Raw genomic sequence first — 115,343 nt, 5'->3', positions numbered from 1 at the left:
GGAAAGTAGACGCCTACCTCGGGGGCGTAGCTGTGAACCGCCTGGATGAGGGCGAGATGGGCTTCCTGCAGGGCGTCCTCCCAATCGGTATTTGACCAGGTCGTCTTTTTGACTAAGCTTAAAAGCAGGGGCCTGTAGGTACTGGCCAGCTTTTCCAAGGCGGCGGCATCCCCTTCTTTTCCACGCTGTACGAATGCGTCAATGCGTTTTTGTCGGTTTTTCATTTCCTTTGTCATTTTAACTCCTTCCACTTCTGTTGAAGATTCAGTATGATTCATAAACGGGGAGTTCAAATCATGGCTTTATTATAATTCTTTTTATGGATATAATCAATAGTATATTTTATTATATTACCTTCGCAGGCTCTAAAAATCCCCTTGGCGGATATTGTGCCAAGGGGATTTTCGATATTCTTAGTTTCTTATAATGATATGACCTTCTGCGGTTTCATAAAAGCTGCGGCCAGGCTCCTCGTCCATTAAATCCACATATTCCTGGGCATTGTTTAGAATACTCTGGATTTCTTCCTCGGTGAGGGTGCGCACTACTTTGGCGGGGCTGCCCAAAACCAGAGAGCCTTCTGGGATTTCTTTGTTCTGAGTGACCAGGGACCCGGCTCCGATAATGGTATTCCGGCCAATTTTAGCCCCATTTAAGACGGTGGTTCCCATGCCGACCAAAACATCATCTTCGATGGTACAACCATGGATGGTGCAATTATGGCCAATGGTCACACCACTTCCAATAACGGTATTGTAGCCATGGGCCACATGGACCACAGTGCCATCTTGAATATTGGAACGATCACCCACGGTGATGGGGGCTTCATCCCCCCGGAGTACGGCCTGGTACCAGACGCTGGTGTCATTGCCTAGGGCGACATTACCGACAATATCGGCACTCTTGGCAATAAAGATGTGCTTGCGATCCGTGGGAGCGGCGGTATGCTCTGACCGACGGCCAGGGGCTGCACTGCTCAGGGTTTGGGCCAAGGCTTCATTGATTTCCTCTTTTGCCATCTTGGGGGGTTCCTCCTGTTCGGAAATTTCTTCCCTGGGGGTAATGGGTTTCCAATTGCCTTTTATGGCAATGTCTTCCTCCCGGTGGTTAAAACGGGTATAGCTGTAGCCTTCTCCGTCATCAGTCAGGGGATTGATGACTTTGTTATGGTTTCCGCTGTAGCTAGCCACACTTTCTTCCCGGTCGGTCTTGGTGTAGCTGCCCAGGGGTTCTTCACTTTTATATTCCCCGGATACGGTGACTTTGTAGCCCTCCCGGGGGCGTTCTTCCTCATCGTCCAGGGGAAGGCGGGTCGGCTTTTTAATTTCCACCAGGCTTTCCTGGCTGAGTTGGCGTTTAACGGCCCGGTCAATGGCGGCACAGACACCGTCAAAATCAGTATCCAGCTCACGGTAGGTGAAAGCAGCGGCCTTCAGTCCCATTTCCCGCAGGGCATCCCCCTTCTTACCCGAAACCCCACCGGCGCTGTCTGAAAACCGGCGGAACTTTTCCAGTTCAACCACTAAATTAGCGGTTGGACAGACGAATAAAAAGCCGTCACTGCCTGCCATAATGCTGCGCTGAAATTTTTCGGGATAGTCCTTTAAATAACGCTCCCATAGCTTCTTTTCCTGGGGAGTTGCTTTCTGTTCAAAATCCTCAAGGGTCGGATTATTAAAATCTTCTTGTTTTCCGTAGGGCATAATCGTTCCTCCACTTAATGGTGTCTTCGCTTTAATTCATGATTAGTTCTATATTAACACCTTTACATCCCCCTGAGAAAGCAGTTTATTGGCGACTTACTATACTTTTGTGCAATTAAAAAGGATGCGGAAAGGCATCCTTTTTAATTCTAATCTTCTTTATTGGTCCGTCTCCAAATATTCATTTTTTCTGCTTCAGCTATGAGCTCATCCTGGAACTGCGGATGGGCCACCTTGATGATGGCTTCTGCCCGTTCCCAGGTGGATAACCCCTTGAGGTTTACAATACCGTATTCAGTGACGAGATAATGGATATTGGCCCGGGTATCGGTAACCACTGAGCCATTGGCCAGGGTGGGACGAATCCGGGAGTGCAGTTCCCCTTTTTTGTCCTTAAAGGCAGACGAGCAGCAGATAAAGCTCTTGCCCCCCTTGGATTTATAGGCCCCCAGTACGAAGTCCAACTGACCACCGGCGCCACTAATTTGTTTGGTTCCGGCGGTTTCTGCATTAACCTGCCCATAGAGGTCGATATCCACTGCGTTATTAATGGAAATGAAATTGTCAATGTTCCCAATGGTATCAATGTCATTGGCATAATTGACCGGTACTGCCATACACTCCGGATTGTCATCCAGGAAGTCATAGAGCTTTTTCGTACCCGCTGCAAAGGCATAAACCTGCTTGTAGCGATTAACGGTCTTGTGGGAGCCCGTGACTTTACCCGCCCGGCTTAAATCCACGAAGGCATCCACATACATTTCGGTATGTACCCCTAAGTCCTTTAAATCAGATTCGGCAATCATAGCACCAACGGTATTGGGCATTCCACCAATGCCGAGCTGAAGGCAAGCGCCATTGGGAATTTCTGGTACAATCAGGTTGGCCACGGCGATATCTACATCTGTGGCAGGGCCACCCGCACCCATTTCTGCCATGGCTGGGTTTTCCCCTTCAACAATAACATCGACTTTAGAGATATGGATGGCTTCTTCAAAGCCCCCCAGGCAACGGGGCATGTTTTCGTTCACTTCAACAATGACGACTTTAGCCGTTTCGCAGACAGCCATCATGTGTGATGCATTGGGACCGAAGTTGAAATACCCGTGCTTATCCATGGGTGCCACCTGGAACATGGCGACATCCGGCGGCGTGATATTTTCCCGGTAATAACGGGGTAGTTCAGAATAACGAATGGGATCATAAAAACTAAAGCCCTTGGCAACGGCTTTCCGTTCGATTCCGGACATATGCCAGGAATTCCAGGTGAAATGTTCTTTGGCATCGGGAAGTTTAAAAATCTCCGGTTCCCACATTAAGATCCCACCGCGGATTTTGAGGTCCTTCAGTTCTGGTTCTTTTTTAATCCGATCCGCCAGGGCTTCATCCAACGCCCGAACGGTTGCTGTCGTCCATCCATAATCCAGCCAATCCCCTGATTTAACAATGGCGACTGCTTCTTCAGCCGTCTTTAATTTGTCTGCATATTCTTTGATATAGCTCATGGTTACCCTCCTTGGTGCACTTGCTTGTGAATCCTTCTCAATGGTTTGATTTTATCATGCCTGCAGCCCCATGGTCAAGGGGTTTAATACGGGATGCCCTCCTTCGATAATCGCTGTTTCTTTTTTTAATTTTTTCTTAAAAATCAACCTAAAGGATGATGTTTTTTATTTCTTATCGTGTTATACTCAATTTAAAATATGAAAAAGGAGAATTTATTATGAGCTTTGAATTTGGAATGAAGGGCTTCACCTGTGGTATGATTGCCTTGATCTGTTGGGTGGTCTCAATTATCTTAAATTTAATGAATCTTTCAACGATTGGCTGGTTATTTGGCGTGGCTGTTCTGGTTTTTGGTATTATGGCTTTTGTCAACGGCAAAAAAGAATATGCCGCTGATCCGAACAACAGCAAGGCTAAAACGGGAAAGACCATTGGTCTGGTTATCATTATTCTAGAAATTGTTACCTTTGTGGTTCTTTTAGTTGCTGCTGGTACACTGGCCGCACTCATGATGTAAGCTTTCCAAAAAAAAAAAAACGGGTTTCCCCAGGGGGACCCGTTTTTTTATACCGATTCTGTCGCTTTAGATAAAGATATACTTACAAACAAACAGAACTGCAATGGCAACCATCACCCAACTGACCTTCTGCCGCTTTCCAGCAACCAGGTTTAATACCACATAAGAGATAACCCCAACGCCAATCCCTTCAGCAATACTGTAGAGCATGGGCATCCCTGCCAGGCATAAAAATGCCGGAATGCCTTCGGTGAGTTCATCCATGTCCAACTCCTTAACCTGCTGCATCATCAGGAAACCGACGATAATGAGGGCCGGTGCAGTGGCAAAGGATGGAATCGCCAGGAAAATGGGTGACAGCAGGAGGGACAGCGCAAAGAGGATGGCAACCACCAAGCCCGTCAGGCCGGTCCGTCCGCCTTCTCCGACGCCCAGGCTGCTTTCCACATAAGTGGTGGTGGTAGAGGTTCCAAAGACGGCGCCTACGGAGGTCGCCACAGCATCCGCCAATAAAGCCCCTTTGATCTTTGGCAGCTTGCCCTCTTCGGTGACGAAGCCTGCTTTCATCCCGCAGCCCATGAGGGTTCCCAAAGTATCAAAGAGATCCACAAAAAGGAATGCGAAGATGACGACAATGAAATCCAGGGACAATACCTTCGAGAAGTCAAACTTCATGAAGGTTGAAGAAATCCCCGATACGTGGATCCCATTTGAAAAATCAGGAATCAGTGAATAGAGCCCAAGCTCTGGTGCGGGAATATAGACACCCGCCAGCTGAAAGACAATCCCCAATAACCAGGTGATAATAATCCCCCAGAGTACGGCCCCTTTAATATTCTTAATCATCATAATGGCCGTTGTCAGAACGCCAAGGACTGCCAAACCGACGGTCAGGCCCATGGTGAAGGATTCCTGCCCCTTCCAGACATACATCGTAATTAATGTGGCATCACTGTTCACCACAATATTGGCGTTTTGAAAGCCAATCATCGCAATAAACAGCCCAATCCCACAGGTGATGGCGATCTTCAGGTTTTTCGGAATCGAATTGAAGAGGGCTTCCCGGACATTGGTCAAGCTGAGGACAATAAAAATGAGACCTTCGATAAATACAGCAGCCAGAGCCATTTCCCAGGTGTAGCCCATCTTAATGACGACGGTGTATGCAAAATAAGCATTCACCCCCATTCCCGGTGCCAATGCAAAGGGATAATTTGTGAATAGGGCCATTGCCAAAGTACCAAATACCGCAGCAAGTGCAGTCGCCGTAAAAACAGCACCTTTGTCCATACCGGTCGCACTGAGGATATCGGGGTTCACTGCGAGGATGTAAGCCATCCCCATAAAGGTGGTGAATCCGGCAATCAATTCAGTCTTCACGTTGGTGTTGTTTTTACTGAGGTGGAAAATTCTTTCCAAGAATTCGTTCATACCATACCTTCCTTTCATTAAACATAATTAAATTTTAACAGATTCTTAATATTATTTCAACAGAACTCCCAATCCCACACAAAAAAGCCCCCTCCAATAAAGAATTGGAAGGGGCTTTTGAACAAGCAGGTGCTTACGCCTGCTTTAATTCTTTAATTTCACTCTTCAGTGCTTTGATTTCTTTTAACAGTGCTTCAACGGGATTATAATACATACCATGCATTTCAGGTTCCTCCTTATGCTTGTTCTCTTTTTTCCACAGCGGCACTCTTTTTCAGAGCATCCACTTCTTTACGCAGGGTCTTGACTTCTTCTAACAGTGTATTTAATGGGCTGGCATAAACATTCATCATCATAACCTCTTCTATTTTAAATGGAAACTTCTATTGACCTGGGCTTAAATTAGTTAGCCTTGGATGCTTTTTCTAAAATTTTACGAATAGGATTGTAGTACATCATCACGATTACCTTCTTTCTGTTTTACTCGTTTTGTTTGTTTCTTGTTTTTTAACTTGTGTTTAGTATACCCCCTAAAGCCTACTCTAGTGCAAGGGATTTTTCAATTATTTTCACATTAGTTTATAATTACACTAAATTACATTTCGATAGGACGGTATACCTAACTTTCCAAGACTTCATGTCTTCTGGCTTCCCGGGGCATTCTTCGCCATTGACTTAAGCTCCGATTAAGTTTTATGCCCAATCCTAGAGTTTACTCTAGGATTGGGCACCCTGTTCCTCTCCTTTTCTCTTTTATTTAAGCTGTGTTTAACATTTCTCGCATAAACTAAAGGTGACTTTAGGATTTGCAAAAGGAGAACCCATGGACTATACCATTAAAGAAGCATCTGAACGAACGGGCCTGAGTATCCACACCCTGCGCTTTTATGACAAATCTGGATTACTCCCCATGGTGGGACGGACAGAAACGGGTAACCGCATCTTTACAGATTCAGATATTGAATGGATTCAAACCATTTGCTGCTTAAAGGATACGGGAATGCCCCTCAAGGAGATTAAATATTATATCGATTTATTTATGAAAGGAACATCCACCCTTTCTGAGCGGCGTCAGATTTTTATTGACCATCGGGTAGCCCTAATGAAAAAAATTGCTGAATTGGAAAAGAATTTAGAAATTGTAGAGCACCGGATTCAGTTTTACGATGAAGCTTGTGCTGTATATGCCATGCGGGATCAATTAGAATTGGAAAATGTAAAAGACCGTGCTTAAGGGGCACGGTCTTTTACGTTAGGTAATATTAATGAAAGCCCTACTTTATTATTTAGCAGCTCTTTCCTTTTTTAGCGCTTCCGTCAGAAGCGGTACGATTTTGCAGACATCGCCAACGACACCGTAATCGGCAGCGTTGAAGATGGGTGCGGTTTCGTCTTTATTGATCGCGACGATGATGTCGGATTCTTCCATCCCAGCTAAATGCTGGATTGCACCGGAGATCCCACAGGCAATGTACAGGTTGGGACGAACGGTTTTCCCGGTCTGTCCGACCTGAATGCCTTTTTCGACCCAGCCGGCGTCAACACAGGCACGGGAAGATGCCACGGTACCACCTAAAACATCCGCTAAATCTTCTAACATGCTGAAATTTTCGGGGCAGCCCATTCCACGACCACCAGATACCAAAATGTTCGCATCTGCGATATCCATTTTTTCGGATACGGTTTTAACAATATCCAGGATTTCAACGTTTTTGTGCGCAGCTAAATCAGCAATTTCTTCAACAATAACATCTGCTTTGGCGTTTTCGTCAAAGGGTGCTTTCTGCATAACCCCAGGACGGACAGTGGACATCTGCGGACGGTGTTCCGGGCAGAGGATGGTCGCCATGATGTTCCCACCAAAGGCGGGACGGGTCATCATGAGGCCCTTGTCTTCAGGGTTGATTTCCAGCTTTGTACAGTCTGCGGTTAAGCCGGTGTGGACGCGGGCAGAGACCCGGGGTGCCATGTCACGGCCGATGGCGGTTGCGCCAAAGAGGCAGATTTCTGGTTTGTATTTATTGATAATTTCCACAAAAGCATGAACATAAGGTTCTGTGGTATAGACATCCAGTGCAGGATCATCAACAACAATCACACGGTCTGCACCATGCTTTGCTAAATCATCAGCCATTGTGGTAACACCGGAGCCAAGGACAACAGCGGTCACTTCGGTTCCGAGATCAGCAGCCAGTTCTTTACCCTTTCCGATTAATTCATAGGAAACGGGGGTAATTTCATTATCTACTTGCTGTACGAAGGTGAATACACCTTTATAATCTTGAATACTCATCTATTCTCACCCTTTCCTATATAATGAATTTTTCTTTCAGTTTTTCCACGATGAAATCAGCGGATTCCTGTGGGTCAAGCTGAACAACGGTGCCAGGTTCTTTTAATGCCTTGGGGAAGGATTTAAAGACACGGGTTGGAGAGCCTTTCAGCCCGATGTTATCAACGTCGGCCTGGACGGTTTCCTGGGTCCAGATCTGGACTTCTTTTTCACGATAGGCATCAAATATTCCACCGGGGGTCATATAACGAGGGGTGTTCATTTCGCCTAAAGCGGTGATCAGGCAAGGCATTTTTACCTTGACACTGTGGTAGCGATCTTCATACTGGCGCTTAATGACCACAGAATCCCCATCCACCTGGATGTCTTCAGCATAGCTGACATTGGGTAGGTTCAAGTGCTCTGCAATCTGTGGACCAACCTGTGCGGTGTCTCCATCAATCGCCTGACGGCCAGTGATGATGAGGTCGTAGTCCAGTTTTGCAATGGCGGCAGCAATGGTGGTGGATGTCGCCCAGGTATCCGCACCACCAAAGGCACGGTCGGTTACCAGAATCGCTTCGTCTGCTCCCATAGCCAGGGCTTCACGGAGAACGTCATCGGCTTGGGGAGGTCCCATGGAGACCACAGTAATGTGGGCACCGGTGGCGTCTTTAATCTGAAGGGCAGCTTCCAGGCCGGCCTTATCATCGGGGTTCATGATGCTGGGGACGCCTTCACGGATCAATGTCCCTTTTACTGGATCCAGCTTGACTTCGTTGGTATCCGGTACTTGTTTGACACATACTACTATATTCACGTGTTTTTCCTCCTGTCTTCCTAGAGAATAGCGCCAGAGATGACCATACGCTGGACTTCGCTGGTACCTTCATAGATTTCGGTGATTTTGGCATCACGCATCATCCGTTCAACGGGATAATCACGGGTGTAGCCGTAGCCGCCGAAGAGCTGTACGCATTTGGTGGTGACTTCCATGGCAACTTCTGCGGCGAAGAGTTTTGCGGTTGCAGCTTCAACGGAGAAGATTTTCTGGGTGTCTTTTGCAATAGCAGCCTTGTAAACCAGGTTACGGGCGGCTTCGATTTTAGCGTACATATCAGCCAGTTGGAATTGGGTGTTCTGGAATTTAGCAATGGAACGACCAAATTGTTTCCGTTCTTTGACATAGGCGATGGTTTCGTCTAAGGCACCCTGTGCCAGGCCCAGTGCCTGTGCAGCGATACCGATCCGGCCGCCATCCAGGGTTTTCATAGCAAGACCGAAGCCCTTGCCTTCTTTGCCCAGCATGTAGTTTGCAGGAATGACCATATCTTCGAAGATCAGTTCGGTGGTGGAAGAACCACGAATCCCCATTTTCTTTTCTTTAGTCCCGATGGAGAAGCCAGGGGTTGTTGCAGGTACTAAGAATGCAGAAATCCCTTTGGTTCCCTTACTTTTGTCGGTCATGGCCATGATGACATAGGTGTCAGCCTTACCCCCATTGGTAATGAAGATTTTGGAACCATTGATGATGTAGTTATCACCATCTTTAATGGCTTTGGTCTGCTGACCGGCAGCATCAGTACCTGCGCCAGCTTCAGTTAAACCAAAAGCACCCAGGTATTCCCCGGAAGCAAGCTTTTTCCCAAATTCTTCAATGACTTCTGGCTTCCCATATTTGAGAACCGGATCGGTCCCCAGTGAAGTATGGGCAGAGACGATAACGCCTGTGGTCCCACATACCCGGGAAAGCTCTTCAACACACATAATGTATGCTAAGGTATCACAGCCCTGTCCCCCAACTTCTTTGGAGAAGGGAATACCCAACATACCGAATTTTTTCATTTTTTCAACCGTTTCGGCCGGGAAGCGTTCTGTTTCGTCGACTTCCTGGGCAAGGGGTTTGACTTCTGTTTCTGCAAAATCACGGTACATGGTCCGCAGCATCTCATGTTCTTTGCTCAGTTTGAAATCCATACTGTTCCTCCTAAATTTTTCTTTAACATCCCCAATTGGAGACAGATAAAGGCATCGGCTGTGCAGCCGGCATTGCCGCATCAGCCCATGCCTGTTAAAGACTTACTATTTACTGTAATCGTAGAAGCCTTTACCGGACTTCATACCTAAAGCACCACCACGGACCATCTTTCTGAGAAGCGGTTCGGGAGCATATTTGTCTAATCCAGTTTCAGCCTGGAGTACTTCCATAATGGCTAAAACAACATCTAATCCGATTAAGTCGCCCAGTGCCAGAGGTCCCATGGGGTGGTTACAACCCAATTTCATGGCCGTGTCGATATCTTCGACAGAGGCGGTGCCAGCAGCATAGACGCCAATGGCTTCGTTAATCATCGGAATGAGGATACGGTTAACAGCGAAGCCAGCAGCTTCTTTGATCTGTACAGGGGTTTTTCCAATTTCTTTGGAAATTTCAAAGATCTTATCAACGGTTTCCTGATCGGTGTTGTAGCCAGCGATGACTTCAACTAATTTCATTGCCGGTACGGGGTTGAAGAAGTGCATCCCAATAACAGCACGATCCAGGCCCTTGCTCATTTCGGTAAGGGATAAGGATGATGTGTTGGAAGCGAAGATACAGTCTGGTTTACAGATTTCCTGAAGCGCCCCAAAGAGTTCATGTTTCATTTCCATCTGTTCTAACACTGCTTCGACAACCAGATCACAGTCTGCTACCTTGTCTCTTAAGCCAGTGGTAATCTTACCTAAGATTTCATCTTTTTTAGCTTCTTCCATACGGCCCTTTGCGACCTGTTTGGTTAATGCTTTTTCGATTTTAGCCTTACCACCATCAGCAAATTCCTGTTTGATATCGCATAAGACGACTTCATAACCATCGGTTGCTGCAAAAACCTGGGCAATCCCAGAGCCCATTGTACCTGCGCCAATTACGCCAACTTTCATTGTTTAGTCCTCCTGATTTTTTTCTTTTAAAGAGGAAACCCCAATTGGGATTCCCTCTTTGTCATCACTTAATTTAATTCTCTGTCTTAGCAGTTTGTGAAGGGTTCGTGTTTCCTTTTTTCGAGGAAAGCAGCCATGCCTTCTTTTTGATCTGCGCTTTCAAAGCAATCGCCAAAGAGCTTTTCTTCGATAACAATGGCGTCATCCATCCCGACTTCTAAACCATCATTGATGGCTTTTTTGCAATTACGCACGGCGATGGGAGCGTTCTTTGCAATCTTGCCTGCCAGTTTAAGGGCAGCGGGCATCAGCTCTTCCTGGGGATAGACAGCATTAACCAATCCCAGGGCTTTGGCTTCCTCTGCCTTGATGTTGGTTCCGGCATAAACCATTTCCTTGGCTTTTCCCACTGGGATCAGGCGAGCTAAACGTTGGGTTCCGCCAAATCCAGGGGTAATCCCCAAGCCGGTTTCCGGCTGTCCAAAGAGTGCGTTATCGGCAGCTAAGCGGATGTCACAGCTCATGGAGAGCTCACAGCCACCGCCCAGTGCAAAGCCATTAACGGCTGCAATAACGGGAATAGGTAATACTTCGATTTTACGGAAAACATCATTTCCCTTCTTACCGAAAGCTTCCCCTTCTGCCTTTGTTAATGCGCTCATTTCTCCGATATCTGCACCAGCGACAAAGGATTTTGCGCCAGCACCGGTGATAACGACCGCACGGATAACGTCTAAATCGATGCCATCAATGACGGCTTCCAAGTCCCCAAGGACTTCGGAATTCAAGGCATTGAGTGCCTTTTCACGATCGATGGTGATGACAGCGACTGCGCCGTCTGCTTCATATTTTACAAAACCCATGGAGAATCTCCTTTGTTTTTGTGCTTATAATGCTTCTACAACAGTGGCAACACCCATACCACCACCAACACACAGTGTCGCTAAACCGGTTTTCTTACCAGTCCGCTGCAGGCCGTGGAGCAGGGTAACCAGGATACGGCAGCCAGAAGCCCCAACAGGATGGCCTAAAGCGATTGCGCCACCGGAGATGTTGAGTTTTTCTTCCGGGATTTCAAGATCTTTGCCAACAGCGCAGGACTGTGCGGCAAAAGCTTCGTTAGCTTCGACCAGGTCCATGTCATCCATGGTCAGGTCGGCCTTAGCGAAGGCTTTCTCGGTTGCGGCAATGGGGCCAACACCCATCACTTCGGGGCGAACGCCGGCGGAAGCACCTACGACCCATTTTGCCATGGGTTTTACACCTAATTCTTCTGCTTTTTCAGCGGACATAACGACGATAGCCGCAGCCCCATCATTAATCCCAGAAGCGGAGGCAGCGGTTACTGTACCGGTGCCATCAAATTTGAAGCAGGGTTTCAGTTTTCCTAAACCTTCTGCGGTCACGCCTTTTCTCGGGAATTCATCCACTTTAAATTCGACGATTTCTCTTTTTACTTTAACAGGGACAGGGACGATTTCTGCTTCAAACACGCCAGCTGCCTGAGCTGCTTCACATTTTTGCTGGCTCTTTGCTGCAAATTCATCCTGCATTTCACGGGTGATTCCCCATTCTTCAGCGACATTTTCTGCAGTGACACCCATGTGATAGTCATTAAAGGCATCCCACAGCGCATCTTTAATCATGGTATCCACTAATTTGCCATCGCCCATTCTGTAACCATAACGGGCATTGGGAACAGCGTAGGGTGCAGCGGACATGTTTTCCATCCCACCTGCGATCACGACATCAGCATCCCCTGCGATGATCATATCAGCAGCTAAGTTAACGGCTTTAAGGCCAGATCCACAAACGTTGTTCAGGGTCATTGCCGGAACTTCGATGGGCAGACCAGCTTTGATCGAGGCCTGGCGGGCAACGTTCTGTCCTAAACCAGCCTGGATGACACAGCCCATGAGGACTTCGTCGACATCTTCGGGTTTGATGCCAGCACGTTCGACAGCTTCCTTGATGACGATTGCTCCTAAATCAGCAGCGGGAACACCTTTCAGACTTCCGCCCATGCTACCCATTGCTGTACGGCAAGCGCCTACTAATACGACTTCTTTTGCCACTTTGATACCCTCCATTAAATCTCACATTACTTTGTGATTATTTTTTTATTTTGACAGACGAACCGAATGCTCGTGGGACCGTCTGTTAAATATATAACAATACTAGCACATTTTGGGAGTTTGTCAAGATAATAACAAGATAATTTTCTGTTGAAAAGGTTATACATTCTTCTTTTTTAGTGTTTACTTTAATTTTCCAGAATGCAATTTTACGCAGTCGCGCTTAAGGTTTTTCCTATAATTATTAATGACACTCTTAATAATAGATGTTCATGTATTCCCCATTCTCTTAAAAAAATCATATTGATTATTAATTGTCATTATATCTCTTTTTACCCGTAATAAAAAGAGTTTACACACACTTACACATTTACATGGATTACATCCGATTTTTTTATTATAACCATTCTTTTCCCGAAATACCATGGACGGTTTATCCAAATTGTCTGTTTTTTCATTTGAAGGAATCAGTTCATTTGCCCAAGAATTTCCACAGACGCCACTTTATGGCATGATAACTGATATAAATAAATCAAGCCCGGTTTTTATCCGGAGCTTGATTTACCCTGAGGGGATGTTCTCGTGTTAGATACTGAGTTGTTTTTTCCGATAGGCCTTCATATATTTGGCGCAGAATTTATCCCGCCCGGCCAAGGCTTCAGCACCTTTTATGGCGGTCATCATCTTATCGTCCAGGGGATCGATCAATAGGCCGTCCAGTCCCTTAGCAATGGCCATGACAGCGAAGGTCCGGTTTAAGAATTTCCGTTCCGGCAGGCCGTAGGAAATATTGGACAAGCCGCAGGCGGTGTGGATACCTGGATATTTTTCTTTTAGTCCTTCAATGGCGTCGATGAAGCCCATGCCGAAGGTGACATCCGTCGATACGGGCTGCACCAGAGGATCGACGAAGATATCTCCGATATCGACACCCTTTCCGATGAGGCCATCGACCAGGATATCTGCGATGCGCAGTCGGTCCTCCTTCGTTTCCGGCATCCGCTGGTCGTCCATGCAAAGCGCGACGACCTTCAGCTTCGTTCCTTCCACCAGGGAGAGGATGGATTCATAGCGTCCTTCTTCATAGGAAATGGAATTGATGAGGGCATCTTCACCCGTGAGCTTCAGAGCGCGCTCGATGACATGGTAGTCCGGACTGTCGATGGAGATGGGGGTGTTGGTCACTTCCTGGACATTCTTGATCAGCCATTCCATGTAGTCACCTTCCTGATCGACAAAGATGCCGGCATTGACATCGATGAAGGTGGCGCCTGCGTCGGCCTGGTCCTTTGCTAATTTCTTGATGAATTCCGCATCACCGGCTTTGATGGCTTCACCAACGCTTTTCCGGCTGGCGTTAATTAATTCTCCTACTATATACATGCTTTTCCTCCGTTTTTTATGCCATGAATTGGCGGGCAAGGATGACGGCACCACCAGCATCATTGGCATAAGCATCCGCATGGATTTCCGTTGCAAATTCTTCGGTAACCGGTGCGCCGCCGACCATAACCTTGGCTGCGATGCCATCGGCTTTGATGGCTTCCACAGTATCCCGCATATTGGCCATGGTGGTCGTCAAAAGGGCAGACAGGCAGATCATATCCGCTTTGTTTTCCTTGGCTGCTTCGATGAATTTTTCCTTGGGGACATCGATGCCTAAATCAATGACCGTGAAGCCAGAGCTTTCCATCATCATGGCCACGAGGTTCTTGCCGATATCGTGGAGGTCCTTTTCAACGGTTCCGATGACGATGGTGCCCTTACCTGCTACGCCAGCGCCCAGCACCGGTTTTAATTCTTCCAGACCTGCTTTCATGGCTGTTGCGGCCATGAGCATTTCCGGTACGAATAAATCGCCTTTTGAAAATAATACGCCGACTTCGTCCATGGCGGCAACTAACCCATCATTTAAAATGCTTTGGGGATCAACGCCTTCTGCCAAGGCATCCTGGACGGCTTCTACGATTTCTTCGTCTTCAAATTCCATTACTAAATCATAAATATTTTCTACGTTCATTTTAATCTCTCCTTCAATCTCTTTGTTTTTTTAGTTTGCAGTTTTCTTATTCTTCTTCAGCAGCGGCTTCCGCACATTCGACGTCTGCTCGTTTCAGGATTTCTTCCACTTCCTGTTCAATTTGATCAGAGAAGTTCTTCTTCGGCGGGGCAGCCAGGATTTCCCGGACCCGTGCCTTGGATGCTTCGACCATGTCTGCCGGATCTGCTTTATCATAGGGGCGGCGGATCAAATTCCTGGGCGAATAGTGTTCACCGTTCCGAAGCTGCTTAATGGTGCTCTTTTCATTCAGGAAGTTTCCGCCTGGGCCGACTTTCTTCACAACACCTGCCAGGGCCAGCTTTTCGTCATCCTGGATGCCCTGGGCGATCCGTCTTGAGATATTCATGACGTCTTCGCAATTGACTAATTCTTCTAAATACAGACACATGGCGGAGCTGCCCATGCCGACGCCGCAGATCATGTCCCCGTGGGCCAGAAATAAGGGCAGGTTGGATGAGCCGCGTTCGAATCCCATCTGGTAGTTGGGCTTATGGGCATCGGTGCCGTTGCAGCCCAGGGCCGGCATATTGTAGAAATGGCCCATTTCGATATTTGCCGCATTAACCAGCGCGCCTTCGGGAGAGCCGACGCAGCACAGGAGGGATTTCATATCCATGATGCCGTCAGCAGATCCAAAGATAATTTTACGTCCGGGAGTGAAGCTTTGAAGGATGGTGATTCCGGCCAGCACTTCAGCGGTGTTCTGGATGATGGTGCCCAATAGGGTCATGGGTGCCGTGGTTCCCGAAATAGGCATGGGCAGCAGGAGCACCGGGGTATTGATTTCACCCATGGCGATGGTACCTGTCAGCATGGGTGCTTCGAAGATCAGCGGGCTGACCGGGCAGCAGGTGATCGACAGCGGCGGCCGTTCAAGCAATACATCTTCTCTGAACAGCTTACGTAAGACCTCGATGTAATACTTCGCCTGAGCTTCGTTAAAGCAGTCCGTTTCCACATGCTTGGAGGATACCTTGAAGATTTCAACCATTTCCCGGATAGTCCGTGAGCCTTCGGGTACATCGCCGGCGATTACGATGGGGGCGAAGCAATGGATATAGTCCATGGCATCCGTCACCCGGGCCGCATCCAGCAGGTCCTTCATGGTGGAATTCCGGCGTTCCCCAGTTTTCAAATCGGACACAAAACAGCCTTGGGTATCCGTTAAAACGTAGGTATTTCCTTCGCCCAGGTACATATCGTATTCTTCCTGGACCCCGCCTAATACAAATTTGGAAGGGCAGCGTTTAATGGCTTCTTCCACCATGCCTTTGGAGAAACGCGCCTGGCAGTTTTCATAGTCGACTTCTGCACCAAACCCCTCCAGCTTTTCCAGTATTTCCTTGCTATCAATCTGAACCCCGGTTTCGGCCAGGATTTCCAATGCTTTTTTGTGGATAAGGAGCTTTGTCTCCTGGGATAAAAATTCGAAATTTGACATTTCTTAACCTCTTATTATAGTTTTAGATTCCCCAATTCTTCTCTGGCTGCTTCCATGATTTTCCCAAGGTCGGTGGCCAGGGTTTCATCCACATCAATTTCCGGGGCAGCATCGATGATTTTCTGACCCAGTTCCCTGGCCAGATGGCGATAGTCCTTTTCTTCTGTCACATCTTTGAAGATGAAGCTTTGGGTATGATCCTTCACGGTGAGCTGCTTACGGAAGTTTTTGACCGTGTGCTTGTTGGACAGGAATTCACCGCAGGGTCCGACCTGGTTGATGACATCCACTGCCAGGGTCTTCTTATTGACATCCGCCACCCGACAGAAGTCTTTGACGTAGTTCATGGCTTCATTATCCAGAACGATATCCCAGATGGATGTGGCCAGGGCGTTATCCGTACTCCCCATCCAGCAGGATGTATCACTTTCCGTCATCTGGCTGTAGCTGATTCGTTGGATGTTGTTCATAAATTCACCGGGGCTCGTGTAGGGCCGGTCTTCATTACAGCCCTGGGCCACGCAGCATGGCATGTCATAGAAACGAGCCATCTGACCGCAGCCGATGCTCAGCAGGTCATAATCCGCTCCGCTGTAGGCGATATCGCCGGTCCGCATATCTGCTGCTCCGGAATCGCAGGTGTAGAGCACCGGCGCATTGGGGTTATAGGCTTTGACGATGACGAGAGTGGCCAGTTGTTCAGCATTGGTCAGGACCATGGTGCCGGCCAGGGAAGCGGGTGCCGTCGTACCGGCCAGGGGTACATTCATGGGGCTGATGGGGATTTCTGCTTTTGCCAGTAGGGCCATGGCGTCGGCCGTGCAGTCTTCGAAGGCCAGGGGCGTCGTTGGCGAGGCAACCGCGGATAAAATGGGACGCTGCTTCAGGGCTTCACTGCCACCGGCCACGGCCTGGGCCATTTCGATCATATAGCGTACCGTTTCAGGATGGGAAACAGAGCATTCCAGATGCTTTCCGAGATGCAGGGTGGAATAATAGAACATTCCGATTTCTTCTAATGCTGCATTCTTTTCTTCTCCCGGTAAGATGATGGGCCAGAAGAAGTCGACGTTTTCCAGGCCGTTGCACAGCTTGGCAATGTTAACCAAATCCTTGGAGGTGGACCGGCGGCGGGGCTTTCCGATTTCATCATAATAAAAGGGGGAATACCCGCCGGTGGAGTTATGGGTCCTGTTGAAATCCGGAATGGTGAAATCGAAGGCAGCATCACGTCCGGCAAATAGTATTTCCTTATTCACCATGCTGATGGCTTCTTCTACCATCTTTCTCGGGAAGCGGACGTTATCTCCCGTCCGTACCGCTCCCTTTTGGGCCAAATGGCTGGCGACGGCATCGGAATGAATGTCAACTCCAGTGTTTTCCAGGACCTCCAGTGTCGCTTCATGGATCTGTTCGATCTCATTTTCACTAAGTAATGTTAATAACGCTCTCATAAAAACTCCTGCTTTCTCGATTTATTTTCCTAACCTATCGTACACGTCTTGTACTTTTTGAACGGGATTTCCCGATTCCACATAGAATTCATATTGGTTGTTGTAGATGTCCAGATCATCGACGATTAAATCACCATTCCCATCAACGAACTCACCGTATTCCTGGAAGGCGGATTCAGCGAAGGCCTGCTCATCCGCATAATTCTCAGACAGCACCACATCCCCGCTGAAATTCCCATCATAGACATAAATCTGTGCCTGGGTCTCTGCATGCGCCTTGTCTTCAAGAGCGATATAGAAGGTGTCATCCTCCATACTGTAATGGGGGGTGCCGACATTAAAGCGCTCTTCCAGGAGCGGGCGAATCTCCGAAAGGACTTCGGCAGTATTATTGGCCATATTACGATACATCACAATCCCGGTGGTCATACAGATTCCGATGATGACAATCAGGACGACAGTGGATATTAAATCGCTTTTCGCCAGCTTTTTGGAATGGTTCATGCCGCCGTACATCTTTTTAAAGATGACATAAGCGATGGGGCCAGTCAGTAATGCGATGCTCCCTAATATAAGGGAGTTGGCTCCATTGGTGAACATGGCGATGACGCAGAGGCACAGGGGGATGACGATGATGCCCACCATGACAGGCACGCCACCGGGAATCTTAAAGGGCCTGTCCAGGTCCGGTTCTTTAATCCGCAGGGCCACTCCAGAGATGAACCACACGACATAGCACATCATAAACAGGATGACATCAATGACGACGAGCGCTTCAAAGCCAAAGGGGACCAACGCGATATTGATAAGCGCCATGGCGAAGATGGCAATATGGGGGGTCCCGAATTTTTTATTGACCTTGCAGAAGAATTTCGGTGCCAGATTGTCCTCTGCGATGACGTACAGCCCCCGTGATGCGGATGCCAGGTAACTATTATAAAGGGATAAATTTGAAGCCGCCGCCCCCAGCATGATGAATAGGCCGAGAAATGGGACACCGTAGCTCATGGCGATGGTGACGAAACTGACGCCGCCTTCTGCAGCCCAATCCGCATAGTTGCCGTAGGATGCCAGGCCAAAGATAAGCGGGATCAAATAAATGAGTATCGTGGCGGGAATGGTTAACAGCGTGGCCTTGGGAATGATTTCCACATTTTCGACCTCGCCGGACATGGTACTCATGGATTCATACCCAGAGAATATCCACATCGCGACGGCAACCCCCAGACCGATGCTCTGGCCGATGCTCTGTCCCTTCGGTACAAAGGGGATGAAGGGGTTGTACTGCCAGTTGATGATCCCGAAAATCACAAAGGCTACCAAGGTAATGAGCATGAAGAACATCAACGCATTGGTAATCTTGCTGACTTCTTCGATCCCACGGAGATTGATGTAGGTGAAGAACAGAATGACGGCAACCTTTAATAGGATGGCCTGCCAATATGCCAGGGGCAGGAAGGAATCAATATAGGCGATTGCCAAGACAACATAAACCGTTGAATCGACGTAGCAGGACAAGGTTCGCCACCAGCCCACCTGGAATCCCCAAAACTCTCCGAATACCCGTTTTACCCAAACATAATAGCCCCCCTCATCCGGAATGGCCGAACCCATTTCACAGGCATACAGTGCCGCGGGCAGACTCCAGATTAATGGAAAGATGATGATGAGCAAAATCGCCAGGCCTGGCCCACTCGAGGAAATCATATCCTCCACACCAAAGTAGCCGCCGCTGACCAGGCAAAAGATCAAAAGGAACATCGACATCAAGGACATGCGATGCTTTTTTAAACCGGTGTTCTCCAGTCCATCCGGACCGAGCAGACCACTGTTTGAATCTTTATTATCCATCTAACCCTCCTCTTTTTTGAAAGAACCTGCAGGTGTTCTCTGTCTGGTTTATTAAGCAATCTTTATGCCAACATACGTATTTCGGCTTTTTTTATTTAAGAAACGCTTTTAAAAGCATCTGTAGGTTCAATAATTCTTTTTAATCACTTTTCTGTTTATTTTTGCTAAAATATACTTCTCTGTTTTGAGAAATTATGCAATTATTCATCCTTTCTGTTTCTTATTATTGAGAATTCCATGTTTAACCTTGTTTGAACCTCTGGCTTCTGGTAGTATATACATACAGTATAAACGCAATCATCCCATCACACCACATTTATTCCCGTTTTTGAGAATAATGTTGAAAGGAGAACCCTCTGATGAAAGGGACCATTGATCTGTTGAGCACGGAGGAAATAACAGAAATCCACCACGCCTCCCTGGAAATCCTGGAAACCGTCGGCATGGAAATCCAGGACGACGAAATCCGCCAGCTCCTGCATTTCCACGGGGCACGGCTTGAAGACAGCCGGGTCTATTTCCCCCGGGAGCTGGTGGAATGGGCTATTGACCACAGCCAGAAGGAACATATCATGTACGCCCGCAATCCAGATAAGACGGTTTATCCCGCCCGATCCGATGTGACACTGCTGACGAACAGCATCTTCTGCACCCATATCTATGACTGGAAGCTCCATCGCAAACGGCCTTCCACCATTGCCGATTCCATCGAATTCACACGCATCAGTAATTTTTATGATGAGATCGCCTTCTATGCCGCGACCCTGCTCCCCATGGATTGCCCGGCCAATCTAAGCGAGCTGTACGCCTTGTATAATGCCCTTTATTATTCCGATAAGCACTGCCATTGCTATTTCAGCTCCCCAGAATCTGCCCGATATGCCGTCAGTCTGGCTGAAGCGGTGGCTGGGGGCGAGGAGGCCCTGCGCCGGCGGCCCCTGTTCACGGCTAATCTGCCGGCCCTCACCGGGCTAAGCTTAAGTCGAAAGGAATGCGCCACCATTGGGATTTTCGCCAAGCATGGCATTCCGATCCTCACCTTTTGCTCCCTGATGACCTGCATTACCGCCCCCCAATCCATCGCCGGGACCCTGGCCCTGAGTAATGCCGCCATTCTCGGGGTGCTGACCATGATCAAGGCCATCAACCCCGAAGCCATCCTGCTCTATGCCACCGATACCTGTACGCCGAATCCCTATAATAACAGTGTGGATTACGACGCTTCGGAGTACGTGCTCTTTTCCAGCGCCAACCGGCAGCTTGCCGACCATTATGGCCTGGTCAGCGCCACCGCCCACGACTGTTCCGAGGTCGAACCGTCCAGCTTCCCGGTGGTCCAGGGCTACCGCCTCCGGCAGCTCCGCAACCTGATGGTCCGTTCGAATACCTGTTTTTGCGCTGGCGGTTATGATTTCTCCTTATTCGCCAGCCAGCTGGACCTGATTCTGGCTTATGAGATTTATTCGGATTTGAAGCCCCTCCAGGCGGATACGCCACTTTTCAGCCAGGGTGCCGGCGCCGATATGGTCGCTGCATACCTTGACGATGGCCTCTCCGACGTCACCCGGCGGGCCTGCTTCTCCGTGAAGAAGAATTATTATACCTTTATGCAGCAGGATTATCGGACTTTCATAAACGATAAAATCAATTGGATCCTCAGCCAGCCGCCGGATATCCCCGCCCCGGAGATCCAGGCCCGGATGGATGCGGTCATGGATGAAGCCAGGGAAGCCCTGGCGAAGGGAGGCAGCCTTGGATAACCACGCGCCATTCGATCAGATCATTGGGGATACCCCACCCATGCGCTTGTTAAAATCCCAGGCCAAACGCATCGCCCAGAGGAATTCGACCATCCTTATTTTAGGGGAAACCGGCAGCGGAAAGGGGCTTCTGGCCAAGTCCATCCACGAAGCCAGCCCCCGATGCGACGCGCCCTTCGTCTCGGTCAATTGTGGTTCCATTCCGGAGAACCTCATTGAATCCGAGCTGTTCGGCTATGTCCGCGGGGCATTCACCGGCGCCTTGAAGATGGGCAAGCAGGGTAAGTTCAGCCTGGCCAACCACGGCACCATCTTCCTGGATGAAATTGGCGAAATGCCCCTCCAGCTCCAGGTCTCCCTGCTCCATGTCCTCCAGTCCCGGATGGTGGAACCCATCGGCTCCAATAGCCCGGAGCCGGTGGATATCCGGGTCATCGCCGCCACCAATCGGGATTTGGAATCCATGGTCCAAAGCGGTTTCTTCCGAAAGGATCTCTACTTCCGCCTGGGCGTCATCCCCCTCCATATCCCTCCGCTGCGGGAACGTCGGGATGATATCCCCCTGCTCTCCCAGTATATCTTCGAGAAGCTCCTGGAGCGCGGGGATTTCTCCGCCCGGGAGATGAGTCCCGCCTTCCTCAGCTCCCTCCGGGATTATTCCTGGAATGGCAACATCCGGGAGCTGGAAAACGTCATTGAGTATGCCCTTAATCTCTGTGAGACGGATATCCTGGATGTCGGGGATCTGCCGGAGCACCTCCGCAGTAAAGCTGCCGCGGCAACGGGCGGAGCTGCCCTGGTTCAGCCTGGCGCCCAGGTCTCGGCTGGCAGCTACAAGGCGCAGCTCCAGGCCTGGGAGCACGCTCTCTTTTCCCATTATCTGGACACCTATGGGTCCTCGACCCAGGCGAAGAAGGAGATTGCCAAGGTTCTGGATATCGGGACATCCACCCTCTATCGCAAATTATCCCAGCTCGGCCTGGGATGAAAGGAAATGTTATGCAAGGAGTATTCCATTATTTTTCCGATGAAGAAGCACGCACAGTCCATGAGGAATCCCTGACCTTCTTATCTGAGAAGGGTTTGGTAATCACGGATGACGCGGCACGTCGCTATTTGATGAACTGGGGCTGTACCTGCCGGGACGGGCGGTTGTTCTTCCCGGTGGACCGCATCCAGGAAACCCTGGCGGCCTATCCCCTCAAGGTCAGCCAGGATGGTCGACCCCGGCACACCAACCGGGGGTTCTTCACTCATCTCGACAACCTCAGGGAGGACGGCATCACCACCATGTCCCTGACGGATTGCCGTCATTTCATCCAGCTGGCCAACGGGCTGGATGCCATGGACTGCACCCTCCTGCCCTTGTCTGACGATTCGCACCTCCAGGAGGCGATTTACCGCCTGGCGGAAAGGGAGAGCCGTAAGCCTACCATCTATCCGGTTTTCAGCCTGGAGGATGCCCATTTCCTCAAGGCGCATCCCCACCCCGAAAGCCTGCACGTCCTCCTTGGAGACCAGCTGTTATCCGTGGATTCGGTAATCACCCAGCAGCTGGAAATCCTCTTGCCCACCCAATGCCCCATTGCCATCACCTATCCGCTGCCCTTGGATTTCGCCGGGCTCCATGACGATTATTTCATCCTCATGGGGAATATCTATTTCCTCGTCCTGCTCATCCTGGCCCGGAGCATCCAACCCGATGCCCGGATATATTACAGCGGTTTCTTAAAAAACAACCGCCGTTCCCTCGGATTCCGAACCACCGAAGACCTGAATTGCCTTTACTTCCACACGGCCCAAAGCCAGATGGCCCATTTTTATCATTATCCGGCCATCCTCTGGCCCGATGACTTATCCGTGCTCAATGATGGCGATCCGGATTCCATTGAAAAGTGCATCACCTACTATTCCCTGATTGAGATGTGCGGCGCGGACCTCCTCGCCTGGATGGGGAAGGGCATCCACTGGCAGAGCAGCAGCTTTGAGCAATTGGTCCTGGATCATGAAATCGTCAAGGCCGTCAAGCCCTACAGCTACGTCTATTCCACGAAGCATCTGCCCGCTGTCCTCGAAACCATCCGGGAGGATGAACCCCAGAACAGCTATATCTTTAATGATCCCAAGGATACGGATTCCGTGGATTGCCTGTCCGCCCAGATGCCGGCCCCCCAAAGCTGGCTGTATTCCTCCCAGCTGAAGGTGGCCATCGACGAAATTCTCCATGGGTATTTCAAACATTGATTCAGGAGGCCGCCAGCATTCATGCAAAAACCACGAAAAAGGAGCCCCGGCATAATAAGCCGTGGCTCCTTTCTTTTCAATCCGGATTACCAGATCTGATATTCTTCTGCCTTCTGACGCAGTGCCTCCCGGAAATCGGGGTGGGCGATGTTAATGAGAGCTTCTGCCCGCTGGCCCACGTTCAAGCCGCGCAGCCAGGCGATGCCGTATTCCGTCACCACATAATCTGTATCGTTGCGGGAGGTGGTCACCGCGGCACCCTCGTGGAGGAAGGGCACGATTTTGGAATGGAGGACCGGATTGCCGTCTTCATCCTTGGTGGTGTAGGTGGAATGCATGGCGATGATGGATTTCCCGCCGGGGGACATCTGGGCACCCTGGACGGTTTCGGACTGACCACCGGTACCGGACCATTGGTCATAGCCCACGGTTTCCGAGGCACATTGGCCGGTTAAATCCACCTCCAGGGAGGCGTTGACGGACACGAATTTGTTATTCTTCCCGATGCTGTAGGGGTCATTGGTGAAGGTACAGGATTTGAAGAGCACCGCGGGATTATCATCAATGTAGTCATACAGCCGCTGGCTGCCCATGGTAAAGGAGCAGACGGAGTAGCCATCGTATTGGCCCTTGCAGGAGTTATCCACGGCCCCGCATTCAATAAGGTCTACCATAGATTCCGTAAACATTTCGGTGTGGATGCCCAGATGCTTCTTGGTCTTGAGTTCCGCGGCCACAGCATTAGGAATATTGCCGATGCCCAGCTGGATGGTGGAACCATCCTCTACCAAAGAAGCGACATGCTTTCCGATGGCGGCATCCACCTCCGTATAGGGGGCCGGATTACTTACCGGGATGGGCCGGTCGGATTCTACCAGGGCATCCACCTCGGAGATGTGGACCTGGGTATCCCCAAAGGTCCGGGGGTAATTGGGATTGACCTCCAGAATGGTCAGCGCCCCCTGATTAATGAGGTCCCGTTCGTAGATGGCGCTGATGGACAGGGACAGATAGCCATGGTCATCCATGGGGGACACGGTGGCTAACACCACCGGACGCCGGTTTTCATAGACCAGGCGGTCCAGGGTCTTGCGCAGGATGGAGGTGGAGCTTTGGGGGACGCAGCTCACCATCTTATGCTTGTGAGCATCCCGGAGGCCAGCGCTGAAGAACCAGCCGTTGTGATCCATGACCCCGCGCATTTCCGGATCCTTGAAGGCTTCATAATACTTCAGGGGCAGACAGGTGTTCAGGGTAGTGCCCTTGACCCCGGTTTCCTTTAAATGCTGAAGCTCGGATAGGATGGCTGCCGGTTCCCCGGCCGCCTGGGCGGAGAACATGTAGTCTCCGTCCTGAATCAGCTCTAAGGCCTGTTTTGCCGTCATCTTCTTTTCTTCATAAAGCTCTTGGAATGATTTCATTGTGTTTTCTCCTGGAATTGGTATAATTTTCGTTTCTTTTGTTATTTCAGTATCCGACGCGCATCAGACTTTCTTCTTCCCCGTTTCCGGCAGGAGGAACGAACCGACAAAGAAGGTCAGACTCAAGGCCAGGGCGATGTACAGACCCGTTGTATAGCCGAAGCTGTCAATGGCCAGGCCGATGGCAAAGTAAGCGATGGTTTCTATAATATAAGAGATGGCCCAGAACAGCCCCATAATCACCGTGAGCTTTCCAGGGGTCATGCCCGGCAGCTCCTGGGGAATGAGCACCAGGGAGGTCACCGGCAGGAAGATACACACCCCTGCACAGAAGGCCGCCACCGCTGAGATGATGCCATTATTGGTAATCAGCATCAATAAACCGAAGAGGGTCAGGGCCAGACCGCTGTACCGGATGACCGGAAGCCGTCTGAAATAGACCTTTGCCAGGGCGATGGCCATTAGGGAGCCCACAATCCCTCCAACGGCTACCAAAACGCTTAAGGTTTTGGCATCAATCACCGTTACCCCGGAGATGGGGAAGATATTAAGCATGACGATGTAGAAGGTTAAAAGCCCAGAATACGTAAAGGGCAGCAGCCAATTGATTTTTTCTTTAAGGGCATCCTTCATCCCATAGGGCGCCTGTTCCTTCCCGGCTCCGCTGTTTAAGTCGAAGTCCTGACCAATGATAGGCCAGATGATGAGCAGGATGGCACTGATGATGGCGAAGAAGCCCATGCTGTACTGCCAGGTTTTCAGCCAGGCAATGACGGGTCCGACAATGACCATGGCGATGACGCCCCCCACATTGTATGCAACGCCGTTAAGGGCGTTGACCGCGGGACGTTTTTCCGGACTGAAATAGTGGATGACCACGGGACTGAAATACACCACATACAGTGCGCCCCCAAATCCCATGACAAAGCGTCCGAGGATAAAGAGCCAGTACTGGGGTGCGAAGATGGCCAGGACACTCCCTGCTACAATGAGGAGGGACCCCAGGCCAATGGCCTTTTTTGGGAAAAGTTTGGCTAAAATGCCCGCTGCCAGGAAATTCCCAATGATTTTCGCCAGGGTGATGGCATTGGAAATGAAGGTGGCGGAGGCAAAGGTTTTAAGATTAAAGAATTCCATGATCTGGGGTGTCAGGGTGCTCCCCGCAATCCAGTTCACGGCAAAGAATGCGTAGGTAAAAAACATCACGAACTCAATGATAACCGCCCTCGATGTGGAGGCTTTATTGATTTGATTCTCCATAATATACTCCCTTTCTGTTACTCCTTGTTCGCGATGGCCATTGCGATTTTCTAACATCATCTTAGCATGGTCCGGGAGAAAAGAAAAATGGTTGTATTTCATTCTGCCATGAATTGAATTCATCGCCCTGTGCCACAAAAAAAAGAACGCGGATGGCGTTCTGTAAGTGTGGCAATGGGGCATCTGTGTAACGCCTTCACCGCACGGCGGTATCTACTAACCAAGGTGCGCCGCACCTTATAGAGAGCTTATCCTACCGCCCTCCGCCTTCTTCACACAGAGCCAGAAAATCCTTCATGGGGCTGGTGAGGACCTTATCCCGTCGATATACCAGGGTAAGGGCCCAGGGGAAGGTTGGATTTTTCAGGTGGATCTGCCGGACCCGCTTGCTGTACAGCTTATCCACTAAAGGTTTGGGGAGGATGCTGATCCCCTGGCCTGCAGAGACCATCTCTAAAATCAAATCCCACTGGGAGCTTTCAAAGGTGATATTCGGGGTATAGCCTGCCGTTTTGCAATGGTCAATCACCACATCGTAATACATATAATCCCGGGAGACCATGAGAAATTGCTCCTGGGCCAGATCGGCCGAATTCACCGAACGTCGATTGGCCAGGGGATGATCCTTAGACACAACCAAAACGGCCTCAGAGGTATAAACCGTTTGCGCAACCAGCTTATCATCGGAAAAAGGTTCAATAACCACACCGATATCCAGGGTGCCTTCGTGGACCAGCTGCTGAACAGATTTGGAGGTCATTTCCGTGATTTTCAGATCCACCTCGGGATACAGCTTCCGATAATCATAAAGCAGTGGAAAAAAATAGATGGTTCCAGCGGTTGGAGGCATCCCCAAATGCAAACTTCCCGGTGTACGGCGAAAGCGTTCATATAATGCGGTGGTCTGCTCCTCGTAAAACCCGAGAATGCTTTGGGCATAGTCATAAAAAATCTGCCCTTCCGGGGTTAAGGTGAATTCTTTAGCCTGGCGGTTGATCAGTTCCATCTCAACCTCCCGTTCCACCGCCCGGATGGATTTGCTCAGGGTCGATTGGCTGACAAAAAGCTTTTCCGCCGCCCGGGTGAAATTACTCTGTTTAACCACTTCTACAAAATAGTTCAATTGATTTAAAGTCATCACAGCCCCTTCCTTGATTATGGTTTCATTGTGTCCTATTCTACCCTACTTCGGTCATTCCGCCAATGTCTTTTCATCTTTCACCCTTTGCTTTTCTCCAATGAGCCGCTCTTTCCCGTAATTGAAATGGCCACAGTACTTTTCTATTTCCTTAAATAATGAATCCCCCCTTGACATCGAAAAGTCGAATGGTATAATACATAAAGATTTTTAACTAAGTATTTTTAATTAAATATTTTTATGAAAAGAGGATAATCAAATGAATTTTGATGCCATTAAAGCCATTATTGTAGAAACACTGAACTGTGATGCAGAGGATGTCACCCTGGAATCCAGCCTCCAAGAGGATTTGGATGCGGATAGCCTGGAGGCTGTGGAACTGGCCATGGCTTTGGAAGAAGCCTTTGGCATTACCATTGAAGACAATGAGCTGGCCAATTTCAAAACCGTTGGTAATATTGTTGAGTATTTAAACGCCCAGGTGTAATCCTAGCCGGCCAGATGGCCGGTATTCTTTTACTGTATTATGAAAATGTATGAAAGCAATGTAAACAACCATGAAAAGGAGTCGCCATGGAGCTTAAAGATATCCTGACATTAATGGATCGGTTTGATGCCAGCCAATGTACCCATCTTAAATTTGAAACAGAAGGAAGCAGTATTGAGCTGGAAAAAAAGGGCACCTGTAACCCGGTTGAGTTAACCCCCAGCCCTTCCAGGGCCTTTGCTGCCCCTGCCTCTACTGAGGAACCCGCAGAGGATATTACCGAGGCACTGACCATCAATGCCCCCCTGGTGGGAACCTTCTACCATGCACCCTCTCCCGGTGAGTCCCCCTTTATCACGGTGGGGAAAAGCATTGAGGCGGGCCAGCCCATCGGCCTCATTGAAGCCATGAAGATGATGAACGAGGTGAATGCACCCTTTGACTGTGTCATTGAGGAAATTCTCATTGAGGATGGACATTTAGCACCCTACGACGCCCCCCTGGTTCGGGTTCGGGAGGTTTAGGATGTTCCGGCGCGTACTCATCGCCAATCGCGGGGAGATTGCTCTGCGTATCCTAAGGGCCTGTCGGGATATGGAAATCGAAACCGTGGCGGTATACTCCACAGCCGATGCCGATGCCCTCCATGTCCAGCTGGCGACCCATGGGGTCTGCATTGGCCCACCCAAGGCGGCGGATAGCTATCTCAATGCCGATGCCCTGATTCAGGTGGCCCACTCCACCCATTGTGACGCTATCCATCCGGGCTATGGCTTTCTTTCTGAAAATGCGGACTTTTCCGATGCCTGTGCCCGGGAGGGCATCACCTTCATCGGATCAACTGGTGAGGTTATCCGGAAGATGGGCAGCAAATCCGCCGCCCGCTCCCTGATGATGGCAAATGGTGTCCCGGTGGTGCCAGGAAGTAAAGGCGCCGTAACGGCTGATACCATTGGAGATATCGCCCAGGAAATCGGCTATCCGGTCCTCATCAAAGCCAGTGCCGGCGGTGGTGGCCGGGGAATGCGCCGGGTTTACGCTCCCGAGGAGCTGCTGCCCGCCTTCTCCGCCGCCCAGAGCGAAACCATCGCCTGCTTTGGAGATGATGAAATGTATTTGGAAAAGCTGGTGGAGCATCCCCGGCACATTGAATTCCAAATCATGGCGGACTCCCAGGGGAATGTGGTGCATCTGGGGGAACGGGACTGCTCCATCCAACGCAAAAACCAAAAGCTACTGGAGGAAAGTCCCTCCAAGGCCCTTACCCCAGAGCTTCGGGCGCGGATGGGGGCCCACGCCATCGCCGCGGCCAGGGCGGCCCATTATGTGGGGGCCGGCACCATTGAATTCGTCCTTTCCCCCGCTGGGGAATATTATTTTATTGAAATGAACACCCGGATTCAAGTGGAGCACCCCGTAACGGAAATGGTGTGCAGCGTGGACCTTATCCGGGAACAGCTCCGGGTGGCGGCGGGCCTGTCCCTTTCCTTCACCCAGGAGGAGATTGTCCAGCAGGGCTGGTCCATAGAGTGCCGGATTAACGCAGAAGATCCCTTCCGGGATTTTGCCCCCTGTCCCGGAACCGCCAGCTTCATCCATTTTCCCGCAGGCTGCGGGGTTCGGGTGGATTCTGCCCTGTACACCGGCTATAGCCTAAGCCCCTACTACGACAGCATGGTGGCTAAGGTCATCGTCCACGGAAGCAGCCGGCTTGAGGCCATCCGCCGAATGCGCCGGGCCCTGGAGGAGCTCATCATCGAAGGCTTTACCACCACCGCAGAGCTTAATTACCTTATCCTCCATCATCCGGCTTTCGTCCGGGGGAGCTACGATACCAGCTTTTTAGACACGGAGCTTCCCGAGCTGATGGAGTGGAATGCCGTCGGTGCCGGATTAGAGCCGGCTAAGGAGGTCCGTCCATGAATCCATTTTTCAAGAAACAGCGGGATAAGATTTTTAAACTCAAGGCCCTGAGAGAGGGACAATCCACCCCGGGTCCCTTACCCGTTTCCGAAACACAGCCCCTGGGAATAACCTGCCCGACCTGCGGCCACACCACCACCCTGGATATCCTTAAAAAGCAGGACCAGGTGTGCCGCTGTGGTTACCATTATCCCCTGGATGCCCATACCCGTCTCCAGATTACCCTGGATCCCGGTACCTTCCACGATATCGGCCGCCATGTCCGTCCCTTTGATTGGCTGGGCTTTCCAGGCTACGCCCAAAAGCTTAAGTCCGTCCAGAACACCACGGGTTTAACCGATGGTGTGGTATCCGGCCGGGGGCGGATTGATGGGTTTCCCGTAGTTATCGCGGTGATGGATACCCGTTTCCTCATGGGAAGCATGGGGTCCGCTGTGGGTGAGAAAATCACCCTGGCCACAGAGCTTGCCACCAAGAAGAAGCTGCCCCTGATTATCTTCTGCGCCAGTGGCGGTGCCCGCATGCAGGAGGGGATCTTAAGCCTCATGCAAATGGCCAAAACCAGTGCCGCCCTCAAGCGATTCTCGGACCGGGGAGGCCTGTATATCAGCGTCCTCACCCATCCCACCACCGGTGGGGTGACGGCCAGCTTCGCCATGCTGGGGGACATCACCCTGGCCGAACCGGAAGCCCTGATTGGCTTTGCAGGTCCCCGGGTGATTGAACAGACCATTGGGGAAACCCTGCCCCAGGGCTTCCAGCGCAGCGAATTCCAGGAGGATCACGGCTTTGTGGATGCGGTGGTGGAGCGCCGGGAAATGCGGGATACCCTCCTGCGTATCCTCCGCCTCCACGATTTAAAGGGAGGGACCGACCGATGATTGCAGAAATTGAAAAACGCATCCTCACCATCGACCAGGAGCTTAGCGCCCTGGATCAGCCCAGCTCGGATGCTGACCGCCTGCGCCGGACCCAGCTCCTGCGCAATAAAAAAGAAATGCTAGCCCTGTGCCTGGACCTCTCCCCTTCAGATAAGGTGTATTTAGCCAGACACCCGGAGCGCCCCGGTGTGGTGGATTATATTGACGCCTTGTTTACAGATTTTTTTGAACAGCGGGGGGACCGCCACTGCGGTGAGGACCCCAGTATTCTGGGGGGAATCGCCCGGTATAAGGGCCGTCCGGTAACCGTAATCGGCCATCGCAAGGGCAAGGATTTAAATGAAAACCTCCGATGCAATTTCGGGATGCCCTCCCCCGAGGGTTACCGCAAGGCCCTGCGCCTCATGATGGCTGCCCAAAAATTTGGCCGGCCCATTATTACCTTTATTGATACTCCAGGGGCCTACCCCGGTCTGGATGCCGAATCCAAGGGCCAGGGAGAGGCCATCGCCCGGAACCTTATGGAAATGAGCGGACTGACGGTTCCCATCATCACCATCGTTACCGGTGAAGGGGGCAGCGGCGGTGCCCTGGCCCTGGGGGTGGCCAATGGCATCTATATGCTGGAGCATGCCGTGTATTCGGTGCTCAGCCCTGAAGGCTTTGCCGCCATCCTCTGGAAGGATGCCGCCCGAAGTGAGGAGGCCTGTGGGGTGATGAAGCTCACCGCCCAGGACTTAAAAGCCTTAGGCGTCATTGACGGCGTTATTCCTGAGCCCCTGGGCGGTGCCCATCGCAAGCCCCGGGCTGTTTTTGACGCCGTGGACCAGATTATCGATTTGGAGCTGCGGACCATGGAACGGACAAACGGCAATGAGCTGGCCGCCCGGCGCTATAAAAAATTCCGGGAATTCGGCCAAAGCCTGCCCAAGGCCCGTATTTTCGAAAAGGAGAACACCCATGATGGGAATTGAACTCATCGCCACCGGACGGGGAACCCCGGACCGGCTGGTGACCAATGATGATCTGGCACAGTTTGTGGATACCAATGACGCCTGGATCCGGGAGCGAACCGGTATCCTCAGCCGCTATTTCTGTGCTGAGGACGAAGGAGGGGTGGATTTGGCCACCCGGGCGGCACAGTCAGCCCTATCCCGCAGTGGGGTTTCCCCTGAATCCATTGGGGCCTGTATCGTCGCTACGGTCAGTCCGGACAACATGACCCCCAGTACCGCCAATATGGTGGCAGCCCGGTTGGGGCTGCCCCTGGATATCCCCAGCTTTGACATTGGGGCGGCCTGCTCCGGATTTTTATACGCCCTGCAGGTGACCCAGGGACTACTGACTCCAGCCCGCCCCTACGCCATCGTGGTAGGCTGTGAGGTTCTCAGCCGGCTCATGGATTTCTCCGATCGTTCCACCTGCGTGCTCTTTGGGGATGGTGCCGGGGCTGCCGTGGTAAAGTGCTGTGAGGATGCCGGCTATTACAGCATCCTTGGGGCCGAGGCCGATCCAAAAGCCATTTTAGTGGATGGGCCTGCTGCGCCAAAATCCATTATCCATATGGACGGCCGGAAGGTTTTCCGCTTTGCCGTCCAGGTTATTCCCAAGGTTATCCATGCCCTCCTTACCCAAAGCGGCTTAAGCCTTTCCGACATCGATGAGGTGGTGTGCCATCAGGCCAACTCCCGGATCATTGACCATGTCATTAAGAAGCTCAAGGCCGATCCCGCTAAATTTTATCAAAATATGGACCGCTACGGCAATACCAGTGCGGCCAGTATTCCCATGGCCCTGGACGAGCTGTCTGAGCTGGGGCGGCTGAAGCCTGGAGCCCGGATAATGTGCGTGGGCTTTGGCGCCGGATTAACCTGGGGCGGAGCCATTATTAGAAAGCAGAACTCATATGAATAAAATCAATACACTCTTAAAAACGGAATTTCCCTTTATCCAGGGAGGCATGGCCAATATTGCCACGGGTGCCTTTGCCGCTGCGGCTTCCAACGCTGGCGGCCTGGGCCTCATTGCCTCTGGGGGAATGGATGCAGAAACACTCCGCCGGGAGGTACAGGACTGCAAGGCCCTGACGGATAAGCCCTTTGGCTTAAATATCATGCTCATGAATCCCGATGCCGATGCCATTGCCGCTATGGCGGTGGAGGAGCAGGTCCCGGTGATCACCACCGGAGCCGGAAATCCCGGCAAGTATATGTCCGCCTGGAAGGCCGCTGGCATCCTCGTCATTCCCGTGGTTTCCTCAGTGGTTTTAGCCCGGCGCCTGGTGGGTGCCGGAGCCGATGCCATTATTGCCGAGGGTCTGGAAAGCGGCGGTCACGTGGGAGATCTGACCACCATGGCCCTGGTTCCCCAGGTGGTGGATGCTGTGGATGTCCCGGTGATTGCCGCTGGAGGCATTGCCCATGGCCGTCAGCTTCTGGCCGCCTACGCCCTGGGCGCTTCCGGTGTCCAGCTGGGAACCTGCCTGCTGACCAGTGTGGAATGCCCCATCCACGATCACTATAAACAGGCCATTTTAAAGGCTGGAGACCGCAGCACCGTGGTCACCGGCCAGTCTGTGGGCGCACCCGTACGTATCCTTAAAAACAAAATGTCCCGGACCTACCTGAAAATGGAGGCTGAGGGTGCCGATAAGATGACCCTGGAGGAATTTACCCTGGGCAGTCTCCGTCGGGCGGTACGGGATGGGGATGTGGAAAACGGCAGCCTCATGGCCGGACAGGTCAGCGGCATGATTACCGAAATCCGCCCCCTGCGCAGCATTTTCGAGGATTTAGCCGCTGGTGCTGAGGCCACCCTCAAAGGATTATCCCCATTATGACAAAGCTAGGAAGTAAACATTTAGAGCTCCCCATTATCCAGGGAGGCATGGGGATCGGCATCTCCCTGGGAGGACTGGCTGGCGCCGTAGCCGCCTGTGGTGCCATGGGCTGTATCAGTACCGCAGTAACCGGCTTTGACGAAGCGGATTTCGCCAAGAATCCCCAGGAGGCCAATCTAAGGAGCCTGACCCGGGAAATCCGCCGGGCCAAGACCATTAGCGGCGGCCGGGGGCTGGTGGCCATCAATGCCATGGTGGCCACCACCCAGTACGATGAAGTCATTCCCACTGCCATTGCTGCAGGGGTGGATGCCATTATCTCCGGTGCCGGGCTCCCCAGCGCCCTGCCAGCCCTGGCCGGGGATTCGGATGTGGCCCTGGCCCCCATCGTCTCTGGCGGACGAGCCGCCAAGGTCATCTGCCGGCTCTGGGACCGCCACCACGGTGTGATCCCGGACTTTGTGGTCCTGGAGGGCCCCATGGCTGGTGGCCATCTGGGATTTACCCCAAAGGTTCTGGAAACACCCCCCTTACCCCGGCTGGAGGATCTCTTAAAAGAGGTTCAGGATGTACTCCTTCCCTTTGAGCAGCAATACGGTCGGGCCATTCCGGTCTTTGTGGCCGGAGGGGTGTACGACGGTGAAGATATGGCCCATTACACTAAGCTGGGGGCCGCCGGTGCCCAAATCGGGACTCGGTTCATCGCCACCGATGAATGTGATGCCAGCCAGGCTTTTAAAGAAATGATGGTTTCCGCCAAAGCCGAGGATATCGTCCTGATCAAAAGCCCGGTGGGGATGCCGGGCCGGGCCCTGAACACCCCCTTAATCCAGGGACTGGCCCAGGGCAAGCGCTTCCGTCCCAGGGCCTGCACCAATTGTCTGACCCCCTGCAACCCAGCAGAAACCCCCTACTGCATCTCCGCCGCCCTTATTGCCGCGGCCCGGGGAAATGTCTCTGAGGGACTCTTTTTCTGCGGCAGTAATGCCCACCGTATTTCTAAAATACAGCCCGTCGCCCAATTGATTGACGAGCTGATGACCGATTGGAGGTTATGCCCATGACCATGGCTTTTTTATATGCTGGCCAGGGGAGCCAGCACCTGGGAATGGGAAAGGATTTATACGACACCGCTCCCCTCTTTGCCCAGGTTTACGATAATGCCCCCCTGGATTTTGATTTGAAAACCCTCTGCTTTGACGGTCCGGAGGATAAGCTAAACGCCACAGAATTTACCCAGCCCTGTATGGTGGCCTTTGCCATAGGCGTTACGGATCTGCTGACCGCCGCTGGTATCCGACCGGATTACCTGGCTGGGCTTTCCCTGGGGGAATACTCCGCCCTCTACGCCGCTGGAGTCCTCAATTCCGGCGATGCCCTCAAGCTGGTGGCCTTCCGGGGCCAGGCCATGGCCACAGCCGCCCAGGGCTTGCAGGTCGGCATGGCCGCTATCCTGGGCCTTAACCGGGATGCCCTGGAGCCGATTTGTGTGGAAGCCTCCTCGGTGGGTTTGGTAGAAATCGCCAATTATAATTGTCCGGGACAGCTGGTTATCTCCGGTGAAGCCCCTGGGGTAGATGCGGCCGCAGCCCTGGCCAAGGCCGCCGGAGCCAGACGCTGCCTTCCCCTAAAGGTCAGCGGCCCCTTCCACACCAGCCTCATGGCCCCTGCCGGGGATGCTCTGGCGGCGCGCTTTACCAACACTATCTTTGGACCCATGTCCATTCCCGTGCTGTTTAACTGCCTGGGAGACGAAAAGGGTCCCGGAGATGCCATCCCGGACCTTCTGGTCCGCCAGGTCCAAAGCAGTGTTTATATGGAGGATACCATCCGGGCCCTCATCCACAAAGGGGTGGATACCATCGTCGAAATCGGTCCAGGTAAAGCCCTTTCTGGCTTTGTCCGAAAAATCGATAAGACCATTCGCACCATTCCCCTGGAAACCGCTGCCGAAATTGACGCCTTTATCCAGGAATTTGGAAACAGGAAATAGGAGAACACTATGAACAATATCAAACGCGTCGCCGTGGTAACCGGCGGCAGCCGGGGAATCGGCCAGGCTGCTTGTCTGGCCCTGGCCAAAAGGGGCCTTTCCATCGTGGTTAACTATTCCGGCAGCGCCGAAGCCGCTGCCCAGACCGTGGAAAAATGCGAAGCCCTGGGGGCTGAAGCCCTGGCCTTTAAAGCCGATGTTGCTGTGGCTGAGGAGGTGGCTGCCCTGATGCAGGCCGCCACCGACCGCTTTGGCCGCATCGATGTGCTGGTGAACAACGCCGGCATCACCCGGGACAATCTCTTGATGCGCATGAGCGAAGCCGACTTTGATGCCGTGGTGGATACCAACCTCAAGGGGACCTTCCTCTGTATGAAGGCCGTCTCCCGGATTATGATGAAGCAGCGCTACGGCCGTATTATCAATATGAGCTCCGTGGTGGCCCTCCGGGGAAACCCCGGGCAGATGAACTACGTGGCCAGCAAGGCCGGCGTCATCGGTATGACCAAAACCATGGCCAAGGAATTGGCCAGCCGGGGGATTACCGCCAATGCCATCGCCCCGGGCTTTATTGAAACGGCTATGACCGCCGCCCTTACCGATACCCAAAGGGCGGATATGGTCACCACCATTCCCATGGCCCGTCCAGGTAAACCCGAGGATGTGGCCGCAGCCGTAGCGTTTTTGGCCGATGAAGCATCGGGCTACATCACCGGCCAGGTGCTGTGTGTCGATGGTGGCATGGCCGTCTAATTTCACAGGAAAGGAATCACTATGACCAAACGAAGAGTTGTTATCACTGGCCTGGGTGCCGTTACTCCCCTGGGCAACACAGCGGCGGACAGCTGGTCCGCTGCCAGGGCCGGGGTTTGCGGCATCGGCCCCATCACCCTCTTTGACCCCGTCAACCACAAGGTCAAAATCGCTGGGGAGGTGAAGGATCTGGATATGGACGCCTTCATTCCCAAAAAAGAAGCCAAGCGCATGGACCGCTGCACTCAGCTGGCTGTCGTCGCCGCCCAGGGTGCCATGACGGACAGCGGCCTTAATATGGCGTCCGAAGATGCCACCCGCTGTGCCGTCATTATCGGTAGTGGGATCGGTGGTCTGCGCACCACAGAGCTCCAGGAAGACCGTGGCCAGGAAAAGGGCTTTGACCGGGTCTCCCCCTTCTTTATTCCCATGGCCATTGCCAATATTGCCCCAGGACAAATCGCCATTGCCCACGGCTTTAAGGGCATGTGTTCCTGTGTTGTAACAGCCTGTGCATCCAGCAACAATGCCATGGGCGATGCCTTCCGCCACATCCGGGATGGCTACGCCGAGGTGGTCCTCACCGGCGGCACTGAAGCCAGCATTACACCCCTGGGCATGGGGGGGTTCACCAGCATGAAGGCCCTTACCACAGAGTCCGATGCCAGTCGGGCCTCCATCCCCTTCGATGCGGATCGCAGTGGTTTCGTTATGGGTGAGGGCTCTGGTATCCTCATTCTGGAGGAGCTGAACCACGCCCAGGCCCGGGGTGCTAAAATCTACGGCGAGGTGGTGGGCTACGGTGCCACCTGCGATGCCCACCATATCACCGCCCCAGACCCCACCGGTGCCGGAGCGGCTTTAGCCATGGCCCAGGCCCTGGCGGATGCAGACATCGCCCCGGAAGCCATTGGCTATATCAACGCCCACGGTACCAGCACCCCCTTAAACGATGCCGGAGAAACCGCCGCGGTCAAGGCCGTTTTCGGAGCACATGCTAAGAAGCTGTGTATGAGCAGCACAAAAAGCATGACCGGCCATCTTCTGGGGGCCACCGGGGGCGTGGAAGCCATCTTCACCACCCTGGCCTTAAGGGATCAATTCGTCCCTCCTACCATTGGCTATGTTCATCCCGACCCCGCCTGTGATCTGGATATCGTCCCCAACGCAGGCCGACCGGCAGCGTTTACCTATGCCCTGAGTAACAACCTGGGCTTTGGAGGTCATAACGCCGTGGTGCTTTTCAAACGTTGGGAGGATTAGGATGCCAGAGCTGAATTCTAACGAAATCCAACAAATCATTCCCCATCGCTACCCCTTCCTCCTGGTGGACCGGATCACCGATTACGAGGCGGGTAAATGGGCCAAGGGCATTAAATGCGTCTCCGCCGGAGAAATGTTTTTCATGGGGCATTTTCCGGAGCAGCACGTTATGCCCGGGGTTCTTATTTTGGAAGCCCTGGCCCAGGTGGGGGCCGTTGCCCTGCTTTCCCTTCCGGAAAATAGCGGTAAAATTGCCCTCTTCGGTGGGGTAAAGAACGCCCGGTTCAAAGCCCAGGTCCGCCCTGGGGATGTCCTGGAAATGGAAACAGAGCTCACCACCCTCCGGGGCCCCATGGGTATTGGCAGCGCCATTGCCCGGGTAAACGGCAAAACCGCGGCTAAGGCAGAGCTGATATTCGCCATTCAGGCTTAGCATTACCTTATGTCATGGGTGAAATCCCCTTTACGTGGTCCTGTCCACCTGCTATAATAAAAACAGAAAATGATTGCAAGGGGAGAACACATGCTGGAAACGGTATTTAAAGAATTGTACACAAAATTTAAACTGCATTTTTATAAGGAAGTCATGTCCCGGTTCCAGGAACGGGAGGCCAGCCTGACCACAGTGGAGACCTTTTGTATGGAAACCATCATGGCCCTGGGCAGCCCGACAGTCAATGAGTTCGCCACTTTTTTAGAGATTTCCTCTCCCAACGCCACCTATAAGGTCAATCAGCTGGTGGGTAAGGGCTATCTCAAAAAAGTCCGCTCGGAGCAGGATAAACGGGAATACCATCTCCAGGTTACCCAGAAATACATTGATTATTACAACATCACCAACCGCTATGTGAGCGAGGTGATGGAACGGGTCCGCGGGCGTTTCAATCCCGACGAGCTGGCCCAATTCGAGGGGATTCTCCGCATCATCAACGAGGAGCTGATGAGCGAACTCCCCACACCACAGGTGTAATAAAAGAAGGACCGGATGCCATGGCATCCAGTCCTTCTTTTTTCGGCTTTTCAATCAACTTTCCCCAATTGCTTCAGGCTAAGTACCAGGGCTCCGGGCACCGTGGTAAAGGCCTCCACCCCAAAATCAGCATAGGCCACCGCATTGATGGGCGTAAAGCCCAGGCGTTCCACCTGGGTTTGGGAACGGGCACTGGTGCATTCTGAAATAGCCGTGGTAAAGCCCAGGGCCACGGCCCGCTTTAGGAGCTGCTCAATCAGGGTAAGGGATAAATGGTGTCCCGTGTAGTCTGCATGGACACCGGCGTACATCACGGTCAAGCACCTTTTAGCATCGTAATCGGTCCTCTCCTCCAGGGGTTTTAGCAAAACATCGAAGACATGGCTGGTATCTGCCATGCCCTCCAAAAGGCGCGGGCTCAAACGTGAAACCACCCTGGGGTCCGAAGCGATATCCTCCTTAAAGGCCGTGGTAAATCCAATAATTTTATCCTTCTCTGAATCCACGGCCAGGATGGTCAGGCCATCCTTGATGGATTCCGGAAAAATAACCCGGCTGTAGTCCATGGCCTCTTCATCGCTAAGCTTAAGGTGCGCCGTCATAGGGTCCCGGTGGACAAAGGTGTCGATAAACAGCCTTCCTAAAGCTTCCACATCTTCTAAAACCGCACTTCGAAATTGAATATTTTTCATTCTTGTTCTTCCTCCTGTAAAGGGACTTTTCCTATTTCTCCCCCTTCGACACAAATGCTGATGGCATAGCCGCCAAGATCATCCACCTCAGTAAATCCATAGCTTTTTTCATTAACCCTCTGGCGGACCCCAATGGCACTGCCCATCTGAATTTCAAAGGCATCCAGTGCCAGGCTAAAGCCCAGGCCCGTTGCCTTCATAAAGCTCTCCTTCAAGGTCCACAGCCGGTAGAAGCCGGGAATAAACCCTTCCTCCGAAAGTCCATTTAAAAAAGCAATTTCCCCCTTATGAAAATAGTGTCTTGCAAGGGCCCTTGGGATGTCCGTCATTTTTTCAATATCCACACCAATGGGGGTATCCGCCACACCCAGGATGGCATAGTCCCCGGAGTGGGAAAGGTTAAAGTGGAAATCCGGATGCCCCTTCAGGACCGGCTTCTGTCCATCCGAAGCCTGGAACGCCACACCCCGGGGATCGATACCCGCTTCTTCCAGCGCCTGATTCAGCAGAAGCCCAGCTCCCAGGCTCAGGGCCCGATCCCGGGCAAAGCGATAGCTTTTAGCCTTTTGCTGGCGGGAGACCGGCACCTCAGTCAGCCGCCCATTGAAAACGGCGGCTGACTGCAGCGCTGAGGTATACATCGTGTAGAGCTTCATGCATCAAAGAAGCCAAGGCCAGAAAGCTCTCCAATGGCCTGGCGAATGTAGGCACTGTCCGTAATGGGCCATTTTTTATAAAGCCGGCAGAGTACCTCGGAGGTGAAGGTATTATCCCCATCGATGGGGACGGCCACATTTTCAGTGTCGCTGCTCAAATAGGCGATGAGCCCGGCCACCCGGTCCTCCTTCTCCGGATCGGCCATGGCGTCGCGCAGTGCCCCTTCATAGCTTGCACTGTCCGTCACCTGAATCCCGAAGCCCTCCTGATTCATGACCTCTACCACATCGGACATATACACAAAATGGTTATTATAGGGATGGAACACCGTATAAATATCCCCGGTTTCCGCAAGGGCCAGAATCATTTGGGCGGTGATGTCGATGGGGGAAAACTCCACCACCGTATTCATGCTCTCCACAGGGTACTGGCCTAGTGTGGCGTAGCCCTTGAGCTGGCGCATAAAACCGTTGGTAATAAAATTAATCTGGAATTCGCCATCGTCGGCCCGGCTCATGAGGTTGCCGACGCGCATAACCTTGGCCCGCAGGCCTTCGGCCGCGGCGGAGAGCACCGCCTGTTCAGCTAAGAATTTGCTCTCAATATACTGGTTGGTGATGGACTGCCCAAAGAACAAATCGTCCTCTGCCATGCGCCGGGCCTTGGGGATGCTGTCATTTAAGCTGTCCCCGGCAATACTGACGGTGGAGACCTGGATGAGCTTACGCCGGGTGGCGGCACAGAGGTGGATGAGGTTCTTAACCCCATCGGTGTTAATGCGCCGGAGACTGTCGTCCGCCGCAAAGTGCTTCACGCTGGCGGCACAATTAATGAGGGTGGAGAAGGGCACCTCTGCCAGATGCTCCACCACGGCTTGATCCGTCAAATCCCCTTCGATTAAGAACAGGCGCTCCCCGAAGGCCCCATCAAAGGTATCCTCAAAATAATACATTAAAAGGGTGCGCATGCGTTCTTCCAAACTTTCTGCATCCCCTTTCCGAATCAGGCACCATACCCGACCGGTGTACTGCGTTAAGAAAGCGTGGAGGACGTGAATCCCCAGGAACCCAGTGGCACCAGTCACCAGGATATCCCCCAGGGGCTCCCGGCTCAGCAGGTCCAGATGCTCCACCCGGTTGCTGCTTAAAAGTTGTCGGATTTTTTTATAGTCATAATCCACAATGGGATCGGCCACCGGGGCGGCCGGGGTATCACCCGCAGCAATAAAGGCCGCCAGCGCCCGGGGAGTGGGGTGCTTGAAGATATCCTGATAGACGAAGCCCAGACCCTTACCCACAGCCTGCATGGCCAGGCGGGAGGCAGAAAGGGAGGTCCCGCCGATTTCAAAGAAATCGTCGGTGGCCCCCACCTGCCCGCAGGACAGTACCTCTTCCATTAAAGCACAGATGGCGCTTTCATCCCCGTTCTCCGGGGCCACGTATTCCCGTTGGGCCGCCATCATGCTCACCTCTGGCAGGGCTTTTTTATTGATTTTGCCATTGGGCGTCAGGGGCATGGACTCCAGCTGGGTCAGGACCCCCGGCACCATATAGTGGGTGAGGGACGCCTTGAGGTGCTCTGTTAAATCCGAAAGATCCACCGGGTGATCCGCCGTGAAGAAGCCGCACAAAAATTGTCCGTCATCCTGACCCCGAACCTGAACGATACTGGATTTAACGCCGTCGTAGCCATTGATGGCCGCTTCCACCTCGTCCAATTCCACCCGCAGCCCCCTCAGCTTCACCTGGTTGTCCAGGCGGCCGAAGAAGGGCAGTCGGCCCTCCTCATCCCAGGCCGCTAAATCCCCGGAGTGGTAAGCCCGCAGGGAACCGATGTGGAAAAAGCTCTTTTCTGTGAGATCTGGACGTCCCACATAGCCTCTTCCCACTCCATCTCCGGCGATGATAAGCTCCCCGGCAACGCCGATGGGCAGCTCCTGGCCGTAGCGGTTGTGGATATAGCACTTGATATTGCTCATGGGGCGGCCGATGGTGACCCCTTCCCCCGTCATTTCGATAAAGGTACAGCCAATGGTGGTTTCCGATGGGCCGTAGCCATTGTAAATATGTGCCGCCGGGCTAACCCGGTGCAGCTTGTCATAAAGGGACAACGGAAAATTTTCTGCCCCCACGTTAAAGCTCCGTATTTTAGAGAGGGGCTCTGCCATCTCCTCAATATCGACGATGTTCCCCAGATAGGAAGGGGTCGCCGTAAAAGTATCCACCTGGTTGGCCAGCAGCAGATCCCGCATGGCCAGGGGGTTATGGATTTCCTCCTCATTGGCCATACACACCGTTATCCCCTGGGTCAGGGGCACATATTCCTCTAAAATGGAAACATCAAAGGTCAGTGCGGCAAAGGCCAACGAAACGGTGGCATGGTCAATATAGGATAGAATCTCCGGATTCTTAGGGTTGGCATGGCAGTAATGGCGCAGGTTACCGTGCTCGATCATCACGCCCTTGGGTGTACCGGTGGAACCCGAGGTGTAAATGCAGTAGCATAAATCCGTCGCCTTAATGGCAACTCCTGGATAGGTATCATCCGCCTCCTCCAATAAATCCTCAATATAAACCGGGCGGCAGGTGCCGGCATCGCCGCACAGGATCTCTGCCCGCTCAGCCTGATCCCGGGTGGTCATAAGAAGCCGGGCATGGCTGTCGGACAGGGTAAAGCCAATGCGCTCATCCGGATATTCCGGGTCGGTGCACAAAAAAGCCCCGCCGGATTTTAATATTCCCTGGCGTGCCATATAGGCATGGGCCGTCCGTCCTAACAGTACGGCCACGATATCCTCACGTTTAATGCCTTTTTTAATGAGGGCATTGGCGATGCGGTTGGTGGCGCAGTTGAGCTCCCCAAAGGTCAGTTTTTCCCCACAGCTAATTAAAGCCAGGTGCTGGGGGTTCGCATCCGCCACCGCCTGGAGCTGCTCAGGGATAAAGGGTGCCTGAATGGGGACCGCCGTGTCATTAAACTGCGTAATTTGGCGCTGATCTTCTGCGTTAACCAGCCTGAGATCCCCGTAGGTTTCCGCGGTGAGTAAGCTTTGACACACCGCAGTAAAGGCATCGAAGAACCGGATCATGGTGCTGTGCCCGTACAAATCGGAGCGGTATTCCACCTTGGTGAGATAGCCCCCCTCCGCGGTGTCGTACACGTCCACCGAAAGCGGCGCCTTGGTTTCTGACAGGGACAGGGTTTCAATGGGCACCGTCCGTCCGTCCAGGGTAAAGGTATTGAAATCTCCGCCCTGGTAGGCAAAGAGGATATCCGCACTCACCCCCAGCTCCCGGCTGATTTCCCCGAAGGAATAGATGTCGTGCTCCATTATTTCCAGGAGATGCTTTTTAACCGCATTTAAATACCCATCGATGGTATTGGCCCCCTCCATACTACAGTACACTGGCAGGGTTTTAACCAGCATCCCCGTCAGCTCCGCCGTGCGGGAATCGCTACGCCCGTTATAGATGGTACAAAATGCGGATTCCACCTGGTTTTTAAACTGGGCCAGGGTAAACCCAAAGGCACCCGTAAAGAACACATTGGGGGTGATCCGGTGGGCGGTACAGAAGGCCTTTAGACGCTCTGCCGACACCCCCTCCACCGGCACATTAAAGGCTGCCGTCTGGGGTACGTCCCCCTCGGGCCGGTCGTAGTCCAGCCGGGTATCGGTTTCCATGGTGCCAAAGACCCCGTGATAAAAATCCCTGGCCTCAGTATAGGCAGCACTTTTCCGCTTTTCGGCTTCGTCCAGAGCTAAATCGAAGGAACTATAGGCCTCTCCGACTAAATCCTCCCCCTGATAGGCTCGATTGATTTCCGACAGCAGAACCATCGCTGAGGTACCGTCGAAAACCAAATGGTGCACATCGATGAACAGGCTGATGCCTGCCTCCGTCTCCATCACTTCGCAGCGATAGAAACCATTCTCAAAATTAAAGGGCTGAACCAGCTGGGCCCGGCGGGCGGTGAGCTCAGACGCCGACAGCCGGGTATGCTTGACCAAAACCGGTGCGTCATCCTGACGTTTCAGCCGGATTTCTCCGCCGTCAGTTACTAGACGGACCTTGAGATAAGGGTGGGCGTTAAAGGCTGCCGTCACCGCCTGAATCAAAGGCTTTGAATCCACCCTTCCCTCGTCGTAGGAAAAGGTGCAGAACAGGGGGATATTGTACATGCAGGACTGAGGATCCCGCTGGGATTCCAGATAAATCCCCATTTGGGTCTGGGTCAGGGGGTAAGTATCCTGCTGGGGGCGGTCCTGAGCCGCCGTGGTAACAGAACCGGCAATGTCGATATAGGTTTCCAGCTTCTCCACTGTGTTGTACTTTTTAAAGGCCTGGGTGTTCATCTTCACGCCAAAGGCCTTGGAAAAGACAACGCCCAGCTTCACCGCTCCGATGGAGGTCAGCCCCGCTTCGTAAATATCCGTATCGATGCCAAAGGCAGAAGATCCCACCACCTCGGCCAAGAGACTATGGATTTTTTCCTGCAATGGGGTCTGGGGGGGCGTCATATCCTCGAACACCCGGTTTGGTACTGGCAGCGCCCGCTGATCCACCTTCATATTCGGTGTCAGGGGGATGGTGTCAATCTGCATGGTGACCGCCGGCACCATATAGGCCGGCTTTTCCGCTGCGATAAAGGCATTGAGATCCGGGATGGACACCGGGGTGTCCGAAACCACGTAGGCCACCACATATTTTCCGCCCCCCTCCTCGTCACAGGCGATAACCGTAGTATCCCTAATCCCCGGGTAATCCCGGATTTTTTGCTCAATCTCCGTCAGCTCGATACGGAAGCCCCGAATTTTAACCTGTCCATCCTCTCGACCCACAAATTGGATACGGCCATCGGACAGCCACTTCACCACATCTCCGGTGCGGTAGAGTCTGGCGTAGGCCGGGTCGGTATCAAAGGGATTGGGGATGAATTTTTCTGCAGTGAGCTCTGGTCGCCCCAGGTAGCCCCCACACACCAGTACCCCGGCAATGCACAGCTCTCCCGGCACCCCCACGGGCACCCGTCGCATTTTCCCATCCACCACATACAGCTTGGTATTGTCAATGGGCCCTCCAATGGGCACGGATTTTTCATAAAGACGGGTGACCTCACTGGCCGTGGCCAAAATGGTGCACTCTGTGGGGCCATAGAGGTTATGGAGGTGATAGGCGACCGGCGGTGCGCAGGGAACCAGGGCCTCTCCCCCCACACTTAAATGGCGCAGGCTGGTTTTCTCAATACAGGTGGCAAATTGGCGCCCCACCTGGGTTGTGATAAAGGCGATGGTAATACCGTTTTCCTCAAAATAATCGTTGAGCGCCAGTAAATCCAGACGGATTTCCTCTGGGACGATATACATGGCCGCACCCCGGGTCAGAGCCGGCCAGGTATCCATCATAGAGGCGTCAAAGCCGTAGCTGGCATAGGCCGCCACCCGGTCCGCTTCGGTCAGGCCGTAGTAACGGTGGTACCAATGGCAGAAATTCACCATGTTCTCATGGCGGAGCATGCAGCCCTTGGGAGTCCCCGTAGAGCCCGAGGTGTAGAGTAGGATATATAAATCCTCGGCTGCGGGTCCCCCAGGTAAGGGACCGTACCCAGGCAGTCCCAGGATGGCATCGGTGGTCAGCACCGCCCCGGTATAATCAGGCACCCGCTCCCTCAGGGTGGCATCGGTAATGAGGAGCTTTGCCCTGGCATCCGTCATCATAAAGGATAGCCGCTCCCGGGGATAATCCGGGTCCAGGGGCTGATAGGCACACCCGGCCTTTAAGACCCCCAGGGAGGCAATGGCCATGTACTCACACCGGGGGATCAGAATGGATACGACATCCCCGGTGTCCAGGCCCTGCCCTGCGATATAACGGGCCAGATTATCCGACAGCCGGTCCACCTGGGCGTAGGTATACCGGCGGTTCTTATAAACCACACAAAGAGCCTCTGGTGTTTTTTGAGCCTGGTTTCTGAACAAATCCACCAGGGTTGCAGTGACATCGTAGGGCCGTTCGGTAGCGTTAAAGCGCTCCAGCCGGGTAATTTCCTCTGCATCTGCCACTGGCTGCCCATTGGCCTTTTCCACCGGCACCATCACCGCCGGGTCGATGGACCGCTTTCCAAAGGCAACCGCTGGCTCCTCCACCAGCGCTGTCATATAGTCTAAGAAGGCTTCACCTATTTTTTCTACCTGTGCCTCGGTGTAGCAGGCCCTTTGATACTCTAAGCCAAAGGATACCAGGGCATCCTGCCCCGGCACATCCGGATTAATGCGGATGGTCAGGTTTTCTGCCGCCTGGTCGGCATACAGAGTCCGGGCCAGGTGACTGGCCGGATTGTAAGCATTGGAGACGATAGAAGCCGCGGCACTGGCGCCAATATCCACGCCGGCCTCCAGCATTTCTTGGCTCAGAATATCATAGGGGTAGCGGCTATGACCCAGGGCCGCCTTAAAAGCCCCCTTGGTCGCTTTCAGGCAGCCTGTTAAATCTTCATCCTCTGGAAAACTTAATTTCAGGGGCACCAGGCTGGTGAACATCCCCGTGGTTTGGGAGAAATCCTCTAAATGGCGCCGTCCGCCCTCCCCCAGGTTTAACAGGATGCCTGGTTTGCCATTGCGTTTGGCTAAAAACATACCCATGGCCGTCAGGGCAAAGAGAAAGGGCGAATAATGCGTCGCCTGCTGGTCAAGGAATTCGCCAATCTGCTGAGTTAACGCCTCAGGCAGCTTAAACACCGCGTAGCCCCGGGTATAATCCCCCTCTGCTCCCCGGGGTTCACTGGCTAAATCCCCGGCATCGGCCAGTGTCGAATGCCAATACTCCCGGTCAGCGGTGCATGCCTCGGAAGCCAGATACCGCTTTTCGCAGTCGGCGTACTCTTCATAGGGGCGGTCCACGGTGGACAGGGATACCCCCTTTTCATACCAGCTCCACACCTTTTGGGCGAAAAGATCTAAGCCGGTTCCGTCACACAGGCTATGGTGGAAGCTCATCTGAAGGGTGTAGCCCTGATCCGTAGGATAGATGCAGAAATGGTAAAGGGGACAGTCATACAGCGTATCAAAGGTGTGGATGGCCGGATGGCCATTCTCCACCTCCTCAATTGCCACACCCTCTGGGCCCTTGTAAAAAAACAATGTTCCGGCATCATCCATCCGAAAACGTAATGAAAAATTCGGGGTTTCTTCCATGGCCTTAATAACTGCCGCCTGAATGCGGCCGACATCGGTTGTTTCAAAGACCATCATTCCTGCAAAAGAAAATAAATTGATGGCATCACCGATGAGCTCGGTGTATAAAATCCTTTTTTGAGGATGGGTACAGGGGTAATATATTGTCATTTCAACCTCTTTTCAATCCAAATCTAATTTTTCCCGCGATAAAACCGGTAACCCAGCGACCATTTCTGGCACAACATCGGTAGCCCTATTATTTTTCGATGGCGAAAACAGTGTCCAGCTTTGTCATTTTCAACACACTCATCACACTGCTGTTCAAATGGCGCAAAATTAAAGCCCCTCCCTGGGCCGCCATCTGCTTGTGTAAAATGAGCACCGCCCGGATGCCGGCGCTGGAGATATAATCAATCTGTTCAAAATCTAACACCAAGGTTTCCACCCCGGCACTCTGGTCCTTTAACGCTTCCAGCAATTCCGGACTGCTGCTGGTGTCCAAACGGCCATCCAAAGCAGCCAGAAGGGTTTGATCCTCAAGAGTTGTTGCAATCGTCATTTGCGATACCTCCACACTTTTTAATGTTTTTTCAATATTGCTATTCTATCATCGAATGAGGACGCGGGCAAAACATTTACAATAAAAAGATTGTTTTTAATAAAAAAATAAAACCGGCTAAAAGCCGGTTTCAGACTGTCGACAAACCCAGGTCAGGGTGATGATAAAAATACGAGAACCCCGGCGCCCCTGCGGGCTGGCGTCTTGGGCTTTCATCAAATTAAGAAAGCAAACCTGCCCTAAACCTTATCAAAACCGAAGGTTTTGCGCACTGACGACTGAGGACTTTCCCTTCGTTCATCAGCGTCTGGGGTCCGGGGTGAATCTTTTTTATCCTCTCCTTGACCGCGCTAAGGCACTTTGTCTACGCTTTGAAACCGGCTAAAAGCCGGTTTTACGACGCTTTTGTTTATACCCCTTCAATGACATTCTCGATGAAAAGCTCTTTCCCCATGACCCGCTTGAACTTCTTGCCGCACTCACTGATAATCATATCCGTAAAGACAGAGGCTTCCTTGCTGATGACATGGAGAACCACGGTGTCCTCCTGGATTTCACAGGATAAATCCGTGACGATACCGTCCATACTACGGTCCAGATACTCGGCAATTTGCAGAAACAGGCTGAGTAAATCGATGATTTCCAAGTCCCTTTTATCCAGCATGGAGGTGTAAATGGCATCAATTTTTATTTTTTTCTGGGTCCGGTGATTGAGAGCCACAAAGGCACTCATGAGCAGCTCCTTCTGAGTGAGGCCATTGATCCCCGCACTCAGAATCAGATAAAAGCTGTGCTCATGGTGGTTATTGTACTGAATCATGATCCCTGCATCGTGGAGCATGGCACTGGTCTTCCGAATGCGGTCCAGGCTGCCGTTCACCCCATGGATGGGCTCAAGCTGGGTATAAAGCTGATCGGACAGCTTATAAATATGCCGGGCGTGGGGAATATTCACCGTAAAACGATCCACGGCATAGCCCAGGGAGGATTCAAAAATATGATCGATGAGGTCCCCTTCGGTACGGCCGAAGTAGGTATAAATCAAACCATCCCGGACCCCGGCATCGGAGATGACCAGGGACTTTGAGCCAATGCGCTCCATGACCATCATCACGGCATGGCTGGCTCCAATGAAAATATCACTGCGTCCCTTGGACAAGCCCTTGAGCTCCCGACGCCCCTCCAGGTTCAGCTCCGCCGCGGTCTTGCAAACGCTCTTGACGGCATCCAAATCCATCTGGTAATTATGGGCAATTTCCAAAGGGTAATCCAGGGCACGGCGATAGATACGGCCAATATTTCGAATGGTGCCGCCGACCCCCAGAACCGGTAAGCTTTTGGCCTTTTTGAATAAATCGTACTGGCACAGGGCACCGTCCAGGAAGGCCGACAGCCGATCCAGCTTTTCTGGGGTGGCCACATCGGCCAGATCAAATTTCTCCGCCAGATCAATGGAGCCAAAGGGCAGGCTGATGGCATCCACCTTCTGCCGATTTTTAATCAGCACGAATTCCACACTGCCGCCGCCAATGTCCATGAGCAGGGCATCCTGGATATCGATGCTGTTAATGGTCCCCAGATAATCCATTTGGGCTTCCATTTCTCCGGGAATCACCTGAATATCGATACCCACCTTTTCCTTGATCCGTTTAACAAATTCCGCCCCGTTCTCAGCCTTTCGCACAGCGGCAGTGGCCACTGCCACCACCTCGATAAGACCGTAGGCATCGCACATCCGGGCGAACATAGCCAGGGTTTCCTCTCCCAAAGCCATACGCTCCTCGCTCAAGCGTCCGGTTTCACTCAGTCCTTCACACAGCCGCACATTGACCTTAGCATCATCAATAATCGTATAATTGCCATAGTCGTCATAGCATTTGGCCACCACCAAATGGACGCTGTTGGAGCCAATGTCAATGACGCCGATATTATTCTTCATGATTCTCCCTCACAGTTCCCTGGATCGCTTTTTTCACGGCGTCGAAACGTTCTTCGGCTTCGCGGCAAAAATAATCCTGACATTCAAGGAGTACCTTACCCCTTTTATCCATTCTAACATATTCCCCGGACTTTGTCATAATCCGGGTCTTGATGGAATCCTGCCAGGTTTTCTCCAGAATATGGAAGAGCTCCTTCTTCAAATCCTCATCCTCTACGGGAAAGAGGGTTTCAATACGACGGTTTAAGTTACGCTGCATCCAATCCGCACTGGAGAGGTAAATTTCCTCCTCGCCCTGATTGTAGAAATAATAAATCCGGCTGTGCTCTAGGAAGGTCCCTACAATGCTGTGAACGATAATGTTTTCGCTGATCCCTGCAATCCCAGGAATCAGGGAGCACATCCCCCGGATAATCAGGTGGATTTCCACTCCCGCCTGGGAGGCAGCGTACAGACGTTCCACAATGTCATCATCGATGAGGGCATTCATCTTAGCGATGATCAACCCCTTTCCCCCCATGGACACATTGTCTATTTCCCGGGAAATCATCCGGATAAAGGCCCCTCGCATGGTGGTGGGTGCCACCTCCAGTTTGTTCCACAGGGTGTAGTGACTGTAGCCTGAGAGCAAATTAAAGAGGGTGGACACATCCGAGGCGTAGCTTTCCTTGGCCGTCAGCATCCCCATATCCGTGTACAGCCCCGCGGTGACATCATTGTAATTGCCTGTACCCAAATGGACGTAGCGGCGGATGCCCTCACTTTCCTTCCGCACCACCAGAATCATTTTGCAGTGAATTTTAAGGCCCACCAGGCCGTAGATGACATGGCAGCCGGCTCGTTCCAGCTTTTTCGCCCACACGATATTGTTGGCTTCATCAAACCGGGCCTTCAGCTCCACCAGCACCGTCACCTGCTTGCCATTTTCCGCCGCCTGGATCAGAGCGGCAATAATGGGAGAATCCCCACTGACCCGGTACAGGGTCTGCTTGATAGCCAACACATCCGGATCCATCGCCGCCTGACGAACGAAATCCACCACGGTGTCAAAGGATTGGTAGGGATGGTGAAGAAGGCGATCCTTCTCCCGGATCACTTCAAAAATATCGTCCCGTCCATAGAAATCCGCCGATGGCATGGGCTTCCACCCCCTGGCCCGCAGTCCCTCAAACTCCGGACGCCCCTGGAATTTCATAAAGCAGGTCAGGTCCAGAGCCCCCTTAAGCTCATACACATAGGGCTCCGGGGTATCCATTTCCTCCATGAGCTTCTTCAGGGCTTTTTTATTAAAGCCCTTTTCAATCTCAATCTTGATACAGGCCCCCCATTTCCGCTGCTTAATGGATTTTTCAATCTCGATGAGGAGGTCCTCGGCTTCATCCTCATCGATGGCCAGGTCCCCATTTCGGGTAATCCGGAATTCCCCAATATGGCGCACCTCATACCCAGGGAACAAATCCCCGGCATGGGGTCTTATAATATCCTCAATGAAGATATAACGGCGATTGTCCCCTTCCTCTGTTTTAGGCAGAGCGACGATGCGTTCCAGTACCCGGGGGATTTCTAAGAAGGCCATTAATGACTCCTCATCCTCCCCCTTCTTTTTTTTCTTCTTATTTAAATCACACTGGGTATCCGCCAGCTGGATGCATAGATATACCTGATTATTTTTAAGAAGAGGAAAGGGTCGGCTGTTGTCCACGGCCTGGGGGGTCAGCACCGGATAACAAAATTCACTGAAATATTGGCCGACGTACCCCTGCTCTTCAGGGGTGAGGTCTTCATACTCCATCAGCTCGATTCCCAGCTGGCTAAGCTCTGGAATCAGGGATTTGTTCAGGCAATTGTACTGCCGTTTCATCATCTCATGGGTAATGGCATTTAGTTCGGTCAGCTGCTCCACCGGGGTTTTGCCATCCAGGCCTTTTTTGGTATACCCCACCCCGATCTGGTCCATGATCCCAGCGATCCGCACCATAAAGAACTCATCGAGGTTAGAGGCGGTGATGGCCAGGAATTTAAAACGATCCATGATAGGATTCGTCTTATCGTAGGCTTCTTCCAGGACCCGATAGTTAAAATCCAGCCAGCTCCGTTCCCGATTGATGTATAAATTTTCTCTCATATGCTCACCCTCTTTACACGTAAACTTGGTTCAATACCGTAGACGTCCTTCATGGCCTGGGCCCCCAGGGCGAAATAATATTCCTCCAGCTGGATATTGCCCTTGGTTTGTACCGTCACCTCAAAGGCCTTGGCATCCAGATGACACCGAATCTTATCCACCTTCTGCTTGTGGCTTTTATCCAAGGCCGTGGCCAGCTTAAGGATGGCAATGATCTTAGCCACCTGGAGGCGCTCTGTCACCTGCAGCTCCTCATCATCCTCCACCTTCTCAAAGGTAGCCAGGCGGACCCCGTCCACAATCCGGCCCAGCACCCTTTTTTCCCGGGCATCCAGCCCGATGATATCCGAGCTCTCAATGATACGGCGGTTTAAACATCCCCCATCATCCTCTCCAACAAATCGCCCAATATCCAGCAGGATGGCCGCCAGCCTTAGGAACTGCTCCTCGGTCCGGCCCATTTGGTACTGGCCCTTAAGGGCCCCAAAGAGACGCAGGGCTATTTTTTCCACCGCTGCATTATGGGCCTGATCCACCAGATATCGCCTGGCCATATACCGTGCCGAGGCGATGCTGCTGGCATCAATCCATTTATCCAGCTCCCGGGTCTTTCCAATGCCCATCTTAAATTCCAATTGGGCATCACACACAGATAATCGCACCAGCTTTACCTGATGCACCCCCGTATCCGCCATGAGCTTTAACACCAACAGCAGGGTGTGTCGGATGGTTTCTGCCTGATAGGGACCGAGGACCGGGTATCGCTTCTGGAGCTGTCCCGCGGACAAGTTTGATATTTCTTTACGCAGTTTCGTTAAGGTCGCTTCCGGCACTTCAAAATATCCCTCTGGGGCTGGCTTAATCTCACACAGGGCCGCCAGGTTTTCCACATCGTGGGAGGTGACGACTAAATTCGCCACCGACCGCTTTTCCAGATTCTTTTTAAAATCCCGGGTCCGAATGGCGATAAAATCCGTCAGCAGGGATTCAAAATTCCCGGTCCGCTCCTCCATGGTCTTGTATAAGGCCATCAGCTTGAGATAACCCATTTCTTCATTCTGTAAGGTGGTAATGGTGCCCCCACTGACAAGGGCCACAGCAATGCTTCCACTGGAAATGGCGGTCAGCACCGTATCCTCCTCTGGTGCCAGGATTTCCTGGCCGCAGATATGGGCCATATATCGAAAGAGCAGCTCTGTTTCCTCCTCCCGTTTAAGGAGGCGGACCGAATGCCCACCAGTAAATACCCGGATTTGCTCCAATACATAATCCCGGTTAATGGCCTCCCTCAGGGCGGCGGTGCCGATAATCTCAATTTCATCCACCGCCGAAGCCTCGGCAATTTCGATATATTCATTCAAGATCCGGCTTAGGGCATAAACCGACTGGAAGGTGATGGTCCCCCGGGAAAAGCTCTGCCTTCCAAAATCGATGGGGTACATGGTCCGGTCCAAAATGTTAATGGTGCCCTTTCCCCGCTGGCCCACCACCATCTCACATTTACTGGAACCAATATAGATTGCTGCAAAGCGTTTAATCATGGTTTTTCATTTCCCTCCAATCTCAAAAATAATACTATTATTATACCATTAAAAAGAAAAAGCTTTTTTAAAGAGTCGGTAAAATCCCAGTAAAAATATGCTATCATAGATTCAGACAAAAATAAGGGAGGTCATCCATGCTCGGTACCATCATCAACGTCGGCGCCATTGCCGGGGGCAGCTTTCTCGGCTTACTACTCAAAAAAGGCATTCCCCCACGCTTTTCGAACACCATTACCCACGGCCTTAGTCTGGGAATCTTTTTAATCGGGATTACCATGGGAATCCAAACAGAAAACATCCTGATTCCCCTGGTCTCTGTTGCCTTGGGAGCCCTCATCGGAGAGGGGCTACGGGTGGAGCAGCACCTGGAACACGCCGGCGCACGCCTCCAGGATCGCTTTTCCCAGGGAGATGGCAGCACCTTTGCCCAGGGATTTGTTACCGCTACCCTGCTCTACTGCACTGGCTCCATGGCCATTATGGGCTCCATTGCCGACGGCATCTCCGGAGACATCACCATTCTAGCCACCAAGGCCCTTCTCGATGGTATTTTCTCCATCATCCTCACCTCCACCCTGGGCATCGGCGTACTGTTTTCCATCATCCCGCTGTTTATTTATCAGGGGTGTATCACCATGGCCGCAGGCGTGGTGGAGCCCTTTCTGACCCAAAGCATGATTGCTGAAATGAATGCCGTCGGGGGCATTTTAATGCTGGGCATCGCCTTCAATTTGCTGGATATCAAAAAAATCGCCCTGGGCAATCTCTTACCCGGCGTTTTTTTGCCCGTACCTATTTTGTGGCTCTTGGGGATACTGCCAACCTGGATAGGTGCATAAGAAAAGCGTTGCGACAGCCTGGGCTATCGCAACGCTTTTCTTATGCAGAAACTTCTCTTTTTTCAAGAAATACATCAATCCCAATCCCACAGGTTGGACAAAACCATTCCTGGGGCAGGTCTTCGAATGCGGTTCCCGGAGCAATATTATTCTCTGGATCGCCCAACTCGGGATTGTAGATATAACCACACAGGTGGCATTCGAATTCTTGCATTTCACACCTCCACATTACATTAAAACTGCATTAATGATAGTCCTTCGCCACCTAATTTGCAAGGACAATTTTTAATTTAAGGAATTTCTTGCTTTGGGATTCCCCGCAGGATTAACATGGATCATGCAGTGCTTCAGGGTCGGGTATTTTTCCTCCAGGGCGTCGTGGATTTCTTCTGCGATGCTGTGGGCCGCCTGGAGGCTCATATCCCCATCCATGGCAATCTCCAAATCCACATAAAAGCTGGAGCCAAAGGTGCGGGTGCGTAAATCATCGATACCCTCAACCTCGGGGTAGGTGCCCACCATCTGTCGGATTTCTCCTTCAGTCTCTTTATCCACCGAGGTATCCAGCATCTTGCTAATACTGTCCTTCCCGATATCAAAGGCCACCTTAATGACCATGAGTGCAATCACCACCGCGGCCAAAGGGTCTAAAATGGGATACCCAAGCCGTGCTCCGGCAATCCCCACCAAGGACCCAATGGAGGATAAGGCATCCGAGCGGTGATGCCAGGCATCTGCCTGGAGGGCTCCGGAATTAATCTTTTTCGCTGCTCCCCGGGTATACCAATACATCCACTCCTTCACCACAATAGAAATGGCGGCAGCCACTAAGGCCAACATTCCCGGCACTTCAATGGGCGCGGTATTAGCCCCGATAATTTTCTCAATCCCAGCCCAGCCGATTCCCAAACCCGTCAGGCATAAAATAACGGCTAAGAAAATCGCCGCCACACACTCCAGGCGATCGTGGCCGTATTGATGCCCCTCATCCTTTTCCTTGCTGGATACATTCACTCCCACAATGACCACAAAGGTCGACAGCACATCGGATGCCGAGTGGACCGCATCGGAGATAAGGGCCCCGGAATGGGCAAGCACCCCAATGACAAATTTTAATATCGAGAGGGCGATATTGATAACGATCGATACCACCGACACCCGCATGGCAATTTTTTTATTTTTCTGCTGGATATCCATTGTCTTTATTTGTTCCTTCACTTTTTCCACTTCATTTCATTTTTCTATTTGTTTCACTGCTTCTGTTTGTAAGGCTGGTCGGCAGCCTCTCTTAAAAAACCGATTTCCCGGGCATAGTCCGCCACCTTTTCCTGGGGCGTCTCTAAAAAGAAGGGCCTATCCCTCAGGGCCGGATGGGACACGATGGCCGAAAAGGCTCCTTCTCCCAGGCTGCCCTCCCCCAGACGGGCATGACGATCCTTATGGCTTTCGAAGGGGGTCATGCTGTCATTTAAATGCAGGGCCTTGAGGCGGTGGAGTCCCACCACCTGGTCAAATTCCTCCAGCACTGCATCCAGCTGTGCTGCGACATCGTACCCCGCCGAAAAAATATGGCAGGTATCCAGACACACCCCCATATGCTTTTCAAGGGTAACCCCATCAATAATAGCCCGAAGCTCTTCAAATCGGCTACCGATTTCACTTCCTTTTCCGGACATTGCCTCTAAAAGCACGGTGGTACTCTGCTCGGGCTGCAGGCACTCATTTAAAATATCTGTAATCCACTGAATGCCCTGCTCACTTCCCTGGCCCACATGACTGCCCGGATGAAAATTATACAGATGGCAGGGGAGCTCCTCCAAACGGGCCAGGTCCTCGGTAAAGGCCCGCTTGGCAAAATCCCGGGTTGCCTCACTGGCTGAGGCCATATTGAGGGTGTAGGGCGCATGAGCCAGTAGGGGGCCGAAATGATGGGCCGCCATTATCTGCCGCAGCCCCTCTACATCCGCGGGGTCCAGGGCCTTGGCATTCCCCCCCCGGGGATTACGGGTGAAAAATTGAAAGGTATTGGCCCCAATGGACACCGCCTCCTGGCCGGCTTTCTTAAAGCCCTTGGCAATGGAGAGGTGGGGACCGATGATTAAAGTCATAGTCTGCTCGCTTTCTAAAGGATCACAAGTTCCAGTCAGCCCAATGCCACGTCAAGAAACATCATGACGGCGAAGCCGACGATGACGCCCATGGTGGCGAAGTCGCCTTCACCATCGTGGCCCAGCTGGGATTCGGGGATGAGCTCCTCCGCCACAACATAGATCATGGCACCAGCTGCGGCGGCCAGGGCATAGGGCAGCATAGGTTCTATATACACCACAGCCGCCGCCCCGATAACCGCGGCAATGGGCTCCACCATGCCAGAAAATTGGCCGTACATAAAGGACTTCGTCCGACTGAGATTTTCCCTTCGCAGGGGAATGGAAACCGCTGCCCCTTCCGGGAAATTCTGTAGTCCAATCCCCACCGCCAGGGAAATGGCCCCGGCCAGGGTCATCCCGGCATTCCCTGAGGCCAGCCCCCCAAAGGCCACCCCCACGGCAAAACCCTCGGGAATATTGTGAAAGGTAATGGCCAGCACCAGCAGCACACTGCGCTGCCATGAGGTGTGGATTCCCTCTTCATGGCCACTTCCTGGGTGGATGTGGGGCATCAGCTTATCCACCAGCCAGAGAAAACCGCTCCCCCCTAAAAAACCAGCCAATGCCGGAAACCAAGCGGGCAAAGCACCGCCCTCGGACATGGCAATGGCCGGAGCCAGCAAGGACCAAAAGCTGGCGGCAATCATCACACCAGCGGCAAATCCCAGCATTACATTTAAGACCTTTTTATTGATTTCTTTGAAAAAGAACACCGTTGCCGATCCCAGGGCGGTAACCCCCCAGGTAAAAATCCCTGCCAAAAGTGCGGCCAATACCGGCGGTATTGATTGTATCACTCCCATAATTCTAATTTCCTTCTTTCATTTAAATTCATTTTTATTTACATATTATAACCCATGGGGCTTTGTCTGTCACAGCTTCCTTTCCTCTATAGTGATATTATACCCCATTTATTTGTTAGAATCAACTAACAAGTAATATTATTCATCTTTTTTCATCGCCACGCCTTTAAAATATGCTATACTGTAGAAAAAACAAGGAATGCACCATGAACTTTGCAATTTGTGACGATTGCGCCAGGGATATACAAGCCCTGCGCCTTTTATTAGAACAATACTGTCAAAATATCGGAAACACCTCCCATATTGATGATTATCCTTCTGGAGAAACACTGCTGGCCGCCGGGAATCTGACCCGCTACGACGTCTTTTTTTTAGATATTTACATGGATGGCTTGAGTGGGCTGCAAATTGGAAAAACCCTCCGGGAGTTATCCCCTCAAAGCAGCATCATTTTTATCACCAGCAGTGAGGAGCACGCCCTGGAATCCTACGGACTTCAGGCTGAAGGCTATCTGGTAAAACCTGTCGATTTTTCGGATCTGGCCACCCTTTTGAACCGTCGTCTTTCCCACCTCCCCAGGGCGGAGGAAACCCTTCGGATTATCTCTAATCGGCTGACCCTGGATATCCCCATTTTCCAGATTTTATATATTGAGGTTTTCAATAAAAAAAGCTTGATTCACACCCCCGAAGGGGTCTTCACCACTTACACGCCCTTGGCAAAACTCTCTCAAGACCTGCCCTCGGAGCATTTTATGCGCTGCCATAAAAGCTTTTTAGTTAATATGGAAGCCATCATTTCCACAGGAAAGGACGCCTTTTTGCTTAAAGATGGCACCTCTATCCCCATATCAACCCGGGAAAGCAAACGGCTTCGGGAGCTCTATAACGATTGGTTTTGGGCCAAAGCCCGGAGGTCCTAGCCATGGATATTTACAATCTGCTTTCAGTCGCCCTGTATTCCCTCCTGAATTATCTGCCCTATCTTGTCCTCATCCTCATTCCCTTTGAGGACTTTTTGCGTTTTTCCAAAAGAACCACCATTTTACTCATTATCATCGCCTGCGTTCTTCAAATTGCCACGGGACTATGGGTCGCTACCTTTCATACCGGTAAAATTGCCAGTATTCTCTCCATCGCAGTCAATTTGTTTTTTATTTTACTGAATATTAAAGCTCAACCTGGGAAGCTTGTTTTTTTGCTCCTTATGGTTATTTGTTATGCCGATTTGGTTGTTATTGCTGCAAAGTTTCTGGAATCCCTCCTTTTCCCAGCCCAATTCACCATTACTTACCACATTACCTTCAGCCTGACCACCACCATCACCCTTATTTTATCCTATCCCTTCATCCTTTATTATTTTAAAAAGCGCATGGCACCGGTCATGGGATATGAAGGGCATCAGTACTCCTGGCGTTATTTATGGCTAGTCCCCTCCACCTTCTTTTTGTTCTACTACTATCTGGTGTTTGCCAACCCCGCTGCCAATTCTTTTTTAGGCTCCACCACCAGTTTCATCTTTATTCTTCTGATTAATATCGGAATGCTCTTTACCTTCGAACTCATTGTCCGAATGTTAAAGGATGAACAGCATAACCTGGCCCTCATCCAGGAAAACCAACTTTTGGCTGCCCAGTCCCGTCAAAATGAAGTCATGCTGGAACGGGTAGAGCAGGACAAGCAGCTCAGGCACGATATGCGCCATCATATCAATGCCACCATGGCCTTTCTTGATCAGAAGGATCTTGAGGGGCTACGACACTATATGGCCGATTACCAGAAAACCATTCCTAAACCCATCACCACCCGTTTCTGTCATCACAACACCGCCAATGCCTTTTTGGTCTATTATGCCGCCCAATGTGCAGAGCAGGGCATTCCCTTTAACGTAACCGGAGATATCCCCGGGTTCCTTCCCGTTTCCGAGAGCGATCTTGGCGCACTCATTGGCAACCTCCTGGAAAATGCCCTGGAAGCGGTTCTTCAGACCCCCTCCCCCAAGGGTGGTATCACTTTTTGTGCTCAGCTTATGAACAGTAGTCTTGCCATCCTGGTGGATAATCCCACTGCCACCCTCCCCACCTATGCCCGGGATGGCAGCCTCCACTCCACTAAACACCACGGCTCAGGTATTGGCACGGCCTCCATTTGTCACATTGTCAAGCGGTATAACGGGGATTGTCGCTTTGAAGTGGTGGAGGGATTTTTTAGAGCCTCCGTCCGTTTACCCCTCCTCCCGGGAGGTCCACCCGCATAGTATTCTGATTTTTCTTGTTTTTTTACAAAAAAGACTTTACAAGCAGCGCTCCTTTGGCTATAATAAATAAGCGTTCGAGATTCGGACGACGTGTGATCCCGTAGCTCAGCTGGAAGAGCGCTACCTTGACATGGTAGAGGTCGTTGGTTCAAGCCCAATCGGGATCACCATATTAGTGCTAGGTGAACACTCAGATACTGGTCTGGGTGTTTTTTTACTGCCATTTGGTATTGACTCGAGGAAAATGGGTTCCTTGGTGTAGTTGTAAAATTTCTTCCCCGTTGATGTGGTAACGCCTTTTCGGTTTAACCATTTAACAATATCAACGAAGAAGGCTCCAGAGTCCTACCTATGGAAGATGTGTCGCACGAAGGGGCGGCGTCTTTCATCATGTTTTGAAAGCCGGCCCGATTGTCGTTTCGCCCGATTATGTACGCCGTCTCAGTGTTGGTAGCACTGGGGCAGTTTTTTATTTACTCAAGATTTGATGTTTGATATACTCATTGCAGGCCAGCAATTACTGGCCGGGCGTTCTGACGCCTCTAAGGAGGTGAAAACATGAATCAGAACGAATTTCTCACGCAGCTTGTTATTGAACTGATTAAGGCGGCGGCCGTCATCATTCCGGCGGTCCTCGTGTACAGAAAGGCTAAATAACGGGCGAAGCCCCCAGTACTTACGATACTGGGGGCTTCTTTTTTCGTTCTGATCTGTTTCAGAATGTCTTTCTCACGCGATGATTGGCGGTGATGGGCCTCATCATCTACGGTTATTATAGCACCTCAGTATTTATTTTTCAAGTCGTGGGTTTAAGAATTGTAGCCATTTGATCCAGGGGGTTAAGCCGTCTCAGTGTTGGTAGCGCTGGGGCGGCTTTCTCCCGATTTAAACTATTTATAACGGCTGGTTGAACACTTTTTAGAGGTTCAATAGCCTTTTTTCTTGACATATCCGAATTAAAATGTTAGTATAACACTTGTCTCTTGATCCTGTAGCTCAGCTGGGAGAGCGCTACCTTCACACGGTAGAAGTCGTTGGTTCGAGTCCAATCAGGATCACCAGAATGAAACCAAGCGGAAGCCCGCTTAAATAAAGGAAACCGGCTCAAATAGGCCGGTTTTTATTTTCATAATTATATCCCAAACATTTCGAACAATAGTATCAAAAACCGATCAAGCGATTAAGCGATTTCTTTCTCATTGAATCATTCAAACACTCTACCGATACCCTTCCATCACCGCCTTAACCTTGGGCACCACATAGTGGCTGCCGCCCCGGTCCTTCACATCCTCTACCATGCTCACCACCATCAGAGGCCTGGCGACGGCGGGGTCCGCCGTAAAGGCGGCAAACCACCCCAGTTCGGTGCCGGTGGCGTCGGCCTGGGAAGCCTTGATCTCGGCGGTTCCAGTTTTACCGGCGATGCTAAGTCCCTCGATCTGGGCATCGTGCCCTGTCCCTTCTGGGTTTTCCACCACCTGGATGAGGTCATTTCGGATGGTCTCGCTGATGGCTGAATCCAGGGCCTGGGGCTTCCAGTATTCGGCCTGGGTATCATCGGCGTATTCCAGCACTGGCTTGACCATACTGCCATCCCCCGTGAAGGCGGTGTAAATCGTGGCCAGATGCAGGGGATTTACCAGAATCTCTCCCTGTCCAAAACCACTGGCGGCTAGCTGACCCTCGTTCTGAAAGGTACCGCTTTGTGAAATCCCAGAAGGAATCATATCCAGGCCAACGGGCAACCTTTCGCCAAAGCCAAGGGCAGTAAGCTCTTTGGCAAAGCTTTCCCCACCCACTTTCAAAGCGGCCTTGGCAAAGTAGATATTGTCCGAGTACACCAGGGCATTTTCCAGATTGGCAGGACCGGGATATTCCTGAAGGGTGGTGATATTAAAGTCCCCCCATCCAGCGTCCTTCTGCCAGACCCGACCGCTGGGCCCAAAATCTTCATCCGCCGTAAAGACCCCGGTCTTTAGTCCGATGGCACCCGTAATGGGTTTAAAGGTGGAACCTGGTGTGTAGGTGGCTTCAAAACGATTTTGCAATGGGGTGGCAGGATCGGTACTGATTGCCTGCCAAGCCTCCTCACTCATCCCCTGGACAAAGGCACTGGGGTCGTAGGAGGGAGTACTGACCAGGGCTAGCACTTCCCCGGTTTTGGGGTTAAGGGCCACAGAAGTCCCCTTATCACCGGTGAGCTGATCGTACAGTGCCGTTTGAAGGCTGGCATCAATGGTGGTTTTAACATCCTCTCCCCGTACCGGGGATTTGCTCCCGATGACCTGAGTGCTAATACTGCCATCACTCTGGGTGACGCCGACAGTGATGGTGGCTCCGGCCTCGCCCTTCAGTCGATCTTCGTACAGGCGTTCCAGACCGGTTTTCCCGATTTGGCTGGACTCGCTGTAGCCCTCGTCCTCCTTTTCTGCCAGCTCCTCAGCACTGATGCCCTGGACATATCCCACGAGATGCGCCGCCTTTTCCCCGTAGGGATAGGTCCGGGCGCTGTCATCCTCAATGAGAACCCCGGGAATGGCAAAGAGGGCGTGGGTCAGCTCGGCATCCACTGATGCCAGGGTCTTAATGGGCACAAAGGCATCATCCGTAACCCATCCCGCTGAAAGGGCCCCCTGGATATCCCCGGGGGTGATGGCCAGAAGGCTTGCCAATTGGGCAATATCCCCATCCTTGGTTTCGGCATTCATCTTCCCGGGTTCCAGAGCAATAATTTTTACCGCACCCATGGTCGCCAGTGGATTGCCATTACGATCAAACAGGGTTCCCCGCGGGGCCTCCTTGCTGACGACATTGACCTTATCTCCATCCTTCAGCATACTAAAAATCATGGAGGAATCCCAGATAATGCGATTGGGGCTTAGGAAATTCTCCTTGGTAAATAAGATAAAGTGGCTATTCTTAATGGGACCAACCAGAGTATCCATAGTCCAGTCGCAGGACAGGATCTCCTCCCCATACGGGACTTTTTCACTAAAGTACACCTTATCCAGGGTAAGATTCTTAGCTTCCACCCCCTCGTAGATGTTTTTATTGCGCTCGATAAAGGCATCCTTGGTGTACTTCTCCTGGCTCTCCGGACTGATGAGGGCGTACATTCTCTCGTAGTCTTTCTGATTGACGGCCTCCAGATAGCGGGTGATGACCCGCTCCGGGGCCTGATACTGCTGGTAGGCATAAAGCGCCAAGACCAGCATCAAAAGTAGCGCACCTGCAATGGCGATGACCACGAATTTTTTGGATTTTAACCATTCTTTTTCTAAGCCTCTCATTTGAAAACCTCGATTATTCATGTTTTGCCCATTTTATATGAAGGCGATACCAGTGTCAAGCTTTATGACGTAACGCACGCTGGGGATGTTTAATCGCAAAGGAACGGAGTGGGCACGCTGTCTTTTTTCGATTTAATTTTGCATTCGCAGAGGTGTTGCTGTCAACTATATTTATACCACATCACTTTATTGAATACTCACCTCAGTACTTATACGGCTGGGAAAAACAGTCATATACGCCATCATTTGTGATAAAAAAGATGTTTCTAGATGTATTCCCTAATGTATTCAATTCCTTGTTCTTTTCTGTCGTCAACTCCTCTATGGAATAATCAACGTGCAAATTTAAATATGGTATTATTTTAAAGACATAGAGCTGTCCATTGGAGCTCAATACTACCCTCGAAAAGAGTTCCCCTGTTCCCACAAAGAATTGATTATAGGCACTTTTCAAATCAATTTCCGCTTTAGCGAAGATTGGTGTACGCATTCCATTGTTATAAAGGGGATCATTTTCATCAGAATAAAGATGAACGTCTACTCTTTTAAGACGATCTCCCAAAGAATCCTTTGCATAAGCGATAGCTCGGTCAAATCGTGCAATTTCGTATAACTCTTCACCCAAGGTTGTCTGATAGGCGCTGTCTGCTCCTGGATCTGTTCCGTGATACACATAAAAATAAAGATCTCGCTTAGGTGAATAGCAGAGATAACAGGTATCCTTTCGTGCTGGAGCCATCCGATAAAAATAGGAGCCATCAATACCGCCATTACCCACCTTCTGGGATTCAACATCCCTCTCTTTTAAGAATTTCACCTCATAATCATCCTCGCCGAACTCGCTTTCCAAATAGGCTGTGGCCCCTTCGACAGTAGCAGGACTGACCGGTTCTTTATAGAATAGGCTCTTCACAAAGAATATCGTTCCAAAGCCAATTAAACAGGCCATCACCAAATACATGACCACCGCAAATAAAATCCAGATCCATGTCCTTACATGCTTTTCGTCTTTCATCTTCCTTTCCTCCTGCTTTACAAGTGCCGCTTTAGGGCCTGATACTGCTGGTAGGCATAACCCGCCAGGGCCAGCATCAAAAGCACCGCACCTGCAATGGCAATGACCATGAATTTTTTGGATTTTAGCCATTCTTTTTCTAAGCCTCTCATTTGAAATCCTCGATTATTCATGTTTTTCCCATTTTATATGAAGGCGATACCAGTGTCAAGCTTTATGCCGCAAAGCACGCTGGGGATGTTTAATCGCACAGGTATTTACTCCCAAGGATTTCTGTACCTCATTTACGTATTGCCGCTATATCGTTGACCGGGAGGTGAAGGACACCCTGCGATGCCCTCAGTATAAATTCATGAGGTGCAGACAAGAAAACAAGAGAACAGGCAAACTTTTCAAATGAATCTTTTTCATGATTAGCTTTAGTTGTTCTGATAAAATAGGAGAGAAGATGCTCTGACATTATCATAATTGTCCGGCATACGGTAAAAATTGAATTCGGGAATATTCGTCTAGACGGAAAATCCACTAAACCTAGTGTCAGCACATTTACCTAGTGCACGCTGTCCCTGACAGGGACCATCGCTGTTGGTATCTGCTTTTATGGGGTAAGCGGTCCGGTCAACATGTTTATGAATCCACCGGGATAAGTACGATGCGACCTACATTGAAGAAATGGCGGAGCTAGAAAACAAAGAATCTGTCGATTAAATTTTTTCACCCCCCAAAATGAACACGTTAATTTATTTTAGAATTCTCAAGTTCATAAATACACGCACTCAATGAATCTAAAATCCGAATGGTGAGAATTCGAAAGGAAAAACATATGTCAAGAGAACAAATGCCTCATGATGCCGCAATGGTCATCATGGAGGAAGTCGGAGTACGCATTCATAATACCAAGGCCCGTCAAATCTTAGCCGATAACGGCATCCAAATCCAGGGAGATACGGCCTACTTCACCAAAGGCTGGGTCACTTAATCTTTCACTCTATATGCCCGCAATCCCCAATATGACATGACGATTGGCGAGGGCAACGTCAATCCAGCACCAACCTATGGCTGTGCGTTCATTGATGATTGGGAAGGAAACCGCCGCCCCGGAACCATGGCAGACGTGATTAAGTGTCTGAAGCTTATCCATGCCGAAGACAGCTACAATTTCAATGGCGGCATTATGATTCAGCCTGGAGATGTTCCCCAGGACTACGCCTCCATCGCCATGTTCTACGCCACACTGCTCCACTCTGACAAAGCCATTATGTTACCCACCGGCTTTAAAGAAGAAATGGACATCATGCTGGCTGCCAGCTGCGCCCTCTTCAGCGGTAAGGAGGCCCTTATCAAGAAGCCCCAGGTGATTCGCCCTGGCACGCCAGTGGTCTGTGGCATCCAATCTACAGCCGCATATATGCGCGGTGGCATCACATTCGCCTGTGCCGCACCAGAAGGAACACTCATGCAGGGCTTCGCCGCTGATATGGGCCGTTTCTATGGATTTCCCTCACGAGGCGGTGGATGCCAAACCGATGCACCAGTCATCAATTGCCAGGCTGGCTACGAATCCATGTTGACCTTCTCCTCTGCCTACCGTCATGGCATCAACCTGGTGATGGAAGCTGGAGGGGTTATGGACAGCGTGAATGCAACTGCTTTTGAGAAGATGATTATCGATTTTGAAATCATCCGTCAAGTCAAAAAAGCTTTTACCCCCTTCGAGGTCAATGAAGAAAGCCTGAATCTGGAGGATATCAAAGAAATCGGCCATACCGGTAGCTTCGTCACTGCCGATAGCACCTTAGATAATTACACCGAGCTCTATTCCCCACAGATTGGGGCACGCAATGCCAAGGGTGCTGATTATTTTAAAGAAAGCATCAACAAACTTCTCGAACGCATTGAAACCCTATAATTCGATGTTTTAAGCGCCAAGCTGCCTATTCATTAAAAAATGCTGTGGATTTGAAACTTCATCCACAGCATTTTTTAATGGTGATTTCTTATAACAGTACCGATAATATGGCAGAGGTTCTTCTCGAGGAGCTGGCTGCACTCCCGTTCCAAGGCCTTCCGTTCAGAAAGATTCAGGTTCATACTTTCCGCCAGCATTCCCTCCATAATAAGAGGATTGGTGCGGCAATGGTATAATAATTAGCTAGGAACCGATCAGATCCCGAAAATGGAAATATTTCGAAATACTCCGCAATGGCGTTTTCAAAAACATTGTTATACTCTCCCCAGAATAATCCATAGTAGATGTCCGGCCGTTCAAAGGCATGGGAATTGAACAGCTGCCAGCCTTCGATATACACCTCAAGGAGATCCAAATCACTATCCAGCAACCGGGCGTATTCCATCATGTATTGGTTTAAAAAACGGACTGAAGCAACAACGACTACTTCCTCCAGGCTGTCAAAATATCGATAGAGTACAGCCGGTGAATAACCAAGCTCTCCCGCCAATTGACGCACCGTTAAAGTCGATGCATTTTGTTCCGTTAACTTTTTATAGGTCATCAGCACAAATGCATTCTTCGTTTCCTGTCCTTTTGTATATGCCATTTCCTCTTCCTTTGCGTATCTGGGTTGTATTACCATTGTAATGTGGGCCACTATCTTTGTCAAGAACCGGAAACCGCACAATTCCCCGTCTCCTTTCAACCACCTATAGAATCAGGGCGTTCCGCCGCCAAGCAACGTAACGCCCTGTATATTTTAAAGAATACCCCACCGCCCTCCCCTTTAATGAGAGGATATGGTAACTACAAAGGAGGGGATCCAAAATGCTCAAGGAGAACAGCAAGTTATATTCTCTAAAACCGCATTTATGATTTGCGGGGTAGTTTTCTCTCCGCCTCTGACAGGGATTGAAAACCGTATTGCTTTACTTCCTCTGCCAAGATATTTTTATTGAGGTTTTCACCCCGGGAATTCAAGGTGTCGATATAATCTTTATAAAGCAATAGTGTTTTTATTGAATAGGTTGACAATTCTCCCCTGAGGTAAGTTTCAAAGGAAGTCTGTTGGATACTATCCTGGGTACTGTAAATCGACCTTCCCCGTTTGATGAGTGTCGGATAACCCTGGGCCAGTTCTTCCAACCATAGCAGATGTATTTTACAGATTTCGTCAATCAGGTTTTGTTTTTCTGGCGTTAGCTTTGGCAGATAGGGCTCAATGGTGGCATATACAGAGGGATCTGTTTTCGCCATCATATAACCGTACTTCTCTGTCATGGGATTGCGCCCGGCTTCACGGGCTTCCTGGAGATCATCATGGTAGCTATCTAGAACCTCAAAAGACCAACCCCTCAGCTGGCTTTTTCGCATAATATAAAAAGTTCGCCAATCATCCTGACAATCCACCCGGCCACCGATATTTTTGACCCGATCCATAAATTTCCATTCTAATTCAATAATATATTCAATGATTAATTTCATCCCGTTACCTCCATAACAGAACGCTGCCGCAGCGTATCGTCCTGGATCCGTCGTAAGATATCCAGACGATGATTGTCTAAAAAAGAATCATCTCCATCAGTCAGCCCCTGACGGCGTAATTCACCCACCACGGTAAGGCAAATGCCCTCAATGCATTCCCTCCGCGCATCATCCCCCGCCTTCACCAGCCGAGTAAAGAGCTGCTGGGCGCGTGGCAGAACAGGACACGCCTCCAGCCCACGATGGCGCCACTTATAAAAAGGCGCATACCGCCGATTTAACAGATAAACGACTGAAAGTCCCGACTGAATAAACGCCGAAAAAGCCATTTGAGCTGCTACAATCTCCCCCCGGGCCAGACAGCGCGGGTAATTATATTGCCCCGATTGCGCCATCCCGGCAATGCCGTCGGCGAGTCTGCGCAATCGGACATCCTCGGGATAGTCCGCCATTAAATGATGGCGAATCTCTGAGAAAGTGCCAAGATGATCTTTGAAAACAGCGCCATTGGTGGCCGTTGCCAGGAAACTATCCGGAACGCTCAACCACTCCCGAAGGGTTGTTGGCCCCGCCGGCATGCCCGTGTAGCGTGTGAACCAGCGGGGGATGCTTTGAACCCCCACCCGGTGCGAGCCATGACCGCTGTCCTGTCGGGGTGGGTATCCGCCGATGGAGGGGGGGAGGCTTTCGTAGAGCGCCTGGAGCGGCTGCCCTTCGGCTTGATAATCCGCCTCAGTCATCCAGATGCAAAAGCCCGGACCCCAATCATGATCCATGGAATACGCATCGTCAAAGCCAAAACACTCTGAGCCCTCTCCCGCCAGGCCAAAGGCTAAGCGCGGATAAAGCTCCGGGAAGCGCTTTTTAATCCGTTCCTTCCCCAGAGCCTCGAAATAATAGCGCGACAGCTCCAGGCCTTTCATCGCGTAACCGTCTCCTGAATCCGTTTCAGCTCATTGCGGACCACCTTGGTCCGTTCGTGTTCCGGACCAAAGATAGCGGCATAGGTTTCGGCAGCATCCATCAGCGCCTGGATGGCCTGGTCCCATTTTTCCATTTTTAGATAGACCCAGTACATATTCTGGCAGGAAATACCATAATCGAGGTTCTTTCCAAAAAAACGATGGGTATGACGGGCCGCCTTTTCATAGGTCTCAATGGCTCTTTCATATTCCCCGGAGGCATAGAGAAATCCCCCCAAACTATTTAATGCTGCGGCGTAATGGGCATTTGCCACGGTCCCATTTTCTTCGAAAATTTCCAGAGCGCGATTCAGGCAGCGCATGGCGGTTCCATCATCCCCAGCTTCATGATAGAGGGCCGTCAAATTGCTATAGGTAACGGCCATCTCACTGCGGTGATCCGGCATCATCTGGATTTCCTCAAGGGCCAGCTCCAAATGCTTCACCGCTTTGGAAATCTGTCCGGTTTCCTGATAGGCCAGTGAAAGGTTGTTGTGCACACTGGCATACGCATAAGTATGCTGCTGCCCCAGATGCTCGTAAATCTCGATGGCTTCTTTAAACAGGCGAATGGCCTGATCATAGTGTCGGGCGAGTCGATACGTCCCTGCCATATTGTTAATCAGCGTCGCATACTCCAGGCTTTCCCTGCCCAGGTATTCGGAAATCGCCTTTTGGGCTTTGGTAAAAGCCGCCAGGGAGTCATGGTAACGGCTGGTGGAACGATAAAAGGATCCCTGCTCATTGTAAACACTCAGCAAAATGCCCTGATTGCGTGGCTTTCCCGTCATCTCCTGTTCGCACCAGGATAGATATCCCTCAATCGCCTCTAAATCTTTAGCCGCATAATAGGTGTGAAGGGTATCGTAGAACTCCTCCAGATGATGGACCATTCTATATTCTTTCATCGTTATACTACCCCTTCCTCCATGCTTCATAATTCTAATCCTATTCTATTCCAGATCCCCATAAGGTGTTTTGCTGATTTTCACCTTTTCTTAGCTATCTGTCGCACATCCGATGAGAGGAGTATCATTCGTTCTGTTAGCTTACGCGCAAAAAAGCAACACCCGTTAAGGTGCTGCAAAATATAGGGTATTAGCATCCGATGTTCAACACATCCTTCATGAAACGAATACTTTTACGCATTCCATCGATTTCCGCTTGTCTCCCATCCTCTAAGGAATATCCGCTCAAGGGCAGCTCGATTTCTAGATTGATGGTATCCAACTCTTCCGGGGCGAACTCCCTGAAGATTTTCATGACTTCCACCACATCCACATCACCGTCTCCAATGGCGCAGCCCAGAGAATGCGTCCCATCCGGGTCTGCGAAAACCCGGTTATCACAAAAATGGACACAATAGGAGTAGGGCGCCATCTTCCGCACGCATTCCTCAATTCCCTCCGACATCATCATTGAATTGATGGTATCACAGCAGGCTCCAATGAGGGGATGGTTTAACTGCTTGACCATATAGATGACTTCATCCGCAAACATATCACAGTGATTTTCAATGGCAATCTTCATACCATATTTTTCAATGGTGGGAATATTCTTTTTAAATTTCAATGTCAATCCAGCAATCTGTTCCATGGCCTCTGGGCACAGATTCGCATGGGAAATCGGGTGTGGATGTTCAACATCCAGACTGAATTTTACCAATGTCGCACCAATGGCATGGCCGATATCGAGTGCATCCTCAATACTGGCATTCACCCGGGGATCGCAGGGCGCGTTCAAGGATACATTCAACTCCAGATCCAAGCCGTGGACGGCTGCATCAGCCTTGACCGCTGCCAGATGTGCAGGGGTCGTATCGTTGTCCAAGTCGACCAAAGTGATATGAAGCACCTGAATTCCCTCTTCTACTGCGAGGTCCATTAACTTATCCAAGGTCAGGACCCGTTCAAAAGCATAAACTTCATTCGTGTTTTGAAAGCCCCAGCTTTCACCACAACCACTTAAGTGCAGAGTATAGCTGTGCATACCTAATTTGAATTTTCGATTCGCATTCTTCATTATAATTTCTCCTTTTTTTCTATCTTAATTCTATACTGAATCCGTAACACTTATTCCACTTCAGTTCCATTATCCAACGAAACCACAGGCTCATCGCTATTTTTATTCTGTCGTTTTTCACGAACCATCAACCGTTCCTCCTCCGGTACCTCTGTAATGAGATAGTTCTTCGTTTTCAACAGAGGCTTGCAGAGCTTAAATACCATCAGACATAGCCAGAGGGTCGGAATCGTCATGAGCAGTCCGCCGAGATTGAGTAAACCCTTAACGGCATCCATCCCTCCAGATATCACCAGCAAATACGCCACTGCCGAAACGCAGACCCCAATGATGATTTTAATATTCTTTGGTGGTTCAGAATCAATTTCCTGTCCATGAACGCAAAGCGTCGCAAGAGCGGAGGTGTTCGGGTCTGCCAAAGTAATAAAGGACAGGCAAACGGTGATAAGAAAAACAAACTGAACAATTTTTCCACCTGGCATGGCCCCCAAAACCTGATACAATGCCGTCTGCATCCCCAATTGCTGAACCTGGCCCCAAACATCCACCATTCCGCTGGTCTGCATCTTCATAATCATGCCCGCAAAAATAGCGATAAAGGTACAACAGAACAGCGAAGGTACCAGAATTTCCACCAGGATAAACTGACGAACGGTTCGTCCCTTACCCATACGCGCTAAAAACATTCCGATAACAGGTGCATAGATGAAGAAAGAATTCCAGAAGGTAATGGTCCATTCATTGGCCCATTGATCCTGGGATGCCAAGGTGTTATTAAACGTAATCTTCTGCCAGAAATTCCCCATGAGATCCCCCATGGCTTCTGTCCCGATTTTTCCAATAAATTGGGCATCCCCGAAAGCAACAACATAAATCATCAATCCAAAAAAGCAGAACATGCAGGCTGTAGAGACATAGGTCAGGCCTTTATTGATACCCGTCAGACAGGAAATGATAAAAAATGCCGCTACAAACAGGGTGATCAGCAAATAAATCGTTGGTCCTTGCTGCAGCCCGAAGACCGCATTGATTCCACCGCTAATCTGCATCAGGCCCGCCCCCATGGAATTGGACACACCACTGGCGACTGCATAACCACACATAATATGGAGGATTGTCGTCAGCCAACGCATACGACGCTGGAAGGTCGTCTCAACCAGCGGTTCAAAGGATAATGACTTCTGGTAATTAAAGGTCAGCAGTGCAAAGGCTACCGCTGGCAAGGCGTAGATGAAATACTGGACGAAGGACCAGTCAAACATCGCCTGACTGACGGCAAAAATTGCTGCTTCACGGCTCTCCGGTGTAATACCAGCCGCTACAGGGGGTGATATATAGTGGAAGATTGGTTCCCCCATGGCCCAGAACAAAAGCCCGCAGCCAATCCCCCCACAGATCGAAATGGAAAACCACTGCCAGGTCGTAAACTCTGGCTTCGCATCCTTCCCACCAATGACAACATCGCCGTATTTAAAGACGACTAAAACGATTCCTAATACCACGATGATAACCGCAAGCAGGTTAATCCACCAGCCAAAAATATCTCCAACAATATAAATCATATTCGACATCACGGCTCCAAACTGCTCCGTGAAGAAAACCCCAAAAATGATTTCAATCACTAATGCGGCAACGATGGTGATCAAAACACCCTTATAAATTTTCCCCTTCTGTTCTTTGGTCTCCATTGACACATACCTCTCCCTTTCAATTAAACCTTTTGCTTAAATCAACGTCATCCCATAACCAATCTTCAATTGGCCATTGACCAATAACGCGTCCGATACTGAAAAGGCCTGGATTGTCCACATCATATATCAAACCAGCCCGTTGTGCAACGTCCATTGATTTCAAAACGTTATGCTCCTCCCTCCTGTTAGACTCATTTCCTTATTATTGGCACAGGATGTCCCATTTCCAATGACATCCTGCTGTTACATGCTTATATAAGCAAAGTGCATGCCAAAAACCCATCAAAATACACATTTCACATTATTTCAAGTGAACAGCTCAATGATAACGGGTGCAATCCCGCCATTCTAAAGGGGTTCTGGCTTTTTCGATTTCATATAAAAAAAAAGAGAATACAGAAATATAATTTTGCATGCAATCTTATCTTACGAGAACACTGCAAACTAATCTGCACTCCCTTTGCATTTCAGAAAAATATTCTGCATATTTTTCTGCAGTTAGTGAAGGGTACCTTTAAATGAGGTGCTTTTTAAACATAAAACGCGCCATCGCCATGCCCAAAAATCCTGCCAACACCTTCATCCCCATAAAGATCACCAGAGTGGAACCCGTGGTAAATTGAGCAACGAATGCCATCTGGGCACCGATGACATAGGAGCCCATCACAGAAAAGGCTCCATTCATCAGCTTCCCTTCATAATCCATATCCTTAAACATCGGAAGCATGATGAGAGAAGACATAAAGCTTAATAAAATCCCTAAAAGGCTATAGGTATTTATGCCAATTTGACGTGACAGCGCCGCAATGGAACGATTGAAATAATGGATGATGGCTTCGGACAGCACCATGCCACCACCCAAAGTGACGGTCATCTTCAATGCAATGCCCAATCCCTCCAGTGCTTGGTCCCGAGGAACAAGGGCCATTTCCGGTAAAAATAATCCAATAATGACAATGATGGTGGCGAAATGAGCTAAGCGTTCCATGAATCGGCCGAAAAATAAAAGCCCTCTCTGGGTTGCCTGCGGAAAACGGGATACCCCCAAAATCAGCAAGGCACAGACAAAAAGGACCGGCAGCAGATTCAAACACAGGACGCCCAGGGGAACACTCAAAAGCAATCCCCCGATGAACAGCGTTGGCGGTACGGCCAACACCCCAGGGATAATGCCGTTCATAATAATACCCAGATCTTCTCCATCGATAAAGGACAGGATAACCGGCATCATAAAGCACACCAGGCAGCCGATGCTGCTGGCTACCAGCGTCCCTGCAAAAAGCCCCAGCTCTGGAGTCGACGCAATGGCTTGGGCAACGGGTAAGCCCCCCATACCGGTTTCCAAAACCATGGTGACCAGAACGGCAGGGTCGAAGGGAAGCACGCCGGAAACAGCAGTAATGGTATCCAGATAACGTGTTGCAACCACCACGCTGATGCAGTAGAAACCCACGATGAGCATGACCATATTGCCAATCTGTTTCACCCCATCGAAATAACCTTTGCTGATTTTTAAATGTCCGCCGGACAGGCTGTCTAAAAAACCAAGCACCCATAGGGCAAGCATCACTAATACGAGAACATTATTCATTGGTTTTTCCAACCACCTTTCCTAAATTTAACTACGGCTATGGGATGACAACACCCTCCTATTCCGTTGGCTTCTGATAAAAATACCCTTGGATGACCTGCGTTTGGATGGAATTCACAAAGGCCTTGGGGTCCACCTGACGTATAACATTCATAATCTGCCGCACTTCTCCCCGGGAGACGATGGAATAAACGATATGCCGCTGGCCCTGTTCATAGGAGCCGATGCCATTTAAAATCGTGGCACCATGCTGGCTGACCGCATAGATAGCCTGGCTGACCTCCCGGGGCTTATCCGTCAGAACAAAGAGGGTCTGCTGCTGATATTTGTGATATAGGGCCTTCACCACCTGGGTAAAGGCATACTGGAAGAGGATCGAATACAGGGCCTGATCCCACCCAAAGAGAAAGCCGGCAACCATAAGAATGGCGATATTAAACCCCAAAAGGATATTCCAGGCATCCACTCCCTTGCGCACGGAAAGGAAGATGGAGATAAAATCCGTACCGCCGGCGGTTGCATCCGCCCATAGACACAGAACACTGGCAAACCCACCAATCACCCCGCCAAAAACACTGATGAGCAACACGTCATAGGTCACCACATAGGGTGGAATCATATCCGTAATGACAGCGGCCAATACAATGGTGTAACAGGAATAAGCCGTGAATTTCTTTCCCAGATACCGGAAGCCAATCACCACCGGAATGGCATTCAACAGGATATTAATGGGCGTATAAGGGATCGCCGTATTAAAATAAGTGGACGCAATGCGCTGAATGAGCAGGGTCAACCCACCGACCCCACCGGGGAAAAGATTCCCGGCATTGATGAAGGTCTTGGTGTTCACTGCGGTCAGGATTGCAGACACCGTTAAAAGAAGTAACCGGAAAATGACTTTTCCGGTTTGATCCAAGGGTGTTTTATAACGCAGATAAATCTGCTTAATTTTTGAGCTCATGCGTTTCCCATCCCAATCAATGCCATCCATCAGCCTATCATCCGGGATACAGACCTGCCCCCATCCCGTCCGGTATGGCTTTCCCGGTACATCTTCGGAGTCATCCCTGTGATGCTTCGGAAGGCCCGGGTAAAGGTCGAATTACTGCTGTAGCCGACCATGACGGCGATATTGGTGACACTAAAGCGGGTATTCCGAAGCAGGTCCTTCGCCTTCTCCACCCGGGTGCGCCGGAGATAAATGCCCGGTGACACCCCGGTTTGCTGTTTAAACCAATCATTGTAATAGGTCACATTGTAGCGTTCGATTTCTGCCAGATCATTCACGGTGATGGGCAGGTCATAATGGTCGCAAATATAGCGAATGGAGGGCGGTTCATGGTTCTCAATGAGCTTACTGTACAGATAATTATAGAGAAACCGCACCGATTGACTCTCCGGCATTTGACGTAGCTCTGCCTGAATTAGCTCCACCAACTGGATAATCTGGCCCTCCATGGAGACGATGATGGGGCTGGCCAGCATCACCTGGTCTTTTTCGTCTGGTGGTTCCACCAGGTTCAAGGCCAAGATTTCCCCGTAAAAATTGCAATCATGCTGCATCCCTTTAGGTACCAGGCATAATTCCTGGGGCGTCATGGAATAATCGACATCGTCGATGCGAATGGTCATCGATTTTTGGAGGGGGACTAAAATCTGTACATAATCGTGGACATGCTCACCCCGGCATTCATGGAATCTACAAATAGCGATTGCTTGATTCATCTTCCAGCACCTGTTCATCCTTTCATTATTTCGTTTTAATCTGCAAACGGATAGCCATCATAAAACGGTAGGTACATATTCTTCCATCATTTTTCGAATCTCTGTCATCCGGTCTTTATCCGGGGGCAATGTCCCTTCCAGTTTGTAGGGGATGCCCAATTTCCGGTAGGTATCATTGCCCAGTCGGTGATAGGGCAGCAGCTGCAAATACGAAAGATGCTGAAGGCCACGGCAGAATTCTCCCATTCGCCTTAGCTCCTTCTCATCATCATTCACTCCTGGAATAATGGGGATTCGCACAATCAGACGGAGTTTTTCTGCATAATCGTTGGTGGCCAACAGGTTTTCAAGAATCAGTGCATTACTGACCCCACAATATTTCTGATGGCGATCCTCCGAGTAAAACTTCAAATCCACAAATGCCGTGTTCACATGGGATAGGATACTTTTAACCGTTGGCCACTTCGCATAAAAGGACGTCTCAATGGCCGTATCGATTCCTTCTCGACGTGCCTGTTTCAGAAGCAATTGGGAGAACTCCGGCTGGGCCAGTAGCTCTCCTCCCGATACGGTCAGGCCACCACCAGAGTGGAAATAGAAGGGGCTGTCCTTCCGCACCTCCTTTAGGACCTCCTCTACCGTCATGATTCGTCCATAAACCGTCGATTCTGTCTCTTCGATTTTAAAGCGCTGGCTTTCCGGGGTGGAGCACCACCAGCAATTCAGATAACATCCCTTTAAAAAGACCACTGTCCGAAAGCCCTCGCCATCATAGATTGAGCTCCGCTCGATTCGCAGCACCAATCCCTGTTTTTCTTTCCCTTCATAATCGATCTTCATCTGCATTATTCCCCTTCTTCGATCTACTAAGCTTTACACAATAATAATAGCAAGTATCGTGCCAGTCCTTCCGCTACCAATTTATTTTCCTCTACACCCACAGCGATAGCCTATTCATGCACGTTTTTATAGAATCGTCACGGGTTTGGATGCAAACAAAGTGCAAATAATAAGGATAGAAGTGCAAATATTTTTTGCGATTTCCATGGGTTTTTGCAAAGTATTCTGCACTTAATGAAAGACGCATTTCCCTTATGGTTGGTTTCGGAGAAAACCATCCGGAGAAATGCGTCTTATTAATATTGGAGCCCATCCACTCCAATATATTTATTATTTTGCGGTGTAAACACCTTCACGAACGTATTTCTGCAGCTCTTCATCACTCATGTGATCAATATCCAGATAATCCAGAGTATACTTGCTTTCTGCAATAAGGTCACGTTTAATCATAATATTAGCCAGGTATACCATGGAATCAACCGTCGGTGTGGGTACGCCATATTTCTTACCCAACTGCTGGATAAGGAAGCATCCTACTGGCACATCCTCTGTGATATAGCGGTTTTCCAAATCGAAGGGACCATCGCCGTAGAAGTTTTCATATTTTTCTGTGAAAGGAACTGCGAAATCCGGGCCCATGTATTCCTTGCCGTACATGGTGGTACGGGAGAAGAAATCTTCATAGTTCACGGTACAGACATCCACATTCATAGCCTTAGCCAGCGCTTTTTCTTCTTCCCAGAAGACAGCCTGAACCTCTGCGATAGCTGGGCAGAGTGCAAATCCATATAAAGAGTAGTTTTTCTTATCCTGACCCAGGACGGTATCAAAGTTCTGCATAACGGCAGCACCCAAGACTGTTCCAGGGACATGGATGACGGGGTTGACATTGGACAGATTGACGTCAATGACGGTATTCCCAGTCACGAATCCATCGCCGGTGCGGATGGCATCCAATGCCGGGATATAGTTGGCCGACTCGATGAAGTCCGGTGTATCGCAGTGAGGTAAAGCAGCCCCACGAATGGTGGTGATGCGGTCTTCGACCTTGCATTCATTGGTGACGACACCACCGCGGTTGACGATGCGCACGCCGTAGGGAGCGGTGTACCATGCGCCGACGATGACTTTGGTGGTGCAGCCCAGTTCACGCATGAGTTTTCTAAAGACGAAGGTCCCACAGTTGTCCGGCAGGATGTGGATGACCTGGCCATCTTCCAGCAGGGGAATCAATTCCCGGAAAATGGGTTCGTGAGCCATGGCCACAGTTCCGACGACGATAATCCCGGCACCCTTAACGGCTTCTGCCATGTTGGTGGTTGCCAGCTCGACAAAACCGGTCCCCCGACGTTCGAATCCATAGTAGCTGAATTGGTTGCCCGTCAGCTTAATACCTGTGCGTTCGATATTGTTGAAATTCTTTTTAAAGGCTTCCTGTTCCCAGATCCGTACCTTGGAACCTGCTAAGGCGCAGTCGCCAGCCATTGTTTTACCAACGCCACCACAGCCCAGGATTGCGATCGGCATATCCTTTAAATAACTCATGTCCATTTGTTTGTCCTCCTTAGGGATTTTTGATGACTGGTCCATCTGAACCAGTGAATGAATGAGTCTACTTTGGTTTTAAGTCATTGACTCTTGACCACTGACTTGCGTTCATTATATCGGGTCATCGCCCATTTGTAAAGCATAATTTTAAAAAAAATTTCGACTTTGCTTTTTCTCATACTCTTTTCGCCGAACATCGTATAAATGGCTTGTTTCCTTGATTTACAGGGTGTCCTGAGCTAAGATTGAGCCTGCATCCCATCGGTCAAACTCACGTTAACCAATGATTAAAATCCATTCTCAGGAGGACATGTATGAATGCAATTGCTGCTGTTTTTTTCTGCTTAGGTGCCATTGATTACCTTCTTAATAATCGCTTTGGTCTGGGAAAGGCCTTTCGTGAAGGTCTGGACGCCATTGTGGAGCTGCTTTTTTTAATGACGGGCTTTATTGCGCTGGCACCCTGGCTCAATAATGCTTTGGCCCCCGTCGTTGGTCCCTTCTTTAAAGGAATCGGCTGTGACCCATCGCTCTTTGCCGGAATGCTGCTCTCCTGCGATAGTGGCGGTGCTGTTTTAGGTGCTGCCATGGCTTCCGATGCCACTGCGGGATTGTATAATGGCATGGTGGTCGGTGCCTTTCTCGGCATTAACGTCATGATTACCATCCCTTTGGTCTTAGAAAATACCCGGGGCAGCCGTCAGGTTTTTGCGGTTCAGGGACTCTTGATTGGTTTTCTGACCCTTCCGGTTGGCTGTGTGATTACGGGCCTGCTGGCGGGCATCCCGGTTTCGATTATCCTGGCCAATACCTGGCCCGTGCTGGCCATCTCCTTGTTGCTGCTCGTACTCTTTAAGGTATGTGGCAATCGTATCCTCTCCGTCTTCAAAGGATTTTCCTTTTTTATCCGCTTCATTGCTTTGGGTGGCTTCTCCATCTCTGTGGTCCAGGAGTTCCTGAATTTCACGATTCTCCCGGGCCTGACCCCTTTATCTGAGATTTTTCCTGTGATCTGTCACATTGGTGTCTTCCTGGCGGGCATTCTGCCCTTTATGGCGCTCATGCGCCGGCTTTTAAAAAAGCCTTTGGGTATCCTGGCCAGCCGTCTCCAAATCAATACCACCTCCATGATGGGGCTGATCATCTGTGCGGCTAATCCCATTCCCGTCATGCTGGACAGCGATGCCCTGGATGAGAAGGGCTGTATGCTCAATGTCGCCTTCCTCACACCGGCCTGCTTTGCCGCTGGCGATTTTCTGGCCTTTTCCATGCAGTATTATCCCCCCATCGCCATTCCCCTCATGATTGGAAAGCTCCTGACCGGACTGCTCGGTTTAACCCTGGCCTTCGCCTTCGACGCCCTCAGATCCCGCAGTACGACCCCAGCGCCGGCATCTGCCACCGCCCTGGCCTCTCATAACGAATAGATTTCTCCAAAAAATAAAAAAAGCTGGCCAGCGCTATTACTGGTCAGCAGGCGATTTGCTTTGCATCATGCCCATTGCGGTATTCCGAATCCCATCTGCAATCATATCCGCAAGGCTGCCGCCCTGGTCATCGATACACCAGAGCACCTCCACGCCAATGAGAGTGGACAGGAGAAGATGGACGAAATAGGCGGCTGGCTTTCCGGCATCCAGGACCCCCTGTTCCTGCCCGCGCGTGACGATGAGGGTCAGGCACTTCAAAAGATCCCGGTCCTCCCCGTAAAAGTTATAATCCGGGAAGGTGAAGTAATTGGAGACCATGGCCTTGATAATCCCCTTCCCCCGTTTTTCATACTCGGTGTAGGAAATGCGTGCAAAGTCGATGACCATCTCCGGGAAGGCTTCTTCTTTGACCTGATTGTAGGCGGCCTCGTAGACCTGATCCGATTGTTTGAAGGTATAGAAGACTAAGGCTTCCTTGGATTCAAAGTAGGTATAGAAGCTGCCCTTGGCCACATTGGCGGATGAGGTGATATCCTCGATGCTGACGTTATTGAAGCCACGCTCATTGATAATGGCCACCGCAGCATTGTAAATTTTATCCTTGGTCTCCAGAGCCTGAAGCTGTCGCTTGGTCAGCCGTTTCTCTGGCTTGGTTGAAGCTGTTTTTAGATTTTTCAATGGTATTTTCTCCATTTAGCAAATTATTGCGCCATCGTCACAAGCGGGACATCCGCTTCGGTATAACCATAGCATTTCATCAAATACGGATCGATATGGTAAAAATCCTTCACATGGGTGCAGATGAGCTGACTGGCCTGTGTGAGGTCTCCCATCCGAATCGCCTGGATGATTGGCTGATGATGATAAATCTGGACCAGGCTATCCTCGATATCGGTGTACTTAGAAATCTGTATCAGATGAATCTGCTGATACAAGGCGTACTGTTGCTTATGGAGCTGGGCATTACCGGAAATACGGGCAATCTCCAAATGGAAGGCATTATCCGCAGTAATGCGATGATAGATGTCCCCCTTTCCCGCAGCAGCCTCACAGTCCTCCGCCAACCGGTTAAGCTGTTCAAAATCCGCAGCACTGCCGTAGTAGGCGGCCAGTTTGGCCGATAGGATATCCTGGGAAAGTCGGATTGTCCCGATTTCCTGGATCTGTTCATCGGTGAATTCGGTAACCACTGCGCCGCGGTTTGGTCCAATGGTCACCAGTCCCTCCGATGCCAGCTGACGCAGGGCATCGTGGATGGGTGTCCGACTGATGGACAGCTTGGCCGAAATCTGTGGTTCGGAAATCCGGCGCCCCGGGAGCAGCTCCATATGGAAGATCATATCTTTTATTTTTCGAAAAGCAATGGCCGATTGAGAGCTCATAATCCACACCTCTCTTTCTCAAATCAGGATGATGTGTTGATTCTTGGTTGTGCCTGTTAGTATACACCAGTTATGATGACAGTTCAAATGTTTTTTATGCACTTTGCGATTTTTCAGGTGTATTTTGCATTTTGAACACATTGATTGACAGAGTAGAGCTATTGATATATATTGTGTGTAATCTATAAATGATGCATGCAATATAGCATTGAATGCAAGCTTAACTATTATTATTTGAAATCAGAGGAGGTAATCTGTCGTGTCCAAGAATATCGCTTTAATGGATGGGAACCAGGCTGCTGCGTATGTGTCATACGCGTTTACGGAGGTCGCCGGTATTTTCCCCATCACCCCATCTTCCCCCATGGCGGAGTATGTGGATGAATGGGCGGCCAATGGTAAGAAGAATTTATTCGGCCAGCCGGTGGAGGTTGTGGAAATGCAATCCGAAGGCGGCGCTGCCGGTACGGTCCATGGCTCCTTACAATGTGGGGCGCTGACCACTACCTATACCGCATCCCAGGGGCTGCTTCTCATGATCCCCAACATGTATAAAATCGCCGGGGAAATGCTTCCCGGGGTCTTCCATGTTTCCGCCAGAACCCTGTCGGTCCATGCGCTGTCCATCTTCGGGGACCATTCGGATGTCATGGGGGTCAGAAGCACGGGCTTCGGCTTACTCGCCTCGGCATCACCCCAGGAGGTCATGGATTTGGGGGCTGTTTCCCATCTGGCCGCCATTCATTGCCGGATGCCCATCCTCCACTTCTTCGATGGCTTCCGGACCTCCCATGAAATTCAGAAGATTGACGCCCTGGATTATGAAGACCTGCGTCCCTTGGTAGATCTGGATGCCCTCAAGGCTTTCCGCCGGAACGCCCTGAATCCTGAGCATCCCGCCACCCGGGGCACCACCGTCAATCCGGACATCTTCTTCCAGTGCAGAGAGGCCCTGAATACCCGCTTCGACCAGCTGCCGGAAGCCATTGAACATTATATGAAAGAAATCAATACCCTCACCGGCCGGGATTACCACCTGTACAATTACTACGGTGCCCCTGACGCAGAGCGTCTCATCATTCTCATGGGTTCCGGGGCAGAAACGGCCAAAGAAACCATCGACTACCTCACCGCACAAGGGGAAAAGGTGGGGATGATTAACGTCCACCTCTACCGTCCCTTTGCCGCAGATTATTTCCTTTCGGCCATCCCCGCCACAGTCACCACGATGGCGGTGCTGGACCGCACCAAGGAACCGGGTGCCATGGGCGAACCCCTTTATCAGGACATCTGCGCCATTTATAAAGAACGGGAATTACCCATGACCATCGTCGGCGGCCGCTACGGCTTAAGCTCCAAGGATACGACACCGGCCCAGTTTGTCGCGGTCTTTGAAAACCTGAAGGCGGAAAAGCCCAAGAATAATTTCACCATCGGTATCGTGGATGATGTCACCTTCACCTCGCTGCCCATGCTGGAAGAAATCAACACCACGCCGGCTGGCGAAAAAAGCGCGGAATTCTGGGGTATGGGCTCTGACGGCACCGTGGGGGCCAATAAGAATTCCATTAAGATTATCGGTCACTCCACGGATTTATACTGTCAGGCTTATTTCGTCTACGATTCTAAGAAATCCGGCGGTCTGACCCAATCTCACCTGCGTTTTGGGGAAAACCCCATCCGCTCACCCTACCTCATTCAGGCGGCAGATTTCGTGGCCTGCCACAATCCCTCCTATGTGGATAAATACGATATGGTGAAAAACCTGAAGGACGGCGGAACCTTCCTCCTCAACTGTGGCTGGGATACCGAAGGACTGGAAGCGAATCTTCCGGCATCCATGAAACGGGCCCTGGCACAGAAGAAGGCGAAGCTCTACACCATTGATGCCATCAGTATCGCCCGCAGCTTAGGTCTGGGCAATCGCACCAATACCATCCTTCAAGCCTCCTTCTTCAAGCTTTCGGGTGTGATCCCCATCGATCAGGCCGTGGCTGAAATGAAGGATGCCATCTACAAATCCTACTTTAAGAAGAAGGGCCAGAAGGTGGTGGATCTCAATAATGCCTCCATCGATTATGGGATTAACGAGCTGCATGCCGTGGACATCCCTGAAAGCTGGCTGACCGCAGAAGACGCTCCGGTGGAGAAAAACGTGCCGGCCTTCATTAAGGAAATCGTCGAACCCATGAACCGCCAGGAGGGCGATGTCCTCACAGTGGCTCAGATGACTAAATACGGTCTGGAGGATGGAACCTGGCCCGCCGCCACCTCTAAATACGAAAAACGCGGGGCAGCGGTGGAGGTGCCTGCCTGGGATATGGACCAGTGTATCCAGTGCAACCAATGCGCCCTGGTCTGTCCCCACGCCGCCATCCGTCCCATCCTGGTGGATGCGACAGAAGCAGCAAAGGCACCCGCGGGCTTTGCAACCATCCCGGCGAAAGGCAAGGGTCTGGAAGGCTATCGCTTCCGGATGCAGGTCTCTCCCTACGATTGTACGGGCTGCGGCAGCTGTGTCAATGTCTGCCCCTCAAAGGTCAAGTCCCTGGTGATGCAGCCCCTGGCCAGCCAGCTGGACGAAGCCGCCAATTGGACCTTCGCCGTGGAAGAAGTCACCATTAAGAAGGATGCCGTCAGCAGCAAGAGCATTAAGAACTCCCAATTCGCCAAGCCGTATTTCGAATTCTCCGGTGCCTGTGCCGGCTGTGGTGAAACCCCCTATATCAAACTGGTGACCCAGCTCTTCGGGGACCGTATGTACATCACCAATGCCTCCGGCTGTTCTTCCGCTTATGGTGGTTCCACCCCCTCCTCGCCCTACTGCGTGGATAAGAAGGGCTGCGGTCCGGCCTGGGCCATGTCGCTCTTCGAAGACAATGCGGAATACGCCTATGGGTACCTGCTGGGCCAGGAGGTCATTAAAAAGCAGCTGAAGGATAAGGTGAACACCTTATTAGAATCCGGCATAGCCGTAGAGGCCTGCCAGGATTATCTGGAAAAGGGACAGGATCCCACCGTCTCCCGCCAGGTCAGCGATGCCCTTCTCTGTGCCATTGCAGCGGATGATGGTGAAACGGCTCAATTCATCCGGGATAACAGCGAGTACCTCACCAAGAAAAGTGTATGGGCCTTCGGTGGTGACGGCTGGGCCTACGATATCGGCTACGGCGGACTGGACCATGTCCTGGCCTCCGGCAAGGATATCAACGTCCTGGTTCTGGACACCGAGGTGTATTCCAACACCGGCGGGCAAGCCTCTAAATCCACTGCAGCCAGCGCCATCGCAAAATTCGCCGCCGGCGGCAAGGAAACGAAAAAGAAGGACCTGGGGATGATGGCCATGAGCTACGGCTATGTCTATGTGGCCCAGGTTGCCCTGGGTGCCAGCCCCGCCCAAACCCTCCAGGCCATCCGGGAAGCCGAAGCCTACGACGGTCCTTCCCTGGTCATCTGCTACTGCCCCTGCATCGAGCATCACATGAAGGCCAGCATGGGTCAGAGCATCACCGAGGAAAAGAAGGCCGTAGAAGCCGGCTATTGGCACCTCTACCGCTTTAATCCGGAGCTGAAAAAGGATGGGAAGAACCCCTTCATTCTGGATTCCAAAGCACCCACCGGGGACTTCCAGGAATTCCTCATGGGAGAAAACCGCTACGCTTCCCTGAAGCTGGCCTTCCCGGATAAAGCCCAGGAGCTGTATGACAAGGCGGAACGCGATGCCCTGGAACGCTACCAGAGCTACCTGACCCTGGCCGAAAAGAATAACTAAAATTCCTGCATTCCGGCAGGCGATATCCCCCTACCTGCCGGAACTGCCCTTTTGTATCGATGCTTGTATCGATAATCTGCTATAGATCAATTCAAATGAACGAGGAGGTTCTATTATGGCATTAATGACTGGACAAGAATACTTAGATAGCTTACGCAAATTGGATACCCGGGTTTACATGTTTGGTGAACGTATCGTGGATTGGGTGGATCACCCCTTGGTGCGCCCCTCCATCAACAGCCTGATGATGACCTACGACCTGGCCCATGATCCGGAATACACGGATTTAATGACCGCCACATCCAGCCTCACTGGAAAAACTATTAACCGCTTCAACCACCTGCACCAATCCACCGATGACCTGATCCGCAAGGTAAAGATGCAGCGTCTGCTGGGCCAAAAGACGGCCTCCTGCTTTCAGCGCTGTGTGGGGATGGACTCCTTTAACGCCGTGTTCTCCACCACCTACGAAATCGACGAAAAGCACGGCACACACTACCATGACAATTTTATCGAATTCCTGAAAATGGTCCAGGAAGAGGACCTCGTAGTGGATGGCGCCATGACCGACCCCAAGGGCGATCGCAGCAAAGCCCCCCACGAACAGGATGATCCCGATATGTTCGTCCATGTGGTCGAGCGCCGGGATGACGGTATCGTCGTCCGGGGTGCTAAGGTCCACCAGACCGGCTCCATCAACTCCCATTGGCATCTCATGATGCCCACCATCGCCATGCGAGATAAGGACGCCGATTACGCCGTCTCCTTCGCCTGCCCCAGCGATGCAGAAGGCGTATATATGGTCTATGGCCGTCAGTCCTGCGACACCCGTAAGATGGAAGAGGGCTGCATCGACATTGGCAACCCCCAATTCGGCGGTCAGGAAGCCCTGGTTGTTCTGGACGATGTCTTCATCCCCAATCAATACATCTTCATGGATGGCGAATGTGATTTCTCCGGCATGATGGTGGAACGCTTCGCCGGCTACCACCGCCAGAGCTACGGCGGCTGTAAGGTGGGTGTTGGCGATGTGGTCATCGGTGCTGCTGCCCTGGCCGCGGAGTACAACGGCGTTGAACGCGCTTCCCATGTCAAGGACAAGCTCATCGAAATGACCCACCTCAACGAAACCCTCTTCTCCTGCGGGATTGCCTGCTCCTGCGAGGGCTGTGCCACCAAGGCCGGCAACTACCAGATCAACCTTCTGTTAGCCAATGTCTGCAAGCAGAATGTCACCCGCTTCCCCTATGAGATTGTTCGTCTGGCTGAGGATATTGCCGGCGGACTCATGGTCACCATGCCCTCAGAAAAGGATTTTAAATCCGCGACCATAGCCGGGCGCAACGGCGAAACCATCGGTGAAATCTGCAACAAGTACTTCGCCGCCCATGCCGATGTCCCCACGGAGGACCGTCAGAAGGTCCTGCGCCTTTTAGAAAACCTCTGCCTCGGTGCCGCAGCCGTGGGCTACCGTACAGAATCCATGCATGGCGCGGGTTCACCCCAGGCACAACGCATCATGATTGCCCGCCAGGGAAATATCCAGGGTAAAAAAGAGCTGGCCAAGATCATCGCCGGTATTAAGGCCGCGGATCAGGCCTAGGCATTGTGCCTGGCACCATGCCTGCACTGATTTTTTAAAGATTACCCAAGCTTTTCTTCTGTTTTACAGTATAGATGTGCTATAATGATGGCACGAAAATCAATTATAAAAAAGGACGGGATCGGCATGTACTGACAGCAATGGATCCCGTTCTTTTTTGAAATTTCATTCATAACAACGGGGGTATCATGAATGGACATACATAACAATAGCATTTTGCAATTTCTTTCCCAATGTGGTCTGGGCGCCTTGATCATCGGCTCCGGCAGCCATCTGCTGGCCATGAATCAGGTGGCCTCTGACCTTTTGAGCCACACGGATTGTCAGGTGGGCGATGCCTTGCCGCCCTGGGCCCGGGACTTACAGGATACGGCCACCACAGGGCAATACATCAATCCTGCCTTTGGCATCTATATCAAGATCTGTCCTGTGACGCCACCCGCAGAGCTTCCCCATGGTACATCCCTGATTGTCTTCCGGGATGCCTCAGAAAGCTATCGTTTAGCAATGCTCGAAAGCGCCATCCAGCAAATCGAAGAGGGCATCGTCATGTGCGATGCGCAAAGCCGTCTGAGCTTTCTGAATGATCCGGCGGTGCAACTGGACTCCTTCGTGGCGGAGCGGGTATTGGGTGAAAATGTGGAGGATGTCTACCGGTTAAACGATCACGAGGGCTGCCTGCTGCCCAAGGCCATGGAAAATCAGAAAGCCCTCCTTAATAAACGCCATCGCTACGCCACGCGATTCGGCAAGCAGGTGGATACCATCGCCAGCGCCCACCCGGTCATCGTCGACGACCAGATCCTGGGTGCCTTCAACATCGTCCAGGATTGGAGCCACGTCACCGACCTCCATCGTCAGGTTATGGATCTCCAGGATAAGCTCGTCAAGGAAGGTGCCTCGGGTAAATCAAAGCGCAAGAGTGGCCTGACCCCGAAATATACCTTTGCCGATATCATTTACAGCAGTCCGACGATGCAGCAGACCATCTCCCAATGCATGCAGGTGTCCAAAACCGATTTCTCCGTGATGATTTACGGCGAAACCGGGACGGGCAAAGAGCTTTTCGCCCAAAGCATCCACAACGCCAGCACCCGCTCCGATGGCCCCTTTCTCGCCATTAACTGCGCCGCTCTGCCAGAGAACCTCCTGGAAAGCCTGCTCTTTGGAGCTGTCAAGGGGGCATACACGGGGGCCGAGAATCGGGCCGGCCTTTTCGAACAGGCCGACCATGGCACCCTGCTCCTGGATGAAATCAACTCCATGGATATCACCCTCCAGGCCAAGCTGCTGCGCGTCCTCCAGGACGGTATGATCCGGCGGGTGGGCAGCCCCACCGAGATTAAGGTCGATGTCCGGGTGATTTCCTGTATCAATGTCCCACCCCTGGAGGCCATCGCCCAAAACCGCCTGCGCCAGGATCTATTCTACCGCCTGGGGGTCATTAACATTACTATCCCCCCTCTGCGGGAGCGGACCGAGGATATCGACCTACTAACCAAGCATTTCATCATGTCCTGCAACCGGAAGCTCTCCGCCAGCGTGCGCAATATCGATGTCCAGACCCAGACATTGTTCCATGACTACTCCTGGCCCGGCAACGTCCGGGAGCTCCAGCATGCCATTGAACACGCCATGATACTCCTACCCGAGCACCAAGCCCTGTTGACGTCAGAATTCATCCCCCAGAGCCTTCATCCCCGGACGGATTTGCCCCTCATCACAGAGGACCCTACCGCGGAGGCCGTCCTCCCTTCCCTCACCGGCAAGCTCCAGGATATCGAGCGGTCGACCCTGTGCCAGGTGCTGGAAGCCCACCGGGGAAATGTCTCCCGGGCAGCCCAGGAGCTGAACATGAGTCGGCAGAATCTCCAGTATCGCATAAAACGATACGGGATTGATGTGTCGGCATACCGCTATCGATAGGGCATTTCTCAGAAGCGAGATTCGGCAAAATATAAAAGAAGAACGGCAAAACCTCCCCTGGGCATTTCTATTACAATAGAGACAGAAATCAAACATTGGCAACAACAATTCAAGGAGGTTACCATGGATAATTTTACATTTTACAGTCCCACCTATTTCGTCTTCGGTAAAGAAACCGAAAACCAGACGGGTGAACTCGTCAAAAAATATGGTGGAAGCAAAGTACTGCTTCATTACGGCGGCGGCTCCGTCAAACGTTCCGGTCTGCTGGATCGGGTCAAAGCATCTCTGGATGCCCAGGATATTGCATATGTGGAGCTGGGCGGCGTTGAAGCTAACCCAAAAAGCGGCCTGGTCTACGAAGGCATCGAACTGGCCCGGAAGGAAAAGGTGGACTTCGTCCTCCCCATCGGCGGCGGCTCCGTCATCGACTCCGCTAAAGCCATTGCATTAGGGGTCCCCTATGCTGGCGACTTCTGGGATTTCTACACTGGCAAAGCCGTAGTGGAAGCCCTGCCTGTCGGCACCATCGTTACCTTGGCGGCATCCGGCAGTGAAGCCTCTACGGATACCGTGGTCACCCACGAAGATGGCATGTTCAAGCGCTGTGCCGATGGCGACATTCTGCGACCGAAATTCGCCATCATGAATCCTGAGCTGACCACCACCCTGCCCCCCTATCAAACAGCCAGCGGCATCACCGACATCATCGCCCACTGCATGGAACGGTATTTCTCCAAAACCGAAAATGTGGAACTCACCGACCGTATGCTGGAATCCGTCATGCTCACCATGATTAAGGAAGGCCGCAAGGCCATGGTAGATCCCACTGACTACGATGCCCGTGCTAATATCATGTGGGCCGCCACCATCGCCCATAACAATATCACCGGTGTCGGCCGTGCCCAGGATTGGGGTACCCACCACATGGAAAATGAGCTGTCCACCACCTACGGCTGCTCCCACGGCGCTGGCCTGGCCATCCTCTTCCCCTCATGGATGCGCTATGCCATGAAGGAAGATGTCCTGCGCTTCGCCCAGTTCGCGGTTCGCGTTTGGGGCTGCGAAATGGACTTCCAGAACCCGGAAAAAACCGCAGCTGAAGGCATTGATCGTTACCAGGCCTTCATTAAGGAAATCGGCATGCCAACCGCCATCAGCGAAATCGGCGGCAAGCTTGAAGATATTCCGGCCCTGACCGAAAGCATGTTCCACGGTGCACCTAACCACGGCAGCTTTGTCCCCCTGACCAAAGAAATCACCATGGAAATCTACCGGATGGCCATGTAATAACATTTCACCACATTAATCACACTCCAAATAACAAAGAAGCCGGCAGTGATGACTGATATGATACCTCTTAAGTAGACAAGGTAAATAACCAAAATCTACTTAGGAGGTATTTTCATGTCTAAATCACCACACACGCCAGAGTTCAGAGCAATGGTTTCTCAAGAGTATCTTGACGGTTTAAGCTTATATGAATATCTGGCAACTAAAGAAAGATATCAGTGCAAGTCACCTCTGGAAGTACGGATTGAAGCATTAACTTCGGATAAACCAACAGAATATCCTATAGCTAAGAACAAACGAATTGAGAAATATAAAGAAAAATGGTGTGCATAGAAAAATGACCACACTTGAAACGGTGTGGCCATTCATCAACACTTAATTTTAGATATTTTACTTGTCTACTTGACAAGGGGCATATCAGACCATCGCTGCCGGCTTCTTTTTATTGCATGCACCGCCCTTTTAACGTGCTTCTGTCTTACTCCTTCACACCTTCAGCTGCTGCCATCCCCGATGTCTTCCAGCGGCCGCTACGATAATACAGGACAATGGAAAGGCTGGTGGTCACCCAGGTCAAGGGGAAGACGATGGCAATGCCATTGACGGTATGGACGAACATCAGCGCCACCTTCAGGATGATCAGGCGGACACCACACATATTGATTAAGGAGACGACCATGGGCGGTGTACTCTTTCCCGCCCCGCGAATGGCCCCGGAGAGCACCTCTACGATGGCGTAAAGGAAGTAGAACCCGAAGGTCACCTGGGCAATTTTAACGCTGAGATCGATGATGGTGGGATCATTGGAGAACATCCGGAAAACCATCTCCGGGAAAATCAGAATGAGTCCGCTAATGGCCAAGGTGATGCCGATGGCCATGACCAGGGCGGTACGGGTGCTTTTCTCTGCCCGTTTCAGCTGGCCGGCCCCCAGATTCTGGCCCACCATGACGGTGTTGGCCTGGCCGATGGCCCACTGGGGAAGATAGAGGAATCCCTCAGCCTTGCAATATGCCGCATAGGCCGCCATACTGTCCACCCCCAGGGTATTAATCTGGGTCTGAACCACGAGATTCGCCAGGGTGATGAGCATGGATCGGATGGCCTCGGGAATGGCGATGATAAAAATTCGCCGGGCCAGCACCAGCTTGATGGTAATCCTTCGGAATTCCAGCCGAAGGTCCTGGGATAACCGACACAGATGCCCAACGGTGAGGATTGCCGCAACACTCTGGGAAAGCAGGGTGGCCAGGGCGGCACCGGCAATCCCCAGGGGGAACACCGCAATAAACAGGGTGTTGGCGGCCACATTGATGATGCCGCCCAGCAGCTGATAGAGCATGGGCGACCGCGAATTGCCCAATGCCCGCAGGACGCCGGCACTGGTATTGTAGCTGACGATGGAAAAGACGCTGAGCATATAAATGCGGATATAGGTTAAGGACATCCCCATGATTGCCTCGGGGATCTGCATCCATCTCAAAAATATGGGACAGGCCATCCACCCCAAAATGACCACCACTACCGAGAGTAAGATGGTCAGCCCTGCGGCGGTGTGGATGGTTTCCTTCACCTCGTTGTTCCGACGGCCACCATAAAACTGGGCGACCACCACGCCGACCCCCACGCCCAGCCCATTAAAAAAGCCAATGATGCAGTTGGTCAACAGGCTGGTCGATCCTACGGCAGCGGCGGCCTCTGTCCCCAGGAGGTTTCCCACAAAGATGAGGTCCACCGTGTTGTAAAGCTGCTGGATGAGGCTGCTCGCCAGCAATGGCAGGGCGAACCAAAACAGCCCCTTTACAATGGCCCCCTGGGTTAAATTACGATTTCCGTTATCCATTTTCGCCTCCTTTGCAGTGCTATCTCTTTTCTTTCCCTACTCTACCACAGAAGAAATTTCTATGATACCGACCCAGGACCATGTCCGATTTCCGGCATAGGATTCGTGATAGCAGGCAAAGTCATTTGTGAAAAAAGAAGCCTCCGTAAAAGGAAGCTCCTTGGTTAATCAATCTATCGTCTTATCGGCAGCCACAGCCCTGCCAGGAAGAGATTTCTGTCCGTCCGATGATTTCGTCCTGGACCTCCTTGCCCAGTTCCACGAAGAAGGCAGTGTAGCCGGCCACACGGATGAGCAGGTCCCGATGATTCTCCGGATGCACCTGGGCGTCCAGGAGGATGCTCTTATCCACCACGTTAAACTGGGAGTGGTAGATATCCAGGGTACACTGGGTCTTGAGCATATTCATGAGGTTATGCAGGCCTTCTTCCCCTTCCAGAATGGAGGGTTCAAGCTTCATATTGAGCTGGGTTCCCTGGGTGAAGCGCGCGTGGGGAATGTGGCTCACGGATTTCAATAATGCCGTCGGTCCATTGACATCCGTGCCACCCGTGGCGCCGATGCCATCGGTGAGGGGGGTTCCGGCGTAGCGACCGGAGGGCAACGCCCCGACCCAGACCCCAATGGGTGTGTTGCCGGAGACGGGCAGCATCCCCGTGGTCATCTTCCCGAATTTGGTGTCGTATTTTTCAAATTCATCGGTAACATAGGTGAAGACCTCACCGACACAGAAGTCGGCCCGTTCATCATCGTTGCCGTATTTCGGGGCATTCATACACATCTGTTGGATGTCTTCATAGCCTTCAAAATTGGCCGCCAGGGCCTGGCACAGTTCATCCATGGTGATTTTCTTTTCATCGTAGACCAGGTATTTCACCGCTGCGATGGAATTGATGATATCGGCCTGACCCACGGTGATGACCCCACCGCCACAGTTATACTTGGCACCGCCGGTGCTGTAATCCGTGTAGGATTCCATGCAGTGGGGGTAGGTCAGAGACAGGGCCGGGACAGGACGGTAATTCATGCTCAGATAATCCAGAAGCTGGTTGCCGGAAACCACCACCTTGACGAAATAGCGAATCTGGGCCTTGACGGCATCAAAGAATTCTTCGAAGGTTTTAAAATCCCGGGGATCACCCGTTGCCACGGAAACCTGCTGGCCGGTCTTGCGGCTGACCCCATTGTTCAGAGCCATTTCGATGATGCCTCCCATGTTGATATCGGCCATATCGGTGTATTGCTTCATCCGGCCTTCCAGGTTGGTTTCCACACAGCCGCAGGGGTTCCAGTCCCAGGCTTCACTCAAGGGCACACCCTTATTGAGCAGCATCCGGATTCCCGCATCGTCGTGGTATACCGCTGGCATACTCAGACCCATGCGCAGTGCTTCGGCCGCTTTATAGAGGAAGGCATCCGGATTCTTGGCGATATTGTAGCGAATGGACATATTGGGTTCCTTGAACCGCACATCCATGGTGGCCTGGATGACCTTATAGGACAGCTCGTTGACGGCATCGTTGCCGTATTGGTCGATGCCCCCAGCGGTAACCTGGACAGTGATGCAATAGCCCGCGGCGAATTGAGCCGTAACTTCGTCCTGGAAGAGGGACAGTTCTGCAATTTTAATCCAGAGACAATCCATTAATTCCTGGGCCCCATCATCATCAAGAATCCCGGCTTTCAGATCCGCCTTATAGAAGGGATAGAGATATTGGTCAATGCGCCCCAGATTATAAGAGGAGGCATTTTGTTCCATATAGATGGCGTATTCGTAGGTCAACATGGACTGCACGGCTTCGTAGAAAGTCCTGGCCGGATGCTCCGGTACCCGTCGATTGATTTCTGCGATTTTGAGAAGCTCAGCCTTTCGGACCGGGTCGGTACATTCTTTGGCCATGGCCTCTGCCAAATCGGCATGGCGATTGGCCAGGGCGATGATGCCTTCGGCCGCGATAATCTCCGCCTTGAGGAAGATGCTTTTTTCCAAATCGCCCACATGGGATTCATCCAGCTGGGCCAGTTTTTCTTCGGCTTCCTTCTTAATGCCACCAATCCCCTTAGCCAGCAAGGTGGTCCAGCCCGCAGTGGTCTCCCCATAGCCCCGAACTGCCTTTCGGTCGATGTAGATCATCCCGCAGTCCCGGAGGATTTCCATTTTTTCCGGTGCCATGGCACGCCACCGGTCTAACATACACTTTTGCTTCCAATAGTCCGATACCTCTTCGGTAAAGACCTTCTTTCCCTCTTCGCTGAGATAAAAGGGGTCAAACTTCCGGGTGCTGATGGTATCTAATTCACGGTCCAGGATAGAGCAGGAGCTGTCTGCACACAAAATGCCAGCCCTGGGCTTAAAGGCGGCCCCACCCACCAATAGCTCATTGTCTAAGATATAGATATTCTTTTTCAGGCACTGGTGCTTGAAGCCCGTTGCTTTCTGAATAATCCAGGGCTGTCCCTCGGATGCCTTAAATCCCTCGGTCAGGTATTTGGCATTGTAGACGTCCATATCCACCCGGGTGTCCAGATACTGCTGGCGCAACGCTTCAATTCGATTCCAATATGCTTTAGTCATTGATATTACCTCCTAATAAAATGTTCTCTCCATGAGTGGTAATATAAATTAAAGCAATTTTTGTGCCAAATCTATAAAAAATCAATAAATCATCCTATTCCTTGGTATTAAGCGTTCTTTTATTATTTTAAAATAATTTCATGCCCTTTTGAGCTTTCTTATTTTTGAAGAATAATTTGCATTTTATGCAAAACTCGCAAAATATTCTGCGGTTGATGCCCTTCACCGTTATATCGCCCAAGTAAAACACTCCCAAGAAATGCCTGTTTCAGAAAAGAAGTAACCTTAAGGCGCCTCTTCCCGGACAAATTCATAAACCCTTCCCCCACATTTTTGGATGAATTCGTAGTCGTGGGTAATGACGAGGATGACCTTTCCCTGAGCCTGCATGTGGTGGAGATACTGAATGATCCGCATCATTTTTGCCTTGCACAGGCCGCTGGTGGGTTCATCCAGAATGATGACGGGCTTATCGGATACCTTGGCCAGTCCGATTAAGAGACGTTGCTTTTCTCCGCCGGATAATATCTGGGGGTGGGCATCCCGTTTATCGTATAAATCCAGCTCTGCCAGCACCTTTTTCTTGACTCCGTCATCAGAGCTGGCGATGGAGATCTCCTGCCAAACCGATTCTGTAAAGATTTGGTAGTTAACATCCTGCATGACCTGGCCCATAAAAGCGTAGCTCTTTTTTATTCTTTTCTTTTTATAATAGCTTTTCCCACACCGCCTCTTTAATCTGGATAGGGTCTTGATGAAGGTCGTTTTCCCCACGCCATTTTCTCCAATGATAAAGTTAATGCCGGCGGGAAAGGTGATGCACAGATCCAGAACCTCCCGCCGGCCATACTTGGCCTGGAAGTGTTGACAGACCAATGCTTCTTCCCCGTTAACATCGTTTTTCCCCCGGGTTAGGTGTATGCGCTGGTACCGGAGGTTTTTCAGATCCGCTTTGGAGATTTCTTTAAACGTCCGCAGCCCGTACCGCTCTGACACCCTATCCCACTGAGATGGTGTGGTGCCAACAGTATGGAGGACTGCCATTTTTTTATCCTGAAGGACCACCAGATGGTCCATGATTTCCCGCAGGTAGTATAATCGATGCTCTGCCACGATGACGATTTTCCCCATTTTTTTCAGCTTAAGGAGTATGTTTTTCAGCAATACGATGGAAGCCTGGTCCAATGAGGCTGAGGGTTCATCAAAAAGATAAATGGCATTATCCATGCAGGCGGCTGCCGTTATGGCCACCAGCTGCTTTTCTCCCCCCGAAAGGGTGAAGATATTTTTATCCAGTAAGTGGGCGGTGTGCAGCAAACGGGTATAATGGCCAATCCTTTTTAAGATTTCTTCCCTTGGTATATTCCTGTTTTCCAGGGCAAAGGCCAATTCGTCGGTGGTGTTGATACAGAAGAATTGTGTTTTGGGGTTTTGAAATACGGTGGATATGAATTGGCTGCGCTCTGAGATGCTCTTTTTTAGAATGGATTGGCCCTCAAATTCAATATCACCCTTCAGTTCGACACCATGGGATTCGGAAATGATTCCATTGATGGCCTTGAGCAAACTGCTTTTTCCACTGCCGGATCCACCGCAGACGACGGCGATTTCACCTTGTTTTACTGCTAAATCCGCTTTTTTAAAAAGCGTCTCGTCGTATTTTATTTCGAAATCTTTTATTTTAAGCATATTTCCCCCATAGATAAAACCCAATGAGCACCAGCATCAGCCCGAAGAATATGCCGTCAATGGCTTTTAATTTTGAATCTGAAATACTGCTTTTAGGGCTGCCCACGTCCATGCCGCGGGTGACGGCGGACAAAGCAACCTCGTCGGCGGTCCGGGTCAGACACATTAAAAGCGGCACGACCCGGTACTCGAACAGCCTCATGGGGTGGCCTATCAGCCGCCTGGTGGTCAGGCCATGCAGGTACATGGCCTCTTTGATTTGGCCGTAATCTTCTCTGACGGTATAGAAGAACCGAGCCATGACAGTGATGGGGATGATAATCTGGTCCGGCATCCTCATTTTTTTCAATGCACAAACCAGTTCGCTCATATCGGTTGAAACCAGGGTGTATTTACCCATCATCAAACCCGGAAGCATCCGTAAAAACAACATGGTGATGAACAGAAGTAAGGATGATAACAGCCCGGTGACATGGTATAAGAAGAATTCCTGTACCAGGGCAGCTGCCAAAATAAAGGCGCCTCCCTTGAATGCTTCTTTGTAATACCCCTGGGCGATTAACAGCAGGTAAGGTAAAAGCGATGCCGCCACGGCGACAACCAGATACTTCTGCTGCAAATTTCCCAGCAGCAGCGTATAGGCAATGACGATTGTCATGAAGAGCTTGGTCCTGAAATCCAGCTTTTGCCTGAATATTGCGCCCACGTGCGTCATACCCCTTTAATCATGCCGGCTTTGACAAAATGCTTTTTCAGAATGGCAATGCCGATGGTGCATCCAATATAGGTGCCAAGTATTCCCAGAAGGGTAATGGGCACCAGCGACCAATTGGGCAATACCCCCATCATTTTATCGGCGTATTCCTGACCATAACCCATTAACAGCATTTGTTCGATGTATTTTTCCCGCGCAAAGAAGATTGGAATCCAGTTTCCCAGGCCGGAAATGGCCATGGCACTAAAGGCCAGACGCGCGTATTTTATGCTGCTGTAATGCCCTTTTTTTAAGATGCATTCCCCAATAAGTCCCCCAACCGCAGCGGTGGCCAGCATCCAGGGGCCATGGCCTGTAACAACGAAGAGAATGGCGATGATAATCTGCTCGATTAGGAGCATCCCGGGCTTTCTGATTTTTGTGGCATAAAGCATGTCCACCGGTCCCGAAAGCAACCCGCAAGTAAAGGGGACGAGGGGCATCAGAACCGGGATGAACCCAATCATGCCACCCACAAATGTGAAAATAAAAATTAACACCGTAAACAAACCAACATTGATTAAATCTTTTACGTTAAGCTTTTGACGCATTCCAGACCTCCTTTAATACTCAAATGCTTCTGCCATCTTGGCTTTTTCCACTAAATTCCTGTAAATTTTTGATTTTTCCATCAATTGGCCATGCCCTCCGGCTGACTCAACGGTACCCTTATCGATAACGACAATCTGATCCACATTCTCAATGGATTTTAGCCGATGGGAGATAATGATGACGGTTTTACCCTTAATAAGAGTGTTGAGACTTTCCTGGATTTTCTTTTCATTATCCACATCCAATGAAGCGGCGATTTCATCTAAAATAATGACCGGAGCATTTTTAAGAAAGGCTCTGGCAATGGAGAGCCGCTGCCTTTCTCCACCGGACAAGGCAGCACCATTTTCTCCAATGACCGTTTGGTAGCCACTGGGCAGCGCTTTTATAAAGGACTCACAATTGGCCAGTCGGGCCGCATTTTCAACTTCCCCATCGGTGGCTTGTGGGTTACCAATGCGTATGTTTTCCATGATGGATGTATTAAAGAGCATGACATCCTGGAATACGATGGATATTTTTTCAAAGAGGGCCTTGGTCGAAATTCTTTTGATAGCCTCTCCTCCGATTTTAATGCTTCCACCGTCGTAATCATAGAGCCTGGAAATCAGGCGCAGGATAGTGGTTTTTCCACATCCGGACATCCCCACAAGGGCGGTGACTTCATTTTGGTTCGCCGTAAAGCTGATGTCCTTTAAAACCGCGGTGTCATCATTGTAGGAGAAGGATACCTTTTGGAGGGTGATAGTACAGTCCGTAATTTCTGCATCAGCCCCCTTCTGAACCTCAGTCTCCCGTATTTCTTTAATGCGTTTGATCATGGCATCGATATAATACAGCTCTGTCACGTTTTGGGTGACCCCATCCACGGCTTCTTTAATTTTTATGGCTACCAGGATATACCCAATCAGGTACAGGATGCTGATTTCGCCATTCCACAGCAGCCCGGCCCCCACCAGCAGGACGATGGCAACGGCGATTTGTACGACCATTCCGGATAACAGAAGGGGGGCGGCCGCAGTAATCTCTGTTTTGAGATGGATTTTTTCACCCTCATCCATTTTTTTGTACAAGTCTTTCTTCGTTTTCTCCACCAGTCCAAAACTCTTAATTTCCTGCTGGAGCTCGATGGCCTCCTGAAAGCTGTCGGAGTTATCCCGAAGCTTGGCATAGTATTTGGTGTTTTCCTTTAATTGGATTTTTTTTGACCAGAGGATGAGTAAAAATCCCATGACAATGGGCAGTACCACAGCCATTCCCAGTTCCATATTCCCCTTGAGCAGTAAAAGTGCTGCCAGGGGAAAGAAAAGGAAGAAGCCAATTGCCTTGGCCATGGCATGACTCATGGCGTGTTCGATGGCCGAAACATCCGCCATGATGGTCTGGGACAAATCGGACAAATCATGTCTGGAAAAGTAGGAAAGGGGCAACCGACTCAGCGTTTCTGCAATGTCGATCCTCAGGTGGGCACTCTCTTCATAAGTGGCGTTGTATAGAGTGTTGTACTCCGTCCTCAGCAGGACATACATGAGTATGAGGATGACGAGCGAAAACCCAATGTAAAAGAGGTTGCTTTTGACATTTCCCAAAACCAGGGCATCAAACAAGAGCATCAGCAGGATGGCCGGCAACATGTTGACAACATACACCCCAAAAGCCGCCAGACTCGCCTTGACTAAGCCCCTTGCGCCTTGATCCGTTAACGCAAAATAACGCTTAAACACATTCTTCATCACGCACCCTCCAATCATTGGCTTTTGTGTAGAGCTCCTGGAAATAGCTATATTTGCCCTTTGATGCCATCAATTCAGCATCCTTTCCCCGCTCGATAATTTTACCCTTTTCCATGACGAGTATTTCATCCACCGCCCGGATACTGCTCAATCGATGGGCGATCATGATGACGGTTTTTCCCTTCATCAGATTTTTAAATGCTTTTTGCAGCTCATGCTCGTTTTCCGGATCGACCGCTGCGCTGGCCTCATCCATGATGATGATGTGTGCATCTTTCAAAATCGCCCGTGCAATGGCGATCCGCTGCTTTTCTCCTCCGGATAAAAACACGCCCTTAGAACCGATTTCGGTTTTCTCCTTCAATGGAAATTTTTCTACCAGTGCCTCACAGCCAGCAAGGCGAAGCGCCTCCTTTACCTGTGCGTCTGTCGCCCCTGGATTGGCAATGCGGACATTTTCCATGATGCTGGTCTTAAATAATTTACTGTCCTGAAACACGAAAGCGATACTTTTAGTAATGGCCCTTTCACTGTAACACGTCAGCGCCTTCCCCCCAATTCTGATTTCACCGCCATTTACCCCGTAAAACCCTGAGATCAGTTTTGCGATGGTGGATTTACCGCTTCCGGAAGCGCCGACCAGGGCGTAGGTTTTATTGGATTCCAGCTTGAAGCTCAAATCCTCCAAAATCATTTCATCCTGATAACCAAAACAGACATGCTCAAATTCGATATCGTAATTTTCAAAGTCCTCCAGCTGTCCGAATTTTAATTTATCCTGCCGCATCTCCCCAAAAATTCCCTCGAGTTTTTCCACTGCGGCCGTCCCCATATATGCATACATGGAAACGTACATGATTTTCATAAAGGCGGTAAACAGCACGCCACTCAAGAAAGAAATCATAATCAGTTGCACCGCCAGGGCTTTAGGGTCTGCCTCCATATCCATCAGCAAAACCACAAAGGGTGTCAGGATGGCAATGGCCCCCATAAAGATAAGCTGGAAGCGCACATAAGGTTTACGGCAGCTCAACGAATAATCCAGAGCGTATTTGGAGTAATCCATAATGGCCTGGTGCAGGGCTTTAAAGGAATGGACGCTGGCACCAAAAATTTTAACGACCTGCATTCCCCGTACATATTCCACGGTTTCACTATTCATTTTTTCCAGGGCCTCCTGGTAGATGGCCATAAACCCCTTATCCCCAGACATCAGCATCACCTGCCCTGCCCCAATCACTGTCAGCAGGACCAGGGTCACACCCACCTTAATATCCACTAAAAACCCTAGGATGAGGACCAGTACCGGCGTCAGCACTGCACCGGCATTGTCCGGAATCAGGTGGGCGACAATGCTGTGAGTTTGGGCGGCATTATCATCAATGAGCTGTCGGACCCGCCCCGACGCGTTGACATCAAAAAACTTAAAGCTGGCTTCCACCAGCCCGTCGATCCCACGTTTCCTCAGATTCGTTTCCAACCGGAAGCCCAGGACATGGGTCAGTAATACCGCTATGATATAAATCAGTGACCCGGCGACCAACAGCCCAACGATCAGCACGGCATAGTGAAAAGCATCTCCTGCCTCATGGTTCATGACAAGTCCCTTTAAAAAGGCATATAAATAATAATAGGCTGCGACCGTTACAACCGTCGCAATGACGGTGAACATAATCGCCAGATAGGCCAACCATCGTTCCTTTGGCACATAGTAAAGTAATTTTTTGTACACTTTCAGCATGGATACCCTCCTTAGAATTATCACATTTAGACAATTATTAAAAAGAAAACAGAATACACACGTATCTTCTCATTGTGATTTACATTGCCCATTGTATCATCTCCAAAAATAGGATACAATGAGGCTAAAGTATTTGTGTCTAATCATATTATTGTCTAATCGAGATATTTGGAGGTTTTACATGCATTCATTTCAACATCTTTTGGAATCCATGGGATGGCAAGCGTGCCCGGACTGCCATAAATATTGTTCGGTCGGCCAAACGGTTTGTGTCCAAAATGAGGAAATCGAAGGTTTTTATTGGTATTATGAAACGGATCAGTTCATCGTCGATATCCATGATTTCTTTGTAAAAAAAGAACGGATGGCTGATTCTTTTCCGGATTTGAGCCATATTATGGCCTTTAGCTCTTCTTATATCAAATCAGCCAATGGCGAGTGCTTTCATCCCTATCAAACCCTCACCGCCAACACCATGTTTGTTACCAGTATGGAAAAAAGTGATTACCGATTCCTGCTTCACAGTCATTTTCCCTATTTGAGCGTTGGCGTCAATTTTAAAGAAAAAATGCTTGAACGCTATCTGTCAGACCATTTGGATGCGCCGCGGATTACCGTGACCGATATTTTTTGGGACACCCGGGATCGGGTCACGCGCCCCATGGAAAAGCTGGCCAATGCCATTCTGAACTGCAGTATGGATTCCCCGGCTGCGGAGATTTTTTTGGAAGCCAAAGCCAAGGAATGGCTCAGCGTTACCCTGGATGCCTATTTTAACAAAGCCGGAGAACGAAGAATTTCCGAATCCGATGAAAAAGCCATCACAGATGTTGCTAATTATATTAATGATCATTACGCCCTGGAAATCTCCCAGGGACTTTTGGAAAAAATCGCCATGATGAGCGGAACGAAATTAAAAAATGTGTTCAAACAGAAATATCAGATGAGCATTACCGAATATGTCCAGCGGCGGCGAATGAATATCGCAGAAACCCTGCTTTCTACTACGGATTTGGAAGTTCGGGATATTGCCAGATCCGTGGGGTACACTTCCCACAGCCGGTTTACAACCCTCTTTAAAAAATACAAGGGCATCTACCCCCGGGACGTGAAAAAACTGGGGCATCACAGTCCCGATTCCCTCTGCGACTGCCCGAATCCTCCGGGTATGCATCGTGCTTTCCCGAAGGAGCTTTAACCCGGAAAATAAAGAACGGCCAACAGATTTATTTCTGTCAGCCGTTCTTCATTTTCTAATTGCTGCTGTATGGTACAGAGGCTAAAAGGATCAGGGAACTGCTTTTTGCATTATTGTGCAATCACTAAATTTTTTCCGATATTTTTTGCTTCGTACAGGTTTTTATCTGCTTCATGAATAAAATCAGTCGCATTTTCTCCCATGTACTGCTTAATCCCACAACTGATTGTTACGTTGATTCCATTTGCAAAAAGCGTATTCTCAATGGTTTTTCTGATTCGCTCAGCAATATGGGACGCGTTCTCAAGATCAGTATTCATAAAGACAATCATAAACTCCTCACCGCCATATCGCCCTGCCATATCGCTGTCTCGAATACTCTTTTTAATAATTGCCGCAATCTCTATCAGCACCTGGTCGCCATAAACGTGGCCGTGCAGATCATTAACTTGTTTGAAATCATCAATATCAAAAATAGCAATGGACAAGGGGCGCTTTGTCTTCTGCACATCGGTTATCCCGGCGTTCAAATAGTCGATCAGTGTTCTGTGATTGCTGATTTTCGTCAGTCCGTCAATGGATGACATCTCGGCAAGAATTTTATTTTTGTACTCCAGCTCTGCCTGAATTCTTTTCTTTTCAGAAATATCAAAAACAATCCCCGCTAAAAACAGCGGCTTGCCATCTTCATCATATTGGGTAATTTTACCCCGATCATAGTACCATTTATATTTTCCATCTTTTGTCTTTATCCTGTACTCCACCTCATAGACATTTACTCTCCCGTACAAATGATCGTACATCACATCCATAACGCGTTGGTAATCCTCCGGATGAAGCTTATCCGTAAAAAACTGATAAGTCACATTTGGGGGGATTTCGCTTTTGTCGTAGCCCAATGTGGTGATCTTAAGCGGATTAAAGGTCACAGAATTTATTTTCACATTCCAGTACCAATGCCCAAGATTGCCTGTCCACGCATATTCCAGCGTGGTATCCTGCTCTCTTTCTGAGAGCAACTCCTGATTCAGCAGTTCAAGTTCACGAATACGTGCGAGCAGTTGCTCTTTTGATAAATCAGTATAATCCATTCCTTTATTCTCCTAATCTTTCCAATCACTTAAATTCCAATGGGCTCATTTTTACACACGACCATTTTCTCCAATTGTTTCTACGAAAAATTGATTTAATATCTCGAATAGTGTTTTGGGTTCAATCGGTTTAGCAATGTGGGCGTTCATACCCGTGTGCAGACTTTTTTGCACATCCTCCGTAAACGCATTTGCTGATAATGCAATAATCGGAATTGTTTTAGCTTGTGGATGATCACTTCCACGAATGGCGGTGGCTGCTTCATAACCGTTCATTTGCGGCATCTGAATATCCATTAAAATCAGGTCGAAGGTACCTGCCTCACTTTTCACAAATGCTTCATAACCAACCTGCCCGTTATCTGCCATTGTCACCTTTGCATGGGCCTTTTCAAGAATTCTCTGCACCACCTTTTGATTGACCGGATGATCTTCACAGAGTAAAATATGTTTCTTTGTTAAATCGCCTACATCGCCTTTATTCGAATGCACGACCTCCTTGATATTCTCATGTGCCCTCACAATGTGCAGGGGCAACTCAATAATGAAAGTTGTGCCTAAGCCTTCTTCGCTTTTTACTGAAATAGTACCGCCTTTGAGATCAATAATCGCTTTTGCAATGGGGAGCCCCAACCCTGTGCCTTCAATTTTGGCCGTCAAATCCGTTTCGCCTCGGTAAAACGGCTCAAACAGGTGTGCCTGTTTTTCTGTACTGATTCCGATACCTGTATCCGATATTTCAAACCGATAAACGCCAATTCCCGGTTTTCCAGATGGATGCTCCGTCACACAATAGGAAATGGTACCTCCAGCGGGGGTGTATTTAATGGCATTAGACAGGATGTTATCAATTGCGCTGTGAATACGAGCGATATCGCCCATACAGGCGTCGTGGGTGATATTGATGTCAAGCTCAAATTTCTGCTGCCTTTGTTCGGTTAACGTTTTATAACTTACGGCAGTTTCATTAATCTGCTCTGTCATCAGAAAAGGCTCGTTTACAAGTACCATTTTTCCGCTTTCAATGCGACTCATATCCAAAATACTGTTAATAAGGGACAGAAGTAGTTGGGACGACGATTGAATGGTTTCCAAACTTTCGTGCACTTGTTCTTGATCGTGCTCATCCTCCAAAGCCAGCTCGCACATTCCCACAATTGCATTCATTGGCGTACGGATGTCATGGCTCATAGCAGAAAGGAAATCAGATTTTGCACTGTTTGCCTGCTTGGCAACTGCAAGAGCCTCTCTTAATTTTCGGTTTTTCTCCGATTCCTCTTTCAGAATAGCGGTCACATTGATGCGCGTCAAAATATAGATATTGTTTTCCATATCATATGGCACAAAGCGACTTTTTACGGTACCGACTGTACCGTCCTTTTGCACGGTTTTGGTCAGAAATTCATAAGAGCCGTTTTGAGCGACAGAGCTTATGACACGCTGCGGGTTTGTATGAAGCAAAAACGTCTCTCGTTCCTCAGAGATCACCACGTCCTTCGCATAAGCCTGCCTGATTTTTTCATAATCCAGCAAACCCTCATGGTCAGTCGAACGACCTTCACCAAAATACAGAATTTTACCACAGTTAAAATTCACACTTGAAATGCTCTCATAATCATAGGTTGTAGAAGAGTGCAAAACCTCCTCGGCCATTTTTTGCTGGTGAATATCATAGCAATATTCAAATAGAATAACATTTCCAGTATTTGGCTCACGAACCAAATGGAGAATATCCCTAACCCATATGATTTGTCCGGAAGGCATTTTTCTGCGATATTCTATTGCAAAATCAATATTCCCTTGCTGCAACTGCGCGTTTAAATAATCCACCTCGTTTAGCTGTATAAATTGCTCTCGGTCTGCTTGATTGACAATCGACTGCGCAACCACCGCGATAGATTCTGACATTGTTGAATATTTCGATACTGTTCCTTTAAGTACCTCGGAGTATTCATACTCTAATGTTTCACCGGTATTTAAATTAAATGCTGCATGAATCAGAAGGTCTTTTTCGCCAAGTGACGCTTTCTGTTTTTCAATTTCATATTTTGCCTGCAACGCTTTTTGCTCATCAACCACGCAGGCAGTGCAAACAACAATACAATTTTTTTCATCCTCATCCGGTAGATTCGTAAAACGGAACTCCGCCCAATGGATACTGCCATCTTTAAATAAAACCTGTGCTTCAAAAACAACATGTGCATGTCTTTCTTGTGCCTGGGTGACTGCATCACAATAAGCCGTTTCATAATCAGGCAAAATAAATCCCATATCAATCCAGGATTGAGGATAGTTTTCAAGAAGGACTGGCAAATCGAAATCTCTTGTACATTTGGGGTTGAAATAGGCTTGACTACTGGACGGATCATAGGACCAATACCACAGGTCTGCATGCTCTGTTGCAGCATCCAATGCACGTTCACTGGCACGGAGTTTTTGGGCGGTCAATCGCTCCTGTGTAATATCTGTATAGTGGACATATATAAAGCTTGATCCATCCGGCTGACAAATCGTATTCCCTTGAATATAGATCCATTGATACACCTTTGTCTTGGCATTGAACAAACGGCAAGTGTACTCGGTTTTACCGACCTTTTTAACAGCTTCTTCGACAATTTGCCGTGCCCTGGTGATATCCTCCGGATGCACCATTTCAAAATTCATGCCATCAATACTATCCAAGTGTGACTTTACATCAATGCCAAGCATTTCGGAAAACTGTTCGCTTACCACAACGGGAATCAACTTTACCCCATTCCAACGGTATAAGCAGATTCCACCAGGCACATTATGAATCATATCCCGCAGTTGCTGCTCTTGCTGCATTTGCATTGTAACATCGCTGTAAGTGGCGTATGTTGTTGCCGTCCCATCCGTAAGACGCACCGCATTGATATCCAACTGCACCCACTTTGCTTTGCCATTTGAGAGGATGAAGCGAAGGGTCCCAGCGGTATGGTTTTTTCCGTCCAAAAGCTCCTGGGTCATCCGACAGATCGTTTCTAAGTCATCCGGATGAACGCCTACTGTTAAATCCGACTTGTAACGTAATCTCAGATTTTCCTCGGTATCCTCGAAAAGTCTGCAAAATCCTTCGTTCATATACTGTATTTCATAAGTTCCGTCGTCAACACTTGCCTTTGAAACAATCACGCCGCAGAATATATTTTGCACCAGATCGTTTAGTTGCTCCTGTACTTTCTTTTCGGTCGTAATATCCGTAAGATACTCTACGCGGGCTTCTCTTCCTGCCCACTGGATCAACTTTCCTCGAGCCATCAAATATTTATCGATATGAGGAAGATAAGATACGTTTTTCTTGTCGACACCTTTTGCAAGCTCGGAGCGTTTGCAGAAAGAACAGGGTTCCCCATAACCCAGCAGATGCTCATAACACAATTTCCCTGTGTATCCGGTGTCTTTGATCTCCAGCATCTTGCAAACCGCCGGATTGATATACAGCAGTTCATGCGTCGTGTTGTCACTAACTATAATACCGGTACTCGAGTTTTCCGTCAGGCTGTTGATCAGCTCTCTTTGCTGGGGCATTTCCGTAAACACGGCATGAATAATGGGGTGGCCATTTTCCGTGCCGGTTCGGCGAAAGCTGCCGGTAATCCAGATATACTCTCCCTCCATATGCGGAATACGATAATCAAGAGAAATAACCTCGTCTGTGTTCGCTGCTTTATGAAGCGCAGCAAACACGCTTTCTACATCCTCCGGGCAAATAGAATTTTTGACATTATCCTGTACCAGAGCCTCATATTCTGTGGGTGTACGCCCCGAAAGCGCACCTACACCCTTAGAATGGTACAGCACGCGCAAGTCTTCACCTACCATTTGATAAAGTGCCACACCGCCGGGCATAGCATTCATTAAATTATCCAGCTGAGCCTGTTTTTCATGCTCCGGTGTAATATCATAGCATGCCGAAACAATAACATCCTGACCGCCTTCATCGACGGTTTTCTGTCCCACGTCATGTACCCAGATATAACTTCCGTCTTTCTTTTTCATGCGATAGTCTACCGTATAACGATCGCCTTGTGACAGCTGTTTTTTCGCGGACTTGCTGACTGCAGCACGCTCATCAGGATGAATCGCGTTAATGATCATGCCATTTATCGCTGTAACAAACTCACTTTCATCAGCATAGTCCAGATAGTCCAGCATTCGTTGATTGATAAAATAAAAGGGAAAGTCCTTTTTCAGATATACGCCCATCAATCCGCCCGGCATGGTTGACATCACAAGCTCACGTTTTGTTTGTGCAATGGCCTCATTATGTTTTGCAATCGGGTAGTACTCATCCTCTTGCTGCATAGAATCAGCTACTGAAAAATGGATGGTACACAGCTTTTCCTGGCCATCTTCCATTCTGGATGCAGCAGTGGCACGAACAAAAAGCTGAACACCTTCATTTTCCAGTACCATCCGTAGAAAGGCCACACCGGTAGATTCTGATGTCGGCGTATAGTTCTCCTGCACAATTGACATTTTGTAGGGCGTGGGCAGTGCTTTAATTTCACTGAGTAGATAGCATTTTGCTTCCTCAATTGAATGCACGTCATCATAATCAGAAGTGCCAAACCACTGAATGTCCGGCGTTAAAAGTAAAAGCGCCTGTTGACAGTTTCTTTCTACAAAGTCCAAGCTGCAAAATTTTTTAAATAGAGACAGGGTGTTTCCCATCCTTACACCTCCTGGCAACTGATTTGATCCGCCAAGGTCTGATACATCCGCTTTGGATCAATGGGCTTTCCAAGATGAGCATTCATGCCAGCATCCAGACTCTTTTTAACATCCTCGTCAAAGGCATTTGCGGTCATTGCAATAATGGGAATTCTTTTCGCATCCGATCGCTCAAGCTCTCGAATCGCTTTTGTTGCCGAAATACCATCCATTACTGGCATACGAATATCCATTAAAATGGCGTCGTAATATCCACTCTCCGATTTGGCAAAAAGTTCTATGGCAGCCTGTCCATTTTCCGCACGCTCCACAATCATGCCTTTCTTTTCCAACAGTTTGGTAGCAATCTGAGCGTTGAGCGGATGATCCTCACATAGAAGAATCCGTTTTCCGGCTAAGTCCGCCACGCAAGCCGATGATTTTATCTCGGTGACTTCCTGTTCCTGGGCAATATCAAAGGTAAGCTCTACCGTAAATTCACTGCCAACATCCTTTTTACTCTGAACGGTAATGTTCCCCCCCATCATGTCCACCAGTTTTTTCACAATGGCAAGCCCCAGTCCACTTCCTACATAATTGGTCGTTACCGCATTATTTTCCTGTTCAAAAGGTTCAAAAATTCTGGGCAAGAATTCATCGCTGATTCCAATACCCGTATCCTTGATCCGAAGTGTCGTTTGAATCTGGGTGCTGCCGAGTGCGGTACACACGCCCTGAACCGTTACGGTTCCATTGGGCGGTGTAAATTTGATGGCATTTGAAACCAAATTGAAGAAAATTTGCTGTACGCGTACCTTATCAAGGCTCACCATGGGGAATGATTTGGGACTTGGGGAAACCATCAATTTTACATTCTTTTGATCCGCACTAATTTTCACAACACTGGCCATCTGCTCAAAAAATACGTGTAAATCCGTTGGTTCGGGGTTCAGGATAATCCTATTGCTTTCAATTTTATTCATATCCAGGGTATCGTTGATGAGGCTGAGTAAATATTGGGCCGATTCATCAATTTTGGTCAAATTGTCCGCAACCTCCACAGGTAGGTTATCAAGTTCAAGGGTTAGCCCGGTCAGGCCAATGATTCCGTTCATCGGCGTTCGCATATCATGACTCATCCGGGATAGAAAATCGCTTTTTGCGGTATATGCCTGCTGAATCTTTATATTTTTCTTTTTGTTCGCCTGTCCGTAAACTGCAAGCATTCCAATGAGCATAAGCAGAAATAAAAAAACCACTGTAAACCCAATGGCCACTATGGGGTTATCATTAATAAACTGACTTAACCCACCGTAATCCTTTTGGGAAAGTGCCAGAGACAAATGACTGTGAATATCTTTTTCCGGCATGGCTTGTATGTATTTATTCACCATAGATATCAGCGCACAGTTTGATGTATTTAGAATATAAAAGCCAATTTTACGATTATAGCCCGACAAATTAAGAAACTGGAGATTTTTATGACTGTTTTGGGACGTGTAAAAATCAACAATATACATATTACCATAGCCATAATCTGCCTCACCTTTATTCACTGCCTCAAGACTTTGCTCGATGCTGTCGTAATACTTGATTTCCTTGTATTCATAGCCAAATGTCTGCGGTACATCTTTGAGCAGCGCCAAAACACATTCTGATTTGGGCTTATCCTCAGCATTTTTATTGGTGAACATGGTCAGCGTCGTTTCCAGATATGGTTGGGAGGAAACCAAGGGGTTGTTTTCTGAGAATTGATCGCTATGGGGCGGACCAATAACCATATCGTATTTTCCTGAAGCGATTTCCTTCGTCGAGTCCTCTGTTTTATCCAAAACGTGATAATTAAAATGGATCCCCGATTTTTCCCCAATATCATTTAAAATGGTGACAGACATTCCGCACAACTGCCCCGCCTTGTTTACAAAAGCAAAGGGTGCATATCCCGGAATCAATAGGACCTCCTGTTCCGGGTGTTCCTCCACATAAGCAGCTTCTTTCTCAGAAAGCGAAAAATCTGCCATGGTATTGATAAAGTATTTTGTGCGTAATCTGCTTTCAAAATACGGATCGGTCATATGAATTCTATTAATTGCCAGATCCAGTTCCTGCATCAGTTCCTTATTGCCCTTTGTCGTGACAAAGTAGAAGGGGCGCGGTGCAAATTCAGCAATTTGCTTGAGTCCCGGCAAGAAAGTGAGGGAAACCTTGAGCATCGCATCGGCTGTGCCTTTTTGGAGCGCATCCAATTGCTCAGAGACCGATTCACAGTAGATATATTCACATTCAATCTGCGTTACCTGTATGAAGGACTCAAGCTCTGCATTGCGGTTTTTGGCTTGTTTTAGAACCGCAACCCGCAGCGGTTTTTTCTGCATATAATTTGTTTCAGTCACATCAAAGTTGCTATCCAGCACGTCCAGAGTCGTAAAGACCATGCCGTAGTTATTATCCGGGTACAGATATTTTTCTTCCAATGCAGGATCGCGCAGCATGGCACCGATCAAATCAGCCTTGCCTTTTTCAACATCAGACAAGCTGGTCATAATTTGCTCATCCAAACTCATATCGGGATAAGTCACATATTCCAACTTCCAGTTGGCAAATTCTGCAATTTTTTTCAGATACTCATAGGAATACCCGGAGTAGTTGCCACTTTCATCGATTTCGGTCAGATGCTGTTGTTTTGGATAGGCGACTTTTACCACGCGCTGCTGCGTTTGCGGCTGACCCTCAGTCGCAAACGCAGCAGAAGAAAAGAAGCCTATCAATAACACAATCGTTAAAATGGCGGAAATAGTTCTCTTCATTTTATTCACCGATTTTTTCCGACCTTCCATAAATAAAATCAAACAAAGTCTGAAGGAGCTGTTTAGGCTCAATTGGTTTTGCAAGGTGTGCGTTCATGCCTGCCGCCTTGGATTTTTGGATATCATCGTCAAAGGCATTGGCCGTCATCGCAATAATGGGAATCGTTTTGCTGTCATCCTTCCGCCAGCGGCGGATGTTGTAGGTCGCCTGCAATCCGTCCATCTCCGGCATCCGGATATCCATTAAGATTGCATCATAATATCCAACAGGCGTTGTCGTGAACATTTCCATTGCGCGAAGGCCGTTTTCTGCATTTTCCACGATAAAGCCTTTCCGCTCCAACAGCCTTGTGGCAACCTCCACATTAAGGGGGTGATCCTCCGCCAACAGTACCCGCCTGCCGTCAAAACGGAAATTATCCTTAATTTCCGTTTCCTTTTCTTCCTGCCTTCCGCAAAATGCTTTTTCAAACGCAGAAATCAAAGTAGACTTAAACATGGGTTTGTTCATCAGGAGATTAACACCCGCCAGCTTTGCCTCGTGTTCAATGGAAGCCCAGTCATAGGCCGTCATAATGATAATAGTCACATCGGGACCCACGATTTTCCGAATTCTTCTTGCCGTTTCAATCCCGTCCATTTCAGGCATTTTCCAATCAATGAGCACAAGGTCAAAATACTCCTTCTTGTCCCACTTCGCCTCTACACGATCTACGGCCTTTTTACCACTGTCCACCCATTCAGATTTCACTCCGATTTCTTTTAAGGTAATCACCGCCTGTTCGCAAACGATCACGTCATCATCGACCACAAGGGCTTTCAGTTCAGCAAAATTATAACGGGGCTTTTTCAGATACCTGGTTCTGGATTCCTCGGTAATGCCAAGCTTCACATCCACGGTAAACTCTGAACCAACACCCACAATACTGCGTACATTGATGCTGCCGTCCATCATGGACACCAGATTTTTACAAATGGCAAGGCCAAGACCCGTGCCACCATACATCGTGGTCGTTCCCGAGTTTTCCTGGGAAAAGGGGTCAAACAGCTGGGGGATAAACCCTTCTGAAATACCGCAGCCGGTATCATTGATCACGAAACGAAGAACCGCATCATTTTTTCCTTTTTTCATTTGCCGTACACTAATCGACACCTTTCCTTGTTCAGGAGTAAATTTAATGGCATTGGAAAGTATGTTAATGATAACCTGCTGGAGCTTCATGGCGTCGCCGACATAATAATCTTCCACATTGGAGTCCACAATATTTTCATAGTCGATCCCCTTTGCCCCGGCTTGAGAATAGCAGATTGAGTTGATCCCACCCATAAATTCCTCAAAGGGGATTTTATCATTTTTAAGCAATACCTTCCCGCTTTCAATCCGGCTCATATCCAAAATATCGTTGATTAGAGAAAGCAAGAAGCGGGAGGAAATACCGATTTTGCTGATGCAATCAGCGACTTGCCTATCGTCACCAATGGATTGCGCCGCAATCGTCGACATGCCGATGATTGCATTCATAGGGGTGCGGATCTCATGGCTCATGCGTGAGAGAAAATCCGTTTTGGCACTGCTGGCCTGCTGCGCAGCAAGAAGTGCTGCCTGCATCATATCCTGCTGCTGCTTTTGCTGATTGAATAAATCCGTTACGTCGCTGCGAGTAATGACGACTTTTTTACTGTCCCGGTCCAAATAGGCATATTGTATTCTTTTTTGACGAACACTTCGATCTGAATGATAAACCCCACAAACGGTGGAAAAAACGCTCTTCTTTTCAAGATTTCTTTCAATTGTCTCGGGCATCATATCCTGGATAATGCGATCAGCATCCTCTGGTACTACAATTTCCTGATTCGTTTGTTTCACTGTGTTGACATAATCATCACTGGATTGTGCCGGCACCAGTCCGCTATCGACACTTCCAAAGTACATCTTATAGCAATTATTCTTTAAATCCACATAGGCAATATAATCATACTCAATTTCAGAAACAGCTTGGATGATCCCTTCCTTGATTTTTTCGTCATCAATATCATAGGTGTACATGAAGGACATAATATCTTTTGTTTCTGGGTTTTGAAAGGTTTTCACTGTGGTATTTACCCAAATCACCGAGCCATCTTGCACTTTGCGCTGATAGTCAAAGCTCACTGTTGTCTCACCATGTGAAAAAGCATTTATAAGGCGTTCACGGCTGAGCATCGAGCGAAGGTGATCCTGCTGCTCTTGTGTAAAACCGGTTGCTGCCAGTTCTTCGGCTGTTGCTTCATAGGAAGTATTATCCTTTGAAATTCCCACGTGAGCCTTTGCAATATAGGACTCTACAAGATTTCGCGTGACATTAATCCGTACCTTAGCCAGTAGTTTTTTACTTTGTGTGGCCTGGGCGTATGCCATTTCTTCATTGTATCTTTTCTCCGCCATCTTTTCGGCGGTCACATCTCTACCAACAGCATGGGCATAGATTGGCTTTCCGTGTATATCAAACACCGTGGTGTAATCAATATGTTCACACCACCAGTTATCCTCGTTCTCACGATGTGTCCAAAAATCTCCAGATGCCATTTTAGCACCACTTTCCAGCTTCTGATACATTTCTAAAAATGCTTCTGTGGAATCTTCACGAATATGATGGTCGGCAATCAGAGACTCGGGCACGTTCTCTACAATGCTTTTATACCCATGTACGGTTTGGGAACTGTTCGTCTGAATAATCGCTTTTCGATTAAAGTCATAGGTCCAAAAGACAATGTCAGAATTCTGTGTTGCAATTCTGAATTTTTCCTCACTCAGGCGCAAAGCCTCTTCCAGTTCCTTTTGTTTCGTGATATCCATGACTACGCCATTCATCAACGTTTGCCCATTGTCTATCTTAAAGATACCGCTGCACAGGATGTAACGGATATTTCCGTTGCCGGTAATTACCCGCATGACCCATTCAGCATATTTCTTGCCAGTCGAAAGTGTTTTACCGACAGTTGCCTTCACCATCGATAAATCATCGGGATGTACATATTCACAACAGTGATTGTGGATGCGCTCCCGCATACTTTCTTTGGTGTATTCATGAATTTTGTAGTAGTTTTCATTTCCGTAAAGTAAAGTAAAATACTCATCAACCACAACCGTAAATACACCCCCCAGCTTCGACGCGCGGTAAAGCTCCAATTCATAAAGCAGTGCTTGATTGTTCGCAGTGCTTTCACAATTTGTATGGTTATTGGTTGTCATATCGGTTCTCCTTTGTATCTGAAAAATCTTCTGAGACAGAGTGAATTGCCTGCACAATCAGTTCCATACTGATGGGTTTGGCAATATGCCCATTCATTCCGCTGTCTGTGGCATTTTTAATATCCTCTGCATAGGCATTGGCGGTCATAGCGATAATTGGGATGGTTTTTGCCTGGGGATGCGCGCTGCTACGAATAGCCTTAGCCGATTCATAGCCGTTCATTACGGGCATTTGAATATCCATAAAGATAAGGTTATACTGATTTATTTTGCTTTTTGTAAACTTTTCGTATGCTATTTCCCCGTTTTCTGCGGTATCTACCATCGCACCGTGCTTTTCGAGCATCCGTTTAGCAACCATGGTGTTCACTGGATGATCCTCCACAAGCAGAATGTTTAATTGGCTGAAATCAGCGCTTTCTGACACAAAGTCGGTGGCAACCTGATTTGAACAACTGGCTTTCGCTTCCTTTTGGGCGATCTCCATTGGGAAGGCGACGGTAAATACCGTGCCCTTCCCCACCTCGCTCTTTACCGTAATGGTTCCACCCTTTGTCTCTACAATACTTTTAACAATGGAGAGCCCAAGGCCGGTTCCCTGATACTTTGCTTCAGTATCCAGCTGTGTAAAGGGCTCGAAAATGGCATCAAGCTTGTCCTGGGGAATGCCGATTCCGCTATCGGAAATTTCAAAAATAAGCATCGCGATTTTTGGATTGGCGGTTTTCTGTTCCTCTGCACACAGTTTTACACTTCCACCGTTTGGTGTAAACTTGGAGGCGTTATTGAGCAGATTAAAAACCACACGTTTCAGGCGGATAATATCTCCCATAAAATATTGATGAGAAAATTTCTTTGATGACGAAAAACACTGCCGCTTTTGTTCAAACATCACCTTTGACATTTCAATCATATTTTGATATTCCAGGTTACCGTCAAAAGTCTCTCGCACCAAGGTTAGACTTCCACTTTCAATTCTGGACATATCGAGTAAATCATTGATCATACTTAAAAGCAACTTGCCAGAAGAATTAATCACCGAAAGACTCTCCAAGACTTTTGCCTTGTCATCTAACTCCTGCATTGCAAGCTCGGTTGTGCCAAGGATAGCATTCATCGGCGTGCGGATATCATGGCTCATTCTGGACAAAAAATCCGATTTCGCTTTGTTGGCACGTTCGGCAGAGACAAGTGCATGGGTAAGTGCCTCATTTTTTTGCTGCTCTATATCTAATAACTCCGTGATGTCAACTTGGGTAAAACCAATATGATGTATTTTCAGGTCAATGGGAAATACCTGGATTTTCTTTGTGCGTATGACATCATTTTCTCTCATTCTAAAGTTAAAGCTATATGTATTTTCTTCTTTCAGACGCTCTAACATATAGGGAATGGAAAGCTTTTTCAAACACATGCTGGTAGATTCTGCATCGGCAAACCGACTTGCATTTTCTCTATTTGCTTTACTGAAAACACCTTTACTGGGCGGAATATTAGTCAGGCCTTTTCTTTTGCTGAGCATGGTGTAGGTATCCGCTTTCACATCCACATCTACAATAAACTCATAATAATTATCGACAATGCTGTTGATTGCTTTTTTATAAATGGTTTCGGCAGTAATATCAGCCACTGCAAAAAATCCGGTCAATTCACCAGTATTCGGCTCTTTCATTACGTCAATTGTAATGGAGGCGTACCGGTGATTGCCGTTCTCCATTGATATCAGGCATTCCATCTTTTGCCCGGCTGCACCGTTTTTATGGGCCTCCATCAGTGGTGCGTTCAGAAATTTGCTGAGGAATTCACGCTGTTTTTCCTCCCCAACGACCAAAGCTGAAAACTGGGTAAAAAACGCCTCTCTATCATCGCCCATTTCTGCCACATAATCCTTGCCGCTTGAACTGACAATCTCCATAATGAAATTCTGGGTAATATTGCAATGCCCGGTAATGAGGAGCCTTTCATCAATGCCGTTATGGTAATACTCCACCGAATCCTTGTATTTTTTCTTTAGCAGAATATAGTCCGAAATATCAAAAGCTGTTCCAATGGCTCTCTCGGCCTTTCCGTTTTTATCAAATATAACAGAATAATTGATTTTGTGATACGAATAGGCGTTCAGATCAGCGCGGAACATACGCAGCTCACAGGACACTTCCCGCTCGCCGGCTTGCAATTTTTTATACATATCAAAAAGCAATTCGGTATCATCGGGGTGTACGGCCCCCAGTTCCACCAGGCATTCAGGGGCATTTTCTATGACATTCGCAACACCGTAATCGACGCCCGTTGTGGCTGTTCGTGTAATGGTTCTGTTTGCAAAATCGTAAACCCAAACCTCCATACCAGTCTGTGCTGCCGCCAAGGAAAACTGCTGCTCCAGCCGTTTATACTCATCGATGCTCTCAGCGGTGGCAACCGCCCAGAATGGCTTTTTATTCTCGTCAAAAAGAGTCGTAAATCGAACGCGCTTCCACACAAGTTCATCATTGACATCAATGGTTTTAATATCTGCTGTAGCATCTTCCTCGCCGGCATTAACTGCGTCGATCAGCCTTTGATAGTCAGCAACGCTGTCCGGATGAATTGTGCCGGAGTCATACACACTTTGGGGGTAATTCTCAAGAATCTCCTCCAGCTTATATTCAGAGGTAGATACAGAATTCAAATAAGCCCTATTGTTTCGAATGTCATACTCCCAATAGGCAACACCTGCATGATCAATAGCAGCGGAGAGTTTTTTCTGTGTGTTGCTTAGTTCTTCCTCTGCTTTTTTTTGCTCTGTGACATCAACAAAGGTACAATAAAAATACTGCTCTTTATTCTCATCCTCCATCAGTTCGGCATGAATTGAAATCCATTTTATGCTGCCATCTTTGCAGATCAGGCGATTTTCATTCACCACACTTGTCGTATACTTGAGCTGTTTTGTAATTTTCTCCACCATAACAGCGCCGTCTTCGGGATAAATGACACCTGACATCTTGTTGTCAAAAAGTTCTTTGAACTCTTGCCTTGTGTAG

The 115,343-nt window shown here is 49.9% G+C and carries 87 protein-coding genes, 2 tRNA genes and 2 pseudogenes (2 of these 91 cut by a window edge); 32 read left to right on the top strand and 59 right to left on the bottom strand.

All coding sequences use genetic code 11. The features are described from left to right. From BLU30_RS00920 to BLU30_RS00910, 4 genes and pseudogenes are all read right to left on the bottom strand, one after another. Positions 1-236 carry the 5' end (the start) of a sigma-70 family RNA polymerase sigma factor gene (locus tag BLU30_RS00920; RefSeq protein ID WP_176770779.1) on the bottom strand. Its footprint begins 352 nt before the window's first position, so the window shows 236 of its 588 coding nt (coding positions 1-236); the start codon lies at positions 234-236; its stop codon lies beyond the left edge, outside the window. 177 nt (positions 237-413) lie between these two features. Further along, the gene (locus tag BLU30_RS14450) at positions 414-911 is read right to left on the bottom strand and encodes a gamma carbonic anhydrase family protein (protein WP_422717887.1); all 498 of its coding nucleotides are present in this window, start codon (positions 909-911) and stop codon (positions 414-416) included. Between the two features lie 459 nt (positions 912-1,370). Next, positions 1,371-1,703: pseudogene (locus BLU30_RS14445) on the bottom strand (DUF559 domain-containing protein); the annotation flags it as partial. Between the two features lie 149 nt (positions 1,704-1,852). Next, positions 1,853-3,208, bottom strand: a complete 1,356-nt coding sequence (locus BLU30_RS00910) for a butyryl-CoA:acetate CoA-transferase (RefSeq protein ID WP_090242514.1) — start codon at positions 3,206-3,208, stop codon at positions 1,853-1,855. A gap of 218 nt (positions 3,209-3,426) precedes the next feature. Here BLU30_RS00910 and BLU30_RS00905 point away from each other — a divergent pair, with 218 nt between their 5' ends. After that, positions 3,427-3,726: a hypothetical protein gene (locus BLU30_RS00905; RefSeq protein WP_090242513.1), complete on the top strand. Its 300-nt coding sequence runs from the start codon at positions 3,427-3,429 to the stop codon at positions 3,724-3,726. A 66-nt stretch (positions 3,727-3,792) separates the two neighbouring features. Here BLU30_RS00905 and BLU30_RS00900 read toward each other — a convergent pair whose 3' ends face one another. Continuing rightward, positions 3,793-5,157, bottom strand: a complete 1,365-nt coding sequence (locus BLU30_RS00900; RefSeq protein ID WP_090242512.1) for an NCS2 family permease — start codon at positions 5,155-5,157, stop codon at positions 3,793-3,795. An 823-nt stretch (positions 5,158-5,980) separates the two neighbouring features. On the opposite strand from BLU30_RS00900, the gene BLU30_RS00895 reads away from it, so the two are divergent. Next, positions 5,981-6,391 carry a MerR family transcriptional regulator gene (locus tag BLU30_RS00895; protein WP_090242511.1) on the top strand — a complete coding sequence of 137 codons (411 nt, stop codon included), beginning with the start codon at positions 5,981-5,983 and terminating at the stop codon, positions 6,389-6,391. A gap of 48 nt (positions 6,392-6,439) precedes the next feature. Here BLU30_RS00895 and BLU30_RS00890 read toward each other — a convergent pair whose 3' ends face one another. The 11 genes from BLU30_RS00890 to BLU30_RS00840 form a co-directional block, all read right to left on the bottom strand. Continuing rightward, positions 6,440-7,450, bottom strand: a complete 1,011-nt coding sequence (locus BLU30_RS00890; protein ID WP_090242509.1) for an electron transfer flavoprotein subunit alpha/FixB family protein — start codon at positions 7,448-7,450, stop codon at positions 6,440-6,442. Between the two features lie 16 nt (positions 7,451-7,466). Continuing rightward, on the bottom strand, positions 7,467-8,249 hold the full coding sequence (locus BLU30_RS00885) for an electron transfer flavoprotein subunit beta/FixA family protein (RefSeq protein WP_090242500.1): 783 nt from the start codon (positions 8,247-8,249) through the stop codon (positions 7,467-7,469). A gap of 20 nt (positions 8,250-8,269) precedes the next feature. Continuing rightward, positions 8,270-9,406 carry an acyl-CoA dehydrogenase gene (locus tag BLU30_RS00880; protein WP_090242498.1) on the bottom strand — a complete coding sequence of 379 codons (1,137 nt, stop codon included), beginning with the start codon at positions 9,404-9,406 and terminating at the stop codon, positions 8,270-8,272. Positions 9,407-9,511: 105 nt separating this feature from the next. Further along, complete coding sequence (locus BLU30_RS00875) at positions 9,512-10,351, bottom strand: 3-hydroxyacyl-CoA dehydrogenase family protein (protein ID WP_090242491.1); 840 nt, start codon at positions 10,349-10,351, stop codon at positions 9,512-9,514. A gap of 86 nt (positions 10,352-10,437) precedes the next feature. Then, a complete protein-coding gene (locus BLU30_RS00870; protein ID WP_090242490.1) occupies positions 10,438-11,214 on the bottom strand; it encodes an enoyl-CoA hydratase-related protein in 777 nt (258 codons plus the stop codon). 24 nt (positions 11,215-11,238) lie between these two features. Then, positions 11,239-12,426 (bottom strand): acetyl-CoA C-acetyltransferase, encoded by a 1,188-nt coding sequence (locus tag BLU30_RS00865; RefSeq protein WP_090242489.1) that lies wholly within the window; start codon positions 12,424-12,426, stop codon positions 11,239-11,241. 585 nt (positions 12,427-13,011) lie between these two features. Next, positions 13,012-13,809, bottom strand: coding sequence for a dihydropteroate synthase (locus BLU30_RS00860; RefSeq protein WP_090242487.1), 798 nt, complete (start codon positions 13,807-13,809; stop codon positions 13,012-13,014). A gap of 16 nt (positions 13,810-13,825) precedes the next feature. Continuing rightward, positions 13,826-14,446, bottom strand: coding sequence for a corrinoid protein (locus tag BLU30_RS00855; protein ID WP_090242486.1), 621 nt, complete (start codon positions 14,444-14,446; stop codon positions 13,826-13,828). Between the two features lie 46 nt (positions 14,447-14,492). Further along, a complete protein-coding gene (locus tag BLU30_RS00850) occupies positions 14,493-15,929 on the bottom strand; it encodes a trimethylamine methyltransferase family protein (RefSeq protein WP_090242485.1) in 1,437 nt (478 codons plus the stop codon). 14 nt (positions 15,930-15,943) lie between these two features. After that, positions 15,944-17,383, bottom strand: a complete 1,440-nt coding sequence (locus tag BLU30_RS00845) for a trimethylamine methyltransferase family protein (RefSeq protein ID WP_090242482.1) — start codon at positions 17,381-17,383, stop codon at positions 15,944-15,946. Between the two features lie 21 nt (positions 17,384-17,404). After that, entirely contained in the window at positions 17,405-19,234 is a 1,830-nt protein-coding gene (locus BLU30_RS00840) for an APC family permease (protein WP_090242480.1), read from the bottom strand. 359 nt (positions 19,235-19,593) lie between these two features. Here BLU30_RS00840 and BLU30_RS00835 point away from each other — a divergent pair, with 359 nt between their 5' ends. The 3 genes from BLU30_RS00835 to BLU30_RS00825 are packed head-to-tail and all read left to right on the top strand — an operon-like array spanning position 19,594 to position 23,238. After that, the gene (locus tag BLU30_RS00835; protein WP_090242479.1) at positions 19,594-20,994 is read left to right on the top strand and encodes a trimethylamine methyltransferase family protein; all 1,401 of its coding nucleotides are present in this window, start codon (positions 19,594-19,596) and stop codon (positions 20,992-20,994) included. Beyond that, positions 20,951-21,982 (top strand): sigma-54 interaction domain-containing protein, encoded by a 1,032-nt coding sequence (locus BLU30_RS00830; RefSeq protein ID WP_176770777.1) that lies wholly within the window; start codon positions 20,951-20,953, stop codon positions 21,980-21,982. Before BLU30_RS00835 ends, BLU30_RS00830 begins: the two co-directional genes overlap by 44 nt. 11 nt (positions 21,983-21,993) lie before the next feature. Beyond that, positions 21,994-23,238 (top strand): hypothetical protein, encoded by a 1,245-nt coding sequence (locus BLU30_RS00825; protein WP_090242477.1) that lies wholly within the window; start codon positions 21,994-21,996, stop codon positions 23,236-23,238. A gap of 86 nt (positions 23,239-23,324) precedes the next feature. Here BLU30_RS00825 and BLU30_RS00820 read toward each other — a convergent pair whose 3' ends face one another. The 3 genes from BLU30_RS00820 to BLU30_RS00810 all read right to left on the bottom strand — a co-directional run bounded on the left by BLU30_RS00820 (position 23,325) and on the right by BLU30_RS00810 (position 27,057). Then, on the bottom strand, positions 23,325-24,659 hold the full coding sequence (locus BLU30_RS00820; protein WP_090242475.1) for an acetyl-CoA hydrolase/transferase family protein: 1,335 nt from the start codon (positions 24,657-24,659) through the stop codon (positions 23,325-23,327). Positions 24,660-24,722: 63 nt separating this feature from the next. Beyond that, positions 24,723-25,919, bottom strand: a complete 1,197-nt coding sequence (locus BLU30_RS00815; protein WP_090242472.1) for an MFS transporter — start codon at positions 25,917-25,919, stop codon at positions 24,723-24,725. Between the two features lie 253 nt (positions 25,920-26,172). After that, complete coding sequence (locus tag BLU30_RS00810) at positions 26,173-27,057, bottom strand: LysR family transcriptional regulator (protein WP_090242470.1); 885 nt, start codon at positions 27,055-27,057, stop codon at positions 26,173-26,175. A 259-nt stretch (positions 27,058-27,316) separates the two neighbouring features. Here BLU30_RS00810 and acpP point away from each other — a divergent pair, with 259 nt between their 5' ends. The 13 genes from acpP (at position 27,317) to BLU30_RS00745 (ending at position 38,166) form a co-directional block, all read left to right on the top strand. Then, a complete protein-coding gene (gene acpP / locus BLU30_RS00805; RefSeq protein ID WP_090242468.1) occupies positions 27,317-27,544 on the top strand; it encodes an acyl carrier protein in 228 nt (75 codons plus the stop codon). An 86-nt stretch (positions 27,545-27,630) separates the two neighbouring features. After that, positions 27,631-28,068 carry an acetyl-CoA carboxylase biotin carboxyl carrier protein gene (locus BLU30_RS00800; protein ID WP_090242466.1) on the top strand — a complete coding sequence of 146 codons (438 nt, stop codon included), beginning with the start codon at positions 27,631-27,633 and terminating at the stop codon, positions 28,066-28,068. Position 28,069: 1 nt separating this feature from the next. Continuing rightward, positions 28,070-29,467 (top strand): acetyl-CoA carboxylase biotin carboxylase subunit, encoded by a 1,398-nt coding sequence (gene accC / locus BLU30_RS00795; protein ID WP_090242464.1) that lies wholly within the window; start codon positions 28,070-28,072, stop codon positions 29,465-29,467. Beyond that, complete coding sequence (accD, locus tag BLU30_RS00790) at positions 29,464-30,348, top strand: acetyl-CoA carboxylase, carboxyltransferase subunit beta (protein WP_090242462.1); 885 nt, start codon at positions 29,464-29,466, stop codon at positions 30,346-30,348. The genes accC and accD overlap by 4 nt, the downstream gene beginning before the upstream one ends. Further along, positions 30,345-31,322 carry an acetyl-CoA carboxylase carboxyltransferase subunit alpha gene (locus BLU30_RS00785; protein WP_090242459.1) on the top strand — a complete coding sequence of 326 codons (978 nt, stop codon included), beginning with the start codon at positions 30,345-30,347 and terminating at the stop codon, positions 31,320-31,322. Before accD ends, BLU30_RS00785 begins: the two co-directional genes overlap by 4 nt. Beyond that, positions 31,309-32,262: a beta-ketoacyl-ACP synthase III gene (locus BLU30_RS00780; RefSeq protein WP_090242457.1), complete on the top strand. Its 954-nt coding sequence runs from the start codon at positions 31,309-31,311 to the stop codon at positions 32,260-32,262. The genes BLU30_RS00785 and BLU30_RS00780 overlap by 14 nt, the downstream gene beginning before the upstream one ends. Then, complete coding sequence (locus BLU30_RS00775) at positions 32,255-33,187, top strand: nitronate monooxygenase (protein WP_090242451.1); 933 nt, start codon at positions 32,255-32,257, stop codon at positions 33,185-33,187. Before BLU30_RS00780 ends, BLU30_RS00775 begins: the two co-directional genes overlap by 8 nt. After that, complete coding sequence (locus tag BLU30_RS00770; RefSeq protein ID WP_090242449.1) at positions 33,184-34,251, top strand: NAD(P)H-dependent flavin oxidoreductase; 1,068 nt, start codon at positions 33,184-33,186, stop codon at positions 34,249-34,251. Before BLU30_RS00775 ends, BLU30_RS00770 begins: the two co-directional genes overlap by 4 nt. Continuing rightward, positions 34,248-35,180, top strand: a complete 933-nt coding sequence (fabD, locus tag BLU30_RS00765; RefSeq protein ID WP_090242447.1) for an ACP S-malonyltransferase — start codon at positions 34,248-34,250, stop codon at positions 35,178-35,180. The genes BLU30_RS00770 and fabD overlap by 4 nt, the downstream gene beginning before the upstream one ends. A gap of 9 nt (positions 35,181-35,189) precedes the next feature. Then, positions 35,190-35,933 carry a 3-oxoacyl-[acyl-carrier-protein] reductase gene (fabG, locus tag BLU30_RS00760; RefSeq protein WP_090242445.1) on the top strand — a complete coding sequence of 248 codons (744 nt, stop codon included), beginning with the start codon at positions 35,190-35,192 and terminating at the stop codon, positions 35,931-35,933. 21 nt (positions 35,934-35,954) lie between these two features. After that, on the top strand, positions 35,955-37,196 hold the full coding sequence (gene fabF / locus BLU30_RS00755; protein WP_090242443.1) for a beta-ketoacyl-ACP synthase II: 1,242 nt from the start codon (positions 35,955-35,957) through the stop codon (positions 37,194-37,196). A gap of 1 nt (position 37,197) precedes the next feature. Next, positions 37,198-37,629, top strand: a complete 432-nt coding sequence (fabZ, locus tag BLU30_RS00750) for a 3-hydroxyacyl-ACP dehydratase FabZ (protein ID WP_090242422.1) — start codon at positions 37,198-37,200, stop codon at positions 37,627-37,629. Positions 37,630-37,719: 90 nt separating this feature from the next. Further along, positions 37,720-38,166: a MarR family winged helix-turn-helix transcriptional regulator gene (locus tag BLU30_RS00745; RefSeq protein ID WP_090242420.1), complete on the top strand. Its 447-nt coding sequence runs from the start codon at positions 37,720-37,722 to the stop codon at positions 38,164-38,166. 50 nt (positions 38,167-38,216) lie between these two features. Here BLU30_RS00745 and BLU30_RS00740 read toward each other — a convergent pair whose 3' ends face one another. The 7 genes from BLU30_RS00740 to BLU30_RS00710 form a co-directional block, all read right to left on the bottom strand. Further along, positions 38,217-38,858: a GNAT family N-acetyltransferase gene (locus BLU30_RS00740; RefSeq protein ID WP_090242418.1), complete on the bottom strand. Its 642-nt coding sequence runs from the start codon at positions 38,856-38,858 to the stop codon at positions 38,217-38,219. After that, positions 38,855-39,499 (bottom strand): 4'-phosphopantetheinyl transferase family protein, encoded by a 645-nt coding sequence (locus tag BLU30_RS00735; protein ID WP_176770776.1) that lies wholly within the window; start codon positions 39,497-39,499, stop codon positions 38,855-38,857. Before BLU30_RS00735 ends, BLU30_RS00740 begins: the two co-directional genes overlap by 4 nt. Before the next feature lie 11 nt (positions 39,500-39,510). After that, positions 39,511-46,857, bottom strand: a complete 7,347-nt coding sequence (locus BLU30_RS00730) for a non-ribosomal peptide synthetase (protein WP_090242414.1) — start codon at positions 46,855-46,857, stop codon at positions 39,511-39,513. A gap of 88 nt (positions 46,858-46,945) precedes the next feature. Further along, a complete protein-coding gene (locus BLU30_RS00725) occupies positions 46,946-47,248 on the bottom strand; it encodes an STAS domain-containing protein (RefSeq protein WP_090242412.1) in 303 nt (100 codons plus the stop codon). Between the two features lie 409 nt (positions 47,249-47,657). Continuing rightward, a complete protein-coding gene (locus BLU30_RS00720; protein ID WP_090242410.1) occupies positions 47,658-49,187 on the bottom strand; it encodes a Ppx/GppA phosphatase family protein in 1,530 nt (509 codons plus the stop codon). After that, complete coding sequence (locus tag BLU30_RS00715) at positions 49,177-51,312, bottom strand: RNA degradosome polyphosphate kinase (protein ID WP_090242408.1); 2,136 nt, start codon at positions 51,310-51,312, stop codon at positions 49,177-49,179. Before BLU30_RS00715 ends, BLU30_RS00720 begins: the two co-directional genes overlap by 11 nt. Further along, entirely contained in the window at positions 51,309-52,853 is a 1,545-nt protein-coding gene (locus BLU30_RS00710; RefSeq protein WP_090242406.1) for a Ppx/GppA phosphatase family protein, read from the bottom strand. The genes BLU30_RS00715 and BLU30_RS00710 overlap by 4 nt, the downstream gene beginning before the upstream one ends. A gap of 137 nt (positions 52,854-52,990) precedes the next feature. Between BLU30_RS00710 and BLU30_RS00705 the strand changes: the two genes are divergently transcribed. Further along, positions 52,991-53,695: a DUF554 domain-containing protein gene (locus BLU30_RS00705; protein WP_090242404.1), complete on the top strand. Its 705-nt coding sequence runs from the start codon at positions 52,991-52,993 to the stop codon at positions 53,693-53,695. A gap of 40 nt (positions 53,696-53,735) precedes the next feature. Here BLU30_RS00705 and BLU30_RS00700 read toward each other — a convergent pair whose 3' ends face one another. The 4 genes from BLU30_RS00700 to BLU30_RS00685 all read right to left on the bottom strand — a co-directional run bounded on the left by BLU30_RS00700 (position 53,736) and on the right by BLU30_RS00685 (position 56,648). Next, positions 53,736-53,909: a rubredoxin gene (locus BLU30_RS00700; protein ID WP_090242402.1), complete on the bottom strand. Its 174-nt coding sequence runs from the start codon at positions 53,907-53,909 to the stop codon at positions 53,736-53,738. 71 nt (positions 53,910-53,980) lie between these two features. Beyond that, a complete protein-coding gene (locus BLU30_RS00695) occupies positions 53,981-54,913 on the bottom strand; it encodes a cation diffusion facilitator family transporter (protein ID WP_340148111.1) in 933 nt (310 codons plus the stop codon). A 32-nt stretch (positions 54,914-54,945) separates the two neighbouring features. Then, the gene (locus BLU30_RS00690; RefSeq protein WP_090242398.1) at positions 54,946-55,803 is read right to left on the bottom strand and encodes a deoxyribonuclease IV; all 858 of its coding nucleotides are present in this window, start codon (positions 55,801-55,803) and stop codon (positions 54,946-54,948) included. A 35-nt stretch (positions 55,804-55,838) separates the two neighbouring features. Continuing rightward, entirely contained in the window at positions 55,839-56,648 is an 810-nt protein-coding gene (locus BLU30_RS00685) for a ZIP family metal transporter (protein ID WP_090242396.1), read from the bottom strand. A 206-nt stretch (positions 56,649-56,854) separates the two neighbouring features. Between BLU30_RS00685 and BLU30_RS00680 the strand changes: the two genes are divergently transcribed. The 4 genes from BLU30_RS00680 to BLU30_RS00665 all read left to right on the top strand — a co-directional run bounded on the left by BLU30_RS00680 (position 56,855) and on the right by BLU30_RS00665 (position 59,966). Continuing rightward, on the top strand, positions 56,855-57,571 hold the full coding sequence (locus BLU30_RS00680) for a LytR/AlgR family response regulator transcription factor (protein WP_176770775.1): 717 nt from the start codon (positions 56,855-56,857) through the stop codon (positions 57,569-57,571). 2 nt (positions 57,572-57,573) lie between these two features. Continuing rightward, positions 57,574-58,905, top strand: a complete 1,332-nt coding sequence (locus tag BLU30_RS00675) for a sensor histidine kinase (RefSeq protein ID WP_090242390.1) — start codon at positions 57,574-57,576, stop codon at positions 58,903-58,905. Positions 58,906-58,999: 94 nt separating this feature from the next. Continuing rightward, a tRNA-Val gene (locus BLU30_RS00670) sits at positions 59,000-59,075 on the top strand. An 815-nt stretch (positions 59,076-59,890) separates the two neighbouring features. Further along, positions 59,891-59,966 (top strand) — tRNA-Val (locus tag BLU30_RS00665). 156 nt (positions 59,967-60,122) lie between these two features. Here the strand turns inward: BLU30_RS00665 and BLU30_RS00660 are convergent. The 3 genes from BLU30_RS00660 to BLU30_RS14610 all read right to left on the bottom strand — a co-directional run bounded on the left by BLU30_RS00660 (position 60,123) and on the right by BLU30_RS14610 (position 63,362). Further along, the gene (locus BLU30_RS00660; protein ID WP_242873464.1) at positions 60,123-62,195 is read right to left on the bottom strand and encodes a penicillin-binding transpeptidase domain-containing protein; all 2,073 of its coding nucleotides are present in this window, start codon (positions 62,193-62,195) and stop codon (positions 60,123-60,125) included. A 202-nt stretch (positions 62,196-62,397) separates the two neighbouring features. Further along, a complete protein-coding gene (locus BLU30_RS00655) occupies positions 62,398-63,210 on the bottom strand; it encodes a hypothetical protein (protein WP_090242384.1) in 813 nt (270 codons plus the stop codon). Positions 63,211-63,227: 17 nt separating this feature from the next. Next, positions 63,228-63,362, bottom strand: a complete 135-nt coding sequence (locus BLU30_RS14610) for a hypothetical protein (protein ID WP_278286232.1) — start codon at positions 63,360-63,362, stop codon at positions 63,228-63,230. Positions 63,363-64,006: 644 nt separating this feature from the next. Here BLU30_RS14610 and BLU30_RS14440 point away from each other — a divergent pair. After that, a pseudogene (locus tag BLU30_RS14440) lies at positions 64,007-64,495 on the top strand (trimethylamine methyltransferase family protein); the annotation flags it as partial. Continuing rightward, on the top strand, positions 64,469-65,119 hold the full coding sequence (locus BLU30_RS14435; RefSeq protein ID WP_340148112.1) for a trimethylamine methyltransferase family protein: 651 nt from the start codon (positions 64,469-64,471) through the stop codon (positions 65,117-65,119). The pseudogene BLU30_RS14440 and the gene BLU30_RS14435, both read left to right, overlap by 27 nt. 178 nt (positions 65,120-65,297) lie before the next feature. Here the strand turns inward: BLU30_RS14435 and BLU30_RS00645 are convergent, their stop codons facing one another. The 12 genes from BLU30_RS00645 to BLU30_RS00595 form a co-directional block, all read right to left on the bottom strand. Beyond that, positions 65,298-65,768, bottom strand: a complete 471-nt coding sequence (locus BLU30_RS00645; RefSeq protein ID WP_176770773.1) for a TetR/AcrR family transcriptional regulator — start codon at positions 65,766-65,768, stop codon at positions 65,298-65,300. A gap of 263 nt (positions 65,769-66,031) precedes the next feature. Next, complete coding sequence (locus tag BLU30_RS00640) at positions 66,032-66,646, bottom strand: DUF4125 family protein (RefSeq protein WP_090242378.1); 615 nt, start codon at positions 66,644-66,646, stop codon at positions 66,032-66,034. Next, positions 66,643-67,569 (bottom strand): DUF4037 domain-containing protein, encoded by a 927-nt coding sequence (locus tag BLU30_RS00635; protein ID WP_090242376.1) that lies wholly within the window; start codon positions 67,567-67,569, stop codon positions 66,643-66,645. Before BLU30_RS00635 ends, BLU30_RS00640 begins: the two co-directional genes overlap by 4 nt. After that, positions 67,566-68,516, bottom strand: a complete 951-nt coding sequence (locus BLU30_RS00630; RefSeq protein WP_176770772.1) for a tetratricopeptide repeat protein — start codon at positions 68,514-68,516, stop codon at positions 67,566-67,568. Before BLU30_RS00630 ends, BLU30_RS00635 begins: the two co-directional genes overlap by 4 nt. Before the next feature lie 190 nt (positions 68,517-68,706). Then, entirely contained in the window at positions 68,707-69,630 is a 924-nt protein-coding gene (locus tag BLU30_RS00625) for a sugar phosphate isomerase/epimerase family protein (protein ID WP_090242372.1), read from the bottom strand. Between the two features lie 50 nt (positions 69,631-69,680). After that, the gene (locus BLU30_RS00620; protein WP_090242370.1) at positions 69,681-71,318 is read right to left on the bottom strand and encodes a BCCT family transporter; all 1,638 of its coding nucleotides are present in this window, start codon (positions 71,316-71,318) and stop codon (positions 69,681-69,683) included. Positions 71,319-71,337: 19 nt separating this feature from the next. Beyond that, positions 71,338-71,484 carry a hypothetical protein gene (locus BLU30_RS14150; protein ID WP_176770771.1) on the bottom strand — a complete coding sequence of 49 codons (147 nt, stop codon included), beginning with the start codon at positions 71,482-71,484 and terminating at the stop codon, positions 71,338-71,340. A gap of 351 nt (positions 71,485-71,835) precedes the next feature. Continuing rightward, positions 71,836-72,912 (bottom strand): ethanolamine utilization protein EutH, encoded by a 1,077-nt coding sequence (eutH, locus tag BLU30_RS00615; protein ID WP_090242368.1) that lies wholly within the window; start codon positions 72,910-72,912, stop codon positions 71,836-71,838. Between the two features lie 58 nt (positions 72,913-72,970). Then, the gene (locus BLU30_RS00610) at positions 72,971-73,903 is read right to left on the bottom strand and encodes a YitT family protein (RefSeq protein WP_242873463.1); all 933 of its coding nucleotides are present in this window, start codon (positions 73,901-73,903) and stop codon (positions 72,971-72,973) included. After that, entirely contained in the window at positions 73,903-74,637 is a 735-nt protein-coding gene (locus BLU30_RS00605) for a helix-turn-helix domain-containing protein (RefSeq protein WP_090242366.1), read from the bottom strand. The genes BLU30_RS00610 and BLU30_RS00605 overlap by 1 nt, the downstream gene beginning before the upstream one ends. Positions 74,638-74,694: 57 nt before the next feature. Continuing rightward, a complete protein-coding gene (locus BLU30_RS00600) occupies positions 74,695-75,483 on the bottom strand; it encodes a glycyl-radical enzyme activating protein (protein ID WP_242873462.1) in 789 nt (262 codons plus the stop codon). Positions 75,484-75,807: 324 nt separating this feature from the next. Further along, positions 75,808-77,028: an NAD/NADP octopine/nopaline dehydrogenase family protein gene (locus BLU30_RS00595; RefSeq protein ID WP_090242365.1), complete on the bottom strand. Its 1,221-nt coding sequence runs from the start codon at positions 77,026-77,028 to the stop codon at positions 75,808-75,810. Positions 77,029-77,339: 311 nt separating this feature from the next. On the opposite strand from BLU30_RS00595, the gene eutH (BLU30_RS00590) reads away from it, so the two are divergent. Beyond that, a complete protein-coding gene (gene eutH / locus BLU30_RS00590; RefSeq protein ID WP_090242363.1) occupies positions 77,340-78,452 on the top strand; it encodes an ethanolamine utilization protein EutH in 1,113 nt (370 codons plus the stop codon). 36 nt (positions 78,453-78,488) lie between these two features. Here the strand turns inward: eutH (BLU30_RS00590) and BLU30_RS00585 are convergent, their stop codons facing one another. Continuing rightward, entirely contained in the window at positions 78,489-79,133 is a 645-nt protein-coding gene (locus BLU30_RS00585; RefSeq protein ID WP_176770770.1) for a TetR/AcrR family transcriptional regulator, read from the bottom strand. Positions 79,134-79,156: 23 nt separating this feature from the next. Next, complete coding sequence (locus BLU30_RS00580) at positions 79,157-79,837, bottom strand: GntR family transcriptional regulator (protein ID WP_090242359.1); 681 nt, start codon at positions 79,835-79,837, stop codon at positions 79,157-79,159. Between the two features lie 280 nt (positions 79,838-80,117). Between BLU30_RS00580 and nifJ the strand changes: the two genes are divergently transcribed. The 5 genes from nifJ to BLU30_RS14430 all read left to right on the top strand — a co-directional run bounded on the left by nifJ (position 80,118) and on the right by BLU30_RS14430 (position 88,764). After that, complete coding sequence (gene nifJ / locus BLU30_RS00575; RefSeq protein ID WP_207647979.1) at positions 80,118-83,609, top strand: pyruvate:ferredoxin (flavodoxin) oxidoreductase; 3,492 nt, start codon at positions 80,118-80,120, stop codon at positions 83,607-83,609. Between the two features lie 115 nt (positions 83,610-83,724). Beyond that, positions 83,725-85,212, top strand: coding sequence for a 4-hydroxyphenylacetate 3-hydroxylase family protein (locus BLU30_RS00570; protein WP_090242356.1), 1,488 nt, complete (start codon positions 83,725-83,727; stop codon positions 85,210-85,212). A gap of 192 nt (positions 85,213-85,404) precedes the next feature. After that, positions 85,405-87,138 (top strand): sigma-54 interaction domain-containing protein, encoded by a 1,734-nt coding sequence (locus BLU30_RS00565; protein ID WP_090242355.1) that lies wholly within the window; start codon positions 85,405-85,407, stop codon positions 87,136-87,138. A gap of 123 nt (positions 87,139-87,261) precedes the next feature. Next, positions 87,262-88,428, top strand: coding sequence for an iron-containing alcohol dehydrogenase (locus BLU30_RS00560; RefSeq protein ID WP_090242353.1), 1,167 nt, complete (start codon positions 87,262-87,264; stop codon positions 88,426-88,428). Positions 88,429-88,545: 117 nt separating this feature from the next. Next, the gene (locus BLU30_RS14430; protein ID WP_090242351.1) at positions 88,546-88,764 is read left to right on the top strand and encodes a hypothetical protein; all 219 of its coding nucleotides are present in this window, start codon (positions 88,546-88,548) and stop codon (positions 88,762-88,764) included. Between the two features lie 145 nt (positions 88,765-88,909). On the opposite strand, the gene BLU30_RS00550 is transcribed toward BLU30_RS14430, so the two are convergent. The 7 genes from BLU30_RS00550 to BLU30_RS00520 all read right to left on the bottom strand — a co-directional run bounded on the left by BLU30_RS00550 (position 88,910) and on the right by BLU30_RS00520 (position 99,318). Continuing rightward, the gene (locus BLU30_RS00550) at positions 88,910-90,274 is read right to left on the bottom strand and encodes an MATE family efflux transporter (protein WP_090242349.1); all 1,365 of its coding nucleotides are present in this window, start codon (positions 90,272-90,274) and stop codon (positions 88,910-88,912) included. 181 nt (positions 90,275-90,455) lie between these two features. Beyond that, the gene (locus tag BLU30_RS00545) at positions 90,456-92,849 is read right to left on the bottom strand and encodes a glycyl radical protein (protein ID WP_090242347.1); all 2,394 of its coding nucleotides are present in this window, start codon (positions 92,847-92,849) and stop codon (positions 90,456-90,458) included. Between the two features lie 285 nt (positions 92,850-93,134). Beyond that, positions 93,135-94,538 (bottom strand): ATP-binding cassette domain-containing protein, encoded by a 1,404-nt coding sequence (locus BLU30_RS00540; protein ID WP_090242345.1) that lies wholly within the window; start codon positions 94,536-94,538, stop codon positions 93,135-93,137. After that, positions 94,531-95,244 carry an energy-coupling factor transporter transmembrane component T gene (locus tag BLU30_RS00535; RefSeq protein ID WP_242873461.1) on the bottom strand — a complete coding sequence of 238 codons (714 nt, stop codon included), beginning with the start codon at positions 95,242-95,244 and terminating at the stop codon, positions 94,531-94,533. Before BLU30_RS00535 ends, BLU30_RS00540 begins: the two co-directional genes overlap by 8 nt. 5 nt (positions 95,245-95,249) lie before the next feature. Next, positions 95,250-95,843, bottom strand: coding sequence for an MptD family putative ECF transporter S component (locus tag BLU30_RS00530; RefSeq protein WP_090242342.1), 594 nt, complete (start codon positions 95,841-95,843; stop codon positions 95,250-95,252). 12 nt (positions 95,844-95,855) lie between these two features. Further along, positions 95,856-97,577 (bottom strand): ABC transporter ATP-binding protein, encoded by a 1,722-nt coding sequence (locus BLU30_RS00525; RefSeq protein ID WP_090242340.1) that lies wholly within the window; start codon positions 97,575-97,577, stop codon positions 95,856-95,858. Continuing rightward, a complete protein-coding gene (locus BLU30_RS00520) occupies positions 97,561-99,318 on the bottom strand; it encodes an ABC transporter ATP-binding protein (protein WP_090242339.1) in 1,758 nt (585 codons plus the stop codon). Before BLU30_RS00520 ends, BLU30_RS00525 begins: the two co-directional genes overlap by 17 nt. Positions 99,319-99,499: 181 nt before the next feature. Between BLU30_RS00520 and BLU30_RS00515 the strand changes: the two genes are divergently transcribed. Next, positions 99,500-100,516, top strand: coding sequence for a helix-turn-helix transcriptional regulator (locus BLU30_RS00515; RefSeq protein ID WP_090242337.1), 1,017 nt, complete (start codon positions 99,500-99,502; stop codon positions 100,514-100,516). A 110-nt stretch (positions 100,517-100,626) separates the two neighbouring features. Here the strand turns inward: BLU30_RS00515 and BLU30_RS00510 are convergent, their stop codons facing one another. The 5 genes in view from BLU30_RS00510 to BLU30_RS00490 are tightly spaced (at most 51 nt apart) and all read right to left on the bottom strand, a layout consistent with a single transcriptional unit that may run on beyond the window. Beyond that, positions 100,627-101,607: a sensor domain-containing diguanylate cyclase gene (locus BLU30_RS00510; RefSeq protein WP_090242336.1), complete on the bottom strand. Its 981-nt coding sequence runs from the start codon at positions 101,605-101,607 to the stop codon at positions 100,627-100,629. A gap of 51 nt (positions 101,608-101,658) precedes the next feature. Then, positions 101,659-106,302 carry a PAS domain-containing protein gene (locus tag BLU30_RS00505; RefSeq protein WP_090242334.1) on the bottom strand — a complete coding sequence of 1,548 codons (4,644 nt, stop codon included), beginning with the start codon at positions 106,300-106,302 and terminating at the stop codon, positions 101,659-101,661. Positions 106,303-106,304: 2 nt separating this feature from the next. Next, positions 106,305-109,088 (bottom strand): ATP-binding protein, encoded by a 2,784-nt coding sequence (locus BLU30_RS00500; RefSeq protein ID WP_176770769.1) that lies wholly within the window; start codon positions 109,086-109,088, stop codon positions 106,305-106,307. 1 nt (position 109,089) lies between these two features. Continuing rightward, positions 109,090-112,320 (bottom strand): PAS domain-containing hybrid sensor histidine kinase/response regulator, encoded by a 3,231-nt coding sequence (locus BLU30_RS00495; RefSeq protein WP_090242330.1) that lies wholly within the window; start codon positions 112,318-112,320, stop codon positions 109,090-109,092. Continuing rightward, positions 112,307-115,343 carry the 3' portion of a PAS domain-containing protein gene (locus BLU30_RS00490; protein WP_242873469.1) on the bottom strand. 563 nt of this gene lie beyond the right edge of the window, so 3,037 of the gene's 3,600 nt are visible here — the last part of the coding sequence; its start codon lies beyond the right edge, outside the window — the gene reads right to left on this strand; the stop codon is at positions 112,307-112,309. Before BLU30_RS00490 ends, BLU30_RS00495 begins: the two co-directional genes overlap by 14 nt.

It is taken from the genome of Eubacterium barkeri (assembly GCF_900107125.1).
GTDB lineage: Bacteria > Bacillota > Clostridia > Eubacteriales > Eubacteriaceae > Eubacterium_O > Eubacterium_O barkeri.
This window is presented reverse-complemented; position numbering and strand designations above follow the sequence as displayed.

Bases quoted from the DNA above. Each gene is read 5' to 3' on its own strand.
- BLU30_RS00905 (WP_090242513.1), top strand. From the start codon at position 3,427: ATGAGCTTTGAATTTGGAATGAAGGGCTTCACCTGTGGTATGATTGCC.
- BLU30_RS00705 (WP_090242404.1), top strand. From the start codon at position 52,991: ATGCTCGGTACCATCATCAACGTCGGCGCCATTGCCGGGGGCAGCTTT.
- BLU30_RS00610 (WP_242873463.1), bottom strand. From the start codon at position 73,903: ATGGATGGCATTGATTGGGATGGGAAACGCATGAGCTCAAAAATTAAG.
- BLU30_RS00530 (WP_090242342.1), bottom strand. From the start codon at position 95,843: ATGCGTCAAAAGCTTAACGTAAAAGATTTAATCAATGTTGGTTTGTTT.
- BLU30_RS00895 (WP_090242511.1), top strand. From the start codon at position 5,981: ATGGACTATACCATTAAAGAAGCATCTGAACGAACGGGCCTGAGTATC.
- BLU30_RS00655 (WP_090242384.1), bottom strand. From the start codon at position 63,210: ATGAAAGACGAAAAGCATGTAAGGACATGGATCTGGATTTTATTTGCG.
- BLU30_RS00860 (WP_090242487.1), bottom strand. From the start codon at position 13,809: ATGTATATAGTAGGAGAATTAATTAACGCCAGCCGGAAAAGCGTTGGT.
- BLU30_RS00525 (WP_090242340.1), bottom strand. From the start codon at position 97,577: ATGAAGAATGTGTTTAAGCGTTATTTTGCGTTAACGGATCAAGGCGCA.
- BLU30_RS00565 (WP_090242355.1), top strand. From the start codon at position 85,405: ATGGACATACATAACAATAGCATTTTGCAATTTCTTTCCCAATGTGGT.
- BLU30_RS00630 (WP_176770772.1), bottom strand. From the start codon at position 68,516: ATGAAAGAATATAGAATGGTCCATCATCTGGAGGAGTTCTACGATACC.
- BLU30_RS00845 (WP_090242482.1), bottom strand. From the start codon at position 17,383: ATGAGAGCGTTATTAACATTACTTAGTGAAAATGAGATCGAACAGATC.
- BLU30_RS00780 (WP_090242457.1), top strand. From the start codon at position 31,309: ATGATGGGAATTGAACTCATCGCCACCGGACGGGGAACCCCGGACCGG.
- BLU30_RS00830 (WP_176770777.1), top strand. From the start codon at position 20,951: ATGAAGCCAGGGAAGCCCTGGCGAAGGGAGGCAGCCTTGGATAACCAC.
- eutH (WP_090242363.1), top strand. From the start codon at position 77,340: ATGAATGCAATTGCTGCTGTTTTTTTCTGCTTAGGTGCCATTGATTAC.
- BLU30_RS00625 (WP_090242372.1), bottom strand. From the start codon at position 69,630: ATGAAGAATGCGAATCGAAAATTCAAATTAGGTATGCACAGCTATACT.
- BLU30_RS00605 (WP_090242366.1), bottom strand. From the start codon at position 74,637: ATGAATCAAGCAATCGCTATTTGTAGATTCCATGAATGCCGGGGTGAG.
- BLU30_RS00840 (WP_090242480.1), bottom strand. From the start codon at position 19,234: ATGGATAATAAAGATTCAAACAGTGGTCTGCTCGGTCCGGATGGACTG.
- BLU30_RS00745 (WP_090242420.1), top strand. From the start codon at position 37,720: ATGCTGGAAACGGTATTTAAAGAATTGTACACAAAATTTAAACTGCAT.
- BLU30_RS00720 (WP_090242410.1), bottom strand. From the start codon at position 49,187: ATGAAGAATAATATCGGCGTCATTGACATTGGCTCCAACAGCGTCCAT.
- BLU30_RS00730 (WP_090242414.1), bottom strand. From the start codon at position 46,857: ATGACAATATATTACCCCTGTACCCATCCTCAAAAAAGGATTTTATAC.
- BLU30_RS00685 (WP_090242396.1), bottom strand. From the start codon at position 56,648: ATGGGAGTGATACAATCAATACCGCCGGTATTGGCCGCACTTTTGGCA.
- BLU30_RS00675 (WP_090242390.1), top strand. From the start codon at position 57,574: ATGGATATTTACAATCTGCTTTCAGTCGCCCTGTATTCCCTCCTGAAT.
- BLU30_RS00770 (WP_090242449.1), top strand. From the start codon at position 33,184: ATGACAAAGCTAGGAAGTAAACATTTAGAGCTCCCCATTATCCAGGGA.
- BLU30_RS00910 (WP_090242514.1), bottom strand. From the start codon at position 3,208: ATGAGCTATATCAAAGAATATGCAGACAAATTAAAGACGGCTGAAGAA.
- BLU30_RS00505 (WP_090242334.1), bottom strand. From the start codon at position 106,302: ATGGGAAACACCCTGTCTCTATTTAAAAAATTTTGCAGCTTGGACTTT.
- BLU30_RS00815 (WP_090242472.1), bottom strand. From the start codon at position 25,919: ATGGAGAATCAAATCAATAAAGCCTCCACATCGAGGGCGGTTATCATT.
- BLU30_RS00715 (WP_090242408.1), bottom strand. From the start codon at position 51,312: ATGAGAGAAAATTTATACATCAATCGGGAACGGAGCTGGCTGGATTTT.
- BLU30_RS14435 (WP_340148112.1), top strand. From the start codon at position 64,469: ATGTTACCCACCGGCTTTAAAGAAGAAATGGACATCATGCTGGCTGCC.
- accC (WP_090242464.1), top strand. From the start codon at position 28,070: ATGTTCCGGCGCGTACTCATCGCCAATCGCGGGGAGATTGCTCTGCGT.
- BLU30_RS00645 (WP_176770773.1), bottom strand. From the start codon at position 65,768: ATGGCATATACAAAAGGACAGGAAACGAAGAATGCATTTGTGCTGATG.
- fabD (WP_090242447.1), top strand. From the start codon at position 34,248: ATGACCATGGCTTTTTTATATGCTGGCCAGGGGAGCCAGCACCTGGGA.
- BLU30_RS00775 (WP_090242451.1), top strand. From the start codon at position 32,255: ATGAATAAAATCAATACACTCTTAAAAACGGAATTTCCCTTTATCCAG.
- BLU30_RS00710 (WP_090242406.1), bottom strand. From the start codon at position 52,853: ATGATTAAACGCTTTGCAGCAATCTATATTGGTTCCAGTAAATGTGAG.
- BLU30_RS00810 (WP_090242470.1), bottom strand. From the start codon at position 27,057: ATGACTTTAAATCAATTGAACTATTTTGTAGAAGTGGTTAAACAGAGT.
- BLU30_RS00700 (WP_090242402.1), bottom strand. From the start codon at position 53,909: ATGCAAGAATTCGAATGCCACCTGTGTGGTTATATCTACAATCCCGAG.
- BLU30_RS00825 (WP_090242477.1), top strand. From the start codon at position 21,994: ATGCAAGGAGTATTCCATTATTTTTCCGATGAAGAAGCACGCACAGTC.
- BLU30_RS00620 (WP_090242370.1), bottom strand. From the start codon at position 71,318: ATGGAGACCAAAGAACAGAAGGGGAAAATTTATAAGGGTGTTTTGATC.
- BLU30_RS14430 (WP_090242351.1), top strand. From the start codon at position 88,546: ATGTCTAAATCACCACACACGCCAGAGTTCAGAGCAATGGTTTCTCAA.
- nifJ (WP_207647979.1), top strand. From the start codon at position 80,118: ATGGATGGGAACCAGGCTGCTGCGTATGTGTCATACGCGTTTACGGAG.
- BLU30_RS00725 (WP_090242412.1), bottom strand. From the start codon at position 47,248: ATGACGATTGCAACAACTCTTGAGGATCAAACCCTTCTGGCTGCTTTG.
- BLU30_RS00870 (WP_090242490.1), bottom strand. From the start codon at position 11,214: ATGGGTTTTGTAAAATATGAAGCAGACGGCGCAGTCGCTGTCATCACC.
- BLU30_RS00580 (WP_090242359.1), bottom strand. From the start codon at position 79,837: ATGAGCTCTCAATCGGCCATTGCTTTTCGAAAAATAAAAGATATGATC.
- accD (WP_090242462.1), top strand. From the start codon at position 29,464: ATGAATCCATTTTTCAAGAAACAGCGGGATAAGATTTTTAAACTCAAG.
- fabF (WP_090242443.1), top strand. From the start codon at position 35,955: ATGACCAAACGAAGAGTTGTTATCACTGGCCTGGGTGCCGTTACTCCC.
- BLU30_RS00785 (WP_090242459.1), top strand. From the start codon at position 30,345: ATGATTGCAGAAATTGAAAAACGCATCCTCACCATCGACCAGGAGCTT.
- fabZ (WP_090242422.1), top strand. From the start codon at position 37,198: ATGCCAGAGCTGAATTCTAACGAAATCCAACAAATCATTCCCCATCGC.
- BLU30_RS00520 (WP_090242339.1), bottom strand. From the start codon at position 99,318: ATGCTGAAAGTGTACAAAAAATTACTTTACTATGTGCCAAAGGAACGA.
- BLU30_RS00820 (WP_090242475.1), bottom strand. From the start codon at position 24,659: ATGAAATCATTCCAAGAGCTTTATGAAGAAAAGAAGATGACGGCAAAA.
- BLU30_RS00740 (WP_090242418.1), bottom strand. From the start codon at position 38,858: ATGAAAAATATTCAATTTCGAAGTGCGGTTTTAGAAGATGTGGAAGCT.
- BLU30_RS00510 (WP_090242336.1), bottom strand. From the start codon at position 101,607: ATGGATTATACTGATTTATCAAAAGAGCAACTGCTCGCACGTATTCGT.
- BLU30_RS00550 (WP_090242349.1), bottom strand. From the start codon at position 90,274: ATGGATAACGGAAATCGTAATTTAACCCAGGGGGCCATTGTAAAGGGG.
- BLU30_RS00875 (WP_090242491.1), bottom strand. From the start codon at position 10,351: ATGAAAGTTGGCGTAATTGGCGCAGGTACAATGGGCTCTGGGATTGCC.
- BLU30_RS00635 (WP_090242376.1), bottom strand. From the start codon at position 67,569: ATGAAAGGCCTGGAGCTGTCGCGCTATTATTTCGAGGCTCTGGGGAAG.
- BLU30_RS00890 (WP_090242509.1), bottom strand. From the start codon at position 7,450: ATGAGTATTCAAGATTATAAAGGTGTATTCACCTTCGTACAGCAAGTA.
- BLU30_RS00800 (WP_090242466.1), top strand. From the start codon at position 27,631: ATGGAGCTTAAAGATATCCTGACATTAATGGATCGGTTTGATGCCAGC.
- BLU30_RS14610 (WP_278286232.1), bottom strand. From the start codon at position 63,362: ATGAGAGGCTTAGAAAAAGAATGGCTAAAATCCAAAAAATTCATGGTC.
- BLU30_RS00855 (WP_090242486.1), bottom strand. From the start codon at position 14,446: ATGAACGTAGAAAATATTTATGATTTAGTAATGGAATTTGAAGACGAA.
- BLU30_RS00850 (WP_090242485.1), bottom strand. From the start codon at position 15,929: ATGTCAAATTTCGAATTTTTATCCCAGGAGACAAAGCTCCTTATCCAC.
- BLU30_RS00880 (WP_090242498.1), bottom strand. From the start codon at position 9,406: ATGGATTTCAAACTGAGCAAAGAACATGAGATGCTGCGGACCATGTAC.
- BLU30_RS00560 (WP_090242353.1), top strand. From the start codon at position 87,262: ATGGATAATTTTACATTTTACAGTCCCACCTATTTCGTCTTCGGTAAA.
- BLU30_RS00690 (WP_090242398.1), bottom strand. From the start codon at position 55,803: ATGACTTTAATCATCGGTCCCCACCTCTCCATTGCCAAGGGCTTTAAG.
- BLU30_RS00835 (WP_090242479.1), top strand. From the start codon at position 19,594: ATGAAAGGGACCATTGATCTGTTGAGCACGGAGGAAATAACAGAAATC.
- BLU30_RS00735 (WP_176770776.1), bottom strand. From the start codon at position 39,499: ATGTATACCTCAGCGCTGCAGTCAGCCGCCGTTTTCAATGGGCGGCTG.
- BLU30_RS00680 (WP_176770775.1), top strand. From the start codon at position 56,855: ATGAACTTTGCAATTTGTGACGATTGCGCCAGGGATATACAAGCCCTG.
- BLU30_RS00515 (WP_090242337.1), top strand. From the start codon at position 99,500: ATGCATTCATTTCAACATCTTTTGGAATCCATGGGATGGCAAGCGTGC.
- BLU30_RS00545 (WP_090242347.1), bottom strand. From the start codon at position 92,849: ATGACTAAAGCATATTGGAATCGAATTGAAGCGTTGCGCCAGCAGTAT.
- BLU30_RS00600 (WP_242873462.1), bottom strand. From the start codon at position 75,483: ATGCAGATGAAGATCGATTATGAAGGGAAAGAAAAACAGGGATTGGTG.
- BLU30_RS00595 (WP_090242365.1), bottom strand. From the start codon at position 77,028: ATGGACATGAGTTATTTAAAGGATATGCCGATCGCAATCCTGGGCTGT.
- acpP (WP_090242468.1), top strand. From the start codon at position 27,317: ATGAATTTTGATGCCATTAAAGCCATTATTGTAGAAACACTGAACTGT.
- BLU30_RS00640 (WP_090242378.1), bottom strand. From the start codon at position 66,646: ATGAAATTAATCATTGAATATATTATTGAATTAGAATGGAAATTTATG.
- BLU30_RS00570 (WP_090242356.1), top strand. From the start codon at position 83,725: ATGGCATTAATGACTGGACAAGAATACTTAGATAGCTTACGCAAATTG.
- BLU30_RS00495 (WP_090242330.1), bottom strand. From the start codon at position 112,320: ATGACAACCAATAACCATACAAATTGTGAAAGCACTGCGAACAATCAA.
- fabG (WP_090242445.1), top strand. From the start codon at position 35,190: ATGAACAATATCAAACGCGTCGCCGTGGTAACCGGCGGCAGCCGGGGA.
- BLU30_RS00500 (WP_176770769.1), bottom strand. From the start codon at position 109,088: ATGAAGAGAACTATTTCCGCCATTTTAACGATTGTGTTATTGATAGGC.
- BLU30_RS00540 (WP_090242345.1), bottom strand. From the start codon at position 94,538: ATGCTTAAAATAAAAGATTTCGAAATAAAATACGACGAGACGCTTTTT.
- BLU30_RS00900 (WP_090242512.1), bottom strand. From the start codon at position 5,157: ATGAACGAATTCTTGGAAAGAATTTTCCACCTCAGTAAAAACAACACC.
- BLU30_RS00660 (WP_242873464.1), bottom strand. From the start codon at position 62,195: ATGAGAGGCTTAGAAAAAGAATGGTTAAAATCCAAAAAATTCGTGGTC.
- eutH (WP_090242368.1), bottom strand. From the start codon at position 72,912: ATGAATAATGTTCTCGTATTAGTGATGCTTGCCCTATGGGTGCTTGGT.